101 protein-coding genes, 4 pseudogenes and 2 riboswitches are annotated in these 107878 nt (G+C 69.9%); of the genes and pseudogenes, 70 read left to right on the forward strand and 35 right to left on the reverse strand.

What is annotated here, in order from left to right; genetic code table 11:
- Positions 1 to 4834: NAD-glutamate dehydrogenase (locus C5E10_RS02175; RefSeq protein WP_104330240.1), on the reverse strand; the 4834-nt coding region annotated here is incomplete at its 3' end.
- An 89-nt stretch (positions 4835 to 4923) separates the two neighbouring features.
- Positions 4924 to 5964, reverse strand: coding sequence for a Gfo/Idh/MocA family protein (locus C5E10_RS02180; protein ID WP_104330241.1), 1041 nt, complete (start codon positions 5962 to 5964; stop codon positions 4924 to 4926).
- Positions 5965 to 6101: 137 nt separating this feature from the next.
- Between C5E10_RS02180 and C5E10_RS02185 the strand changes: the two genes are divergently transcribed.
- The 4 genes from C5E10_RS02185 to C5E10_RS02200 all read left to right on the forward strand — a co-directional run bounded on the left by C5E10_RS02185 (position 6102) and on the right by C5E10_RS02200 (position 10479).
- Positions 6102 to 7535, forward strand: coding sequence for a hypothetical protein (locus tag C5E10_RS02185; protein ID WP_146080123.1), 1434 nt, complete (start codon positions 6102 to 6104; stop codon positions 7533 to 7535).
- 213 nt (positions 7536 to 7748) lie between these two features.
- A complete protein-coding gene (gene modA / locus C5E10_RS02190; protein WP_104330243.1) occupies positions 7749 to 8576 on the forward strand; it encodes a molybdate ABC transporter substrate-binding protein in 828 nt (275 codons plus the stop codon).
- 11 nt (positions 8577 to 8587) lie between these two features.
- Positions 8588 to 9421: an ABC transporter permease gene (locus tag C5E10_RS02195; RefSeq protein WP_258070965.1), complete on the forward strand. Its 834-nt coding sequence runs from the start codon at positions 8588 to 8590 to the stop codon at positions 9419 to 9421.
- Positions 9418 to 10479 carry a sulfate/molybdate ABC transporter ATP-binding protein gene (locus C5E10_RS02200; protein WP_104330244.1) on the forward strand — a complete coding sequence of 354 codons (1062 nt, stop codon included), beginning with the start codon at positions 9418 to 9420 and terminating at the stop codon, positions 10477 to 10479. Before C5E10_RS02195 ends, C5E10_RS02200 begins: the two co-directional genes overlap by 4 nt.
- Before the next feature lie 8 nt (positions 10480 to 10487).
- Here the strand turns inward: C5E10_RS02200 and pcp are convergent, their stop codons facing one another.
- Positions 10488 to 11129 (reverse strand): pyroglutamyl-peptidase I, encoded by a 642-nt coding sequence (pcp, locus tag C5E10_RS02205; protein WP_104330245.1) that lies wholly within the window; start codon positions 11127 to 11129, stop codon positions 10488 to 10490.
- 340 nt (positions 11130 to 11469) lie between these two features.
- Here pcp and C5E10_RS02210 point away from each other — a divergent pair, with 340 nt between their 5' ends.
- The 4 genes from C5E10_RS02210 (at position 11470) to C5E10_RS02225 (ending at position 15963) form a co-directional block, all read left to right on the forward strand.
- Positions 11470 to 12561, forward strand: coding sequence for an amino acid ABC transporter permease (locus C5E10_RS02210; protein WP_104330314.1), 1092 nt, complete (start codon positions 11470 to 11472; stop codon positions 12559 to 12561).
- Positions 12558 to 13376: an amino acid ABC transporter ATP-binding protein gene (locus C5E10_RS02215; RefSeq protein WP_104240008.1), complete on the forward strand. Its 819-nt coding sequence runs from the start codon at positions 12558 to 12560 to the stop codon at positions 13374 to 13376. Before C5E10_RS02210 ends, C5E10_RS02215 begins: the two co-directional genes overlap by 4 nt.
- A 71-nt stretch (positions 13377 to 13447) precedes the next feature.
- Positions 13448 to 14470, forward strand: coding sequence for an ABC transporter substrate-binding protein (locus C5E10_RS02220; protein WP_104330246.1), 1023 nt, complete (start codon positions 13448 to 13450; stop codon positions 14468 to 14470).
- A gap of 17 nt (positions 14471 to 14487) precedes the next feature.
- On the forward strand, positions 14488 to 15963 hold the full coding sequence (locus C5E10_RS02225; protein WP_104330247.1) for an MFS transporter: 1476 nt from the start codon (positions 14488 to 14490) through the stop codon (positions 15961 to 15963).
- Positions 15964 to 16055: 92 nt separating this feature from the next.
- On the opposite strand, the gene C5E10_RS02230 is transcribed toward C5E10_RS02225, so the two are convergent.
- Positions 16056 to 17102, reverse strand: coding sequence for an alpha/beta hydrolase (locus C5E10_RS02230; RefSeq protein ID WP_258070966.1), 1047 nt, complete (start codon positions 17100 to 17102; stop codon positions 16056 to 16058).
- A 170-nt stretch (positions 17103 to 17272) separates the two neighbouring features.
- Here C5E10_RS02230 and C5E10_RS02235 point away from each other — a divergent pair, with 170 nt between their 5' ends.
- The 9 genes from C5E10_RS02235 to C5E10_RS02275 all read left to right on the forward strand — a co-directional run bounded on the left by C5E10_RS02235 (position 17273) and on the right by C5E10_RS02275 (position 26608).
- Positions 17273 to 17830, forward strand: a complete 558-nt coding sequence (locus C5E10_RS02235) for a hypothetical protein (RefSeq protein WP_104330248.1) — start codon at positions 17273 to 17275, stop codon at positions 17828 to 17830.
- Between the two features lie 54 nt (positions 17831 to 17884).
- The gene (locus C5E10_RS02240) at positions 17885 to 18586 is read left to right on the forward strand and encodes a lysophospholipid acyltransferase family protein (RefSeq protein WP_104330249.1); all 702 of its coding nucleotides are present in this window, start codon (positions 17885 to 17887) and stop codon (positions 18584 to 18586) included.
- Positions 18583 to 19920, forward strand: a complete 1338-nt coding sequence (locus C5E10_RS18995) for a glycosyltransferase family 2 protein (RefSeq protein ID WP_104330250.1) — start codon at positions 18583 to 18585, stop codon at positions 19918 to 19920. The genes C5E10_RS02240 and C5E10_RS18995 overlap by 4 nt, the downstream gene beginning before the upstream one ends.
- Before the next feature lie 22 nt (positions 19921 to 19942).
- Positions 19943 to 20761, forward strand: coding sequence for a hypothetical protein (locus C5E10_RS02250; protein ID WP_104330251.1), 819 nt, complete (start codon positions 19943 to 19945; stop codon positions 20759 to 20761).
- 139 nt (positions 20762 to 20900) lie between these two features.
- Positions 20901 to 21608, forward strand: coding sequence for a copper resistance CopC family protein (locus C5E10_RS02255; protein WP_104330252.1), 708 nt, complete (start codon positions 20901 to 20903; stop codon positions 21606 to 21608).
- A gap of 49 nt (positions 21609 to 21657) precedes the next feature.
- Complete coding sequence (locus C5E10_RS02260; protein ID WP_258070967.1) at positions 21658 to 22275, forward strand: copper chaperone PCu(A)C; 618 nt, start codon at positions 21658 to 21660, stop codon at positions 22273 to 22275.
- Positions 22275 to 23513 carry a Dyp-type peroxidase gene (locus tag C5E10_RS02265; protein WP_104330253.1) on the forward strand — a complete coding sequence of 413 codons (1239 nt, stop codon included), beginning with the start codon at positions 22275 to 22277 and terminating at the stop codon, positions 23511 to 23513. Before C5E10_RS02260 ends, C5E10_RS02265 begins: the two co-directional genes overlap by 1 nt.
- Positions 23471 to 25006 carry a PepSY domain-containing protein gene (locus C5E10_RS02270; protein ID WP_104330254.1) on the forward strand — a complete coding sequence of 512 codons (1536 nt, stop codon included), beginning with the start codon at positions 23471 to 23473 and terminating at the stop codon, positions 25004 to 25006. The genes C5E10_RS02265 and C5E10_RS02270 overlap by 43 nt, the downstream gene beginning before the upstream one ends.
- A gap of 60 nt (positions 25007 to 25066) precedes the next feature.
- Entirely contained in the window at positions 25067 to 26608 is a 1542-nt protein-coding gene (locus C5E10_RS02275; RefSeq protein WP_104330255.1) for an HNH endonuclease signature motif containing protein, read from the forward strand.
- Here C5E10_RS02275 and C5E10_RS19340 read toward each other — a convergent pair.
- Positions 26529 to 26786: pseudogene (locus tag C5E10_RS19340) on the reverse strand (hypothetical protein); the annotation flags it as partial. The gene C5E10_RS02275 and the pseudogene C5E10_RS19340 sit on opposite strands and share 80 nt — an antisense overlap.
- On the opposite strand from C5E10_RS19340, the gene C5E10_RS02280 reads away from it, so the two are divergent.
- The 10 genes from C5E10_RS02280 (at position 26701) to C5E10_RS02330 (ending at position 40432) form a co-directional block, all read left to right on the forward strand.
- Positions 26701 to 27093 carry a PepSY domain-containing protein gene (locus tag C5E10_RS02280; protein WP_258070968.1) on the forward strand — a complete coding sequence of 131 codons (393 nt, stop codon included), beginning with the start codon at positions 26701 to 26703 and terminating at the stop codon, positions 27091 to 27093. The pseudogene C5E10_RS19340 and the gene C5E10_RS02280 sit on opposite strands and share 86 nt — an antisense overlap.
- 441 nt (positions 27094 to 27534) lie before the next feature.
- Positions 27535 to 29226, forward strand: coding sequence for an ABC transporter substrate-binding protein (locus tag C5E10_RS02290; RefSeq protein ID WP_104330257.1), 1692 nt, complete (start codon positions 27535 to 27537; stop codon positions 29224 to 29226).
- A gap of 5 nt (positions 29227 to 29231) precedes the next feature.
- The gene (locus C5E10_RS02295) at positions 29232 to 30206 is read left to right on the forward strand and encodes an ABC transporter permease (protein ID WP_104330258.1); all 975 of its coding nucleotides are present in this window, start codon (positions 29232 to 29234) and stop codon (positions 30204 to 30206) included.
- The gene (locus tag C5E10_RS02300) at positions 30203 to 31201 is read left to right on the forward strand and encodes an ABC transporter permease (RefSeq protein WP_104330259.1); all 999 of its coding nucleotides are present in this window, start codon (positions 30203 to 30205) and stop codon (positions 31199 to 31201) included. Before C5E10_RS02295 ends, C5E10_RS02300 begins: the two co-directional genes overlap by 4 nt.
- Complete coding sequence (locus C5E10_RS02305; RefSeq protein ID WP_258070969.1) at positions 31198 to 32094, forward strand: ABC transporter ATP-binding protein; 897 nt, start codon at positions 31198 to 31200, stop codon at positions 32092 to 32094. The genes C5E10_RS02300 and C5E10_RS02305 overlap by 4 nt, the downstream gene beginning before the upstream one ends.
- Entirely contained in the window at positions 32091 to 32969 is an 879-nt protein-coding gene (locus tag C5E10_RS02310; protein WP_104330261.1) for an ATP-binding cassette domain-containing protein, read from the forward strand. The genes C5E10_RS02305 and C5E10_RS02310 overlap by 4 nt, the downstream gene beginning before the upstream one ends.
- 20 nt (positions 32970 to 32989) lie before the next feature.
- A complete protein-coding gene (locus C5E10_RS02315; protein ID WP_104330318.1) occupies positions 32990 to 34258 on the forward strand; it encodes an alpha/beta fold hydrolase in 1269 nt (422 codons plus the stop codon).
- A complete protein-coding gene (locus C5E10_RS02320; protein ID WP_104330262.1) occupies positions 34255 to 35727 on the forward strand; it encodes an aminopeptidase P family protein in 1473 nt (490 codons plus the stop codon). Before C5E10_RS02315 ends, C5E10_RS02320 begins: the two co-directional genes overlap by 4 nt.
- The gene (locus C5E10_RS02325) at positions 35724 to 38549 is read left to right on the forward strand and encodes a beta-L-arabinofuranosidase domain-containing protein (protein WP_104330263.1); all 2826 of its coding nucleotides are present in this window, start codon (positions 35724 to 35726) and stop codon (positions 38547 to 38549) included. Before C5E10_RS02320 ends, C5E10_RS02325 begins: the two co-directional genes overlap by 4 nt.
- Positions 38546 to 40432, forward strand: a complete 1887-nt coding sequence (locus tag C5E10_RS02330; protein WP_181062599.1) for a glycoside hydrolase family 127 protein — start codon at positions 38546 to 38548, stop codon at positions 40430 to 40432. Before C5E10_RS02325 ends, C5E10_RS02330 begins: the two co-directional genes overlap by 4 nt.
- Here C5E10_RS02330 and C5E10_RS02335 read toward each other — a convergent pair.
- Together C5E10_RS02335 and C5E10_RS02340 are read right to left on the reverse strand one after the other, a co-directional pair.
- Complete coding sequence (locus C5E10_RS02335; RefSeq protein WP_104330265.1) at positions 40401 to 41354, reverse strand: manganese catalase family protein; 954 nt, start codon at positions 41352 to 41354, stop codon at positions 40401 to 40403. The two genes, C5E10_RS02330 and C5E10_RS02335, sit on opposite strands and share 32 nt — an antisense overlap.
- Before the next feature lie 121 nt (positions 41355 to 41475).
- Entirely contained in the window at positions 41476 to 42816 is a 1341-nt protein-coding gene (locus C5E10_RS02340; protein WP_104330266.1) for an APC family permease, read from the reverse strand.
- A 156-nt stretch (positions 42817 to 42972) separates the two neighbouring features.
- Positions 42973 to 43039, forward strand: a riboswitch (guanidine-III (ykkC-III) riboswitch).
- A gap of 10 nt (positions 43040 to 43049) precedes the next feature.
- Between C5E10_RS02340 and C5E10_RS02345 the strand changes: the two genes are divergently transcribed.
- The 3 genes from C5E10_RS02345 to C5E10_RS02355 are packed head-to-tail and all read left to right on the forward strand — an operon-like array spanning position 43050 to position 44627.
- On the forward strand, positions 43050 to 43364 hold the full coding sequence (locus tag C5E10_RS02345) for a multidrug efflux SMR transporter (RefSeq protein WP_104240021.1): 315 nt from the start codon (positions 43050 to 43052) through the stop codon (positions 43362 to 43364).
- A gap of 2 nt (positions 43365 to 43366) precedes the next feature.
- On the forward strand, positions 43367 to 43723 hold the full coding sequence (locus C5E10_RS02350) for a multidrug efflux SMR transporter (RefSeq protein WP_104330267.1): 357 nt from the start codon (positions 43367 to 43369) through the stop codon (positions 43721 to 43723).
- A 31-nt stretch (positions 43724 to 43754) separates the two neighbouring features.
- A complete protein-coding gene (locus C5E10_RS02355) occupies positions 43755 to 44627 on the forward strand; it encodes a lytic transglycosylase domain-containing protein (protein ID WP_258070971.1) in 873 nt (290 codons plus the stop codon).
- Between the two features lie 37 nt (positions 44628 to 44664).
- Here C5E10_RS02355 and C5E10_RS02360 read toward each other — a convergent pair whose 3' ends face one another.
- Together C5E10_RS02360 and C5E10_RS02365 are read right to left on the reverse strand one after the other, a co-directional pair.
- Positions 44665 to 45246, reverse strand: coding sequence for a hypothetical protein (locus tag C5E10_RS02360; protein ID WP_104330268.1), 582 nt, complete (start codon positions 45244 to 45246; stop codon positions 44665 to 44667).
- Between the two features lie 125 nt (positions 45247 to 45371).
- A complete protein-coding gene (locus C5E10_RS02365) occupies positions 45372 to 46640 on the reverse strand; it encodes an ammonium transporter (RefSeq protein WP_104330269.1) in 1269 nt (422 codons plus the stop codon).
- Positions 46641 to 46875: 235 nt separating this feature from the next.
- Here C5E10_RS02365 and C5E10_RS02370 point away from each other — a divergent pair, with 235 nt between their 5' ends.
- From C5E10_RS02370 to C5E10_RS02415, 10 genes are all read left to right on the forward strand, one after another.
- On the forward strand, positions 46876 to 47766 hold the full coding sequence (locus tag C5E10_RS02370; RefSeq protein WP_104330270.1) for a DUF1684 domain-containing protein: 891 nt from the start codon (positions 46876 to 46878) through the stop codon (positions 47764 to 47766).
- On the forward strand, positions 47763 to 48830 hold the full coding sequence (locus tag C5E10_RS02375) for an LLM class flavin-dependent oxidoreductase (RefSeq protein ID WP_104330271.1): 1068 nt from the start codon (positions 47763 to 47765) through the stop codon (positions 48828 to 48830). Before C5E10_RS02370 ends, C5E10_RS02375 begins: the two co-directional genes overlap by 4 nt.
- Positions 48827 to 49957: a GNAT family N-acetyltransferase gene (locus C5E10_RS02380; protein ID WP_104330272.1), complete on the forward strand. Its 1131-nt coding sequence runs from the start codon at positions 48827 to 48829 to the stop codon at positions 49955 to 49957. The genes C5E10_RS02375 and C5E10_RS02380 overlap by 4 nt, the downstream gene beginning before the upstream one ends.
- 97 nt (positions 49958 to 50054) lie before the next feature.
- On the forward strand, positions 50055 to 50891 hold the full coding sequence (locus C5E10_RS02385) for an alpha/beta fold hydrolase (RefSeq protein ID WP_104330273.1): 837 nt from the start codon (positions 50055 to 50057) through the stop codon (positions 50889 to 50891).
- A 313-nt stretch (positions 50892 to 51204) separates the two neighbouring features.
- Positions 51205 to 51423 (forward strand): hypothetical protein, encoded by a 219-nt coding sequence (locus C5E10_RS02390; RefSeq protein ID WP_104305730.1) that lies wholly within the window; start codon positions 51205 to 51207, stop codon positions 51421 to 51423.
- 31 nt (positions 51424 to 51454) lie between these two features.
- Entirely contained in the window at positions 51455 to 52018 is a 564-nt protein-coding gene (pyrE, locus tag C5E10_RS02395; RefSeq protein WP_104240031.1) for an orotate phosphoribosyltransferase, read from the forward strand.
- A gap of 9 nt (positions 52019 to 52027) precedes the next feature.
- Positions 52028 to 52618 carry a septum formation family protein gene (locus C5E10_RS02400; RefSeq protein WP_104330275.1) on the forward strand — a complete coding sequence of 197 codons (591 nt, stop codon included), beginning with the start codon at positions 52028 to 52030 and terminating at the stop codon, positions 52616 to 52618.
- A gap of 23 nt (positions 52619 to 52641) precedes the next feature.
- The gene (locus C5E10_RS02405; RefSeq protein WP_104330276.1) at positions 52642 to 53067 is read left to right on the forward strand and encodes an SRPBCC family protein; all 426 of its coding nucleotides are present in this window, start codon (positions 52642 to 52644) and stop codon (positions 53065 to 53067) included.
- A gap of 87 nt (positions 53068 to 53154) precedes the next feature.
- Positions 53155 to 53281, forward strand: a riboswitch (FMN riboswitch).
- Between the two features lie 111 nt (positions 53282 to 53392).
- A complete protein-coding gene (locus C5E10_RS02410; RefSeq protein WP_308471702.1) occupies positions 53393 to 54193 on the forward strand; it encodes an ABC transporter permease in 801 nt (266 codons plus the stop codon).
- A 51-nt stretch (positions 54194 to 54244) separates the two neighbouring features.
- Positions 54245 to 55309 carry an ABC transporter substrate-binding protein gene (locus C5E10_RS02415; protein WP_104330278.1) on the forward strand — a complete coding sequence of 355 codons (1065 nt, stop codon included), beginning with the start codon at positions 54245 to 54247 and terminating at the stop codon, positions 55307 to 55309.
- Here the strand turns inward: C5E10_RS02415 and C5E10_RS02420 are convergent.
- Complete coding sequence (locus tag C5E10_RS02420; protein ID WP_104330279.1) at positions 55306 to 55956, reverse strand: TMEM175 family protein; 651 nt, start codon at positions 55954 to 55956, stop codon at positions 55306 to 55308. The two genes, C5E10_RS02415 and C5E10_RS02420, sit on opposite strands and share 4 nt — an antisense overlap.
- Before the next feature lie 29 nt (positions 55957 to 55985).
- A complete protein-coding gene (locus tag C5E10_RS02425; RefSeq protein ID WP_104330280.1) occupies positions 55986 to 56564 on the reverse strand; it encodes a sugar O-acetyltransferase in 579 nt (192 codons plus the stop codon).
- 138 nt (positions 56565 to 56702) lie between these two features.
- On the opposite strand from C5E10_RS02425, the gene C5E10_RS02430 reads away from it, so the two are divergent.
- A complete protein-coding gene (locus tag C5E10_RS02430; RefSeq protein WP_104330321.1) occupies positions 56703 to 57641 on the forward strand; it encodes a site-specific DNA-methyltransferase in 939 nt (312 codons plus the stop codon).
- Here the strand turns inward: C5E10_RS02430 and C5E10_RS02435 are convergent.
- From C5E10_RS02435 to C5E10_RS02455, 5 genes and pseudogenes are all read right to left on the reverse strand, one after another.
- Entirely contained in the window at positions 57638 to 58774 is a 1137-nt protein-coding gene (locus tag C5E10_RS02435; protein ID WP_104330320.1) for a cysteine desulfurase family protein, read from the reverse strand. The genes C5E10_RS02430 and C5E10_RS02435 overlap by 4 nt on opposite strands.
- Before the next feature lie 27 nt (positions 58775 to 58801).
- Complete coding sequence (gene nadC, locus C5E10_RS02440) at positions 58802 to 59683, reverse strand: carboxylating nicotinate-nucleotide diphosphorylase (protein WP_104330281.1); 882 nt, start codon at positions 59681 to 59683, stop codon at positions 58802 to 58804.
- Entirely contained in the window at positions 59683 to 61410 is a 1728-nt protein-coding gene (locus C5E10_RS02445) for an L-aspartate oxidase (RefSeq protein WP_104330282.1), read from the reverse strand. The genes nadC and C5E10_RS02445 overlap by 1 nt, the downstream gene beginning before the upstream one ends.
- Before the next feature lies 1 nt (position 61411).
- A complete protein-coding gene (nadA, locus tag C5E10_RS02450) occupies positions 61412 to 62710 on the reverse strand; it encodes a quinolinate synthase NadA (RefSeq protein ID WP_104330283.1) in 1299 nt (432 codons plus the stop codon).
- Between the two features lie 22 nt (positions 62711 to 62732).
- Positions 62733 to 63383, reverse strand: a pseudogene (locus C5E10_RS02455) (NUDIX domain-containing protein); the annotation flags it as partial.
- Positions 63384 to 63497: 114 nt separating this feature from the next.
- Between C5E10_RS02455 and C5E10_RS02460 the strand changes: the two are divergent.
- Entirely contained in the window at positions 63498 to 64145 is a 648-nt protein-coding gene (locus C5E10_RS02460; RefSeq protein WP_104330322.1) for a TrmH family RNA methyltransferase, read from the forward strand.
- Here the strand turns inward: C5E10_RS02460 and C5E10_RS02465 are convergent.
- Complete coding sequence (locus C5E10_RS02465) at positions 64142 to 64852, reverse strand: TetR/AcrR family transcriptional regulator (protein ID WP_104330284.1); 711 nt, start codon at positions 64850 to 64852, stop codon at positions 64142 to 64144. The two genes, C5E10_RS02460 and C5E10_RS02465, sit on opposite strands and share 4 nt — an antisense overlap.
- A 69-nt stretch (positions 64853 to 64921) precedes the next feature.
- Between C5E10_RS02465 and C5E10_RS02470 the strand changes: the two genes are divergently transcribed.
- On the forward strand, positions 64922 to 65539 hold the full coding sequence (locus tag C5E10_RS02470; protein ID WP_104240044.1) for a biotin transporter BioY: 618 nt from the start codon (positions 64922 to 64924) through the stop codon (positions 65537 to 65539).
- Here C5E10_RS02470 and C5E10_RS02475 read toward each other — a convergent pair.
- A complete protein-coding gene (locus tag C5E10_RS02475; protein ID WP_104240045.1) occupies positions 65529 to 66521 on the reverse strand; it encodes an NAD(P)H-binding protein in 993 nt (330 codons plus the stop codon). The two genes, C5E10_RS02470 and C5E10_RS02475, sit on opposite strands and share 11 nt — an antisense overlap.
- A gap of 306 nt (positions 66522 to 66827) precedes the next feature.
- Here C5E10_RS02475 and kdpF point away from each other — a divergent pair, with 306 nt between their 5' ends.
- From kdpF to C5E10_RS02505, 6 genes are read left to right on the forward strand one after another with little or no spacing between them, the layout of a single operon-like run.
- The gene (kdpF, locus tag C5E10_RS02480; RefSeq protein ID WP_104240046.1) at positions 66828 to 66917 is read left to right on the forward strand and encodes a K(+)-transporting ATPase subunit F; all 90 of its coding nucleotides are present in this window, start codon (positions 66828 to 66830) and stop codon (positions 66915 to 66917) included.
- A gap of 20 nt (positions 66918 to 66937) precedes the next feature.
- Positions 66938 to 68599: a potassium-transporting ATPase subunit KdpA gene (gene kdpA / locus C5E10_RS02485; protein ID WP_258070973.1), complete on the forward strand. Its 1662-nt coding sequence runs from the start codon at positions 66938 to 66940 to the stop codon at positions 68597 to 68599.
- 2 nt (positions 68600 to 68601) lie between these two features.
- Positions 68602 to 70728: a potassium-transporting ATPase subunit KdpB gene (gene kdpB, locus C5E10_RS02490; protein WP_104330286.1), complete on the forward strand. Its 2127-nt coding sequence runs from the start codon at positions 68602 to 68604 to the stop codon at positions 70726 to 70728.
- Between the two features lie 42 nt (positions 70729 to 70770).
- Positions 70771 to 71409, forward strand: coding sequence for a potassium-transporting ATPase subunit KdpC (gene kdpC, locus C5E10_RS02495; protein ID WP_104330287.1), 639 nt, complete (start codon positions 70771 to 70773; stop codon positions 71407 to 71409).
- 3 nt (positions 71410 to 71412) lie between these two features.
- Positions 71413 to 73965, forward strand: a complete 2553-nt coding sequence (locus C5E10_RS02500) for an ATP-binding protein (protein ID WP_104330288.1) — start codon at positions 71413 to 71415, stop codon at positions 73963 to 73965.
- A complete protein-coding gene (locus tag C5E10_RS02505; protein WP_104330289.1) occupies positions 73962 to 74684 on the forward strand; it encodes a response regulator transcription factor in 723 nt (240 codons plus the stop codon). Before C5E10_RS02500 ends, C5E10_RS02505 begins: the two co-directional genes overlap by 4 nt.
- On the opposite strand, the gene C5E10_RS02510 is transcribed toward C5E10_RS02505, so the two are convergent.
- The 5 genes from C5E10_RS02510 to C5E10_RS02525 all read right to left on the reverse strand — a co-directional run bounded on the left by C5E10_RS02510 (position 74681) and on the right by C5E10_RS02525 (position 77358).
- Positions 74681 to 74968, reverse strand: coding sequence for a hypothetical protein (locus C5E10_RS02510; protein WP_104330290.1), 288 nt, complete (start codon positions 74966 to 74968; stop codon positions 74681 to 74683). The genes C5E10_RS02505 and C5E10_RS02510 overlap by 4 nt on opposite strands.
- 131 nt (positions 74969 to 75099) lie before the next feature.
- Positions 75100 to 75246 (reverse strand): hypothetical protein, encoded by a 147-nt coding sequence (locus C5E10_RS19000; RefSeq protein ID WP_181057671.1) that lies wholly within the window; start codon positions 75244 to 75246, stop codon positions 75100 to 75102.
- A 108-nt stretch (positions 75247 to 75354) separates the two neighbouring features.
- Positions 75355 to 75690 (reverse strand): GntR family transcriptional regulator, encoded by a 336-nt coding sequence (locus tag C5E10_RS02515; RefSeq protein WP_104240053.1) that lies wholly within the window; start codon positions 75688 to 75690, stop codon positions 75355 to 75357.
- Complete coding sequence (locus tag C5E10_RS02520; protein WP_104330291.1) at positions 75687 to 76631, reverse strand: hypothetical protein; 945 nt, start codon at positions 76629 to 76631, stop codon at positions 75687 to 75689. Before C5E10_RS02520 ends, C5E10_RS02515 begins: the two co-directional genes overlap by 4 nt.
- A gap of 112 nt (positions 76632 to 76743) precedes the next feature.
- A complete protein-coding gene (locus tag C5E10_RS02525; protein WP_104330292.1) occupies positions 76744 to 77358 on the reverse strand; it encodes a LysE/ArgO family amino acid transporter in 615 nt (204 codons plus the stop codon).
- Between the two features lie 69 nt (positions 77359 to 77427).
- On the opposite strand from C5E10_RS02525, the gene C5E10_RS02530 reads away from it, so the two are divergent.
- Complete coding sequence (locus C5E10_RS02530; RefSeq protein WP_104330293.1) at positions 77428 to 78354, forward strand: LysR family transcriptional regulator ArgP; 927 nt, start codon at positions 77428 to 77430, stop codon at positions 78352 to 78354.
- A gap of 133 nt (positions 78355 to 78487) precedes the next feature.
- On the forward strand, positions 78488 to 79987 hold the full coding sequence (locus C5E10_RS02535; protein ID WP_104330294.1) for an ice-binding family protein: 1500 nt from the start codon (positions 78488 to 78490) through the stop codon (positions 79985 to 79987).
- A gap of 270 nt (positions 79988 to 80257) precedes the next feature.
- On the opposite strand, the gene C5E10_RS19005 is transcribed toward C5E10_RS02535, so the two are convergent.
- From C5E10_RS19005 to C5E10_RS02545, 3 genes and pseudogenes are all read right to left on the reverse strand, one after another.
- Positions 80258 to 80731, reverse strand: coding sequence for a hypothetical protein (locus C5E10_RS19005; protein ID WP_181062600.1), 474 nt, complete (start codon positions 80729 to 80731; stop codon positions 80258 to 80260).
- Positions 80732 to 80791: 60 nt separating this feature from the next.
- Positions 80792 to 81007, reverse strand: a pseudogene (locus tag C5E10_RS19530) (helix-turn-helix domain-containing protein); the annotation flags it as partial.
- Positions 80962 to 81459, reverse strand: coding sequence for an SRPBCC family protein (locus C5E10_RS02545; RefSeq protein WP_104240060.1), 498 nt, complete (start codon positions 81457 to 81459; stop codon positions 80962 to 80964). The pseudogene C5E10_RS19530 and the gene C5E10_RS02545, both read right to left, overlap by 46 nt.
- Before the next feature lie 59 nt (positions 81460 to 81518).
- Between C5E10_RS02545 and C5E10_RS02550 the strand changes: the two genes are divergently transcribed.
- Both C5E10_RS02550 and C5E10_RS02555 read left to right on the forward strand, forming a co-directional pair.
- Positions 81519 to 82277: a methyltransferase domain-containing protein gene (locus C5E10_RS02550; RefSeq protein ID WP_104330296.1), complete on the forward strand. Its 759-nt coding sequence runs from the start codon at positions 81519 to 81521 to the stop codon at positions 82275 to 82277.
- A gap of 101 nt (positions 82278 to 82378) precedes the next feature.
- Positions 82379 to 82660 carry a hypothetical protein gene (locus C5E10_RS02555; protein ID WP_104330297.1) on the forward strand — a complete coding sequence of 94 codons (282 nt, stop codon included), beginning with the start codon at positions 82379 to 82381 and terminating at the stop codon, positions 82658 to 82660.
- 19 nt (positions 82661 to 82679) lie between these two features.
- On the opposite strand, the gene C5E10_RS02560 is transcribed toward C5E10_RS02555, so the two are convergent.
- The 3 genes from C5E10_RS02560 to C5E10_RS02570 form a co-directional block, all read right to left on the reverse strand.
- On the reverse strand, positions 82680 to 83009 hold the full coding sequence (locus tag C5E10_RS02560) for a DHCW motif cupin fold protein (RefSeq protein WP_104240062.1): 330 nt from the start codon (positions 83007 to 83009) through the stop codon (positions 82680 to 82682).
- A 46-nt stretch (positions 83010 to 83055) separates the two neighbouring features.
- Positions 83056 to 84063 carry an LLM class flavin-dependent oxidoreductase gene (locus C5E10_RS02565; RefSeq protein WP_104298036.1) on the reverse strand — a complete coding sequence of 336 codons (1008 nt, stop codon included), beginning with the start codon at positions 84061 to 84063 and terminating at the stop codon, positions 83056 to 83058.
- A gap of 90 nt (positions 84064 to 84153) precedes the next feature.
- Positions 84154 to 84795, reverse strand: coding sequence for an SRPBCC domain-containing protein (locus tag C5E10_RS02570; protein ID WP_104330298.1), 642 nt, complete (start codon positions 84793 to 84795; stop codon positions 84154 to 84156).
- A 99-nt stretch (positions 84796 to 84894) separates the two neighbouring features.
- Here C5E10_RS02570 and C5E10_RS02575 point away from each other — a divergent pair, with 99 nt between their 5' ends.
- The gene (locus C5E10_RS02575) at positions 84895 to 86538 is read left to right on the forward strand and encodes a bifunctional 3'-5' exonuclease/DNA polymerase (RefSeq protein ID WP_104330299.1); all 1644 of its coding nucleotides are present in this window, start codon (positions 84895 to 84897) and stop codon (positions 86536 to 86538) included.
- A 52-nt stretch (positions 86539 to 86590) separates the two neighbouring features.
- On the opposite strand, the gene C5E10_RS02580 is transcribed toward C5E10_RS02575, so the two are convergent.
- Together C5E10_RS02580 and C5E10_RS02585 are read right to left on the reverse strand one after the other, a co-directional pair.
- Entirely contained in the window at positions 86591 to 87742 is a 1152-nt protein-coding gene (locus tag C5E10_RS02580; protein WP_104330323.1) for an AAA family ATPase, read from the reverse strand.
- 125 nt (positions 87743 to 87867) lie between these two features.
- Positions 87868 to 89238, reverse strand: a complete 1371-nt coding sequence (locus C5E10_RS02585) for an NAD-dependent succinate-semialdehyde dehydrogenase (RefSeq protein ID WP_181062601.1) — start codon at positions 89236 to 89238, stop codon at positions 87868 to 87870.
- 185 nt (positions 89239 to 89423) lie between these two features.
- Between C5E10_RS02585 and C5E10_RS02590 the strand changes: the two genes are divergently transcribed.
- A complete protein-coding gene (locus tag C5E10_RS02590; protein WP_104330301.1) occupies positions 89424 to 91037 on the forward strand; it encodes an ATP-binding protein in 1614 nt (537 codons plus the stop codon).
- On the opposite strand, the gene C5E10_RS02595 is transcribed toward C5E10_RS02590, so the two are convergent.
- Together C5E10_RS02595 and C5E10_RS02600 are read right to left on the reverse strand one after the other, a co-directional pair.
- Complete coding sequence (locus tag C5E10_RS02595; protein WP_104330302.1) at positions 91030 to 91503, reverse strand: nuclear transport factor 2 family protein; 474 nt, start codon at positions 91501 to 91503, stop codon at positions 91030 to 91032. The two genes, C5E10_RS02590 and C5E10_RS02595, sit on opposite strands and share 8 nt — an antisense overlap.
- Positions 91500 to 91961, reverse strand: coding sequence for a nuclear transport factor 2 family protein (locus C5E10_RS02600; RefSeq protein ID WP_181062602.1), 462 nt, complete (start codon positions 91959 to 91961; stop codon positions 91500 to 91502). Before C5E10_RS02600 ends, C5E10_RS02595 begins: the two co-directional genes overlap by 4 nt.
- Before the next feature lie 221 nt (positions 91962 to 92182).
- Here C5E10_RS02600 and C5E10_RS02605 point away from each other — a divergent pair, with 221 nt between their 5' ends.
- The 10 genes from C5E10_RS02605 to C5E10_RS02645 all read left to right on the forward strand — a co-directional run bounded on the left by C5E10_RS02605 (position 92183) and on the right by C5E10_RS02645 (position 99810).
- Positions 92183 to 92701, forward strand: a complete 519-nt coding sequence (locus C5E10_RS02605) for a MarR family winged helix-turn-helix transcriptional regulator (protein WP_104330304.1) — start codon at positions 92183 to 92185, stop codon at positions 92699 to 92701.
- Positions 92702 to 92763: 62 nt separating this feature from the next.
- Positions 92764 to 92949 (forward strand): hypothetical protein, encoded by a 186-nt coding sequence (locus C5E10_RS18780; RefSeq protein WP_146080126.1) that lies wholly within the window; start codon positions 92764 to 92766, stop codon positions 92947 to 92949.
- 110 nt (positions 92950 to 93059) lie between these two features.
- Positions 93060 to 93503, forward strand: a complete 444-nt coding sequence (locus C5E10_RS02610) for a PaaI family thioesterase (protein ID WP_104330324.1) — start codon at positions 93060 to 93062, stop codon at positions 93501 to 93503.
- Between the two features lie 81 nt (positions 93504 to 93584).
- A complete protein-coding gene (locus C5E10_RS02615; protein ID WP_104240074.1) occupies positions 93585 to 94022 on the forward strand; it encodes a DUF3151 domain-containing protein in 438 nt (145 codons plus the stop codon).
- 129 nt (positions 94023 to 94151) lie between these two features.
- Positions 94152 to 95438 (forward strand): adenylosuccinate synthase, encoded by a 1287-nt coding sequence (locus C5E10_RS02620; protein WP_104305762.1) that lies wholly within the window; start codon positions 94152 to 94154, stop codon positions 95436 to 95438.
- A gap of 114 nt (positions 95439 to 95552) precedes the next feature.
- On the forward strand, positions 95553 to 96314 hold the full coding sequence (locus C5E10_RS02625) for an alpha/beta fold hydrolase (protein ID WP_104330325.1): 762 nt from the start codon (positions 95553 to 95555) through the stop codon (positions 96312 to 96314).
- A gap of 57 nt (positions 96315 to 96371) precedes the next feature.
- Positions 96372 to 96788 (forward strand): DoxX family protein, encoded by a 417-nt coding sequence (locus tag C5E10_RS02630; RefSeq protein ID WP_104330326.1) that lies wholly within the window; start codon positions 96372 to 96374, stop codon positions 96786 to 96788.
- Between the two features lie 9 nt (positions 96789 to 96797).
- The gene (locus C5E10_RS02635; RefSeq protein ID WP_104330305.1) at positions 96798 to 98390 is read left to right on the forward strand and encodes a CYTH and CHAD domain-containing protein; all 1593 of its coding nucleotides are present in this window, start codon (positions 96798 to 96800) and stop codon (positions 98388 to 98390) included.
- 53 nt (positions 98391 to 98443) lie between these two features.
- Positions 98444 to 99238, forward strand: a complete 795-nt coding sequence (locus C5E10_RS02640; RefSeq protein ID WP_104330306.1) for an SDR family NAD(P)-dependent oxidoreductase — start codon at positions 98444 to 98446, stop codon at positions 99236 to 99238.
- Positions 99235 to 99810 carry a pyridoxamine 5'-phosphate oxidase family protein gene (locus C5E10_RS02645; RefSeq protein WP_181062603.1) on the forward strand — a complete coding sequence of 192 codons (576 nt, stop codon included), beginning with the start codon at positions 99235 to 99237 and terminating at the stop codon, positions 99808 to 99810. The genes C5E10_RS02640 and C5E10_RS02645 overlap by 4 nt, the downstream gene beginning before the upstream one ends.
- Before the next feature lie 5 nt (positions 99811 to 99815).
- Here the strand turns inward: C5E10_RS02645 and C5E10_RS02650 are convergent, their stop codons facing one another.
- Positions 99816 to 100955 carry a hypothetical protein gene (locus C5E10_RS02650; RefSeq protein WP_104330308.1) on the reverse strand — a complete coding sequence of 380 codons (1140 nt, stop codon included), beginning with the start codon at positions 100953 to 100955 and terminating at the stop codon, positions 99816 to 99818.
- Positions 100956 to 101154: 199 nt separating this feature from the next.
- A complete protein-coding gene (locus C5E10_RS02655) occupies positions 101155 to 102342 on the reverse strand; it encodes an ROK family protein (protein WP_104330309.1) in 1188 nt (395 codons plus the stop codon).
- 169 nt (positions 102343 to 102511) lie between these two features.
- Here C5E10_RS02655 and C5E10_RS02660 point away from each other — a divergent pair, with 169 nt between their 5' ends.
- The 5 genes and pseudogenes from C5E10_RS02660 to C5E10_RS02680 form a co-directional block, all read left to right on the forward strand.
- Positions 102512 to 104041: a sugar ABC transporter ATP-binding protein gene (locus C5E10_RS02660; protein ID WP_104330310.1), complete on the forward strand. Its 1530-nt coding sequence runs from the start codon at positions 102512 to 102514 to the stop codon at positions 104039 to 104041.
- Complete coding sequence (locus tag C5E10_RS02665) at positions 104038 to 105132, forward strand: ABC transporter permease (protein ID WP_104330311.1); 1095 nt, start codon at positions 104038 to 104040, stop codon at positions 105130 to 105132. Before C5E10_RS02660 ends, C5E10_RS02665 begins: the two co-directional genes overlap by 4 nt.
- Positions 105133 to 105241: 109 nt before the next feature.
- The gene (locus tag C5E10_RS02670) at positions 105242 to 106315 is read left to right on the forward strand and encodes a substrate-binding domain-containing protein (protein WP_104240084.1); all 1074 of its coding nucleotides are present in this window, start codon (positions 105242 to 105244) and stop codon (positions 106313 to 106315) included.
- 87 nt (positions 106316 to 106402) lie between these two features.
- A complete protein-coding gene (locus tag C5E10_RS02675) occupies positions 106403 to 107635 on the forward strand; it encodes a Gfo/Idh/MocA family protein (protein ID WP_104330312.1) in 1233 nt (410 codons plus the stop codon).
- A gap of 3 nt (positions 107636 to 107638) precedes the next feature.
- Positions 107639 to 107878 (forward strand): annotated as a pseudogene (locus tag C5E10_RS02680) (sugar phosphate isomerase/epimerase); the annotation flags it as partial.

The raw sequence follows: 107878 nt of genomic DNA on the forward strand, positions 1-107878 counted from the left end.
GGGGCGCGTGGGCGTGGGGCATGCGGCGGCCGCGGTGCCCTACGCGTCCGCGGGCGTCGGCGGCGTCCGGGGTGTGGAGGAGGCAGGCGACCGTCGGCGTGGCGAGCCCCGTGTCGTCGCCGGCGTGCACCGCATCCGCAGCCTCGTCGAGCGCGCGGGTGGCGCTGGGGCCGAGCTGGCTGATCCACGCGTCGACGCGCGCGGTGTGCTCGGCCGGCTCGGTCTGCGTCATGACGGAGGCGGCGAGCTCGATCATGACGGCGTACAGGTCGTCGCGCATGGCGGCGCGCGCCATGGATCCCCAGCGGTCGTCCTGCGGCAGTGCCGTCGCCCGCACCAGCATGTCGTCGAAGCTGACGCGCGCCGATAGCACGTAGTAGAGGCCGACGAACTCCTCGAGGTCCCAACCGTGCTGGTCCGCGCGCTCGATGATGTCGAGCAGCGGCATGAGCTCGAGGAGGCCAGCCCCGCGCAGCGCAAGCGCACGCGGGACTGCGGCATCTTCGAACTCCTGCACGCGGGCGTCGAAGCGCTCGCGTTCCTCGCCCTGCTGCAGCTCGCCCATCCGGCTGGCGAACTGCGCGACCGGGCCGCTGAACCGTTCGATCTCCGCACCGACGTCGATGCTGTCGGGCCGGTGCTGCACGATCCAGCGAGTCGCCCGGTCGAGGAGTCGACGGAAGCCGAGGTACAGCTCGGTCTGGATGGACGCCGGCACGAGGTTGTCGGTGGCTTCGATCTCGACGACGAAGCCGCGCAGGTCGAAGATCTCTCGGGCGGCGACGTAGGCGCGCGCGATCTCCTCGCTCGTCGCGCCCGTCTCGTCCTGCGCTCGGTAGGCGAAGGTGATGCCACCGCGGTTGACCATCGAGTTCACGACGGAGTTCACGATGATCTCCTGGCGCAGCGGATGCGCGTGCAGGTCGTCCGCGTACCGCTCGCGAACCTCGGCCGGGAAGTACTCGGCGAGGGTGTTCGCGAACCACGGGTCCTCGGCGAGGTCGGTCTCGGCGAGGTCGCTCTTGAGCGCGAGCTTCGCGTAGGCGACGAGCACCGAGAACTCGGGCCTCGTGAGGCCGCGCCCCTCGTCGATGCGGCGCCTGATCTCGGCGTTGCTCGGCAGGAACTCGAGGTCGCGGTCGAGCTCGTCGCGTTCCTCCAGCCACGTGATGAGCCGCTTGTGGGAAGGCAGCATCTTGGCGGCGTTCGAGCGCGAGTTGCCGAGGAGCACGTTCTGCTCGTAGTTGTCGCGCAGCACCTGCGTGCCGACCTCGTCGGTCATGGCGCGCAGCACCTCGTTGCGGGCGTTGCGGTCGAGGCGGCCGTCGCGTTCCACGGCGCCGAGGAGGATCTTGATGTTGACCTCACGGTCGGAGGTGCCGACGCCAGCTGAGTTGTCGATCGCGTCGGTGTTGAGGCTCACCCCTGCGAGGGCCGCCTCGATGCGACCGCGCTGGCTCACGCCGAGGTTGCCGCCCTCGCCGACGACGCGCAGCCGCAGCTGCTGGCCGTCGACGCGGACTGCGTCGTTGCCGCGGTCGCCGATCTCCGCGTTCGTCTCGTCGCTTGCCTTGATGTAGGTGCCGATGGCGCCGTTCCAGAGGAGGTCGACGGGGGCGAGCAGCACGGCCTTCTTCAGCTCGAGCGGGGTCAGGCGCTGCACGTCGGCGTCGAGGCCGAGCGCTTCCCGCATCTGCGGCGTCACCGGAATCGACTTCTGGGAGAGCGGGAAGACGCCGCCGCCCTCCGAGATGACGCTGCGGTCGAAGTCGTCCCACGAGGAGCCGGGGAGGTCGAAGAGCCGCTGACGCTCCACGAACGTGGCCGCCGCATCCGGGGTCGGGTCGACGAACACGTGCCGGTGGTCGAACGCCGCGACGAGGCGGATGTGCTCCGAGCGCAGCATGCCGTTGCCGAACACGTCGCCCGACATGTCGCCGACGCCCACGACCGTGAAGTCCTGCGTCTGCGTGTCGTGGCCGAGCTCCCGGAAGTGCCGCTTCACGGACTCCCACGCGCCGCGGGCGGTGATGCCCATGCCCTTGTGGTCGTAGCCGGCCGAGCCGCCAGACGCGAACGCATCCGCGAGCCAGAAGCCGTACTCCTCGGAGATGCCGTTCGCGATGTCGGAGAACGAGGCCGTGCCCTTGTCTGCGGCGACGACGAGGTAGGAGTCGTCTCCGTCGTGGCGCACGACCCGTGGCGGCGGCACGATGTCGGCGCCGTCGCGGTTGTCGGTGATGTCGAGGAGCCCGCGGATGAAGGTGCGGTAGGCGGATCGGCCGCCCTCGAGCCACGCGCCCCGGTCGCTTGGCGCGGGGAGCTGCTTCGCGAAGAAGCCGCCCTTCGACCCGGTCGGCACGATGACGGCGTTCTTCACCATCTGCGCCTTCACGAGGCCGAGCACCTCGGTGCGGAAGTCCTCGCGCCGGTCGCTCCAGCGCAGCCCGCCGCGGGCGACGCGGCCGAAGCGGAGGTGGACGCCTTCGACCTCTGGCGAGTAGACCCAGATCTCGGCCATGGGGTGGGGCTTCGGGAGGCCGGGCACGCGGGTGCAGTCGAGTTTCATCGACACCCACGACTTGGGCTCGCCCTGCGCATCCACCTGGTAGAAGTTGGTGCGCCAGGTGGCGTCGACGATGCCGATCATGGAGCTGAGGATGCGGTCGTAGTCGAGGCTGGCGACGTTGTCGAGGGCCTCCTGGAGCTGCTCGGCGAGCGCGGCGAGCGCCGCTTCTCGATCGCCGGCGAAGTCCGGGTCGAACCTCGTCTCGAAGAGCCGCACGATGTCGGCGGCGATGACGGGGTTGGCGATGAGGGCCTGCTCGATGTAGTCGACGGAGAACGTCGTGCCGACCTGCCGCAGGTACATGCTGATGGCGCGCAGGATCACGATCTGCCGCCAGCGCAGCCCGCCAAGGAGGACCAGCGAGTTGAGGCGGTCGCTCTCGGCGGCCCCAGACCAGACGGCGCTGAAGACCGACTCGAGCTCGGCGCCCCAGTCGGCGTCGTTCCAGACGGACGCGCTTGGCGCGGTGAGCCCGAAGTCGGAGATGTGCAGGTTGCGCCCGTCCGGCAGGGTGACGACGTACGGGTGCTCGTCGACGACGTCGACGCCCAGGTCGGTGAGGGTGGGGAGCACCATCGTGAGCGGGTACACGTCGTGCGACGCGAACGTGAAGTAGCGCTTCCCGGGCTCGTCCTCTTCCGGTGCGTAGAGGTGCACGGCGAAGGTGGTGTCCTCGTCGAGCTGCTCGAGGAGGGTGATGTCCTTCACCGCGTCGCTCGGTGGGATGTTCTCCTTGTATCCCTCGGGGAAGGCCGAGCCGTAGGTGCTGAGGATCTCGGCTGCCCGCTCCTCATCGTGGTCGAGGTGGAGGGCGTCGACGAGCTCCTCGTCCCAGCCGCGGATGGCGCGCTCGATGCGGGGCTGGATGTCCTGCTCGGAGACTTCGGGCAGGTGCACGCCCTTGGCGGCGCGCACGACGAAGTGGAGTTGGGCGAGCGGGGAGTCGCCGACCTTCGTCGCGTGGTCGACCTGGCTCGCGTCGAAGGCGGTGCGGAGCTCCTGCTCGATGCGGAGGCGCACGGTCGTGTTGTAGCGGTCTCGCGGCAGGTAGATGAGCGCGGACGCGAACCGGCCGAACTCGTCGCGGCGCAGGAAGATGCGGTAGCGCCTGCGCTCTCGCAGCCGGCTGATCTCGGACGCGACGGCATGGAGGTGCTCCGTGCTGTCCTGGAACAGCTCGTCTCGCGGGTACTGCTCGAGGATCTGCAGGAGGTCCTTGCCGGAGTGGGAGTTCGGTGCGTGGCCGGATGCGGCGAGCACGGATCGCACCTTGGCGCCCACGATGGGCAGGGTGAGCACGGAGGCGGCGTAGGCGACGGACGTGAACATGCCGAGGAAGCGGAGCTCCCCGGTGACGTTGCCCGCCTCGTCGAAGCTGCGGACGCCGATGTAGTCGAGGTACACGTCGCGGTGCACGGTGGCGCGGGAGTTCGCCTTGGTGATGGTGAGGAGCCGCGGCTCGCGGGCGGTGCGCTGGGCCTCCGGGGTGAGGTGGGTGGTCGCGGTGGATGGTCGGCGCAGGATGCCGAGTCCGGTGTGCGGCAGCGGGCGCAGCACCTCTTCGCCCCGCTCATCGGTCTCGAGCGAGTACTCGCGGTAGCCGAGGAACGTGAAGTTGTCTTCCGCGAGCCAGGTCAGGAACTCGACGGCGGAGGTGACCTCGCCGTCGTCGACGCTCGTGGGCGGTTCCGTGCGCAGGTCGGTGACGAGGTCGAGGCAGGCGCGGCGCATGGGCCGCCAGTCGGCGACCGCGGTGTGCACGTCGTCGAGCACGTGCTGCAGCCGGTCGGCGAGCTCGTCGCGTCCTTCCTCGGTGGGGATGCGGTCGACCTCGAGGTGGATCCACGATTCGAGGGTGCCGCCGTGGGCGTGCATCTCGAGCAGCTCGCCGGCGTCGTCGCGGCGCACCGAGACGACGGGATGCGCGAGCAGGTGCACGGCGAGCCCCTGGCGCGCGATCGCCGCCGTCACGGAGTCGACGAGGAACGGCGCATCCGCGGTGCAGATGTCGACGATCGTGCGCCGGGAGCTCCAGCCCTCTTCCTTGAGCGTCGGCGTGAACACGGCGATGAGGGTCTCGCCCGTCTTGCGTCGTGTGGCGAGCCGACGCATTGTCGCCGCGGCGCCCACGATGTCGCGTGGCTCGCGCGTGGCGATGTCGTCGGCGTCGACGTCGTCGATGAGCCGTTCGAGTCCGGTCCGCAGGCTCGGCTCGATGTCGTCGAGCGCCTCGCGCAGTCCGGTGAACTCGGTTCCGTGGATCATGCTTCCCCCTTCGCAGGCGAGCCTCCATTGGCCCGCCGTCGCACCCCGTGCCTTGATGGTAGCGGGGTGGAGGGTCGAGGGGGTGCGGCTCAGATCTCCACGGTGAGTCCGGTGCGCGCGCTCTCGCGTGCCGCATCCAGGATCTCGACGGTGTGCACGGCCTGCTCGATGGGAACCGGGGGCGCGGACTCGCCCCGGACTGCGGCGAGGAGCATCCGGTAGTACTCGGCGTAGTCGCCGCGAGCGGATGGGATCTGCCGGCTGCCCTCGGTGGTGTGCAGGGTGCCCCAGCGCGCTTCGGCCTCGAGTCCCCAGCCGGCGGCGGCGGATGCTGGGCGAAGGCCGGCATCGATCTGCGCCGTCTGCACGTCGTCCATGCTCGACTCGTAGGCGCCGAGGTCGCCGTACGCGATGAGCTCGCGACCGTCGAGGTGGTTGATCTTGCTGGAGGCGACGCGGGTGAAGACGCCGTTCGCGTGGTGGAGGGCGACGTCGAAGCCGCAGTCGACCTCGACGCCGTCCACAGCGGTGATGTCGAGGTGGGCGCTCACGCGCTCGACGGGGCCGAAGAGGAAGGCCATCTGGTCGACGAGGTGGCTGCCGAGGTCGCGCAGGAGGCCGTGGGCTGGGCCGGTCTCGAGGGTGCCGGAGTCGTCCTGGTCCATGCGTGAGGAGACGCGCCAGATGTCCCCGAGCTGGCCTTCGTCGATGACCTGCTTGAGGGTGACGAGATCGGTGTCCCAGCGGCGGTTCTGGTAGGCGGTGAGGATGCGCCCGCTGCGTTCCGCGGCTGCCTGCAGCTCTCGCGCTCCCTGCGCGGTGGGCGCGAACGGCTTGTCGGCGACGACGTGCGCGCCGCGCTCGAGGGCTCGCAGGACGAGCTCGCGGCGTGTGTCTGGTGGGGTGGTGATGACGACCGCGTCGACGCCGGCATCGAGGAGGGCGTCGAGCGAATCGAAGGCTGGTACGCCGGGTGCTTCGGTGGCGAGGATCGCACGGCGTTCCGCTGAGCGGGTGACGACGCCGGCGAGCTCCCAGCCCTCGACAGCCTGGATGTAGGGCACGTGGAAGCGGTGGCCGCCAGCCCCGTAGCCGACGACGCCGATGCGTGCGGGGGTGGATGCGCTCATGGTGCTCTCGATTCTGCGCTGAAGCGATTCGTTCTAATGACAGGACAAGGCTACGCCAGGGGTGCCCGGGTGACAGCGGCTCGCCTGTCGGGGGTGTGGTGTTGAATGGGCGCAGACAGTGACAAAGGGGTGCGACCGTGGTGGAGAGCAAGAACGGGTACACGCCGCCGGCGGACTACAGGGCGCCTGACTTCGTGCGGCAGTGGTCCGACACCGCGAGTCGCGGCGCCGACCGCATCGAGCAGGAGCGCGAGCAGCGGGCGAGGGACGCCGAGCGGGCTGCAGCGCAGCGCGCGCAGGATGGGCAGCGTGCCCTCGATCAGACGTCGCAGGACGCCCAGCGCTCGGCGGGCCAGTCGGCGCGGGATGCGCAGCGCGCGGCAGAGCAGCTCGCCCGTGATGAGGGGCGCGCCGCGACGAGCACCGCAGCGCGCGCCACGTACGACCTCGACCGGCTCGGGGAGGGTGCGAAGCGCGGCCTCGCCTACACGCACGGCGGCTCGCAGGACGCCCTGCGGCGCGGGTCCGGGCCCGCGGCTCCCTCGGTGTCGGCTCCCTTCGAGGCGGCCGACGCGCCGCAGCCCACCACCGCGGGGCAAGCCCCGCCACCGCCACTCCCGCCGGCGCCGTCTGGTCGCGCGGCTCGTCAGGGCGGCAGGCCGACCGGCAACCAGCCCGGGCTCAAGCCGGGCCTCGCTGTGGGTGCCGGCGTCGCCGCCATCGTCGCGGCCGTCGTGGGCCTCTGGTTCGGGATCGTCCTCGCCCTGATCTTCGCGGCCCCATCCATCAGGCGCGGCTTCCGCTCGGGCGCCAAGGGCGTCGCCGTCTCGATCCTCGCCATCCTCCTGTTCGTGGTCGCCGCCGGCATCCAGCTGCTGCAGTTCGCCTCCGACTCGCGGGAGAGCTCTGCCGCCGAGAGCAGCACGACGTCGACGCCGGTCGGGTTGGAGGGCGACGCCGTCGTGACCGATCCGGCACCAGAGCTCACGCTCGAGCCAGGGGTGCCGCTCAGCGGATACGGGGAGGCGAACATCGACGTCCTGCTTCCTTCCGGCGCCGGAGAGCTCGCAGTGCTGGAGGTCGTCGACACCATGGGCGACGTCACCTTCCTGGTCGCGAACCCGCAGGCCACGGAGGACGTGGAGTTCAGCAGCGGCATCCCGGGGGACACCACGCAATGGCTCGTGAACACGGCTGGTGCGGACGCCGCGGCGCGGGGAGAAGACCCGACCCCGGTGGCGACCAACAGCATCCAGGTCATCTCGGGTGGTGTGTGGGAGATGACGCTCTCCGCCGTCGACGTCCTTCCGACGTTCGATGCGACCCTCTCCGGTGAGGGCGCCGGTCTGTACCTCTACACAGGGGCCGGCGGGGAGGCCGCCATCAGTGCCGGCGACTACGGGAAGCTGCAGATCACCACGCATGGGGCGACACCCGAGCTGACGCAGGTCGAGCTTCCCGGGACCGTCTCGCGCGCCTGGCAGTCGGGTCCGATGGTGGTCGAGGTCGAGGAGGCGAGGCGCATCGACGGCACCCCGCAGCCCTGGAGCATCCAGGTCTCACAGCCCTAGGGGTGTTCGTGAGGTGCGGGGCATCGCGGTCCTGTGCATCGTGATGGTGGATCCTCCCGTCTCCGGTGGAATCGGCAGAACCGCAGCTGCGGCAGTAGAGTTGGCTTCGTGGCGCAGATTCGGGCCCTGGGTCAGTCTGGTTCCTCAGATCCGGGATCACTCAGAAGCTCGCGTGCCTCGATCTTCGAACCACTGCCCGAAAGGTCTCGACACATGACCCCCACCAGGAAGATCGCGGCGACGCTGCTGACGGCGGCGGTTGCTCTCAGCCTCTCGGCCTGCGCGGGCAGCGGCGCCCCCGCAGCTCCCGCCGCCCCCGCAGCTCCCGCCGCGGAGACTGCCCCGGCGAGCGCATCCACCCTCGAGGGATCCATCACGGTGTTCGCGGCGGCGTCGCTCAAGAGCACGTTCACGGAGCTGGCCGACGAGTTCGAGTCGAGCAACCCGGGCGCGACGGTCGAGCTGAACTTCGCCGGTTCCTCCGACCTGGTCACCCAGATCACCGAGGGCGCCCCGGTCGACGTGTTCGCCTCGGCCGATGAGAAGAACATGGCGAAGCTCACGGACGCCACCCTCATCGAGCCAGACGCCCCGGTGGATTTCGCCACCAACGTGCTCGAGATCGCGGTCCCGCCGAGCAACCCGGCCGGCATCGTCACCTTCGCGGACCTCGCCAAGCCGGAGGCGAAGACCGTCGTCTGCGCTCCCCAGGTGCCGTGCGGCGCCGCGACGCTCGCCGTCGAGACGGCGACCGGTGTGGACATCGCCCCGGTGAGTGAGGAGTCGTCGGTCACCGACGTGCTCGGCAAGGTCACCTCCGGTGAAGCGGACGCCGGACTCGTCTACGTCACCGACATCATCGCCGCCGGAGACGCCGTCACCGGCATCCAGTTCCCCGAGTCGAGCGAGGCCGTGAACACCTACCCGATCGCCCCGGTCGCCGCGTCGACGAACCCCGAGGTCGCCCAGGCGTTCATCGACTTCGTCACGGGAGCAGTGGGCCAGGACGTTCTCGCGAACGCCGGGTTCGGCCGGCCGTAGGAACGCATCCAGTGCCCCGAAGAAGCTCCGCCTCTGCCTCCGCCTCAGCCGCCGTGCCCGGCTGGGTGCTGACCGTCGCGATCATCGGCGCGTCCTTCGTGCTGCTGCCGCTGATCGGGATGGTCACCCGCGTGAACTGGGCCGAGTTCGTTCCGCTCGTCACGTCGGAGTCGTCGATCGACGCGCTCCTGCTGAGCCTCCGCACCTCCCTCAGCGCGACAGTGCTCTGCGTCGTCCTGGGGGTGCCCATGGCCATCGTGCTCGCCCGCACCGACTTCCGGGGGCAGAAGCTCCTCCGTTCCCTGGTGCTGCTCCCGCTCGTGCTGCCGCCCGTGGTCGGCGGCATCGCCCTGCTCGCCACCTTCGGTCGGCGCGGGCTTCTCGGCCAGAGCTTCGAGGCCATGGGGGTCACCATCGCGTTCTCGACGACGGCCGTCGTCCTCGCACAGACCTTCGTGGCGCTCCCGTTCCTCGTGCTCAGCCTCGAGGGTGCGCTCCGCACCGTCGGCACGCGCTACGAGGCGATCGGCGCCACGCTCGGTGCACGGCCCACCACGGTGCTGCGCCGCATCACGCTGCCGCTCGTGCTGCCCGCCGTGATCTCCGGCGCGGTCCTCTCCTTCGCACGCGCGCTCGGCGAGTTCGGTGCCACCCTCACCTTCGCGGGCTCGCTGCAGGGCGTCACGCGCACCCTCCCGCTCGAGATCTACCTCCAGCGTGAAACCGATCCAGATGCGGCGGTCGCCCTATCGCTCGTCCTGGTCGTCGTCGCGGTGATCGTGGTCGCGGTGGCCCACCAGGCCGGCGAAGCCAGAGGCTTCCGGCTCCGGCGGAGCGCGTCGTGAGCTTCGAGTTCGCCGCCACCGTGCGGGCGCGGGCGTTCGACGTCGAGCTCACGATCGCCGACGGCGAGACCGTCGCGGTGCTCGGGCCGAACGGCGCCGGGAAGTCGACGCTCCTCACACTCATCGCGGGCCTGGTCCGCCCCGACACCGGCGCGGCCCGGCTCAACGACGACGTCCTCTTCGACATCGGCGATCGCGGCCGTGGACGCTGGGTGCCACCTCATGCTCGCGGCGTCTCGATGCTCGCGCAGGACGCGCTGCTCTTCCCGCACCTCACCGCACTCGACAACGTCGCCTTCGGTCCGCGCAGCAAGGGACTGTCGCGGGCCGAGGCCAACTCGCGTGCATCCGGCTGGCTCGACCGCGTCGACGCGGGAGGACTGGCGCAGAGCAGGCCCGCTCAGCTCTCCGGGGGCCAGTCGCAGCGGATCGCCGTCGCCCGGGCGCTCGCGTCCGACCCCGCTCTGCTGCTGCTCGACGAGCCGATGGCAGCCCTCGACGTGTCGGTCGCGCCGGCGATCCGACGGATGCTCCGCGACGTCCTGGCGGATCAGACGACGATCATCGTCACGCACGACGTGCTCGACGCCTTCATGCTCGCCGACCGCGTCGTGGTGCTCGAGGGCGGACGCATCGTCGACGTCGGCCCCACGCGCGAGGTGCTCGAGCGGCCCGCCACGCAGTTCGCCGCGGGCCTCGCCGCGCTCAACCTCGTGACCGGCACCGCCCTCGACGACGCCTCCGTCAGGGCCGACACCGGGCAACGCGTCACGGCGAGCTTCGTCGAATCGCTCGATGCTGGCACGCGGGTCGGGATCTCCGTGCGGCCGACGCAGGTCGCCGTCACCACCGAGGATCCATCGGAACCGAATGCCTCACGGAACGTGCTCCCCGGCATCGTCACGGACCTCGAGCCGCGAGGGGACGTCATCCGAGTTCGGAGCGCCGAGTTCTCCGCCGACGTGCCGCCCGGTCAAGTCGCTGAGCTCGACCTGGCGCCCGGCACTCGCGTGTGGTTCGCCTTCGCCGCCTCCGACGCCATCGCGTACCGGCTCTGAGGCCCTGCTCAGTCGAGCGTGCCGCCGCCGACCCGCACGTCACTGTCGTGCGCGAGGGTCGCTCGCACGACGGCGGTGAGCGCGCTCGCGAGCTGGTCCATGGTCAGGAAGGGGCGGTCGGTGCCGACGGCTTCCTCCGCGGAGTACGGGATGTGCACGAAGCCGCCGCGTGCGCCGGCCCGCTGCCGGAGCTCGTGCAGGAGCAGGTAGAAGACGTGGTTGCAGGTGTAGGTGCCGGCGGTCTGGGAGACGACGGCAGGAATGCCGCTCGAGCGCACGGCCTCGACCGCGGCTTTGATGGGCAGGGTGCTGAAGTACGCGGCGGGGCCGTCGCCCACGACGGGCTCGTCGATCGGCTGGAAGCCACTGTTGTCGGGGATGCGCGCGTCGTCGACGTTGATCGCGACCCGTTCCACCCTGATCGAGTCGGTGCCGCCGGCGAGCCCGACGGAGATCACGATGTCGGGATCGACCTCGGCGATGGCGTCCCGCAGCGCGTCGTCCACCCTCGCGAAGTCGACGGGCAGCTGACGCACGTGGATCTCCGCGTCGCCGTCCCAGCGATCGCGCACCTCCTGCACGGCTGTCCACGACGGGTTGCTCGTGTTGCCGTCGAAGGGTTCGAAGCCGGTGAGGAGGACGGTCGGCATGCGGGGGCTCCTGTCGTGTGGGTGGGGCGGCCTGAGGGGGGAGACCTCAACGCTACGCCGCGGATGCACCCCTCGCTGGCCCGTCACCTGACGAGCAGGTGACCGAATGTGACGCGGAGCTTCGCCGCGCGACCGTGTCGGAACTTCCGTGAAGGGAGGCCGTCGCCCCCGCATCCCCGTGCCCATACCTTCTCGACATGCCCTCGAAATCGAGGGTGAGCCCCTCGAATCGAGGGTCCGCCGAGAGGAGAACGCGATGTCACAACTCGACACCGCACCAACCACCGACAGCCCGTCGTCGACGCCGCCAGACGACGCGAAGCCACTCGCGAGCCGGCGGATGCAGACGCTCGGGCCGGGCGAGCACCTCAAGGTCGTCCACCCCAAGCACTGGGTGCTGTGGATCCTCTCCGCCGTCGCCGTGTTCGCGGTCGCCCAGTTCGCGTGGTCGCTCGTCACGAACCAGCGCTACGAGTGGAACGTCTTCGGCGAGTACTTCTTCAGCCAGATCGTGCTCAACGCGCTGGTCCTGACTCTCCAGCTGACGGTGCTCTCCGGCGCGATCGGCTTCATCCTCGGCGCCCTGCTCGCGGTCGCACGCCTCTCGAAGTCGCCCCTCCTGAACTCGTTCTCGTGGAGCTTCATCTGGTTCTTCCGGTCCGTGCCGCTCGTCGTGCAGCTCGTGGTCTGGTACAACCTCGGCTACCTCTACCCGACGCTCGGGCTCGGGACGCCCTTCACGACCGACTTCTGGCTCGTCGAGTTCCCGACGGTGCAGCTCATCTCCTCGTTCGCCGCGGCGACGCTCGGCCTCTCCCTGCACCAGGCCGCCTACTCGGCGGAGATCATCCGCGCCGGCATCCTGTCCGTCGACCAGGGCCAGCTCGAGGCATCCGCCGCGCTCGGCCTGCCTCGCCGGTACCGCTTCTTCCGCATCATCCTGCCGCAGGCGGCCCGCGCCATCACGCCGAACGCCTTCAACGAGATCATCGGCCTCGTCAAGGGCACCTCCGTGGTGTTCGTCGTCGCCCTGCCGGAGCTGTTCTACACGGTGCAGGTCATCTACAACCGCAACCAGCGCATCATCCCGCTGCTCCTCGTCGCAGTCGTCTGGTACGCCATCATCACGACGCTCCTCTCGATCGCGCAGTACTACATCGAGCGGCACTTCTCGAAGGGCGCGCACCGGGAACTGCCGCCGACGCCCATCCAGAAGGCGCGCGCGTGGATCTCCGAGAAGTGGGCGCTGCTCGACGACGGTGAGCAAAGCGGAGGCATAGAGAAACAACGCGAGGACCCAGAGAAGCCGGACGGAGGCAACGCCGAGAGCGCGAAGGCGCTCGCCCGGAAGAAGCACGGCATCCCCGCGGGCGCGACAGCCCGCCCCACAGAAGCGCCAGCATCAGCACGGAAGGACGTGAGCGAAGCATGAGCCAGGCAACCATCAACCGGAACGCCGAAGCGGAACTCGAGCGCAGCAGCGCAGCATCCGGGCAGGTCAGCGTGTGCGGCGTCAGCAAGTCGTACGGCACCCACGAGGTGCTGCACGACATCGACCTCGAGATCGAACCAGGCGAGGTCGTCGCTCTTCTCGGGCCCTCCGGCTCCGGCAAGTCGACCCTCCTGCGCACCATCAACCACCTCGAGTCCGTCGACGGCGGATCGATCCTCATCGATGGCGAGTACATCGGCTACGTCAGGAAGGGAGACCGCCTCTTCGAGCTGCGCGAAGCTGAGACGCTTCGCCGCCGTACGAGGGTTGGCATGGTCTTCCAGAACTTCAACCTGTTCCCGCACCTCACGGCGCTGCAGAACATCACGGCCGCGCCGGTGGCGCTGCAGCGAGCATCCAAAGCGGATGCAGAGGCGCAGGCGCGCAAGCTCCTCCAGCGCGTGGGCCTCGAGGGCAAGGAGCACCACTACCCGCGGCAGCTCTCCGGCGGCCAGCAGCAGCGCGTCGCGATCGCCAGAGCGCTTGCGCTCAAGCCGGACGTGCTCCTCTTCGACGAGCCGACGAGCGCACTCGACCCCGAGCTGGTCGGGGAGGTGCTCGACGTCATCCGCGAGCTCGCCCACGGCGGCACGACGCTGGTCATCGTGACGCACGAGATCGGCTTCGCCCGCGAGGTCGCCGACCGCATCGTGTTCCTCGACGCAGGCCGTGTCATCGAGCAGGGCACACCGGAGCAGGTGCTGACGAACCCGCAGCATCCGCGCACGCAGGACTTCATCCGCAAGGTCCTCTAGCCACACCCTGGCCCGTCGCGCATCTCCCACCCCAGAACTTCAACAACGCACGTACCCGAAAGGTGCCACCCATGGCAAAGCTCAACAAGAAGAAGGTCGGCGTCATCGCCGGCGGCGTCGCAGCACTCGCCGTCATCGGCGTCGTCGCCACAACCCTCATCGTCAACGGCCAGTCGGCCCCCGTCACGGCCGCAGAACCCGAAGGCGCGGCCCCCGCGAGCGGCCTCATCCAGTTCGACCTGACCAGCGCGAACGTCGACGGCCGCCCGCAGATCGACCCGGTCCCCGAAGCCATCGCGGCCCTCGAGGCCTCCGGATGGCAGCCCGCCGAGGCCGGCAAGCTCACCGTCGTCGGCAGCGCGTACATCCCGCCGCTCAGCTTCCTCGCTGAGGACGACAACGTGACGCGCCTCGGCAGCGAGGCCGACTTCGCGCAGCTCATCGCCGACGGCCTCGGCCTGGAGCTGAAGGGCGAGGTCGCCGCCTGGGCAGACTGGCCCCTCGGCATCCAGTCCGGCAAGTACGACCTCATCACCTCGAACGTGACGGTCACTGAAGAGCGCAAGGACCTCTTCGACTTCGCCACCTACCGCGAGGACGTGCTCGGCTTCTACGTGAAGGCCGACAGCGAGATCGAGTCGATCACCGAGGCGAAGGACGTTGCGGGCCTCTCCGTCATCGTCGGCGCCGGCACGAACCAGGAGAAGATCCTCGTCGCCTGGGATGAGGAGAACAAGGCCGCAGGGCTCGAGCCGGTCGACTTCCAGTACTTCGAAGACGACGCGGCGGGCACCCTCGCGCTGCAGTCGGGTCGCGTCGACGTGAACTTCGGCCCGAACGCGACCGCCGCGTTCAAGGCGGCGAGCGACGGAGAGACGAAGCTCGTCGGCACCCTCAACGGCGGCTTCCCCGCCAACGCGCAGATCGCAGCCGGTACCGCGAAGGACAACGGCCTCATCGAAGCCGTCTCGATCGTCATCAACCACGCCATCGAGAACGGCCAGTACGACGCGATCCTCGACCGCTGGGGACTGCAGGATGAGCGCATCGACGTCTCCGAGGTGAACCCCGCGGGACTCCCGCGCGAGGAGTAGCCATCGCCGCGCACCCCATGGCAACGGAACCCGTCGCGTCCTCGAAGGTTGAGGGCGCGACGGGTTTCGCCGCGCCCTCAGCTCTCCGTCGTCGAGGGCGCCCGGACGGGCTCATCCTGGCGCTCGGCGTCGCGACGGCCTTCACGACCCTCCTCGATCAAGCCGTGTTCAGCTTCGCCGTGCCGAGCATCCAGCGTTCCCTCGACGCCGATGGCGCACAGGTGCAGTGGCTGACGTCGTCGTACTCGCTCGCGTTTGGGCTCGCCCTCGTGGGCGCCGGGAGGCTGGGCGACCTGCTCGGGCGACGCTCCCTGTACCTGCTCGGGCTCGCGCTGTTCGCGGTCGCCGGGTTCGCGGCCGCGCTCGCGGACGACACGACCACCGTCATCATCGCCCGCCTCGTGCAGGGGTTCGGAGCCGGCGTCGTGAACCCCCAGGTGCTTGGGCTCTTCCAAGACACCTTCCGCGGCATCATGCGCTCGCGCGCGCTCTCCGGGTACACGACCGCAGGCTCGGCCGCCGGGCTCGTCGGACCGCTCGGCGGGGGCATCCTGCTGACCGTCCTCCCCGACGACACGGGATGGCGGCTCGTCTTCCTGCTCGCCGTGCCGCTGGCCGTGGTGCTCATCGTGTCGGCGGTGTTCGTGCTGCCGCGGCCGTCTGCCGTGCCGGGCGGTGTGCGAAGTGCGCTGCGACAGGTGGATGCGGTGGGCGTCGTGCTGCTCGGCGCCGGCACGCTCGCGCTGCTGGTCGCGGCGGTGAGCGCCGGGGTCCTCCTCGCAGCGCTGGCTGCGGCTGCGGTTGCGCTCTTCGTGCTCTTCGCCCTCTGGGAACGTCGCGTATACGCGCGGGGTGGCGCCGCGGTGCTGCATCCCGAGCTCGCCCGCAACCGCGGCTACCTGCTCGGGACCGCCGTAGCCGCGCTCACGTTCGGCTCTGCCCTCGGCATCGGACTGCTGACCACGCTGTTCCTCATCGAGGGGCTCGGCTACTCGCCGTTCGCTGCGGCGCTGCTGCTCACGCCCCGCGCCCTCGGCATGGTCGTCGGGTCGATGCTGAGCTGGCGGCTCGTGCGGCGCTTCGGCCGCAGCGGGATCACGTGGGTCCTCGGCCTGGCGCTCATCGTGGTGACCGTCGAGATCGCCCTGGTGACGACCGGATCGGAGCCGCTCATCGTGCTCGGGATCCTGGGCGCCGGGACGCTGCAGGGGTTCTTCTCCGGGCTCTTCATCCCATCGAACCAATCGCTGACGCTCAACGAGGCGCCGCCAGGAGTGAACGGGGTCGCGGCAGGATTCTTCCAGCTCAGCCAACGCCTCGCGGCGGCCCTGGCGCTCTCGGTCTACGCGGGCACCTACCTCGCCGTGGGGGCGAACATGCCGGCGAGCTTCGCGTTCGGGGCGGCCGCGTCGATCACGATCGCCGCATCGCTCGGCGCGCTGCTCATCTCGGCCGCCGCCACCCCCGCCGCCACGAACCACGCCGCCGGATAGGTCAGCTTCGCCCCATTTCGACGCCGAGAACGGGGTGAAAGCGACCTATTGGCGGCGCGGCGGTGCTGCGGGTTGCAGGCTGCGGGCGGCGGTCAGGCAGCCGACGTGACCGACTTCAGGAAGTCGATCGTCGAGGCGAGCGCGCTCTGCGCATCCGCCCCCTCGAGCTTGAACTGGTACTCGTGCTGCAGCGCCGGCTGGTGGTCGTCCGGATAGAAGACGGTCGTGACCGGTACGCCGAGCCCCTGCAGCTTCGCCGCGAACGGCTGCGACTGGTTCGAGGTGAGCGGGTCGGCGTTGCCGCCGGAGATCCACGTCTGCGGGAAGTCGGCGGTCACGGAGTCGAGGGTCGACATCTCGAGGCCACCAGGCGTCTGCGACCAGTCCTTCTCACCCAGGTAGGCCCACAGGGCGACGCGGAAGCCGTAGCCGCCGAGGCCGGGCGCGTCCGGGATGCCGCTCACATCGTAGATGCCGCAGTTCAGCACCATCCCGGCGATCTGCTCGCCGGCGAGCGCCGGCGTCAGGCCGACGAGCTCGGCGTAGTCGGGGTTCGTGGCGACCGTCGCGAGCTGGCTCGCGAGCTGCGCGCCCGCGGAGTCGCCGGCGAGGACGATGCGGCTCGGGTCGATGTTGTACTCGGCGGCGTGCTCGATGAGGTGCGCGAGCGCGTCGTTCAGCTGCGTGAGCGCCGTCGGGTACGTGGCCTCGGGGGCCACCGTGTAGTTCAGGGCGACCGTCGTGAACCCCTCGGCGGCGAGGATCTGCACGTACGGGTCGACGTTCTGCTTGCCGCCGGAGATCCACGCGCCCCCGTGGATCCACACGACCGTGGGCAGCGCCTCGCTCGTGCCAGCGGGGGAGTACAGGTCGAAGCTCGTGTCCGCTCCGTCGTCGCCGTAGGAGACGTCGAGCTGCGCCTGCAGGGTGTCGGCGGTCGGGGCGAACGCCTCCATCTCGGTGATGGTGCGCTTCGCGTCGAGCTCGAACAGGGCGCGGATGAGCATGGCAGCTGGCCAGGGGGTCGACACCCAGATGATCGCGCCCACGAGCCCGGCGGAGAGCACACCGAGGGGCACCGTCCTGCTCTTCCGGCGGTACCAGGGCTTCTTCGGCGTGACACTCGGGTGGATGCTCACCCGGCCATTCTTTCAGCACGGCGGTCCATGTAAACGCACGTCGCCGTGTTGTCGGCGGGACTCGGCATGCAATAGCGTGCAGATCACCCCTCCCTCGATGCAGCGATGCAGCACTGACCGCTCAGATCGGCAGTGGTGCTGCGGGCATCCCGACACCGATCGGACCGTGCATGTACGCCCTCCTCGTGATCCTCCAGACAGTGGTGCTGCCGCTGATCTTCGGTGGCGTCCACCTGGGCGTCGCGGGCGGGAACCCGGCCATCGTGTTCGGGATCTGGTTCGCATTCTGGGGTGTGGGGATACGCCTCATCGTCGCCGGCATCAGCCAGCTGACGAACCCGCGGCGCACCACGCAGACGATCCTCGGAGCGGCGCACGACGACGCGGAAGACGCTCCTGACGACGATGCCGAACGGGGCGAGACGGGCACCGGAACCGGTGCCGCGACCGACACGATGACGAAGACCGGAGCGGCGACCGCGCAGGTCGTGCAAGAGCTCGGCCTCGCCAACCTCAGCCTCGGCGGGGTCGCACTCGTCTCATCCCTCGTCCCCGGCTGGGGGCTCATCGGCGCGCTCCCCGGTGCGATCTACCTCGGCCTCGCGGGTCTGCGCCACCTCGCGAAGCGCGGCAAGAGCCTGAACGAGCTCGTTGCCACCTGGACGGACCTGCTGGTCTTCCTGCTCGTCGTCGGGGGCGTCGTCGCCGCGGGCCTGCGCGGCTGGTGAGCATCCACCCGACCGGCCTGTCGCTCCCTCGCCTGCGATAGCGTCGGGCACACCATGATGCTTCGCCTGGCCCGCGCACTGCTCGTGCGCAGCGCTGTGCGCGACGTGCGGACGGGGCTGCTCTCGATCGCCGTCACGGGCACGCCCCCGACCGGCGGGGCGGTGCTCGCCGCGAACCACGGCTCCTGGTGGGACGCCTACCTCATCGGCCTCTTCGCCAGGAACGTCGGCTCCGACGTCGCCGTCATGATGGGCGACGAGCAGCTGCAGCGCTTCCCGTTCCTGAGGCTGGTCGGTGCCGTGCCACCGCGCGCGCTCCGCACCCTCGTCGCCCGCGCCCGTGCGGGCGACTGGGCGCTGATCTTCCCAGAGGGCGAGCTGCGCGCCGGACGTGGCCTGGCCGCCCTGCACCCTGGTGCCGAGTGGGTCGCGGAGCGAGCTGGGGTGCCGCTCGTGCCCGTCGCGATCCGCGTCGTGCTCCGGGGCGCCGCGAAGCCGGAGGCGTTCATCCGCTTCGGCGCACCCGTGCGCCCTGAGCAGCTCCGGGCGGCGCTCGCGTCGATGCTCGACGAGCTCGACCGGGCGCTCGACGCCGCCGATCCAGCCCACCCGCTGCCCGGGTACCGGGTCGTGTTCGACGCGCAGCGCTTCCGCCGAGACCGGGTCGGGATCGCCGGGCGGATGCTCGCCTACCTGACGAGGCCCGAGGGCTTCGGGATGCGCCGCCGCGGGGCGCGCGGCAGGGGGCGCGCGTGAACTGGGTGCTCGCGAGCCGCGCCGTCGCCGGAATCGCGCTCGCCTACCTCGGCGCCCGGTCCGTCGTGCTGCTCGCGAACCTGCTGACGCAGCCGAACCTGCGGTCCGGCGCACCAGCTCGGCAGCCGGCCACTCGCGTGTCCCTGCTGATCCCGGCTCGCGACGAGGAGGCGACCCTGCGGGAGACGCTGCCCGGGTTCCTCGGGCAGGGCGCCGATGAGGTCGTCGTGCTCGACGACGAGTCGAGCGACGCGACGAGGGCTATCAGCGAGTCGGCGGGCGCCCGGGTGCTCGGCGGCGCGCCTCGCCCCGACGGCTGGACGGGCAAGAACTGGTCGTGCGCGCAGCTCGCCGAGGCAGTTGCTCCCGCTCCCGCCCCCGCTCCTTTTCCCGGTCGTGTCGCTGCCGCTCCCGCTGGTCGCGCAAGCCAGTGTCCAACTTCAGTGCAGAATCCGCCGGCAGCGCCCGCTTCGGGCCGAGAACACTCGGAATCGCACCGATCCTGGTCAGGAGATCCTGAAGAGGCAGAGGCAGAGGCAGAGGCAGACGCAGGGGCAGACGCCGTCGCGCGGCACCCGAGCGACGTGCTGGTGTTCACCGACGCCGACGTGCGCTGGAGCCCCGGCGCGCTCGATGCGCTGCTGGCCACCATGCGCGTGTCCCGCGCCGAGCTGCTCACGGTGTTCCCACGCCAGGAGACGCGAACGCTCGGCGAGCGGCTCATCACCCCGTTGAACGACGCAGTCGTGCTCGGTTCGGTGCCCGTGGCCCTGCAGCACCGGCGCGCGCCGGTCGTCGCGAACGGCCAGGTCATGGCGTTCACCCGCGCCGCCTACGACCGCATCGGAGGCCACGCCGCCGTGAGCGGGGAGCTCGTCGAGGACATGCGCCTCGCCGAGCGGATGCGCGCCGCTGGCGGGCGGGTTGTCGTCGCGCGCGGCGGAACCGCCATCGCCGTGCGCATGTACGACGGCTACGGCAGCTCCGTGCGCGGCTTCGCGAAGTCGCTCCTCGGCCTGCACCACGGCTCTCGAGCGCTCATGGCGGCGACGAGCCTCCTCACCGTCTGCGTCTACACGCTGCCCTGGGTGCTGCGGGTGTGGCCGGGTGCCCATGCCAGCGCGGGCAGGGGCGCGACCGCCCGCATCCTGCACCTCGTGCGCATCGCGGGGCTGCTCGATCGCACCCTCGTGAGCGTCATCACGGGGCGACGCCGGCCGCTCGACTTGGCGGAGGGCATCCTGGGCCCGATCAGTCCGCTGCTCGTGCTGCCCGTCTACGCGCTGGCCGGGCGACGCCGCGTCGCGTGGAAGGGTCGCGTCTACGAGGCGTAGAAGAGCCGCATAGACTTGAGTGGTGACCTCGACCGGCCTGCTGACACCCGCCATGGGTGAAGTGGAGCTGCGAGGCACCGATCTCGACTCCGGCAGCGTTCTCGACCTCGAGGCAGGCCTGGCCGCGCCCGTCGATCAGCGCCCGCGCGATGCCGCCCGGGTGCGCCGCGTGCAGCTCGCGTTCGTCGCCGCCTCCGTCTCCACGTTCATCGCGCTTGCCTCGCACGTCCTCGCGGGTGGCGGCATGCCTGGTCTCCTCGGCGTCGCCTTCCCCTTCGGCCTTGCCGTGCTCGCGTGCCTGCTGCTCGCGCGCATCCGCACCGACTCGCTGCGCCTCGCCCTGTCGGTGGGGGCCAGCCAGTTCCTCTTCCACACGCTCTTCGTGCTCGGCACGCCGTCCGCGGCCGTCGGCGCGGGGTCGGCGGCGGATGCGCACGCCGGCCACGGCCAGCTCGCCGCGGCCTCGGCCATGGCTGACTTCGCGTCGAGCGCGGGCAGCGCGGTTCCCTCTGGCGCGGCGCTGCACCTGGCCCACGACGGCGCGCTCATGTGGGCGATGCACGCCGTGGCCGCGGTGCTGACGGCCCTCGCCCTCTTCTTCGGCGAGACGCTCGTCGCGAGCCTCGCCAAGGCGAAGGACGCGGCAGTCGAGCTGCTGCTGCCGTTGCTGCGCACGATCTTCTTCCTCCTCGCCCGAGGCGCGCGCCCCACGGCGACCGCCGACTCGGCGCCACTCGATCTGCCCTGGGTGCCGTCGCTGACGGTTCGCGCCGGGCGCACGCAGCCGCGACGCGGCCCGCCCGCGCCCCAGCGACCCTCAACGTTCGCGACCCCGAGCTAGCACCGCATTCCCTCATCCCTCGTCCACGGGGGAGGCGATCCGGTGCGGGTCGGCGTCGAACCTTCTCCGTCCGCGGCAGCCGCGCGCCCTCTGCGCGCTCGGTTCGCGTGCGGTCGGACAGACCCGAGGAATTCTCGAGATGTCAATCGACTCAACTTCCCTTTCAACGACCCCAGCACTCCTCCCACCGACCACCGAACCGAAGCGCGCCCTCCGCGCGGGCTCCGCAGTGCTCGCGCTGCTCGTGGCCTGCCTCCTGGGCTTCGCCGGCGCGGCCCCCGCGCAGGCGCACGACCAGCTCATCGAGAGCGCACCAGCGCCGGGGGCGGCGCTCGACGCGGCACCCGCCGACGTCACGCTCCGCTACTCCGCCGACATCATGGATATCGGGCCGATGATCGTCCTCGAGGACGCCGCCGGCACCGTCTGGGCGACCGGCGAACCGGTCATCGACGGCTCCGAGGTCACGAGCACCATCGACGACGCGCTGCCGGACGGCACGTACACCATCAACTGGCGCGTCGTCTCGTCAGACGGGCACCCGATCACTGGCACGATTCCGTTCACGGTCGGCGATGCGAGTGCAGCGGATGCACTCGCCGCAGAGGCCGCCACACCGGCGCCGAGCGAGGCGGCCGTGTCTGACGCCGACTCGGCCCCTGCCTCGGAGTCCGACTCCGGCGCGACGACCGAGCCCACGGCCGAGGTCACCTCCCGGTCGGCGTTCGACGTGCCGCGGCTGCTCCTCATCGGCGGCCTGGGCGCGGTCGTCGCGCTCGGCGTCGCCTGGGTGATCGTCCGCTCCCGCAAGGGCGCCCAGCAGGACGGCGACGCCGATGCGCGCTGACTCCGCCGCCCAACACCTTCACTTCTCCTCCCACAAAGGAACCCCACTCATGGCCAGCACAACCAGCATGACGACGACCACCACCCGCCCCCTCGCAGCAGCGGCGTTCCTCGCGGCCGCGGCGCTCGCCCTCACGGGATGCACGACGTCAAGCACCGCGACCGGTGCTGGTGCCGACTCGGCGACGCCCGCCGCCGACTCCGTCAGCGTCGAGAACACCTGGGTCAAGGCCGAGGACTCCGGCATGTCCGCCGCATTCGGCGAGATCGAGAACACGGGGGCCGGCGACGTGACGATCGTCTCGGTCGCGAGCCCGGCATCCACCGCCCTCGAGCTGCACGAGACCGTCGCGAACGAGACCGGCGAGATGACGATGCGCGAGAAGGGCGGCGGATTCACGATCGCCGCAGGCGAAGCGCTCACGCTCGAGCCCGGTGGCAACCACATCATGCTCATGGACCTGCCGGAGCCCATCGTGGCGGGGGACGAGGTCGCCTTCACCCTCACGTTCTCGGACGACTCGACGCTCGACTTCACCGCCCCTGCCAAGGACTACGCGGGGGCCAACGAGACCTACGAAGACGGCGACATGGATGACATGGGCGGCGACATGGAGATGGACCACAGCGACCACGCCGACCACAGCGACCACGCGGACAACAGCTGATGCACGGCGACCAGAGCCCTGGTCGCACCCGCCCGACTCGGCGGCAGCTCCTCTTCGGAGGAGCTGTCGCCGGGTTCGGCGCGGCCGCGGCCATCGGCGCAGACCAGGCGCTCCGCCTCGCGGCACCCGTTGCGAGCCAGGACGACAGCGTTCCCGTTCCCCTGCCGGGGGACGACACCGTCCCGTTCTACGGCCAGCATCAGGCCGGCATCGCGACGCCGCCGCAGGCACACGCGACACTCGTCGCCCTCGACCTGCGCGACGGCACCGACCGCGACGCGCTGCGTCGCCTCATGCAGCTCCTCACCGACGACGCGGCGAGGCTCGCGCGTGGCGAGCCGGCGCTCGCCGACTCCGAACCCGAGCTCGCGCACGTGCCCGCGAACCTCACGGTCACGTTCGGGTTCGGCCCGGAGCTCGTCCGCCGCGCCTCCACCTCCTCGACGCAGGCTCCGGCCTGGCTGCGGCCACTCCCCGCCTTCGGCATCGACCGCCTCGAGGACGCGTGGAACGACGGCGACCTGCTCCTGCAGGTCGCCGCCGACGACCCGTTCACCGTCGCCCACGCGCTGCGGATGCTGCTGAAGGACACCCGCAGCTTCGCGACCGTGCGGTGGACGCAGCCCGGGTTCCGCCGCGCACGCGGCTCCGAGGCATCCGGCACGACGATGCGGAACCTGTTCGGGCAGGTCGACGGCACCGTCAACCCCGCGCCGCCGACCGTCGACTTCGAGCAGCTCGTGTGGATCACGGAGGGCACGTTCGCGGGAGGGACGGGCATGGTCGTGCGGCGCATCAGCATGGACCTCGACAAGTGGGACAGGCTCGACCGCAGCGGCCGCGAGCAGTCGGTCGGTCGCACCCTCGCGAACGGGGCCCCGCTCACGGGCACCCAGGAGCACGACGAGCCCGACTTCACCGCCAAGAACGCCGCGGGATTCCCCGTCATCGCCGAGTTCTCGCACCTGCGGCGGGCGCGGTCGGAGAACACGGCGGAGCGGTTCTTCCGCCGCGGCTACAACTACGACGACGCCCCGAGCGGCGAGCAGATCTCGAACTCAGGCCTGCTCTTCATCTCCTTCCAGGCGGATGTGGACGCGCAGTTCGTGCCCGTTCAGCGGCGCCTCGACGAGCTCGATCTGCTCAACGAGTGGACGACGCCGATCGGCTCCGCGGTCTTCGCCGTTCCACCCGGATGCGCGGAAGGCGGCTACATCGGAGAGGGGATCCTCGCGTGAGCGGTGCGCGTCCGACTCCACGGCGAGGCTGGTTCGCTCAGCTGCTGATGCGCCTCCACTTCTTCGCCGGCGTGTTCGTCGGCCCGTTCATCCTCATCGCGGCGCTGAGCGGCGCACTGTACGCGCTGACACCGCAGATCGAGCAGCTCGTGTACGACCGCGAGCTGCACGCGCCGACGGCGGACGAGGTCCTGCCGCTCGCCGAGCAGATCGAGGCGGCCGACGCCTACGTCGGGGGCGGTGCGGCGGGTGCGGCCGGTGCAACCCCGGCGATCGTCGCGGTGCGGCCGGCCCCGGAACCAGGCGACACGACGCGGGTCATGTACGCGGATGCCGGGCTGGGGGAGAGCAAGACGAGAGCCGTCTTCGTCGATCCCGCGACCGCCGAGGTGCGCGGGGAGCTGCCCGTGTACGGCACCTCGGGTTCCCTGCCGTTTCGAACCTGGGTCTCCGACCTGCACCGCAGCCTCCACCTCGGCGATGCCGGCAGGCTCTACAGCGAGCTCGCGGCGTCCTGGCTCGGGGTCGTCGCGCTCGCCGGAGCTGGCCTCTGGGCCACCAGGTATCGGCGGGCTCGCCGTGCGAAGCGGGCGTCGCAGCAGCGCGAGCTGCTGCGGCCGAACCTCGCGGCGACAGGGTTCGTTCGCACGCGCAGCCTGCACGCATCCACCGGCATCTGGGTGCTCGCCGGGGCGCTCTTCCTATCGGTCACGGGCATCACCTGGTCGCAGTACGGCGGGGCGAACTTCAGTGAGCTGCGCGCCGCCGTGGGCTGGACGACGCCGTCGGTCAGCACGAGCCTCGACGGCGCGGGCGGCCCTGCTGCCGGCGAGCACGACGAGCACGCCGGGCACGGGCACGGGCACGGTGCGCCGACGCCCAGTGCCGACGTCGCAGCGCTGAGCCCGCGCGCCTACGACTCGGTGCTCTCGGTCGCGCACGAGGTGAACGTCAACACGGGGCTCGTCGAGATCAGGCCGCCAGCCGAGCCGGGCACGGCGTGGGTCGTGCAGGAGATCCAGCGCAGCTTCCCGACCGAGGTGGATGCGGTGGCCATCGATGGCGCGACGATGCAGGTCGTCGATCGGGTCGACTTCGCCGAGTTCGGGCCGGTCGCGAAGCTCAGCCGCTGGGGCATCGACCTGCACATGGGCTCCATGTTCGGCCTCGCCAACCAGCTCGTGCTGTTCGCAGTCGCCATCGGCATCGCGGCGATGGTCGTGTGGGGCTACGTCATGTGGTGGCAGCGGCGGCCGAAGCACGACCCGTCGCGTCGTGTCGGCGCGTCCCCGCCGCGGGGAGCGCTCCGGCGCGCGCCGTGGTGGGGTGTCCTGCTCGTGCTGGCAGGTGCGGCGGCGGTCGGAGTGTTCCTGCCGCTCATGGGAGCCAGCCTCGCAGCGTTCCTGCTGGTCGACCTCGCCGTTGGCGTGGTCGGGCGTCGGCATCGGGGTCGGGGAAGGGAGCGCAGCAGAACTCCTCATCTTCAGCGGTGAGTTTCGAGCGTGTCGTCGGACCGGACCAAGAATGTCGGTGGTCCGGGGGAAGCTGGTCGCATGATCGATGAAGCGCTCGTAGCGAGGATCCCGGAAGGGTGGATGCCACCTGCCCAGATGGTCGAGCGCGTGCGCAACCTCGAGCGCTTCCTGCTGGTCTCCCTGATCGCCGAGGCGAACGCCGACGTGGCCCGCGCGCAGGCAGAGCAGGCGCGCGTCTACGCGCTGGCGGCACGAACCGGGGTCGCTGAAGATGACCGAGCGGGCACCCTCGAGCAGGGGTGGGCGCTGCGGTCGTGGAAGGCGGAGATCGCGGCGGTCACGAACACCTCGAGGCAGGCCGTCGCGAGCATCATGGGCCGCTCGGTGGTTCTCACGGAGGACTTCCCGCTTGTGCACGCGGCGCTCGCGGCCGGTGAGGTGTCGATGGCGCACGCGCGCATCGTGTGCGAGGCGGGCACGATCGTCGTGCACGAAGACCCAGCGGAACAGGCCGCGCGGCGTGAGCTGCTCGTGCAGGTTGCGCTCGAGAAGGCCCGGTCGACGTCGCCGGGCAGGTTGAAGGACTTCGCGACCAAGCAGGCCGAGCGACTGACGGCCTCGTCGCTGGAGGAACGCTACGACCAGGCGATGGGGTCGCGGGCTGTGCTCGTCACGCGCGAGGCGGACGGCATGCCGTCGCTTGGCGCGCGGCACTCGCTGCCGGTGCTCACGGCGATCGACGGGCGCTTGTCCGAAATGGCGAAGTCCATCATCGCGGCGAGGGGCGGCGAATCCGACGACCCGCGAACCTTCCACCAGGTGCGGGCCGACGTGTTCGCCGAGCTGCTCCTCACCGGCGAGCTGACGTCCTGCCCGGCCGCGGCAGGCATCACCGCGAAGGCATCGGTCACGATGCCGGTGCTGACGATGCTCGACGCCAGAGCAGGCGACGGCAGCTCGCTCGAGACGACTCCCGCGCTCCTGGACGGCGTGACGCCGATCCCGATGAGCGTCGCCAAAGCCCTCGCCGCCAACGCACCGAGCTTCGAGCGCATCCTGACCCACCCGATCGCGGGAACGGTCGTCGAGGTCGACCGCTATCGGCCGACCGAGGAGATGCGTGCGTGGCTGCGCGCTCGAGACGTGCACTGCCGGTTCCCGGGGTGCCGCCTCCCCGCCGACAAATGCGACCTCGACCACACGATCCCGGCGTCCGAGGGCGGGCCGACGAGCCTCGTCAACCTCGCCGGGCTGTGTCGCTGGAACCACACGGTGAAAGGCAACACGGCCTGGCGGGTCCGCCAGCTGCCGGGCGGGGTCCTCGAGTGGACCTCGCCCAGCGGCATCGTCCTGGTCGACGCTCCTGAACCGCGCGGCGTCACCTTCGGGCCCGCGCCGGGCGGTGTGCCCGGCATCGAGGTCCCCGGGACCACCTACCGGGTGCAACCGCCGGGATCTGCGCCTGGCCCATTCTCCGGCCCGGTCGCTGGCCCAGAGGCTGACTCGGCTTCTGGCCCGGCGCCCGGCTCGGTGACTGGCCTCAGTCTCTGGCCTCGACCCTCCGCCGTTCTGACCGGCGCCGGTCGCGCTCCTTCGTCGTCGGCCCGGAGAACCCGTTGACCTCCGACAGCTCGAGCTCGGCCGTCGCCTGGATGAGCGAGAGCAGCTCGGCGTCGAGCCCCGGCGCGAACTCCTCGAGGCGCTCGTCGGCGATGGACGACGGGGCGCCGGCCGACGCTCCCTGGAAGATCTTGCCCGCCTCCGACTTGCTGTCGAGGTCGAACGAGTACTGCTTCGCCGAGTTCGGGCCGGTCGCGAAGCTCAGCCGCTGGGGCATCGACCTGCACATGGGCTCCATGTTCGGCCTCGCCAACCAGCTCGTGCTGTTCGCCGTGGCCATCGGCATCGCGGCGGCGGCGGTCGGAGTGTTCCTGCCGCTCTTGGGAATCTCGCTCGCCGCTCTCCTCGTCGCAGAAGTCGTGCTCGGCGCGGTTGCTCGACGGCGGGCAGCTGCTCACCCTTCCAGGGCTGACAGGACGGTCTCCGAGAGCTCTCGGCGCAGCTCTGGGACGCCGACGTTCAAGCGAAGGCGCGCAGGGCGGTGATCTGAGCGATAGTGCGCTCGGAGTGCTGTGTGATACGTTACCCCGACTCGAGCGACCAGATTCCAGCCCGCAGTGACCGACGGAGTTCACATGGCCAAGACGCACGCCCCCTTCTGCACGGCTTCGCAGACGAAGTCGTCGTCGGGGGAGATGCGGGTCACGGGAGGCTCGCATCGCGTCCTGGATTTCATGTGGGCGAAACATGTCTTGCACACCAGGGAAATGTTGCGGGTGTCGTATGGAGCCGTGTCTCCGTACGACAGCGATTCGAGTTCCAGTGATATGTCACATTTCACACTGGAGGTGTTTGTGGCTGTCAGCAGCCGCTTTCGTCTGTCGTTAATGTGATCGCTCTCATTTCGTCGCGAGAGCGCGACGGAGAGCAGAAGCCCTCGTCTTCGCAACGAAGACCATCAGAGAGGAAACCCCGTGAGAAACCCCGTGAAGAAAACCAGGCTCGCCGGCGTCCTAGCCCTGGCGACGACGTCGATCCTGCTGCTGAGCGCCTGCGGTGGAGGAGCAGCGCCACAGGCCGAAGGAGGCGCCAGCGGTGAACCAGCCACCGGCGGCACCGTGCACATGCTGCAGAACGCAGACTTCTCCTACCTCGACCCCGCGCGCGGATTCGACGGAGGTGTGAACGCCTTCTACCGTCTCATCTACCGAGGCCTCACGATGCAGGCAGCCGGCAACGCCGAGGACCCGAACGCGATCGTCGCCGACCTGGCGGAAGGCCTCGGCGAGCAGTCGGAAGACGGCCTCAAGTGGACCTACACGCTCAAAGAGGGCCTGAAGTTCGACAACGGCGACCCGATCACCTCCGCGGAGGTCAAATTCGGCATCTCGCGCGCCTGGGACCCCGAGATCGGCATCGGCTCCCCGTACCTCAAGCAGGTCATCGACGCACCCGAGGGGTACGAGGGGCCCTACGTCACGGGCGACCTGCCGACGATCGAGACGCCGGACGAGCAGACCATCGTCTTCAACCTCAAGGCTCCCTTCCCCGAGTTCGACAACGTTCTCGCGCAGGCCAACGCCGTCCCGTTCCCCCTTGGAACCGGCGGCGGCAGCGAGTTCATCAACGACATCATCGCGTCGGGCCCGTACACCCTCGACAGCTACACCCCCGGCACGGCGATCAAGCTCGTGCGCAACGAGAACTGGGACCCGGACACCGACGACGTGCGCGAGGCGTATCCGGACGCGTGGCAGTTCGACATCGGCCTCGACCCGGCCACCATCGACGAGCGCATGATCGCCGGGCAGTCGGCGGACGTCAACGCGATCGCCGGGGTCGTCCAGGCAGCGAGCCTCCCCCGCCTCCAGACCCCGCAGCTGCAGGAGCGCATGGTGACCTCACCCGCGTTCTGCACGACCTACATGTCCATGAACACCAGCAAGGACGTGTTCAAGGACGTCAAGGTGCGCCAGGCCATCAACTACGCCATCGACCGCTCGGCAGTGCAGAACGCGTCAGGCGGCAACCAGCTGGCAGACCCGGCAACCGCCATCATCCCGGCGGCCGTCAACGGCCACCTCGACTACGACCTGTACCCGAGCGACGACTTCGCCGGCAACACGGCAGAAGCCGAAAAGCTCCTCCAGGAGGCTGGTGTCGGCGACGGATTCTCGTTCACCCTCGACATCCGCTCGCAGCCCAAGATGCAGGCCCAGGCAGAGGCGATCCAGCAGGCACTCGCGCCGCTCGGCATCGACGTCGCCCTCAACGTCATCGACACCTCGACCTACTACGAGACGATCGGCACACCCTCGCAGCAGCACGACGCAGCGATCACCGGCTGGTGCCCCGACTGGGCGTCGAGCGCCAGCACGTTCCTGCCGCCGCTCTTCGACGGACGCAACATCACCGACAAGGGCAACTCGAACCTGGCGCAGATCAACGACCCTGCGATCAACGACCGCATCGACGAGATCAAGGCCATGACCGACCTCGACGCGGCGAACACCGCGTGGGGTGAGCTCGACAAGCAGATCATGGAACTCGCGCCCATCGCCCCGCTGGTCCTCGAGAAGGGCGTCTTCCTGCCAGGCGAGAACATCGCAGGCTACTCCCCGAGCACGAGCATGACCGACCTGACCATCGTCGGCCTCACGGACCCGTCTAGGGGCTAATCGTCATGACCTTCTCGTCGACCAACCTTGAGGTCGAGGGCACGGCAGGTGGTGATCCGGGTCTCGCTGAGACCCTGGATGCACCACCTGCCTCCGGCCGTCGGCTCGCCCGCGCGTTCTTCCGCGACTGGGGCGCCGTGCTCTCGAGCACGTACATCGTGCTCATCATCGTGATGGCGCTCGCCGCCCCGCTGCTCGTCAAGCTGAGCGGATGGGACCCGTACGCCTTCGACCAGAGCGCCATCGACCCGAACCTCGGCGGCGTGCCTCTCGGCCCCTGGGGCGGCATCAGCGCCGAGCACTGGTTCGGCGTGGAGCCCGGCAGCGGTCGCGACATCTTCGCCCGTATCGTCTACGGCGCGCAGGTGTCCATGACCATCGCGCTGTCTGCGACCGCCCTCACGAGCATCATGGGCGTCGTCTTCGGGCTGCTGGCCGGCTACTTCGGCGGGTGGGTCGACACGATCATCTCCCGCGTCATGGAGTTCCTCATGGCGTTCCCGGCCCTCATCTTCATGATCGCCGTCCTGTCCGCGCTTCCCGCAGACAATCGGCAGCTGCTGCTCGTCCTCGTCATCTCGGTCTTCGGCTGGCCGTACCTGGCCCGCATCGTGCGGGGCCAGACGATGTCGATCAAGCAGCGGGAGTACGTCGAGTCGGCGAAGGCATCCGGCGCGTCGAGCCTGCAGATCATCTTCAGGGAGATCCTGCCGAACCTGCGCTCGACGATCATCGTCATGACGACGCTCGCGATCCCGGGCTACGTGGGCACCGAGGCCGGCCTGTCCTTCCTCGGCGTCGGCGTCGTGCCGCCGACGCCCTCCTGGGGGCAGATGATCGCGAGCTCCGTCGGCTGGTACGCCGTCGACCCCATGTACTTCCTCATCCCCGGCGTGTTCCTGTTCCTGCTCGTGCTCTCGTTCACGGTGCTCGGCGACCGGATCAAGAAGCTCGCCGAGTCGGGGGAGGCCCGCTCATGACCCGCTACGCCATCAATCGCCTGCTCGGCATGATCCTCGTGCTGTTCCTCGTGAGCCTGTTCACGTTCATCGTGTTCTTCGTGCTCTCGCCCGACCCTGCCGTGCAGATCTGCGGCAAGAACTGCACCCCGGAGCGCATCGATCAGATCCGCGAGAACCTCGGCCTCGACCTGCCGTTCTGGACGCAGTTCTGGACCTTCCTCGGCGGGCTCGTGTTCGGTCGCACCTACGAGGCGAGCGGCTCCGTCATCGAATGCGCCGCGCCGTGCCTCGGCTACTCGTTCCAGTCGAGCCAGCCGGTCACCGAGATGATCATGCAGCGTCTGCCCGTCTCGGCCACCGTCGCGATCGGCGCCGCCGTGCTCTGGCTCCTCGCCGGCGTGATGGGCGGCGTGATCAGCGCCGTCAAGGAGGGGAAGTTCGCGGACCGCTTCATCACGGGCCTCACGCTCGGCGGGATGTCCATCCCGAACTACGTGCTCGCGCTCGTGCTGCAGTTCGTGCTCGTCGTCTCGCTTGGCTGGCTGCCGTTTCCGCAGGCCGTGCCGTTCCTCGACAATCCGGTGCAGTGGTTCCTGAACTTCATCATGCCCTGGGTGGTGCTCTCCATCGGCTACGCGGCCACGTACACGCGCCTCACCCGCGCGAACGTGATCGACACGCTGCAGGAGAACTACGTGCGCACGGCGAAGGCGAAGGGCCTGCGGCCCAGCCTCGTCTGGCGCAGGCATGCGCTGCGACCCGCGCTCACGCCGATCGTCACGATCTTCGGGATGGACTTCGCCGGCCTCCTCGGCGGCGCGCTCATCACGGAGACGGTCTTCGGCATCAACGGTGTCGGCAAGCTCGCCGCCGACTCGATCACGAAGAACGATCAGCCCGTCATCATGGGCGTCACCCTGCTGGCGGCATTCCTCGTCGTCGTCGGCAACATGGTCGTCGACCTCATGTACTCCGTCATCGACCCTCGGGTCAGAGTTGGAGCATCGAAATGAACGCACTCGTATCCTCATCCGCGGGCATGGCGGACGCCCCTGGCCCGCTCCTCAGCGTGCGTGACCTCACCGTGTCCTTCGAGACCGCCGAGGGCAGGACCGACGTGGTCAAGGGCATCGACTTCGACGTGCCGAGGGGCGGGGCGCTCGGCATCGTCGGCGAATCCGGTTCGGGGAAGTCGATGACGAGCCTCGCCATCATGAGCCTCCTCCCGAAGGGCGCTGCGCGTTCGGGGTCGCTGGTCTTCGACGGGCAGGAGCTGAGCACGCTCCGCGAGCCCGCCATGCGGGCCATCCGCGGCGATCGCATCGCGATGATCTTCCAGGACCCGCTGTCGTCGCTCAACCCGTACTACACCGTGGGCACGCAGATCGCGGAGGCGTACCGCTCGCACCGCACCGGGGTCGGCCGGAAGGAGGCGAGGAAGGTCGCCATCGAGGCGATGGAGCGCGTCCACATCCGCGACGCCGCCCGCCGAGTCGACCACTACCCTCACCAGTTCTCCGGCGGCATGCGACAGCGCGTCATGATCGCCATGGCGCTGAGCATGGAACCGGATCTGATCATCGCCGACGAGCCGACCACCGCGCTGGATGTGACGGTCCAGGCGCAGATCCTCGACCTCCTCACGGAGATCAGGAAGGAGACGGGAGCCGGCATGATCCTCATCACCCACGACCTCGCCGTGGTGAGCGAGGTCGCCGACCAGATCGTCGTCATGCAGCGCGGCGAGCTCGTCGAATCGGGCAGCGTCGAGCAGATCTTCACCGACCCACAGGAGCCGTACACGCGACTGCTGCTGGATGCGGTGCCGCGCATCGACGATGAGATCGGCCTGCTGCGCACCACGACCGTGCCGGTGCAGACCATGCGCCAGGAGGAGACCCGATGAACGAGACGCAACCGCTCCTGCGAGCTCAGCACCTCGTGCGCGAGTTCAGCACGGAGGGCAGCGGCGGTCTGTTCTCGAAGAGCAGGAGCTTCCGCGCCGTCGACGACGTGTCGCTCGAGGTGCACCAGGGCGAGACGCTGGCGCTCGTCGGCGAGTCCGGCTCTGGCAAGTCGACGACGGCGCGGCTCGTCGCGCGCCTCATGGATGTCACGAGCGGAACCGTCGAGTTCCAAGGGCAGGACGTGAGCTCCATCAAGGGCAAGGAGCTGCACGCCTTCCGGGGCGAGGTCCAGGTCGTCTTCCAGGACCCGTTCTCGTCGCTCAACCCGCGCCACACGGTCGAGCGCATCATCACGGCGCCGCTCGTCTACCAGAGGCGTGAGATCCCCGGAGGAGCGAGGAGCTTCGCAAGGGGGCTCATGGAGCGGGTCGGCCTGAATCCGGACCATTCCGGGCGCTATGCAGCGCAGTTCTCGGGTGGGCAGGCGCAGCGCATCGGCATCGCGCGTGCGCTCGCGGTCGGCCCGAAGCTCGTGATCTGCGACGAGGCCGTCTCGGCGCTCGACGTGTCCGTGCAGGCTCAGGTGATCAATCTGCTCCGCCAGCTGCAGGAGGAGGAGGGCTTCAGCTACCTCTTCATCGCGCACGACCTCGCCGTGGTGCGGCAGATCGCGACGCGGGTGGCGGTCATGAGCGAAGGGCGCATCGTGGAGATCGGGGAGCGCGACCAGGTGTTCGAGCGACCGACGCACGAGTACACGCGCACGCTCCTGGACGCCGTGCCGCGCATCAACCCCGAATGGGATGCGCTGCGGAAGAAGAACGAGCGGGCCCGCCGCCGCAGGGAACGAGAAGAGCAGGAGGAGTCAGCGTGAGTGAAGTCGTCGAGTACTCGATGCCGGGCATGTGGGTGCGCGAGCGGAGCATCCGGGTGCCCCTTGACTGGTGGGACCCTGAGTCGGCCGAGATCTCGCTGTTCGTGCGCGAGCTCGTCGACCCTGATCGGAAGCGCGATGAGCTGCCGCTCCTGACCTACCTGCAGGGCGGCCCCGGCGGGTCGAACCCGCGGCCGGTCGAGGCATCCGGCTGGATCCGCGAGGCGCTCCAGGACTACCGGCTGGTGCTCGTCGACCAGCGAGGCACCGGGCGAAGCACCCCCGTCGATGCGCACACCGTTGCGGGTCTCGGCGACGGTGCTCGTGGCGCGGATTACCTCTCTCGCTTCCGGGCCGACTCCATCGTGCGCGATCTCGAGCACGTTCGCGCGGCGCTGTACGGCGGCGCCCGGTGGGCGACGCTCGCGCAGAGCTACGGGGGATGGCTGACGCTCGCCTACCTCTCGCACGCACCGGCGGCCATCGCGGCGAGCTACGTCTGCGGGGGCATCCCCGGCACGCCGCCCGACGCGGCAGAGGTGTACCGACGCACCTTCACCCGCGTCGAGCAGAAGAACGCCGAGTTCGCGAGGCGCTACCCGCAGGACGTCGCGATCGTGTCGGCGATCGCCGACCGCCTCGCCGACGACGACGTGCGCCTGCCGGACGGCGACCGGCTCACCGTGCAGCGCTTCCAGTCGCTCGGCCTCGACTTCGGCATGAAGCCGGGCTTCGAGCGCATGCACTGGCTGCTCGAGGACGCCATCACACCGGACGGACGCCTCAGCGAGCCGTTCCTGGCGCAGGTGCTCACGCGCACGTCGAGCGCCAGCAACCCGCTGTTCTGGACGCTCCAGGAGTCGATCTACGGCGACGAGCGCAGCGGCGCCACGAACTGGGCGGCGCAGCGCGAGCGTGAGCGCCGACCCCAGTTCGACGCTGAGCGACGGCCGCTGCTGTTCACGGGGGAGATGGCGTTCCCCTGGATGTTCGACGAGGTGCGACTGCTGCGCGGCTTCCGCGACGCCGTGCACGAGCTCGCCAGCCGGGAGGAATGGAGCGCCCTCTACGACTTCGATGCGCTCGCCGCCAACGAGGTGCCGGTCGCCGCCGCCGTGTACTTCGACGACATGTACGTGGATGCTCAGCTGCAGCTCGACACGCTCACCCGCGTCGGCAACTCCACCAGCTGGGTCACCAATGAGTTCGAGCATGACGGGATCGGCTCGGGGCGCACCTTCACGCGCCTGAGGGAGCTGGTCCGCGACCGAGGAGGAGAGCGACGATGAACGCAGGACACACCCACGGAGACTCCGCGACCACCGCGCGGCCGCCCTATGCGGGGACCAGGTACCCGAAGCTCGCGAACATCCCGGCCTTCACCGAGTTCATCGCGCGTGACTGGCAGGACGTTGATGCGCCGATCGCGTTGACACCCGGCGCTGCCGCAGCTGCAGCCGCCCACCGCGCACGGCTCAGCGCGCGCTTCGCCGGCTCGGCGCTGGTCGTGTCGAGCGGTACGGCTCCCGTTCGGAACGACGACTGCAACTACGGGTTCCGCGCCAACAGCGACTTCGTGTGGCTGACCGGCTGCCAGGTCGAGGGGGCGACCCTCGTGCTGCATCCCGTGCCAGGTGGCCACGACGCGACGCTGTACCTGCCCGCACCGTTCCGCCCCGGAGAGGCGGGGTTCTTCAGCGACGCGAACCACGGCGAGCTCTGGGTCGGAGCCTCCCCCGGGGTGGCGCAGTGGGCCGAAGCGCTCGACCTCGACGTGAAGCCCGTCCAGGAGCTGGCCGGCGTGCGCATCGAGCGGGGTGGCCTCGCGAGCGCCTCGGTGCCGCCTTCGGTCCTCGACGCCTTCTCGCTCCTCAGGTCGCCCGAGCTCGACCGTGAGCTCTCCAACCTCCGCATGGTGAAGGACGAGTGGGAGATCGCGCAGCTTCGGCGCGCGGTCGATGACACGGTCTCGGGCTTCGCGGCGGTCGTCGCCGAGGTCCCTCGTGCGATCACCGACGGGCTCGGCGAGCGCTGGCTGCAGGGCACCTTCGACCGCCACGCCCGAACCTTCGGCAATGGGCCCGGGTACTCGACCATCGTCGGCTCCGGACCCCACGCGCCCATCCTCCACTGGGTGCGCTGCGATGGTCCCGTGCTGCCGGATGCAGCGCTGCTGCTCGATATGGGAGTCGAGACGAACTCGCTGTACACGGCCGATGTGACCCGCACGATCCCCGCGAGCGGAACGTTCTCCGCCGAGCAGCGCGCGGCGCACGATCTCGTCGAGAAGGCGCACCGGGCTGGCATGGCGCAGATCCGGCCAGGAACGCCATACCTGGACTTCCACTTCGCGGCGATGGAGGTCATCGCCCAGGGGCTGCACGACTGGGGCATGCTCCCCGTCTCCGTGGACGAGGCGCTCTCGCCAGCGGGGCAGCAGCACCGCCGCTACCTCGCCTGCGGCGTCGGGCATCACCTCGGCCTCGACGTGCACGACTGCAGCCACTCCGCGTACGAGGAGTACATGGGGGCTGACCTCGAGGCTGGCGTCGTGATGACGGTCGAGCCCGGCCTCTACTTCCACGCGAACGACGCGACGGTGCCGCCGGAGCTGCGTGGCATCGGAGTGCGGCTCGAGGACGACCTGCTGGTGACGGCGGACGGCCACGAGGTGCTCTCGGCTGCCCTCCCGATCGACGCCGACGGGGTGGAACGCTGGACCCGCGCCCGCCTGGGCCTCTCGAGCGGAACGGCATGACGCACCCCGACACCCGCATCCGGCCCCTCGCCTCGCCGTTCGGCCTCGAGGACGTGCACCTCGACGACAAGAGCGTCTACGCGCGAGCCCGCGACGAGATGCTGCACCTGGCACGGGTCTACCCGGTCGATCGACTCCTGGCAGTCTTCCGCGCCAATGCCGGCATCGACACCCGCGGTGCCGCGGCCCCTGGAACGTGGGAGGACTTCGGCCACCCGCTCGAGGAAGCCTGGGGTGAGGCCGACTACCCGGGCCGTGAGCGTGCGCAGACCGCCAACCTGCTGCGCGGCCACTATGCGGGCCACTTCCTCTCGATGCTGTCGCTCGCCTACGCCGGAGAGCGGGACCCTGCGCTCCTCGCCAAGGTGGATGCGTTCGTCGCAGGTCTCGCCGAGGTGCAGGAGGCGCTCGCCGCGTCGGGCCGCTCCTCGCATCCGGGGTTCCTCGCCGCGTACGGGGAGTGGCAGTTCTCCCGCCTCGAGTCGTTCGCCCCGTACGGCGAGATCTGGGCCCCGTACTACACGTGCCACAAGATCATGGCGGGGCTCCTCGACGCGCACGAACTGGCCGGCAGTGCCCAAGCGCTCGAGATCGCCACGCGCATGGGCCATTGGGTGCATGCCCGGCTCAGCCGTCTCGCCCCGGAGCAGCGGCAGCGCATGTGGTCGCTCTACATCGCGGGCGAGTTCGGGGGCATGAACGAGACCATGGCCCGGCTGAGCGCCGTCGCCAGTGAGCCGACCTTCCTCGAGACCGCTCGCTTCTTCGACATGGACACCCTCATCGACGCGGGCGTGGCCGGCGATGACATCCTCACGAAGATGCACGCGAACCAGCACCTCCCGCAGCTCGTGGGCTACCTCCACGAGTACGAGCTGACGGGAGAGCGTCGCTATCTCGACGCGGTGCTCGGCCTGTGGGACCAGATCGTGCCAGGGCGGATGTTCGCCCACGGCGGCACTGGGGAGAGCGAGCTGTGGGGACCGCCTGAGACCGTCGCCGGCAACATCGGGCAGCGCAACGCCGAGACCTGCGCCACCTACAACCTCCTGAAGATCGCACGCCTCCTCTTCCAGCACACCCTCGACCCTCGGTTCTTCGACTACGCGGAGCGCGCGGTCCTGAACCATGTGCTCGGCTCTCGCCGCGCCGTGGACTCGGACACGAGCCCCGAGGTGACGTACATGTTCCCCGTGCATCCCGGCGCTCTGCGCGAGTACGACAACGTCGGCACCTGCTGTGGTGGCACGGGGCTCGAGAACCACGTCAAGTACCAGGATTCGATCTTCTTCACGGCAGGGCACGAGCTCTGGATCACCCTGCACACGGCTTCGACGCTCGAGTGGCGCGAGGCGGGGCTCCGGGTGCGGCTCAGCACGGAACTCCCGGTCTCGGGCGAGTTCGCCCTCACCTTCGAGGCGCTGACACACGGAGAGAGCGGCGCGGCCGTCGGGGCCGAGAGGGCGGTGCATGTGCGCATCCCGAGCTGGACCGCCGGCCCGGTCGACGTGCTCCTCAACGGACGGCGTCTCGACGTGGCTGCGCTGCCGGGCACGTTCGCCACGATCCGCCGCGAGTTCCGGCCCGGTGACGTGATCTCGCTGCGCCTGCCGATGGCCCTGACCTCGACGCCCACGATCGACGACTCCCGGCTCCACCACCTGCAGCTCGGTCCGACAGTGCTGCTCGCGAGATCGGAGGCGACGACGTCGCTGCAGCTCGGTCTGCTCGGCAGGCGCCTCCTCGATGGCACGCTCCGTCCCGACGCCGACGCCGACGCCGACGCCGACGCTGGCCTGACTCGCTTCGCCGATGTCGACTTCGAACCCAGCTGGTCCGGCGCCGACTCGCGGTTCCACATGTACGTGCGCGCCGTCGACGAACGCATCGCGTTCGCCGGGCATGACAGCGGTGTCCCGAACCGTGCTGATGCGTCTGGGGAGACCTTCCTCGAAGCGCTCTGGCGGAGGGGCCCGTTCTCCGAGCGAGCCGAGTTCCTCAGGTCCGTCTTCGAGACGGCGACAGCCGTGCGCGGAAAGGGGCTGCTCTCCCGCCCAGAGCTCGAGGTCGTGCTCCGCACCGCGGGCGCGGCGGACGTCGCGGCTGACGGGAGACAGCGGACCTCGACCGTGGCGACCGTCGAGACCACGGACTCGGCGGGCATGAGCCACCTCGGCGCACACGACGTCGAGACGGTGGTCGACGGCATCCCCGTGACTCGCACGCACTGGACGATCGGCGACGCGGCACAGGATTCGGCCATGCCGCCAGCTGTGCATATCGGCGTCGACCTCGAACCCGCCCCGTCCGGCTGGTTCACGCGGGTCCCCGTGGTCACCGTGGAGGCGGTCCTCCTCGATGCGAGCACGGGCGGGACCGGCGACCTCGCCTCCGGCGAGATCCGCATCGAGGTGCGGGTCGACGACGCTGACTGGCGCCCCTACGAGCAGCCGTTCGAGCTCGACGCGGAAGGCGTGCACGCGGTCGCGGCGAGAGCCACGGGCGGCGACGGGCAGATCGGCTACGCGAGCCGCGAGCTGAGCGTCGACACGAGCGCGCCTGAGGTCGAGGTCCGGCTGCGGGAGCTCGGCAGCAGCGTCGAGGTCACCTTCCTCGCCGACGACCAGGTCTCCGGGGTCGAGCGCATCCAGTGGGAGGGGCCTGGCACCTTCTGGGGCACCTTCCAGGAGGCGTTCGTCAGGGCGCTCACCGACCGGGAGCAGGTGCTCGAGTACGCGGCCACCGACCGGGCGGGCAACGAAGGGCCGCGCCAGCAGCTCGTCCTCCCAGCTGCGGGTGCATCCCGAGGCGGCGACGCGTGAGCGCGCGCCCCGCCCCGCTCACCCAGGTGCGCATCGATGATGCGTTCTGGACACCGCGCATCCAGCAGGTGCGGGAGGTCATGCTCCCGCACATGCTCGCCCAGTTCGGCAGTGTCGGGCACCTCGAGGCGCTCAGTGGCACCTGGTCCAGGGAGGGCTCGCCCCACATCTTCTGGGACAGCGACATCGGCAAGTGGATCGAAGCGGCCAGCAACGTGCTCGCCACCGGCCCCGACGCAGCTCTCGCAGCCCAGATCGAGGAGCTCGTCGACCTGCTCGAAGGCGCGCAGCAACCAGATGGATACCTGAACTCGTTCTTCACGACCACGGCTCCCGAGCTGCGCTTCACCGACCTGCGGGACTCGCACGAGCTGTACTGCGCGGGCCACCTCATCGAAGGGGCGGTCGCGTACGCACAGGCCACCGGTCGCGAACGGCTGCTCGGCATCGTCATTCGCTACGCCGACCTCATCGGCCGCACCTTCGGCCCGGACGAGGGCCAGATCCGTGGCTACGACGGGCACCAGGAGATCGAACTGGCGCTCGTGAAGCTCTGGCGCCATACCGGCGAGCACCGGTTCCTCGACCTGGCCCGCTTCTTCGTCGACGAGCGAGGGGCCGAGCCCTCCTTCTTCGACCTGGAGGTGGCCGCACGCGGCGGTCCTGGGCACTTCGGCCTCGGCTTCCCCGGCACGAAGACCGAGCTCGAGACCAACCACGAGTACTTCCAATCGCACGCCCCCATCCGGCAGCAGACCGCGGTCGTCGGCCACGCCGTGCGCGCCATGTACTTCTTGAGCGCAGTCGCCGACCTCGCGCTCGCGGACCGCGACGAGTCGCTGGCCGCCGTGAACCGCGAGCTGTGGGAGACGGTCACGTCGAGGCGCATGTACGTCACGGGCGGCCTCGGCTCCTCCGCCGAGAATGAGGGGTTCACCAGCGACTTCGACCTGCCGAACCTGACGTCGTACGCCGAGACGTGCGCGGCCATCGGGCTTGTGCTCTGGGCGGAGCGAAACGCCCGCCTCGACCTCGACTCCGGGTACTTCGACATCGCCGAGCGCGCCCTCTACAACGCGGTCCTCGCCGGTGTCAGCGCCGACGGCTCCGACTTCTTCTACGACAACCCGCTCGCGAGCGATGGCAGCCGCGTGCGCTCCAGCTGGTTCGGGGTCGCCTGCTGTCCGCCGAACCTCGCCAGGCTCCTGACCTCGCTCGGCGGCTTCGTCTACAGCGTCGGGAACGCGGATGCCGACGGGGTGGAGGTCATCACGGTCAACCTGTTCGTCGGGAGCTCCCTGCGCTTCGAATCCGGAGGTGCGAGCGTCGAGCTGCGGCAGCGCAGCGAGCTGCCCTGGGAGGGGCGGGCGAGCTTCGAGGTGCGCATCGAGGGTGCGGATGCGCTCGATTTCGAGCTGCGTCTGCGCGTGCCCGACTGGGCGGACGAACTGCAGATCAGCGCCGGCGCAGCACCCGTCCCCTTCGAACTGCGCTGCGGACACGCCATCATCCGGCGTCGGTTCTCCGACGGAGACCGACTCGAGGTACACGTTCCGTTCGCCGCGCGCCTCGAGCGGGCTGACCCGAGGGTGGAGGCTGCGGCGGGGAGGGTCGCGATCGTCCGCGGCCCGCTCGTCTATGCGGCCGAGGCGACGGACAACGTGCATCCACTGGACGACGTTCCGGTGCCGATGGCGAGCCCACTCGAGGCGCACGACGGCAGGGTGCACCCGAGCGGGCCCGTGACGATCCTCACCGCCGACCTCGATGCGGACACGACGCTCACGCTTGTCCCTTACTTCTCCTGGGGCAACCGCGCGCCGGGCGAGATGCGCGTGTGGCTCCCGGCGTCTAGTTCGTCGTCGGCCCGTAGAACCCGTTGACCTCCGACAGCTCGAGCTCGGCCGTCGCCTGGATGAGCGCGAGCAGCTCGGCGTCGAGCCCCGGCGCGAACTCCTCGAGGCGCTCGTCGGCGATGAACGACGGGGCGCCGGCCGGCGCCTGCTCGGAGGCGTCCAGCGTCGTCCCGTCGTTCGAGGGCGACGCTCCCTGGAAGATCCTGCCCGCCTCCGACTTGCCGTCGAGGTCGAACGAGTACTGCTTGCTCTGCAAGCCCAGGTCGAGGAGCTCCTTCACCTCGGGGAACGCCTCGGCGTTCGTCTTGGGGATGGGCAGCAGCGACTTCCAGCTCACGCCGAGCGATTCCAGGGCTCGCGCGTAGGCGTTCTCGTGGGCCTGGTCGCGCACGATGAGGTAGGCGATCGTGCCGCGCGCCGTCGGGTTGTCGGTCATCTCGTAGATGCGGCACTTCTGCAGGCGCCCCGTCGACTCGAGCATGAGGTTGTACAGCAGGTCGAGGGGCAGGTTGCCCGAGTTGTACACGTAGCTGCCGCTCCACGGGTTGCCGGCCGCGTCCACCGGCAGCGCACCCTGCGCCCCCACGAGATAGTGGTGGATGTTGCTCGTGTCGAGCGCGATCTTCAGCGGCGTCGCGCCGCCGGCGCCCGGCTTGTCGACGGGGTCGGTGAGCTTGCCCGTGTACTCGGGGGAGCCGTCGAGGAGGCGCGAGATCGTCGTCCCGATGAGCTCGACGTGGCTGATCTCCTCCGTGCCGATGCCCTGGATGAGGTCGCGGTAGGGCTTCGCGGTGGGGCCGCGGAAGTTCATCGCCTGGAAGAGGTACTGCATCATGGTGCGCATCTCGCCGAACTGCCCACCGAGCCCCTCCTGGAGGGCGTTCGCCGCTGCGGGGTCTGGCTCGCCGTCGGCGATGTCATTGATCCAGGTCTGTGCGTGGAAGTACATGGGTGTCTCCTCGTCATCGTTCCGGGCCGACACGGACGCGCCGGTTCCTCAAGAGCACCAACCGTTCCTGGGTTTCCGAGAGGGCTACCGCGAGCCCCGGCTCAGGGTGTAGAACGCGCGACTACTCGACGGGCGTCACCCCGCGGTCTCGGCCACCTCGCCGCACGAAGCGCAGCACGACGTACGTGACGATCCCGACCGCGACGATGATCCCGCCCCGCAGCCACACCTCGCCGCTCTGCTGGGTGAGCAGGACGATGCAGGAGATGATCGCGAGCACCGGCAGCGCCGTCCAGGCCCTGAAGTGGGCGTGCTCCACCTTGTCGCGACGCAGCACGAGCACGGCGAGGTTGGTGCTGATGAACACGATGAGCAGCAGGATGACGACGGTCTCGGCGAGCACGGCGATGCCGCCGGTTGCGGTGAGCACGATGGCGCAGACGGTGGTGACGATGATGGCGACCCACGGGGTCCGCCTCCCGGGGAGCACGCGCCCGAGCATCCGGGGCAGCAGGCCCTGCCCCGCCATGCCGTAGGTGAGGCGGCTCGCCATGATCATGGTCAGCAGCGCTCCGTTGGCGACCGCGATGAGGGCGATCGCGCTGAACAGCCAAGCCGGAACCGGCACTCCGGTCGCCTCGATGACGTCGAGCAGCGGGCCGGTGGACTCGGCGAGCTCGCCAGCGGGCACGGCGATGGATGCCGCCGTGCCGACGAGCATGTACATGAAGCCGGCGGTGAGCAGCGAGAAGAAGAGGGCCTTCGGGTACACCTTCGACGGTTCGCGCACCTCCTCGATGAGGTTCGCCGACGTCTCGAATCCGACGTAGGAGTAGTAGGCGAGCAGGGCCGCGCCGAGCACGGCGGGGAACGGGTTGATGCCGTCGCCGAACGACACCGCCCGGCCGATGTCGCCACCACCGTTGCCGACGAGCATTCCCACGAGGACCACGACCAGGACGAGACCGGTGAGCTCGATGCACGTCATGACGATGTTCGAGCGCAGCGATTCCTTGATGCCGCGGAGGTTGACGAGGGCGATGAGCACGAGCAGCAGGGATGCGCCGACCACGGGTGGCAGATCGACGAACGTGGCCAGGTAGTCGCCGCTGAACGCGAGTGCGAGGCTCGCCGCGCTCACGACGCCGGCCGCGAGCATGCAGAAGCCCACCATGAAGGACACGAACTCCGAGCGGTAGGCGCGCTGCGCGAACACCGCGGAGCCGCCCGCCTTCGGGTACTTCGTGACGAGCTCCGCATACGACGCCGCTGTGAGCAGAGCCATGCCGAGGGCGACGAGCAGCGGCAGCCAGGTGACGCCGCCGACCTCGCCTGAGATGGTGCCGACGAGGGCGTAGATCCCGGCCCCGAGCACGTCGCCGAGGATGAACACGAAGAGCAGCAGCCCCGTGACGTCGCGTTTGAGTGCCGGAGTCTGCGATGGGGGCTGCGTGGGAGACATGCTCAGAGTCTGTCCCGCGTGGGGATGAAGGTCCCCCCCCCCTTGTCACGCGTGACGTGGTGTGCATCCGACGGTGTGGATCGGCAGCCCCTGTGCATCCGCAGCGACCACGCCTCAGACCTGGCCAATGGTGCTGGCTGTTGCTACCGTTGGATGCTGAAGCCCCGGAATCGGGCTTGCGGACGAGGGAGCAGTACCCGCACCACGACAAGACTGACTCAGAAGGAGCCGTCGTGGCTTGGTTCGTGTTGATTCTGTCTGGAATGCTGGAGGCCGTCTGGGCCTCAGCGCTCTCCGCCTCGAAGGGCTTCAAGAAGCCCGTCCCCGTCGTCGTGTTCCTCGTGTCGCTCACGATCAGCATGGCCGGCCTCGCCTGGGCCATGACGCAGCTGCCCACCGGCACCGCCTACGCGGTCTGGGTCGGCATCGGCGCGACCCTCACCGTCGTCTGGGCCATGGTCACGAAGCAGGAACGCGTCTCGGTCGCCCGAGTCCTCCTGCTCCTGCTGCTCGTCGGCTCCGTCATCGGCCTCAAGGTGGTGAGCTGACCATGGCGTGGATCGCGCTTGTCATCAGCGGCATCCTCGAAGCCGTCTGGGCCACCGCCCTCGGCCAGTCGGAGGGGTTCACGCAGCCCGGCCCGACGATCGTGTTCTTCGTCGGCGTCGTGCTCAGCATGCTGGGCCTCGGCTGGGCCGCGGCGCGTATCCCGATCGGCACCGCCTACGCCGTGTGGGTCGGCATCGGGGCGGCCCTCACCGTCATCTACGCGATGGCGACGGGCGACGAGGCGTTCTCGCCGTGGAAGGCCGTGTTCATCTCCGGCATCATCCTGGCCGTCATCGGGCTGAAGCTCGTGCCGGAGAAGAAGAAGGCTGGGCTCGTCGAGGAAGCCGAACGCGCCTGAGCGCGTTCGGCGCGCATCCAGTCGAGTGTCCGTGGTCGCACGTACGCTGAGCCTCTCGGCTCCAGCCGCCGACCCAGGAAGGGCCAGCATCATCGTCTCGTCTGCCAGCACCCCCGCTCGCACCCGCCTCCTCATGGCCCTGGGTGTCGGCGTCGCGTCAGCTTCGCTGCTGACGGGATGCGCCGGGTCCTTCTTCTCGCCCGCCTACGGCGAGGACGAGGTCGGCAGCGGGGAGGCTCAGGTGCAGACGGAGCCGGAACTCGACCCCGCGGCCGAGGGCTACCCGTCTGCGCCCGCGCAGGCTCTGCCCGAGTCGGCGGGGTACGGGATCTGGGATGTGCCGCTCGCCGAGCTCGCAGCTCCGGCCTGGGTGCAGGCGACCTCGGAGGCGACGGGCATCCCGACCAGGGCGCTCTCGGCGTACGCGGGAGCCGCGATCCGCGTCTCCGAGACGCGTCCGGAGTGCGGCATCGGCTGGAACACCCTCGCCGGCATCGGGGCCGTCGAGTCCCGACACGGCACGTACGGCGGGTCTCAGGTACTGGATTCGGGTCAGGTCGAGCCGCGCATCATCGGCGTGCCGCTCGATGGCAGCGCAGGGTTCCTCGCCATCCCGGACACCGACGGCGGCGCCCTCGACGAGGACACGGAATGGGACCGCGCGGTCGGCCCCATGCAGTTCATCCCGGAGACGTGGGCGAAGTTCGGGCAGGACGCGAACTTCGACGGGGTCGCCGACCCGCACCACATCGACGACGCCGTGCAGACGGCGGCCGCCTACCTGTGCGAGCGGGGCGGCGAGCTCACGAGCGATGACGGCTGGAACACCGCGATCTCCGCCTACAACCTCCCGGCCGAGTACGCACGCGAGGTCGCCGGCTACGCCGTGCTCTACGCCCCGTAGGAGGTCCCGGGCAATCGTCGCGCTGGGCACAGCCCGGTCACGAGCCCTGGGGCACCTCGACGCAGGGGATCGCCATGGTCGCGACGAAGGCGCCATCGGAGTGCATGACCGGGGGCACTGTGTCGTCGAAGATCGCCGCCTCGCCCTCGGCCAGGTCGGTGTCGGCGACGCGGAGGCGTCCGCTGATGAGGTAGATAGCGCGCACGTCTGTGTCGAATTCGACGGGGTCGCTCACGAAGACGCGGCCGAGGATGATGGGCTGCATCTCAGACTTGCGGGTCACCCGCAGCAGCCGGGTGCTCTTCGCGCGCCCGATGGAGCTGCGCAGCAGGAGGAGCGGCGTCGTCGACTCGACCACGATCTGGTGGTCGGCGCGCACCTTCTCCTGACGTGTCCCATCGACGAGCCGCAGCTGCGGCCCGCTGATGCCGAGCCAGTGGTCGACCGTTCCCTCGGGTCGGTGCAGCGACTTCACGTTCCGCTTCACGTCGACGAGGGAGAGGCTCCACCTGGGGTCGACCTCGTCGTCCGGGTCGCGCCAGATCTCGTGCACGCTTCCCGAGCGGAGGTCGGTGCCGAGTCGTTCCCGGGGCAGCGACTGCGGCGTGACGATCTTCATCGAACGGCGTCCAATCTGCGTGTAGCTCAGTTGGGGTTGGCGCTGCCCTGGTGGGGGAAGGCCAGAAGGTGGCGGCCAGTCTGTGAACTGTGCCGCCACCTTCGAGGTCGGTGAACGGGGCGACGCTAGACGCGCGTGTCCTCGAGCACGTAGCCCGCCTCACCGTGCGAGACGGTGTCGAGACCGGCGATCTCGTCCTCGTCCTTCACGCGGAAGCCGATGGTCTTGTGGATGATGAATCCGATGACCAGCGCGCCGACGAAGGAGTACGCCATGATGGCGAAGGCCGCGATGGCCTGCACGAGGAGCTGCGTGCCGTCTCCACCGAGGAACAGGCCGGTGCCGTTGGCGAAGAAGCCAAGGTAGAGGGTTCCGATGAGGCCGCCGACGAGGTGGATGCCCACGACGTCGAGCGAATCGTCGAGCCCCAGCTTGAACTTCAGGTCGATCGCGATGGCGCAGACGGCTCCGGCGATGACGCCGAGGAGGATCGCCCACACGGGGTCGAGGGATGCGCAGGCGGGGGTGATGGCGACCAGACCCGCGACGGCACCGGATGCTGCGCCGACCGAGGTGGGCTTGCCGTCGCGGATCTTCTCGACGACCAGCCAGGCGAGGAGCGCGGCCGCGGGGGCTGCGATCGTGTTGACGACGGCGAGGGCTGCGACGCCGTCAGCGGCGAGCTCGGATCCGGCGTTGAAGCCGAACCAGCCGAACCAGAGGAGGCCGGCGCCGAGGAGCACGAACGGCGGGTTGTGGGGGACGTGCGCTCCCTTGCCGAAGCCGACGCGGCGGCCGAGGACAAGCGCGAGGGCGAGGGCTGCCGCGCCGGCCGTGATGTGCACTGCCGTGCCGCCGGCGAAGTCGATGACGCCGAGGCCGAACGTCTCCTGCAGGCCGTAGGTCGTCCATCCGCCGTAGGCGAAGGAGCCGTCGTCGGCGAGGCCGAAGTTGAAGACCCAGCTGGCGACGGGGAAGTAGACGACGGTCGCCCAGATGCCGGCGAAGATCATCCACGAGCCGAACTTCGCGCGGTCGGCGATGGCGCCGGAGACGAGGGCGACGGTGATGATCGCGAAGGTCGCCTGGAAGGCGGCGAACGCGAGCGGTGGGTAGGCGGCGTCTTCCGGCACCTCGAGGAGGCTGGAGAGCCCCATCGCGGACGGGTCGATCGCGAAGAGCGGGCTCAGGCCCTCAGCCGCCGGGAAGGCGATCGAGTAGCCGAAGAGCACCCAGAGCACGCCGATCAGGCCGATCGCGCCGAAGCTCATCATCATCATGCTGATCACGCTCTTCGCCTTGACCAGGCCTCCGTAGAAGAACGCCAGTCCTGGTGTCATCAGCAGCACGAGCGCCGCCGCGAAGAGGATGAATGCGGTATTTCCTTGATCCATCGTTGTAGACCTCTCTGCAAGGGACGCACGTGGGGCGTCGGGGTGCACTCATGGTGCGCTCGTGCTGTTTCGCCTGCGCGGCGGTGGTGTTACGCGAACGAACGAAGTGTGTTGCAGTCGTGTTTCCGGCGTGTCGCCGGAAACGCACCGCCCGCCTTGCGCAATGTGACGCCCTGAGTAGTCCGGCGCAGCCCCCGTCTTACGGTTCCAGGCGGCGTCTGCCTACCATCCCGGCATGAGCATCTCGGCTTCCCCGTCCCTTGTCCGCGATGGTGGCCCCGGCGGCGACGCCGACGTCGACCGCGCCCAGTTCAACCGCGAATGGGAGGCGTGGCACGTCGAGCACGAGAAGCGGCGCACCGATGGCCACGGGTTCCTGGCCGTGACCAGCCTGAACTTCCTGTCGGAGGAGCCGCAGGCCATCGACGGCATCCCCGGTTCCTGGTCGCTCGAGGACGGGCAGGCGATCGTCGACCTCGCCGACGGTGAGACCCTCGAGGCTGACGGACTCCTGCTGCAGGGGCCCCGGCTGCACCGGTTCCCGTGCATCGCCGAGCGAGACGGGGTCACCGCCCGCGCCGGCAGGGTGCTGATCGAGATCGCCAAGCGGGGAGGCTTCACGATCGTGCGCCCCCGCGACCCCGACTACGACTACCTGGCCGCCTACTCGGGCACCCCCACCTACCTCCCGAACCTGCGCTGGCGCGCGCAGGGCACGTTCGAGGCGTTCGACGCGCCGCGCGATGTCACCGTCGGTGCCGCGGTCGAGGGGCTCGAGCACGTCTACTCCTCGCCGGGCAAGGTCACCTTCGAGCTTCGCGGCGAGCAGTTCTCGCTCACCGCGTTCAACGGGCACGAGGCTGGATCGCTGCTCGTCCTGTTCACGGATGCGACGAGCGGCCTCACGACGTACGCCGCGAACCGTGCACTCTCGGTCTCGGCACCGGATGCGGATGGCCGCGTCACGGTCGACTTCAACCGCGCCGTGAACCTGCCCTGCGCGTACACGGTCTTCGCGACCTGCCCACTGCCTCCCGCCGAGAACCGACTCCCCGTCGGCATCGAGGCCGGGGAGAAGACGCCGCTCGCGAAGGCCGGCGAGCATGCAGAGGGCGCCTCAGCGTGAAGTTCCAGGTCCTCGACATCGTCCCGTACGTCGCCAACCCGGTCACGGGTGAGCAGCTGACGCCGTCCGAGCGGCTCCACGAGACCCTCGAGTTCGCGCTGCGCGCTGAGGAGCTCGGTTTCGACGCCTTCTCGGTGGGGGAGCGCCACGCTGGCCGCTTCCTGTCGTCCTCGCCGAGCGTGCTCCTCGGGGCCATCGCGGCGCAGACGTCGACGATCCGCCTCCAGACGGGCGTGACCGTGCTGTCGATCCTCGATCCCGTCCGGGTGGCCGAGGACTTCGCGACGATCGACCAGCTCTCGCGTGGCCGCCTCGAGATCACCATCGGCAAGGGAAACGAGGTCGCCCAGTTCCCGCTGTTCGGTCTCGAGATCGACGACCAGTGGGAGCTCCTCGCCGAGAAGTACGCGCTGCTCCGGCAGCTGTGGCGGGAGACCGCGCTCGACTGGCCAGGCAGCGAGTTCACGCGTCCCCTCACGAAGGTCACGACCCTGCCGCGGCCGTATGCCGGACCGCCCCGCGTGTGGCACGGCTCGGCGACGACGCTCGCCTCAGCAGCCCTCGCGGCGAAGTGGGGCGACCCGCTCTTCTCGGCGAACGCCATCCAGCCCCTGCGCAACTACGAGGTGCTCGTGCGCCACTACCGGGACGAGTTCGAGCGCCACGGCCATGACCCCCGCACCGCGTTCGTCGGCGCGGGCGCGGGCTCGCTCTTCATCGCCGAGACCTCCCAGGAGGCGAAGGAGCAGTACGGGCCCGTCTACGAGGCCCTCGTCGCCGCCACCAACGTGCCAGGCAACAACTCCGTGTTCCGAGACATCGACCACGCCATCGCCGAGGGGCCGGCTCTCGTCGGCAGCCCGCAGCAGGTGATCGACAAGATCGGCCGCTTCCACGGCGCCTTCGGCCACGACCTGCAGTCGATCAGCCTCCCCACCACGCTCCCGCACGAGCAGCAGCTCGACCAGCTGGAGTACTTCGCCACCGCCGTCATCCCAGCGCTCCGCGAGGAGTTCCCCACGACGCTCTGGAGCGACGAGCTGGTCGGGGCATCCGCCGCATGACGCAGACCGCACCCGTGCCGACGCAGGCGGCGTCGGCCGGGCCAGGGCCTGCAAGGCGCGCTGTGCCCGCTGTGCGCGCTGTGATCCGCGTCCGCGAGGCAACGCCCGCCGATTGGCCCGAGGTCGTCCGTGTCAGCGAGGCGGCGTTCGCCGCTGGGCCGTACGGTCACCTGCAGGTCGGCGAAGAGCGCCGACGCTTCGTGCGCGACGTCGAAGGCCGAGCCGCAGCTGGTGCCGTGCTCGTCGCCGAACGCGACGGTTCCGACGGTCGCGACGGCGCCGAGATCGTGGGCACGCTCAGCATCGCGCGCGCCGGCACGGGCCCATCGCGCCTCGCCACGGGGAACGAAGCGGAGGTGCGACTCCTCGCCGTCTCACCCACCGCGCAGCGGCTCGGCGTCGCGAAGCGCCTGATGCAGGCGGCGAGCGAGACGGCCCTCGGGTGGGGCGCATCCGCGCTCGTGCTCGACACGGGAGGCAAGAACCTCGCCGCGCAGGCGCTCTACGAGGGCCTGGGGTATCGGCGCACCAACGGGGCCGACGACGCGAGCGACACCGAGGCGGTCGCCGACGCGTCCCGCATCCCGCACATCGACTACCGGCTGCCGTTGCAGCTCGACCCCGGCGTCGTGGTGCGTCTCGTGCGGCCGAACGAGATCGACGCCGTCTCGGCCCTCTCGCTGCGCGCCTACGAACTCGAGTACACGATCTCGGGCAACTACCGCGACGACATCGTCTCCGTCGCCGAGCGCGCCGAAGCCGGTCAGGTGTGGGTCGCCGTGGATGCGCTGAGCGGGGAGCTGCTCGGATCCGTCGTGACGCCGAAACCGGGGGAGCACCTCACGACGCTGCCCGAGAGCGACGAGGAGCTCGACTTCCGGCTGCTCGCCGTCGACCCAGGCGCTCGCGGGCGCGGGGTCGGCGCGATCCTCACGAGGCTCGTCATCGAGCTCGCGCGACGGCGCGGGCTGCGGCGCGTGGTCATGAACAGCGGACCGCAGATGGTGCGAGCGCACCGCCTCTACGAGCGGCTCGGCTTCTCCATCCTCGAGTCGCGCGTGCGCACGGTCGACCCCGGCGACGGGCGGCCGCCGTTCCAGCTCCTCGCCTTCACGATCGACGTCTGAGCGTTGCCTCCGAACCTCCGAGCCACCGATCCGATGCCGAGCCCGGTTCCGAATGATTCCCGATGCGTCGCAAGTCGCGGCGCGGGAAGGCATCGCAATGACTGAGATCACCGCACACCACGGCCTGCTCGCGGACACGAAGCTCCACGTCGACGACACGGGCGGAACCGGTCGCCCCGTTGTCCTCATCCACGGCTGGCCGCTCTCGGGCGAAGCCTGGAACCACCAGGTGCCGGCCTTCGAGGCCGCCGGCCACCGCGTCGTGACCTACGACCGCCGCGGCTTCGGCCGCAGCGACAAGCCCCTCACGGGGTACAGCTACGACAGCTTCGCCGACGACCTGCAGTCGGTGCTCGAGGCCCTCGACCTGCGCGAGGTCACCCTCGTCGGCTTCTCCATGGGCGGCGGCGAAGTGGCCCGCTACCTCGCGAAGTTCGGCGACGAGCGCGTGCACAGCGTCGTCTTCGCATCCGCTGTCCCGCCGTACCTGCTGAAGACCGCCGGCAACCCGGACGGCCCCCTCGAGGCTGGAGAGGCCGCCAAGATGACGGCCGCCCTCACCGCCAACCAGGAGTCGTTCTACGACGGCTTCATCACCACCTTCTACTCGGTCGACGACAAGCTCGTCGTCTCCGAGCAGGAGCGCCAGGCTGCCATCGAGCTGACCAAGCAGGCGTTCAAGCCCGCCGCCCTGCAGGCCATGGCGGCGTTCGCGAGCACCGACTTCCGCGACGACCTGCAGGCCGTGAAGGTGCCGACGCTTGTCATCCACGGCGACAGCGACGCGACCGTGCCCTTCGAGGGGTCCGGAGCTCGCACGAACGAGGCCGTCGCCGGCTCCGAGCTGTACGTCGTGGCGGATGCGCCCCACGGCGTCAACGTGAGTCACGTCGACGAGTGGAACCGGGTCGTGTTGGAGTTCCTCGGCCGCTGATTTCGCGAGGAGGGCGACAACTCCGCTGGACGCCGGGACCCCGCCACCGTCGTTTCGGTGGCCGGGTCTCGGCGTCTCGGTGATCTCACAGCGTGCGCGCGCTCGGCGGCCTTGAAGGCGCTGGGATCGCCGCCGTCGCAGGATCCGCAGAGTTCACTGGGAGTCGCGGAGACGGGCGAGTTCAGGCCATCGACGGCACTGGCCGCTTGACAGCGGGCCGAGGGGATTGATGGGCTGGCAGCAGCTCGACGCGCAGGACCGGAAGCATCCCGAGACAACGAAGGCCAGCGAGGCGCTGGCCGGAGGAGGCGTGATGAAGACGAACACCGTGACGAAGACCAGCGAACTCGACCCGACCACGTCGTCCGGGGCAGGCGACCACCGGCCCGCGTCCTCCGGTGGCGGCGGTATGACCGCGAGCCGCGACGAACACGGGCTGCCGACGGGCGCCGCCCTGCGGGAGTGGCGTCGCGCGCATCCGCGGGCCACGATCGCCGACGCCATCGCAGCGGACTCGCTCTCAGCGCGCTGACCGGCCCCTCGGGCGATTAGGCTTGAGGACCGTGACGACAGACCGCGACGCCCTCATCGAACTCATCCGCGACGAAGCCGTGTTCCACGGCGACTTCACCCTCACGAGCGGGAAGAAGGCGACGTACTACATCGACCTCCGCAAGCTGAGCCTCGACCACCGCGCTTCGCCGCTCATCGGCCGCGTGCTGCTCGAGGTCATCGAAGAGTTCGAGACCCTTACGGGCGCGCCGGTGGATGCAGTCGGCGGCCTCACGATGGGTGCAGACCCGCTCGCGAGCGCCGTCATGCACCAGGGGCTCGCGCAGGGCAAGATCGTCGACGCGTTCGTCGTGCGCAAGGAGCCGAAGGACCACGGCCGCGGCCGCCAGGTCGAAGGGCCGGACCTGGAAGGCAAGCGGGTCGTCGTGCTCGAGGACACGTCCACCACGGGCGGCTCGCCACTCAAGGCCATCGAAGCCCTCGAGAAGGTCGGCGCGAAGGTCGTCGGCGTCGCCGTCATCGTCGACCGCGCCACGGAAGCGCAGGGCGTCATCGAAGCCGCGGGCTACCCGTATCGCGCCGCGATCGGCCTCGAAGACCTGGGCCTCGCCTAGGCACTCCCCGTGGCACAGACCCCCACGCCTGAGGCGCGCGAGCAGCCTCAAGCGCGCGATCAGCAGGTGGAGCGCGCCGCGAAGCGTCGCAACCGCGGCGTCCTCGCAGCGCTGATCGGGGTCCTCCTCCTCGGTGGGGCCGCGCTCGGAGTCTGGCTCCAGCCGTTCGGCGACGGGCAGGTCCCGCCAGAGGAGACGGCCGGACCCGCGCTCACCGAGGTGCCGCTCGCGGGCGTCGACGCGTCGCTGCTCGAGCCGGGCCAGTGCATCCGCGACTACGTCTCGCCCTGGGAGCCCAGGTTCGATGTCGTCGAGTGCGACGCCGAGCACTCGGGGCAGCTGCTCGCCGAGGTCGAGGCAACGACGCTGTCTGCGGACGCCGAGTATCCGGGCGAGGAGGCGCTCAGGGACCGCGCCCAGATCACGTGCCAGGCGAGCGACGTCCTCGACACCGCCGCGGCTGCGGCCGTGCCAGGGCTGGTCATCGAGGCCAGCTACCCCCTGAACCAGGCCGACTGGGACGCGGGGCTGCGCGGCTACCGCTGCTTCGCCTCCACGCCGGGGGCAACCACCACCGGCTCGCTCGCGGCGAACCGGTAGCGTGCGACGGCTACGCTCATCGCATGACCTTCGTGAGTGAATCCATCGACATCGATGTGCCCGTCGACGTGCTCTTCAACCTCTACGCCGAGCCTGAGTCGCTCCCGAGCGTCCTCAGCATCGTGAAGCACGTCGAGGTGCTCGGCCCCGACCTCATCCGGTGGGACGTCGAGCTCGTCGGGCAGCGACGCTCGATCGACGCGAAGGTCGTCGTCAACGAGCCGGGCAAGCGCCTTCGCTGGGAATCGGTCGAGGGCCGTGCGTCCTTCGCCGCCGAGGTGCGCACCGAGGCGATCACCCCGGCCAGCACCCGCGTGACGGTGGATGCGGAGTTCGACGCCGGCGGCATCGCCGAGCGCCTCGGCCTCGCGAAGCCCATCGCAGCAGCCGCGATCGCCAACGAGCTCCGCAGCGCGAAGAAGACCGCGGAGGCGCAGGCCGCCCAGTAGGCGCCCGCCTCGCAGCCGTGTTCGCTCGTCGCGGAGCGTCACGATGTCGCACATCACGGGGGCGTGTCGTATTCTGACGACAGAGTCCACGTGCTCCGGGGTCGGTGTAATTCCGAGCCGGCGGTTATAGTCCGCGACCTGCTCCCGCAAGGGAGTGGCTGATCTGGTGAAATTCCGGAACCGACGGTGAAAGTCCGGAAGGGAGGCGCACGTGACGGCACGCCTCGGCGTACCGTCAGCTCGTGGAATCCGCCGACCAGTTCGGCGACCTCCACGCGCCTCGTCATCCCCGGAGCTTTCCACGAAAGCCGGGTAGATGAACACGATGTCAGCACGCTTCCTCGCACCGATCACGGTGGCGATCGGTGTGCTCGCCGTGTGGTGGCTCGTCACGGCGGCGGGGCTCATCTCGCCGCAGTTCCTCCCCGCTCCCGGCCAGCTCGCCGAGCGCTTCTGGCTCGACGTGACGAAGGGCCCGATGCTGGGCCACGCGTGGGTGACGCTCTCGGCGGCCCTGCTCGGCAGTCTCCTCGCGATCCTCGTGGCCGTGCCGCTCGGCTACCTCATCGCGCGCCTCCCGTGGGTCGATGTCGCGATCACCCCGTACGTCGCCGCGTCGCAGGCCGTCCCGGCCATCGCACTCGCGCCGCTGCTCGTGCTGTGGATCGGCTACGGCCTCGCCCCGACGGTCGTGCTCTGCGCGATCATGTCGTTCTTCCCGATGATCGTCACGACCGTGCTCGGCGTGCGGCAGCTCCCGCAGGACGTCATCGAGGCGGGGCGCATCGACGGCGCCAACTGGTACCAGCTGCTGTGGTGGGTCGAGGGGCCGCTCGCCCTGCCGAGCGTGCTCGCCGGCATCCGCGCCGGTGTGACGCTCTCCATCACGGGTGCCGTCGTCGGCGAATTCACGATGGGCGGCCGGGGGCTCGGCATGCTCCTCACCCTCAACCGCGACGCCAACGACATCCCCGGCATCTTCTCCACGCTGCTCATGCTCGTGCTCCTCGCGGTCGCCCTCTACATCCTCATGCGGCTGTTCCAGAACGCCGTGACCTGGAACGACGACGAACCCAAGTCGAGGCGGCGCGCCCGCGTGCTCGCCGACGAACCGCTCCCCGCCTGACCTCACACCCGCCTGACCTCGCACCCCACCTCTCTCGATCTGGAGACGCCCATGAACACTCGTCCAACCACCGCGGGCTTCCGCTCGCGGGCCGTGCGCTCCGTCATCGCGGCCGGCGCCGTGGCAGCCGTGGCCGTGCTCGCCGGATGCTCCCCCTCGGCCGACGGCAACGGCGCGGGGGCGCCCGCCGCGGCCGCGGGCGCGGGCGACGTGACCATCGGCCTCACCTACACCCCGAACATCCAGTTCGTGCCGTTCTACGTGGCCGAGGCGAAGGGCTACTTCGACGACAAGGGCGTCAACGTGGAGCTGCGCCACCACGGCGAGGGCGAGGACCTGTTCGGTGCGCTCGCGAACGGCACAGAGGACTTCGTGTACGCGGGCGGCGACGAGATCACGCAGGCGCGGGCAGCCGACATCCCCGTCACCTCGGTGGCGACGCTCTACAACACGTACCCGGCGACGCTCATCGTGCCGGAGGACTCCGACATCATGACGGCCGAGGATGCACGAGGCAAGACCATCGGCACGCCCGGCCCATACGGGCAGACGTACTTCGCGCTGCTGTCGCTGCTGCAGAGCAACGGGCTGACGGCGGATGACGTGAAGATCGAGTACATCGGCTACACGCAGCAGGCGGCGCTCACGACGGGCGCGGTCGATGGGGTCATGGGCTACATCAACAACGATGCCGTGCAGTTCGAGAAGGCGGGCTTCCCGGTGCGCACGATCGAGATCGCGCCGGCGGAGGCGCCGACCCTCGTCGGCCCGTCGCTGGGGGTCGCCGACTCGATCATCGAGGGAGACGATGCGACGATCACCCCCGTGCTCGAGGCCCTCGCACTGGCCACGCAGGACGTGATCGACAACCCGGAGGAGTCGATCGACATCGCCGCCGAGTACATCCCGACCCTCTACACGGACGAGGCGAAGAGCGACGCGCTCGCGACGCTCGAGGCGACCATCCCGTTCCTGTCCGCGCAGGAGGGGCAGCCGCTCTTCACGAACGACGCCGACGTGTGGGCCACGATGGCGACGTTCATGAGCGATCAGGACCTGCTCGAGAAGCCGCTGGACGGCGACGCGTTCACGAACGCGTACGTGCCGCAGAGCTAGCGTCCTCCCGGCTCCTCCCCGTCGCGCGCGGCCATCCGCTTCTGGATGGCCGACGTGACGGGGCCCGTGAGGAGCAGCAGCAGCCAGGTGTAGCGCGCAGGGTCCGGGCCGAGGAGGAACGCGACCGGGATCGACAGGGCGAACACGGCCGGCACGACGAACGTGAACGCCGACCGGCGGCGCGCCGCCCGCGACGGCTCCGTGAGCCCGCGGTGCACGGCCACGACCCAGATGACGTGCTGCGCGAGCGACGCGCAGATGATGTTGACGGCGTAGAGCACGACGGGCAGGGGCTGCGCGTCGAGGGTCGCCTCGCTCATCGACGCGGTGCTGAACGGCAGCAGCACGATGAAGAACATCGCCACGATGTTCGTGTTGAGCAGTGCGCCATCGAGCGCCGACACGTCGCCCATGAGGCGGTGGTTGACCTTCCAGAAGTTCGCGATGACGAAGAAGCTGATCGCGAAGGCGAGGAGCTGGTCGAGCACGCCGGAGCCGGCGAGCGCATCCCAGCTCGCCCAATGGTCTGCCGTTGGCGGCACGATGTCGACGACAAGCAGGGTGATGGCGACCGCGTAGACCGCGTCGAAGAACGTCAGCCCACGGTCGAACTCCGTGGTTCCGCGTGCGTAGCTGCGTGAAGCCATGATGGATGCTCCGTCTCCGTGAGGTCCGGTCAGTCGAGGGATCGGATGACGCGTGCCGGGTTGCCCACGGCGACGACGTTCGCGGGCAGGTCCTTCGTGACGACGGCGCCAGCGCCCACGACCGTGTTCTCGCCGATCGTGACGCCGGGGCAGACGATGACGCCGCCGCCAAGCCACACGTTGTCGCCGAGCGTGATGGGCGCGCCCGCCTCGTAGCCGGCGCGGCGGGGCTCGGGGTCGAGTGGATGCGTCGGCGTCAGCAGCTGGACGTTCGGCCCGATCTGGCAGCTCGCACCGATCGTGATGGGAGTGACGTCGAGCGCCACGAGACCCACGTTGACGAAGGTGCCGTCGCCGATCGTGATGTTGGAGCCGTAGTCGACGTACAGCGGCGCCTTCACGGTGACGTTCGCCCCCAGACCGCCGACGAGCTCGGCGAGGATCCCGGACGCGCGCTCCGTGTCGACGGGGAACGCGGCGTTGTACTCGGCCTGCAGCCGAACCGCGCGCTCCGCCCCCGCCAGCAGCTCCGGGTCGTCCGCGTGGTACAGCTCGCCGGCCAGCATCCGCTGCTTCATGGTGCGACCGTCGTCGAAGTTCACCGTCATGGCAGAACCCTAGCCTGCGCCCGGATACGGCCGAGTGTGCACGTTCCGACGCGCTCGGCGCGTTAATCTCGACGGGTGACCTCGTTGTGGAACGCCGCCGGACCCGACCTCGTCGTGCACGGCGACAACCTCGACGCCATGAGCCGCCTCCCGGACGGCGCCTTCCAGGTGATCTACCTCGACCCGCCCTTCAACACCGGCAAGCAGCAGAAGCGGCAGTCGGTGAAGGTGAAACGGCAGTCGCCCGTGGAAGAGTCGGTCGAAGCCGCCGAGCTCGGGGAGGCGCTCGCGCACGACGCCGCGCCCGCCGAGTCGGAGGCGGCGGCCCCAGCATCCACGCCGCTCACCCGCACGGGGTTCCAGGGACGCAGCTACGAGCACACCCTCGGGGAGCTCTCGGCGTTCAACGACGAGTTCGCCGACTACTGGGGCTTCCTCGAGCCGCGCCTCGTGGAGGCCTGGCGGCTGCTCGACGAGACGGGCACCCTGTACCTGCACCTCGACTACCGGGAATCGCACTACGCGAAGGTGGTCCTCGACGCGCTCGTGGGGCGCGACAAGTTCCTCAACGAGATCATCTGGGCGTACGACTACGGGGCGCGCACGTCGAAGCGGTGGCCGGCGAAGCACGACACGATCCTCGTCTACGTGAAGGACCCGAAGAAGTACCACTTCGATGCCGCCGAGGTCGACCGTGAGCCGTACATGGCGCCCGGCCTGGTCACCGAGGCGAAGCGGGAGCGCGGAAAGCTGCCGACGGACGTCTGGTGGCACACGATCGTCTCCCCGACCGGGAAGGAGCGCACCGGTTACGCGACGCAGAAGCCGGCGGGGCTGCTGCGGCGCATGATCCGCGCATCCAGCCGGGAGGGCGACTGGGTCGCCGACTTCTTCGGCGGCTCCGGCACGACGGCTTCCGTGGCGCGCGAGTGCGGACGCAGGGTCGTGACGGTCGACGTGTCGGTGGATGCACTGCGCACCATGCGGAGGCGTCTCGGCCCAGAGGGGGTCGAGTACCGCAAGCTCACGAAGGACGGCTCGAGGCTCCTCTCGGGCGCCCCGAAGCGCAAGCGCTAGCCCCTCGAGACCCGCGCGACCGACTCGAGGAGGGCGTCCGCGACCCCACCGAGCTCCTCTGCGGTCGTGGACGCTCCCCACGTGAATCGCAGGGCGGTCCGCGCGTCGTCCTCCGCGATGCCGAGGGCGAGCAGCACGTGCGACGGCTCGTCGTGGCCTGCGGCGCAGGCCGCGCCAGCCGAGGCGAGCACGCCGTGCTGCTCGAGCTCGAGCAGCACCGTCTCGCCGTTGATGCCGGGGATGACGAGCGACGCGTGACGGGGGAGGCGAGCGGATGCGTGGCCCGTGAGCCGCGCGCCCGGGACCGACCCCAGCACCGCGGCGACGAAGGCGTCCCTGGCACTGACGGCGTCGAGCTGGCCCGCGCGCCGCTCCTCGTCGGCGAGCCGCAGCGCGACCGCGAACGCCACCGCGAAGGCCACGTTCTCTGTGCCCGAGCGACGCCCTCGCTCCTGGCCGCCACCGTGCATGAGCGGCTCCAGCGGCAGCCTCGACCGCACCGCGAGCACCCCGACCCCCTTCGGTGCCCCGAGCTTGTGGCCGGACACGCTGAGCGCATCCACGCCGGTCGACGACATCGAGATGTCGAGGGAGCCCGCCGCCTGGATGGCGTCCGTGTGGAACGGCACACCGCGCGCATGGGCAACGTCGGTGAGAGCGGCGATGTCCTGCACCGTGCCGACCTCGTTGTTCGCCGTCGAGAGCGATACGAGCGTCGTGTCGTCGTGGAGGGCAGCGGCGAGCGACTCCGCGCTGACCGTGCCGCGGGCATCCACGTCGACGAACGACACCTCGAAGCCGTGCAGCCGCACCAGCGCGTCGACGGAGGCGAGCACCGATTCGTGCTCGAGGCGACTCGTCACGACGTGCCGACCGCGCGGGTCGCCGAGCGCGATGCCCTTGACCGCCAGATTGTTCGCCTCGGTGCCGCCCGAGGTGAACACCACCTCGGTGGCGCGGCAGCCGAGCACGGCCGCGACGCTCTTCCTGGCGTCGCCCAGTGCTGCAGCCGCCTCCTCGCCGAGCCCATGCGTGCTCGACGGGTTGCCGAACGACGCCGTCAGGAACGGCCAGGCGGCGGCGAGCGCCTCCTCGCGAACCGGCGAGGTCGCCGCGGCGTCGAGGTGCAGCACGTCAGGCACCCGCCTCAGTCATCGGTGTCAGCCATCGGTGTCGGACTCGGGCCCGACCTCGAGCGACATGTCGAGACCCAGGTCGATGGCGTGCGCGCTGTGGGTGAGCGCGCCGACGGAGATGACGTCGACACCGGTCTCCGCGATCGCCGCGACCGTGTCGAGGCTCACCCCGCCGCTCGCCTCCACGACCGCCCGGCCAGCGATGAGGGCGACACCCTCGCGCAGCTCGGCAAGCGAGAAGTTGTCGAGCATGATCGTGTCCACGCCCGCGTCGAGCACCGCCGGGATCTGGTCGAGCCGATCGACCTCCACCTCGACGTGCGTCGTGTGGCCCAGCCTCGCGCGCGCCGCGAGGAGCGCATCCGTGACCCCGAGACCGGACTGCTGGAGCAGCACCGCCAGGTGGTTGTCCTTCGCCATGACCGCATCGGACAGCGAGAAGCGGTGGTTCCGGCCGCCCCCGCTCGCGACGGCGTGCCGCTCGAAGGCCCTGAGCCCTGGCGTCGTCTTGCGGGTGTCCGTGATGCGAGCCGAGGTGTGCGCGACGGCGTCGACGTAGCTCCGGGTCAGGCTCGCGATGCCGCTCATCCGCTGCGTGAAGTTCAACGCGACCCGCTCGGCCGTCAGCACCGACCCGGCGGGGCCCGTCACCGTCGCCAGCACATCCCCGGCCGCGAACGCCTCGCCATCGTCAGCGTGCAGATCGACGAGGACCTCGGCATCCGTCAGCCGGAACGCCGCCGCGAACACGTCGATGCCCGAGAGCACCCCCGCCTCGCGGGTGACGAGCGTCGCGCTCGCGGTCGCCTCGACGGGGATGAGCGCGTGCACCGTGATGTCACCCCACGGGGCGTCTTCGGCGAGCGCCGCGCTCACGGCGGTCGCGATGTGGGCAGGAGTCAGCATCAGTGCGCCATCGCCTTCTGTCGGAGGGGGAGCGAGCGGGGGAGCGCGTGCGGGGACGCGGGCTGGGACGCCGCCCCTGCCGCCGGATGCTCGTCGGATCGGAAGTGCGCGCCCACCGACTCGGTGCGTGCGAGCGCCGAGGCCACCGTGAGGCGGGCGAGGAGGAGCAGGTTCGTGTCCTCGCGGTCGCGGACGCTGGAGGAAGCCCCGTCTGCTGGCCGTGCCTCGGCCCACGCGTCGAGCGTGCGCTTGGCGTCTTCGAGTGCCGGACCGCTGCGGTGCAGGCCCGCGTGCGCCCACATGAGCTCCTGCAGCGCCGCGCGCGAGAAGGCCGGCGCTTCGTCGCGCGACGTCGCCTGTCCAACATGAGTGCGATTCTGGCGAGAATGCGGCTGAAACGGCTCTGCTGGGGCAGATTCGCACTGAAGTTGGTCAGCGGCGGCGGCAACGGGGTCAGCGGCGGCGGCAACGGGGGCAGCAGCAGCCGGGGCGAGGGATCGCGCGGCGGCGTCGTGGTCGATGGCCTCCGCGACGCGGCGCCCGAACACGGCACCCTCGAGGAGCGAGTTCGACGCGAGCCGGTTGGCGCCGTGCACGCCGGTGCTGGCGGTCTCCCCGGCGGCGAACAGGCCGGGCATGCTCGTGCGCCCGGAGAGGTCGGTCACGACCCCGCCCATGAGGTAGTGGGCGGCCGGCGTCACGGGCACGGTCTCCCGCGACCAGTCGAGCCCGCTCTCGTCGATGTGCGCGGTGATGCTGGGGAACCGGCGCTCGAGGAACTCCCGCCCGAGGTGCCTCGCGTCGAGGCGGATGGGGCGGCCGTCCTGCTTCGCCATCTCGTCGGCGATGCCCCGCGCCACGACGTCGCGTGGGGCGAGCTCCGCGTTGGGATGCACTCCGAGGAGGAACCGCTCGCCCGCCTCGTTCAGCAGCACGGCTCCCTCCCCGCGCACGGCCTCCGAGATGAGCGCGCCACCGGAACCGGCGAGCACCGTCGGGTGGAACTGCACGAACTCCAGGTCGGCGAGCTGCGCGCCTGCCCTGGCTGCGGCGGCGATGCCGTCGCCGGTCGCGACAGCGGGGTTGCTCGTGTGGGCGAAGAGCTGGCCGGTGCCGCCCGTCGCGAGGACGACAGCGTCGGCGGAGTGCAAGCGGGGCGTCGGCGCCTGGGGGCTGAGGAGCCACGCGCCGACGGCACGCCCGCCGCGCACCGCGACGTCGGCGAGGAACGTGTGCTCGAGCAGCCGGAGCTCGCCGTGCGCGGCCACCGATCGGACTGCTGCGCTGAGCGCGCGCTGGATCTCGCGCCCCGTGGCATCCCCGAACGCGTGCAGGATGCGGGCGTGCGAATGCGCGGCCTCCAGGCCCCGGGCGAGCGCGCCCCCCGTTTCCCGGTCGAAGCGGGTGCCGAGAGCGATCAGCTCGTGGATGCGCGCCTCCGCCGAGCCGCAGAGCACCTCGATGGCGCGCCGGTCGCCGAGGCCGGCACCGGCGGCGACGGTGTCGCGGACGTGCGACTCGACGCTGTCGTCGCCGCCACGCTCGGTGCCGGTCCCGAGCACCGCCGCGATGCCGCCCTGGGCGCGGGACGTGGCGGTGTCATCGAGTGTCGTCTTCGTGACGACGCTGACGTCGTGGCCGTCTGCGCAGGCGGCGAGGGCGGCGGTCAGGCCGGCGATGCCGCTCCCAATGACGAGGACCCGCAGGGGCCCGGCTTCCTGGGCCATGTCAGGACGCCATCGTGGTGTCTGGCCTTGCCGCGAGCATCCGCTCGACGGCGACCCTGGCGGGCTCGGCGATGTGGGCGGGGACGCTGATCTGGTTGCGCACCTCGCCTGCGACGAGCCCCTCGAGCACCCAGGCGATGTAGCTGGGGTGGATGCGGTACATCGTCGAGCAGGGGCACACGACGGGGTCGAGGCAGAAGATGGTGTGCTGGGGGTACTCGGCGGCGAGGCGCTGCACGAGGTTGATCTCGGTGCCGATCGCGAATACCGATCCGGCCGGGGCGGCCGCGATGGCCTTCGTGATGTAGTCGGTGGAGCCGTACTCGTCGGCGGCGTCGACGATCGCCATGGGGCACTCGGGGTGCACGATGACGCGCACCTCGGGGTACTCGGCGCGGGCCTTCTCGATCTGCGCGACGGTGAAGCGCTTGTGGACGGAGCAGAAGCCGTTCCAGAGGATCACCTTGGCGGCGTCGAGCGACTCAGGGGTCTGCCCGCCGAGGGGGCGGCGCGAGTTCCAGAGCGGCATCTCCGTGGTGGGCACGCCCATGGCCTTCGCGGTGTTGCGGCCGAGGTGCTGGTCGGGGAAGAAGAGCACCCGCTGGCCGCGCTCGAAGGCCCACGTCAGCACCGTCTCGGCGTTGGAGGAGGTGCAGACGATGCCGCCGTTGCGGCCGCAGAACGCTTTGAGCTCGGCGGAGGAGTTCATGTAGGTGACGGGGATGACGGGCACGCGGCCGCTGGCGTCCGGCTCCGTGCCGTAGAGCTCCGCGAGCTGCTCCCAGCATTCTTCGACGGAGTCGCTGTCGGCCATGTCGGCCATGGAGCAGCCGGCCGCGAGGTTGGGGAGGATGACGGCCTGCTCCGGTGCAGACACGATGTCGGCGGTCTCCGCCATGAAGTGCACGCCGCAGAACACGATGGCTTCTGCCTCCGGCTTGGCCTTGGCGGCGTTCGCGAGCTGGAAGGAGTCGCCGATGAAGTCGGCGTACTGCACGACCTCGTCTCGCTGGTAGAAGTGGCCGAGGGTCACGACTCGGTCGCCGAGCGTGGCCTTGGCGGCGAGGATGCGGTCGTGGATCTCCTCGTCACTCGCGGTCCGGTACTCCTCCGGCAGGAGCTCCTGCCTGGGCGCCGCGGGCGGAAGCCGGTCGGCCATTGACGCCCCAGGCCCGTAGGACGGCACTTGCAGGTCGAACACCCACGGGGATTTCACGAGCTCCGGCGAGCAGCTCTCGCCCGCCTGCTTGCCGTTCTGGATGCGCGTGATCGTGGTGTGCACTGAGGCGGTCGTGGTCATGGCTTGCGTCTTTCTGGGGGAGGTACCGGTAGAGCTTCGGGGGGCGGTGTCGGGTGCCGGCGAGGGTCTCCCCGGTCTCGGTGAGGGACTTCGAGGCGAGCATGTCGCGGCGGAAGTTGGCGGCGTCGAGCGGTCTGCCGAGCACTGCCTCGTAGACCTCCCGCAGCTGGGCGAGGGTGAAGGATGCACCGAGGAAGCTGTGCGCGATCGAGCTGTACTCGACCTTGTTCCTGAGCCGCCAGAGGGCGTAGTCGATGATGCGCCGGTGGTCGAAGGCGAGGGGCGGGAGGTCGTCGACGGGGTGCCAGCGCACGTTGTCTCCGAGGCGGGCGGAGCTCGCCTCCTCGCCGCCCACGAGCGCCCAGTAGACGACCGAGACGACGCGGGGGTCGTTGCCGAAGACGCGGTCGGCGTCGCCGAAGGCGTAGAGCTGCTCGAGGTACTTGGGCGCGAGGCGCATCGTCTCGAAGAGGGTGCGCGAGGCGGCGGCGCCGAGGTCTTCGTCGCCGAGCGGTCCGCCTGGGAGGGCGAGGAGGTCGATGAACGGCTGGCGCTGACGGCGCACGAGCGGCACCCAGATCGTGGGCGCTGGCGCCCGGTGCGACGAGGGCGGGGACGGGCGCAGCGCGAAGATCACCGTGGAGACGGCGAGGGTCGCGTTGGTGGCGGTCATCCGCTGCTCTCTTCTCTGCTGGTGGTGTCGCCGAGGCGGCGGGTACTTAAAGTCACTTCGACTCTAAGTGGAGTGTACGCCACGCTCGCGGCCCGGCGCGCCTAGGCTGTGGCGGTGAGTGAACAGCAGCAGTTCGGCAGCGAAGACGACGCCCCGCACGGGGTCGGCCCCTGGCCCGGCGGTCGCGAGGACTGGCCAGAGGGGCCCTGGTTCGACGCGGAGCTGCTCGAGCACGGCGACCGCAGGAACGTGATCGACCGCTATCGGTACTGGTCGATGGATGCGATCGTCGCCGACCTCGACACGAAGCGTCACGCGTTCCACGTCGCGATCGAGAACTGGCAGCACGACATGAACATCGGCTCGATCGTGCGCAGCGCGAACGCGTTCGCCGCCGACACGGTGCATATCGTCGGCAGGCGCCGCTGGAACAAGCGGGGCGCCATGGTCACCGATCGGTACCAGCACGTCGTGCACCACGAGACGGTCGAGGCGTTCATCGCCTGGGCGAGGAGCGAGGACATGCCCGTGCTCGCCATCGACAACGTGCCCGGCTGCGTGCCCATCGAGACCTACGAGCTGCCGGAGCGGTGCGTGCTGCTGTTCGGGCAGGAGGGCCCAGGGGTGTCGGCGGAGGCCGTCGAGGTGTCGGATGCTGTGCTGGAGATCTCGCAGTTCGGCTCGACTCGCTCGATCAACGCGTCGGCGGCGGCGGCCGTCGCGATGCACACGTGGGTGCTGCAGCACGTCGACTTCGCCTAAGGGGCGGTGGTCGTCTCGTCCTTCGCTGAGTCGGCCGCGCGCTCCGTGCCCCTCGCGAGCGCAGCGGCTCCGGCGAGGATCAGGTCGAGGCCAGCCGTGAAGCGCTCGGTGGGATCCTGTGGCTCGAGTGGGTCCTGGTCGCGGGCCTGGAGGGTGCCGACCTCCGCGGCGTGGGTCTGCTGCTGCTCGTGGAAGGCCTGCCCGATCGTGTAGTGCACGACCGCCTCGGCGCACGTGCGACCGCCCCAGCCATCGAGGGCGAAGTCGCTGCGGGCCGCGCCTGAGGTCATCCGCACCAGATCGACGGTCAGCAGGCCGAGGGCGAACGAGCTCGAGACGAGCTCGGCGCCGTCCCTGCGGGAGCGGAGCGCGGTGTGAAGCTGCAGCGCGAGGGTGCGGGTCTGCTGTGTTCCGGGCTCGGTCCCTGCACCCGGGAGGAGCCAGGTCTCGGCGGTGAGGGGGCGCAGGATGCGGTCGCTCACGGCCGCCAGCAGCGACTGCTTGTTGGGGAAGTGCCAGTAGAGCGCGCTCGGCTGCACCTCGAGGTAGTCGCTGATGCGCCGCATCGAGAGGTTCGGCAGGCCGTGCTCGTCCAGCACCTCGAGCGCTGTGGTGACGATCTCGGTGCGGCTGAGCTTCTCGTGGCTGCTCGCAGGGGTGCGTGCGGCGTCACGCGAGGCGCCTTCGGCTGGACCACGGGGTGTCATGGCGCTAATCTACTGAACACTGTTCACTGAACACCGTTCAGGAGATTCGAGAGAAAGGTCCCACTCCCTATGAGCACCGAATCGATCGACGCCGCCAGGCGTCCCGCCAATGGCGCCGTGCCCCGCGTTCTCGCCGATCTCGTGGCCGGGGCCGGTTCACGCACCGGGGTTCAGCTCCTCAACGTCGCGCTCGTGCTCGGCGGCACGCTGTTCCTCATCGCGGCCGGCTTCATCGTCATCCCGCTGCCGTTCACGCCCGTGCCCGTCTCGCTCGCGACCTTCGCCGTGCTGCTGACCGGCGCATCCCTCGGGCCAGCACGGGCCGCGGCGAGCGCCGGCCTGTACCTCGCGCTCGGAGCTCTCGGCGCGCCCATCTTCGCCGACGGGGCCTCCGGTGTGCTGTTCCCGTCGTTCGGCTACATCATCGGCTACGTGCTGGCCGCGGTCGCCGTCGGTGCGCTCGCCCGTCGCCGCGCCGACCGCCACGTCGCGTCCACAGTGGGCGCCACGGTGCTCGGCACGCTCCTCGTCTACGCGGCCGGCGTGCCGTGGCTCGCGGTCTCGCTCGGCGTCGACCTCGGCACCGCCCTCGCGCTCGGGGTCGTGCCCTTCCTCATCGGCGACGCCATCAAGATCGCGGCCGTCAGCGCGCTCCTGCCGTCGACCTGGAAGCTGCTCAGGCGGTAGCGGCAGCCGCGGCCCAGGACGGGTCGCCGGGGAGCCGCCCCATCGGGTCTCGCTGCGACGCGGGCACGGTGGGGTCGGGCTGCGCGACGGAGCGACGAAGCGCCTCGTCGATGGACAGCGGGCGCTCGGCGTCCTCCGGGAGGAGCTCGGCGATCCACGTGTCGTCGTCGGCGACCATGTCCTCGCGCAGGCTCTCCATGAGCGACGTCACGGTCGAGGACGGCACGTCGGTGATCAGGGTGGCGAGCCTCGCGACCAGGGGCTCCGGCAGTCCAGGCAGGATGACCTGCGGTCGGCGCTTCTCGACGGTGTCGGCGTAGCGGTCGATGAGTCTCGGGTAGGGGAGTCGCTCGCCGCCGCCGACGGAGTAGGCGCGCGTCGAGACGTCGGCGGTCAGCGCGCCGCTCACGGCCCTGGCGAGGTCGACCACCGCGATGGGCTCGACGTCGCTCTGCATCCACGCAGGCACCACGGTCACGGGCAGCCGCGCGGCGAGCTGCGACATGAGCTCGAAGCTCGTGGAGCTCGCGCCGAGGACCATGGCGGCTCGCAGGGTGACGACCACCGCGTCCGCCTCGTGGAGCTCGCGCTCGACCTCGAGGCGCGAAGTGAGGTGCTCCGAGAGCTCCTCCTCCGCAACGGGCGGGATGATGCCGGAGACGTACACGATGCGTCGCACCCCAGAGCGGTCAGCGGCCGCGCGCACGAGCCGCGCCGCCTCGAGATCCGCCTCGCGGAAGTCGTCGCTCGCCATGCCGTGCACGAGGTAGAGGATTGCGTCGACGTCGGCCGTCACCGCTGCCGCGACGGAGGCCTCGTCGAGCACGTCGAGCTCGACCCGGCGCACCCGCTCGGCCCACCAGAACGCGTCGAGGTCGCCCGGCTTGCGGGCGCCGGCCGTGACCTCCATGCCCGCGTCGAGCAGGACCGGTATCACTCGGCTGCCGATGTATCCCGTCGCGCCCATCACCAGTACGTTCATCGGTCGAAGCCCTGCCTCCTCGGCACCGCGTCGGGTGCCGACCCTCATCATGGCGGTGCAAGCTGCGAGGCGGCATCGGCGTTCTGTAAGGAAGGGCATCCACCTCGTATGGGTTCCGTTAGGACGACCCTCCTGGCGCTCTGAGAGGAGTTGTATCGAGCACTGCGCCTCACGGCGTGCAGCCCAGCCGCCTCGGCTCGGCCGCTGACCTCCGAACGGAGCCCAAGTGCTTGACGTCGTCTTCGTCGCGGGCGTGCTCGCCCTCTTCGCCACCATCGGCCTGCTCGGCAAGGCGATGGAGAAGCTGTGATCGTCTTCGACATCGTCGCGGTCGCTCTCGGCATCGCCGCCATCGTCTACCTCGTCGTGGCACTCCTGAAACCGGAGCGCTTCTGATGGATGGATCTCCTGTGCTCATGGCATCCCTCGCGTTCCTGACTCTCGCGCTCATCCTCGCGGCACTCCACCGCCCCCTCGGCGACTACCTCGCCTGGGTCTACACCTCAGAGAAGGACTGGCGTCTCGAGCGGGCCGCGTACCGGCTCGTGGGCGTCGACCCCGCCTCCCCGCAGACCTGGCAGTCATACCTCCGCGGAGTGCTCACCTTCTCCGCGGTCGGTGTGCTCCTCGTCTACCTGCTGCAGCGCACCCAGCAGTGGCTGCCCTACTCGCTCGGGCTGCCTGCGCCGTCTGAGCCCCTCTCCTTCAACACGGCCGTCTCGTTCGTCACGAACACGAACTGGCAGTCGTACTCGCCGGAGCTCACGCTCGGCTACACCGTCCAGCTGTCGGCGCTCACGGTGCAGAACTTCGTCTCCGCCGCGGTCGGCCTGGCCGTCGCGATCGCCCTCGTGCGCGGTCTCGCCGCCACGCGCAGCGGCACGCTCGGCAACTTCTGGGTCGACCTCGTGCGCGGAACCGTCCGAGTCCTGCTGCCCATGTCGACCATCGCCGCGCTCGCACTGCTCGCGGGCGGCGTCATCCAGAACTTCAGCGGGTTCACCGACGTCGCGACGCTCGCCGGGGCAACGCAGTCCATCCCGGGCGGCCCCGTCGCGTCCCAGGAGGCGATCAAGCTCGTCGGCACGAACGGCGGCGGCTTCTTCAACACGAACTCGGCGCATCCGTTCGAGAACCCGAGCGCGGTGACGAACCTGCTGCAGATCGTCCTCATGCTCGCCATCCCGTTCTCGCTGCCTCGGACGTTCGGGCGGATGGTCGGCGACCGCCGCCAGGGGCTCGCCGTGCTCGCCGTCATGGCCACGCTCTTCACCGTGTCGTTCGCCGTGCTCACCGCCGTCGAGAGCGCGGGCTTCGGTGCCGCGCCCGAGGCCGCAGGGGGAGCGATGGAGGGCAAGGAGCAGCGCTTCGGCATCATCGGCTCGACGCTCTTCGCCACCACGAGCACTGGCACGTCGACCGGTGCCGTCAACTCCATGCACGACTCCTACACGGCCTTCGGCGGCCTCCTCCCGATGCTGAACATGATGCTCGGCGAGATCGCGCCAGGCGGCGTCGGCTCCGGCCTGTACGCCATGCTGGTGCTGGCGATCATCGCGGTCTTCATCGCCGGCCTCCTCATCGGGCGCACCCCGGAGTACCTCGGCAAGCGGATCGGCCCGCGAGAGATCAAGCTCGCGAGCCTCTACATCCTGGTCACGCCCGTCCTCGTGCTGACGGGAGTCGCCCTGAGCTTCGCCATCCCGGGCATCCGCGAGGACGTGCAGTCGACGTCCATCTGGAACCCGGGCGTGCACGGCCTCTCCGAGGTGCTCTACGCCTTCACCTCCGCCGCCAACAACAACGGATCGGCGTTCGCCGGCCTGACCGCGAACACGCCATGGCTCAACACGGCCCTCGGCACCGTCATGCTGCTCGGCCGCTTCGTGCCCATCGTGTTCGTGCTGGCGCTCGCCGGCTCGCTCGCCGCGCAGGACAAGGTGCCGGCCACCGTCGGCACCCTGCCGACGCACCGCCCGCAGTTCATCGGGCTGCTCACCGGCGTGAGCGTCCTCATCACGGCCCTCACCTACTTCCCAGTGCTCGCGCTGGGCCCCCTCGCAGAAGGACTCTCCTGACCATGCAGAGCATCCCCATCATGGCGTCGCTGCCCGGCGCGTTCCGCAAGCTCGACCCGCGCGCGCAATGGCGCAACCCGGTCATGTTCATCGTGTGGGTCGGAGCGGCGTTCACGACGGCGCTCGCGATCGCCGAGCCCTTCCTGGGCGGCCCGGCCGACTCCGGCGGCACGCAGATCCCCGCCTCGTTCACCATCGCCATCGCCGTCTGGCTGTGGCTGACGGTGCTCTTCGCGAACCTCGCCGAGTCGGTCGCCGAGGGGCGGGGCAAAGCGCAGGCCGAGACCCTCCGGCAGACCAGGACCAGCACCGCGGCTCACCGGGTGGGCGGCTACGACCCGGCCGGCGACCCGGGAGCGGAGCGCGGGAGCACCGTGGAGGTCTCCTCGGCCGACCTCACCCTCGGCGACGTCGTCGTCGTCTCCGCGGGCGAGCTGATCCCGGGCGACGGCGACATCATCTGGGGGATCGCCTCCGTGGACGAGTCGGCCATCACGGGTGAGTCAGCCCCCGTCATCCGCGAGTCCGGCGGCGACCGCAGCGCCGTGACCGGGGGCACCCGCGTGCTCTCCGACCGCATCGTGGTTCGCATCACCTCGAAGCCGGGCGAGACCTTCGTCGACCGGATGATCGCCCTCGTCGAGGGTGCCTCCCGGCAGAAGACGCCCAACGAGATCGCGCTCTCCATCCTCCTCGCGTCCCTCTCGATCGTGTTCGTGGTCGTCGCGCTGACGCTCAACCCGATCGCCTCGTACGCGGCGAAGCCCGTCAGCATCACGGTCCTCATCGCCCTGCTCGTGTGCCTCATTCCGACCACCATCGGAGCGCTGCTGTCGGCGATCGGCATCGCGGGCATGGACCGGCTCGTGCAGCGCAACGTGCTCGCGATGTCCGGGCGGGCCGTCGAGGCCGCCGGCGACGTGACGACGCTGCTGCTCGACAAGACCGGCACCATCACCTACGGCAACCGGCGCGCGTCCGAGTTCGTGCGGATGCCCGCCACGGGCGAGCAGGAACTGGTCCGCGCCGCTGCCCTGTCCTCGCTCGCCGACCCGACCCCCGAGGGGGTCTCCATCGTCGAGCTCGCCCGCCAGGAGGGCGTCGATCTCGCCGCCGAACCGGGTGCGGCGCAGGGCGAGGTCGTCGCGTTCACAGCGCAGACCCGTATGTCGGGACTCGACCTGCCTGACGGCGCGCGCATCCGCAAGGGCGCCGGGTCCGCGGTGACCGCCTGGCTCGCCGACGAGGGCGCGCCACTCGAGGCCTCACGGCTCGAGGAGCTCCAGGACGCCACGAACCGCATCTCGCAGAGCGGAGGCACGCCGCTCGTCGTCGCCGTGATGGATGCGCCCGGCCCCGGCTTGGTTAGAGGTACCGGCGCGGCCGCGGGGCGCGTGCTCGGCGTCGTCCACCTCAAGGACATCGTCAAGGAGGGCCTCAGCGAGCGCTTCGCGGAGCTGCGGTCGATGGGCATCCGCACCGTCATGGTGACGGGCGACAACCCGCTCACGGCGGCCGCCATCGCCAAGGAGGCCGGAGTCGACGACTTCCTCGCCGAGGCCACGCCGGAGCAGAAGCTCGCCTACATCCGCCGCGAGCAGGACGGCGGCAACCTCGTCGCGATGACGGGGGACGGCACCAACGATGCGCCGGCGCTCGCGCAGGCCGACGTGGGCGTCGCGATGAACACGGGCACGTCGGCGGCGAAGGAGGCTGGCAACATGGTCGACCTCGACTCCGACCCGACGAAGCTCATCGACGTGGTGCGCATCGGCAAGCAGCTCCTCATCACGCGCGGCGCGCTCACCACGTTCTCCATCTCGAACGACATCGCCAAGTACTTCGCGATCATCCCGGCCATGTTCATGGGCGTGTACCCCGGTCTCGGGGTCCTCAACATCATGGGTCTCCACTCGCCCGCCTCGGCCGTGCTCTCGGCCATCGTCTTCAACGCCATCGTGATCGTGGCGCTCGTGCCGCTCGCGCTTCGGGGCGTGAAATACCGGCCGGCGAACGCCGCGAGCACGCTCGGCCGGAACCTCCTCGTTTACGGGGCAGGCGGCATCGTCGCGCCGTTCGTCGGGATCTGGCTCATCGACCTCGTCGTTCGCCTCATCCCAGGCTTCTGACCCCGCCAACAACCGCCCCGACTGATCTGACAGGACTCCACCTTGAACTCCTCAACTCGCGCCACGGCGCGCACCACCTGGGTCGCCGTGCGGGCGATGCTCCTCTTCACGCTCGTGCTCGGCGTCGGCTACACCATGGTCATCACGGGCATCGGGCAGCTCGCGTTCGGAGCCCAGGCGAACGGCTCCCAGCTGCACGACGCCGACGGCACGAGCATCGGGTCCAGCCTCATCGGGCAGTCCTTCACGGACGCCGAGGGCGCCCCGCTTCCCGCGTTCTTCCAGTCGCGCCCGTCGGCCGCGGGCGACGGCTACGACTCGGGCGCCTCCTCCGGCTCGAACCTGGGGCCCGAGAACCCGGAGCTCGTCGCAGCCATCGACGAGCGGCGCCGTGAAGTCGCCGAGCTCAACGGCGTCTCGCTCGCGGAGGTGCCCGTGGATGCCGTCACGGCGTCCGCGTCCGGCCTCGATCCGCACATCAGCCCCGAGTACGCCGCCCTGCAGGTGGCACGCGTCGCCGAAGCTCGCGGGCTCGCGGAGGCGGACGTCCGTACTCTGGTCGCAGCGCACACGACCAGCCCCTTCCTCGGCTTCCTCGGGGAGGCGAGCGTCAACGTGCTCGAACTCAACCAGGCCCTGGTCGAGCTGCAGGCCACGACCATGGATACGAAGGAGCGCTGAGGCATGGCGAAGCGCGGACGGCTGCGGGTGCTGCTCGGCGCCGCACCTGGCGTGGGCAAGACGTTCGCGATGCTCAACGAGGGCAGGCGGATGCGCGAAGCTGGACAGGACGTCGTCGTCGCGGTCGTCGAGACCCACGGCCGGGCCGCGACGGCTGCCGCAGCAGACGGGCTCGAGGTGCTGCAGCGTGCGGAGTCCCTCCACCGCGGCGTGACGCTCTCGGAGATGGACGTGGACGCCGTGCTCGAGCGCAACCCCGAGATCGCCCTCGTCGACGAGCTCGCCCACACGAACGCCCCGAGTTCGCGCAACACCAAGCGCTGGGAGGACGTCGAGGAGCTCCTCGAGGCCGGCATCGACGTGCTCTCGACGGTGAACATCCAGCACGTCGAGTCGCTGGGCGACGTGGTCGAGCAGATCACGGGCGCACCGCAGCGGGAGACGATCCCCGACCAGGTGCTGCGTCGCGCCGACCAGGTGCAGGTGGTGGACCTCTCGCCCCAGGCGCTGCGGGATCGGCTCGCGGCTGGCCTCGTCTACCCGGCGGAGCGTGTCGACGCCGCGCTCTCCAACTACTTCCGCCTCGGCAACCTCACGGCGCTGCGGGAGCTGGCGCTGCTGTGGCTCGCCGACGAGGTCGACCAGTCCCTGCAGAACTACCGCGCAGAGCAGGGCATCGACACCACGTGGGAGGCCCGCGAGCGAGTCGTCGTGACGATCACCGGCGGCGCGGAGGGCGAGACGCTGCTGCGCCGCGGCGCCCGCATCGCCGCGAGGTCGGGCAGCGGGGAGCTGCTTGCGCTGCATGTCACGAGCCAGGACGGTCTTCGCGCCGGTGACCCAGCGCACCTCGCGCGCCAGCGGGCGCTCGTCGAAGAGCTCGGCGGAACGTATCACCAGGTCGTCGGCGAGGATGTCCCGGCGGCGCTCATCGAGTTCGCGCGCTCGGTCAACGCGACCCAGCTGGTCATCGGCGTGAGCCGCCGGAATCGTCTGGCTGCGCTGCTCACGGGGCCGAGCGTCGGGAGCGCGGTGACCCGCGAGGCGGGCAGCATCGACGTGCACATCGTGAACCACGCGCGAGCCGGCGGCGGGGTGAGGCTGCCGCGGCTCGGCGGTGCGCTCACGATGCGTCGCCGCATCGCGGGGCTCGCGCTCGCGCTGGTGGCTGGACCACTGCTCACCTGGCTCCTGGCGTCGCTCGGCAGCGTCGACTCGTTCACGACGCACGCGCTCAGCTACCAGCTCCTCGTCGTCACGGTCGCCCTCATCGGTGGGCTGTGGCCCGCGCTCTTCGCTGCCGTGCTCTCGGGGGTCACGCTCGACTTCTTCTTCGTCGCCCCGTTCGGCACGGTCCTCATCACCGAGCCGAGCCACCTCGTCGCGATCGTCCTCTACATCGTCATCGCGACGCTCGTGAGCCTCGTCGTCGACCGGGCAGCCAGGAGGGCGCGCGAGGCCAGGAGGGCCGCCGCGGAGTCGCAGCTGCTGCAGACGGTCGCCGGCAGCGTGCTGCGCGGGCAGAGCGCCCTGCAGGCGCTGGTCGAGCGGACCCGGGAGGCGTTCGGGCTCGCGGGCGTGCGACTCGTGGATGCGCGAGGCGATGCCAGCGCGGCTGACCCGCTTGTGCTCGCGAGCTGCGGAGAGCCGGTGCGCGGGAACCGCCACGCGGTCATCCCAGTGATTGCCGGGACGTCGGACGGGGCTGGCGCGCGACTCGAGCTGCACGGGCGCGAGCTCGATGCCTCTGAGCGTCGCCTCCTGACGGTCATCGTCGCCCAGCTCGGTGCGGCTCTGGAGCACAGCGACCTGCGGGACGCGGCAGACGAGGTGGCCCCGCTCGCCGCCTCCGACAAGGTCAGGCGGGCGCTCCTGTCCGCCCTCAGCCACGACCTGAGGCGGCCCCTCGCCTCGGCGACGGCGGCCGTCAGCGGCCTGCGTTCGGCGGGCGAGGAACTCGCGGCAGCCGACCGTGACGAGCTCCTCGAGACCGCGGACGAGAGCCTCGGCACGCTCGCCGCTCTCGTCACCGACCTCCTCGACGTGAGTCGACTGCAGTCCGGGGGGCTCGCGGTGTCGATCATGCCGACCGACCCCGCCGACGTGATCGTGCCCGCGCTCGACGAGCTGCAGCTCGGCCCTGACGACGTGGAGCTGGCGCTCGACTCGAGCGCCGCATCCGTCGCCGCCGATCCGGCGCTCCTGCAGCGGGTCCTCGTGAACCTCCTCGCCAACGCGGTCCGGCACTCGCCACCGAACCGCCGCGTGCGGCTCGCGACGAGCGAGTTCGGCGGGAGCGTGCAGATCAGGGTCATCGACCGGGGGCCTGGAATCCCAGCCGAACGCCGCGACGACGTGTTCGTGCCCTTCCAGCGCCTCGGCGACACCGACAACTCGACGGGCCTCGGGCTCGGCCTCGCCATCTCGAAGGGATTCGTGGAGGGGATGCACGGCACACTGGTGCCGGAGGACACCCCGGGCGGAGGGCTCACGATGGTCGTGACGCTGCCGGTCGCCGGCAACCCGCCCGAGCAGATCCAGGGAGATCGCGCATGAAGATCCTGATCGCCGACGACGACCCGCAGCTGCTGCGCGCACTGCGCATCACCCTCACCGCCAAGGGGTACGAGGTGCTCGTCGCCCGCAACGGAACGGAGGCCGTCTCGATCGCGGCCGAGCGCCGCCCGGACCTGTACCTCCTCGACCTCGGGATGCCCGAGCTCGACGGGCTCGAAGTGATCCAAGCCGTCCGCGGCTGGTCGGACGCGCCGATCCTCGTCGTCTCCGGGCGCAGCGGGGCTGGCGACAAGGTGGATGCGCTCGATGCCGGCGCCGACGACTACGTCACGAAGCCGTTCTCCGTCGACGAGCTGCTCGCGCGCATCCGTGCCCTGTCCCGTCGGGTGCCGCAGGGCGACGCCGAACCCGTCGTCGCGTTTGGCGACGTGTCCGTCGACCTCGCCGCGAAGAGCGTCGTGCGCACGGGAGGGGGCGAGGCGGCGCACGTGCGCCTCACCCCGACGGAGTGGCAGGTGCTCGAGCTGCTCGTGCGCCACGCGGGGAGGCTCGTGACGAGGCAGATGCTGCTCACGAGCATCTGGGGCTCCGAGCATGTCACCGACACTGGATATCTCCGGCTGTACATGTCGCAGCTGCGCAAGAAGCTCGAGCCGGTGCCGTCCGAGCCTCGCCACCTCCTCACCGAGGCCGGCATGGGGTATCGGCTGGTGCTGCGGCCGGACGGCCCCTCGGCCTCGCTGTCCGAGAAGGGCTAGCTGTCCGAGGGGGCCGCTCGGCTCGCCTCCTCAGCGCTGGGGAACTCGATGCCCTCCGCGTCGATATCACCGACATCGTCTGGCCCACCCGTGCCCGGCCGCACATTCACCTTGTCGGTGTCGATGTCGCCGTCGAGGCGCCCGTCGACCTCGTCGACCCGTGCGGTGCCGGTCTCTTGCTTCGCCTGCGTCTCGCTCTCGCTTCCGGGGGAGTAGGCGGTGTCCTTCTCGAGCTGCTCGTCCGTGGAGAGGCTGTCTTCGTGATCGTGCATCTGGTGGCTCATCTCGCGAGCCTGTGGGCTCGTCCTGGGAAGCCGCGGGGGTCCGGATGCGTGGAGCCCGTGAGTCTCGACGCAGATGGCCCGCGTCGCCGGAGCGTCGCGGGCCACAGCATCAACCGGCTGGGTGGCCGGTATCAGTCCTCTTCGGGCTCGAAGGTGGAGGCGTCCGGGTCGTAGCCGACGGCGACTCCGTCGTCGGAGTCGGGAATCGTTCCGTCTTCGCCGAGGCCGTTCGGCTTCTCTTCGCCGTCGGCGTCGTGGGAAATCTTCTGGTCGCTCATCGTTGGCCTTCCGGTCGGGATCTTCCTTGACTGGGCCGACGATAGCGCTCGCGGCTGGGGAGTTTGCGGGACGTGACGCGGCGGGGTGACGTCGGGGAGCGGTGGCTGCTACTCGGAGTCCCAGATCGCCGTCAGCGCGTTCATGATCTCCGTCTGCGACGTGCCTGAGCGCCGTGCTTCCTCGACGGCGGCCCGCAGCTTCGCGGTGACGGCACCGGGCAGTGTCGAGGGCTGGTCCGCGACCCGGGTGCCCGCGGCTCCGCGCGTCACGATCGTGCCCTCAGCCTCGAGCAGCCGGTAGGCCCGCGCCGCGGTGCCGAGGGCGACGCCGAAGTCCCTGGCGGTCTGGCGAACGGTCGGCAGCCGTTCGCCCGCACCGATCCGTCCCGCCAGGATCAGCCCCCGGAAGTGGGCCGCGACCTGCTCCGACGTTCCCTCGCTCATCGTCGTCCCCGACCGGTCCGGTGCGTGAAGCCGACAAGCAGGAGCAGCGTGAGGCCGACGCCGCGGAGCAGGCGGCCGCCCCACGTCAGCACCGGCTCGAAGGCGGCCATGCTCGTGCCCCAGGAGTAGTCGGGCGCGGTCAGCTGCGCTCCGGCCGCGCCTCCCATCCGGAGCGCGCAGCTGCCGAGCACGAAGACGAGGATCCCGATCGAGAACCAGAGGATGCGCGTTGCGAGCGCCCGACGCGCTCGGCTCTCCCACTCGACGCTCTGCGGCTCGAGGAAGGTGCGCGTCGCATTGGCGTGCAGCGCGAACACGGTTGCCGCGACGAGGGCGACCGCCGCGATCGCTGCCGGAACGCCATACGCCCACCCGTAGAAGCGACCCGATGCAGCGGAGAACTGCCCACCCGTCTCGATGACGAACAGCGTGTGGCGGCCGTCCTCGTCCGCGCTCGAGATCGAGCCCGCGAACACCGTCAGGAGGAGGAGCGCAGCGAGAGCCGCGGCAAGGGTCGCGAGCCCGCGACCCGGGGCGTAGGTCCGCAACCCGCGCGGCCCGGAAGGCGGAACCGCAGCGCGAGGCGTGCTGCGAAACAGCGTGAGGATCAGAGCGACCACGATGAGGGTGAGGCTGCCGACGATGAGCTCCCGAGAGAAGTCGTGCCAGCGGAAGTCGAACGGGTCCGAGTTGAGCGTGAGCCAGCCGGGCAGCATGCCCTCGACGAAGGGTGCAAACGCGACGAGAACGGCCAACAGGGCGGCGACGCCGAGGGTCAGGCTGGCCAGCGCATCCGGGCGTGAGCGCAGCAGACCCGGGCTCGCTGCCGGGACGCGCACTCGAGAGCGCACCCACGGGGCGAAGCACAGTCCGAGGGCGAGCACTGCCGCCGGCACGAAGGTGACCAGGTCGAACATCAGGATCAAGAACAGCGGGCTCATCTGCGCCTCCTTTGGCAGTCGTCAACCTCTTGTTACTCTTCCAGGGTACAAGATTTTGTACCTGCTCGGCGGTACAAGTGCTGAGGTTGGAGGCGTCGGCGGTTTGCCTGGGTCAGAGCCCGAGCAGCAAGGAGGCGGCGATGCCGGCCATCACCACGGCGATGATGGCGTCGAGGATGCGCCACGCGGCGGGGCGCGCGAAGACCGGCTGCAGGAGCCTGGCCCCATAGCCCAGGGCTGTGAACCAGACGATGCTGCCGAGAGCCGCCCCCGCGCCGAAGAGCCAGCGCGCATCGCCGTGGGTGTTCGCGACGGACCCGAGCAGGACCACCGTGTCCAGGTAGACGTGCGGGTTCAGCCAGGTGAGTGCGAGCGCCGTGAGCAGCGTCGGGAGCAGGCCGGCCGAGGCGCGTGGTTCGTCTGCATCCAGTGCCTTCGGCCTGAGGGCGCGACGGGCCGCGAGCACCGCGTAGCCGAGGAGGAACGCGGCGCCCCCGATGCGGACCACGGTCGTCAGCCAGGGGAGCGCGGTGAAGACGATGCCGGCGCCCCCGATGCCGAGCAGGATGAGGATCGCGTCGGAGAGGGCGCACACGGCGACTACGGCGAGCACATGTGTGCGGAGCAGTCCCTGGCGCAGCACGAACGCGTTCTGTGCGCCGATCGCGACGATGAGCGACAGGCCGAAGCCGAAGCCAGCGAGCAGGGGGAGCAGGTCCGGGGTCATGGTGTGACCGTATTTGGGTCAACGGCGATGGTCCAGGTCATGTTTCTTGTGAATCATTAGCATTGCTTCATGCCTGATTCCCCGCACGCGTTCGACCCTCAGCGCCTCGCTGCGCTTCGATCCGCCGTCGAGACGGGCACGTTCGAGGCGGCCGCCCGGGAGCTGCGCGTCACGCCCTCGGCGATCAGCCAGCGCATCAAGTCCCTGGAAAGCGAGACCGGGCGCGTGCTGCTCCAACGCAGCAAGCCGGTCGTGCCGACCGAATCGGGCGAGGTCCTCCTCCGCCTCGCGCGGCAGGTGGATGCGCTCGGCAGGGAGGCGTCGAACGTCCTCGGGCGAGTGGGCGGAGCATCCGGCGCCACTTCTGGAGCGGCCGAGGCGCCGCCCTCGCTCGAGCGGCTGCCGATCGCCGTCAACGCCGACTCCCTGGCGACCTGGCTGCTCCCCGCCCTCGCACCTTTGGCCGGGGAGATCGCCTTCGACCTGCACCGAGCCGACGAGGCGCACACCACGGACCTCCTCAGGCGGGGCGCCGTGACCGCCGCGATCACCGCCGACCCGGTCCCCGTGCAGGGCTGCACCTCCGCGCTGCTCGGAGCGATGCGCTACACGCCGATGGCATCGCAGGACTTCGTGGAACGCTGGTTCACGGGGAGCGCTCGGCGCTCGGGAGGGGTGCTCGCGCACGCGCCGGTTGTGGTCTTCGACCGAGCCGACAGGCTCCAGGAGCGCTACCTGCGGGGGATCGGCGTCGACCCGGCAGGCCCGCCCTGCCATTTCGTGCCGTCCTCGGCAGACTTCGTGCGGGCCATTCGCCTCGGCTTCGGGTGGGGCCTGGTTCCGGATCTCCAGGGAGGCGACGACGCCTCGCTCGTCGCGATCGACCCTGGCGCGTCGATCTCGGTGCCCTTGTTCTGGCAGCAATGGCAGCTCCACACGGAAGCCCTCGGCAGGACCGCGTCGGCGGTCTTCGCCGCCGCCGCGCGCAGCCTCTGACCGGGAACGGCTACCAACAGTGCGCTCTCGCCGAGCAGAGTGCAACCCCCAATAAGTTTCTCGGTGTTCATCTAGTCTCAGCCGGGCTCGCATTCTCGCGCGCGCCCGCATCCGCGGCACCAGGAAGGTCCCCATGGGAAGCACATCCGTTCGCACCACTCCTCCTCTCAGATTTCGACGCAAGCAGCTCCTCCTCCTTGCGGGTTCGACGGTCGCCGTCGCGGGTCTCTTCCCGGTCCTTCTCGGATCCCAGTCGGCCCAGGCCATCGGCACGGCGCCCGGTCTCGGCACCGCCGAGAGCTACTCGGTGCTCGGCGGGCAGTCCGTGTCGAACACGGGCCCAAGCGTGCTCGATGGCGACCTCGGAGTGAACCCCGGGACTGCGATCAGCGGGTTCCCGCCCGGCATCGTGCTCGGCGACGTGCACGCCACAGACGCGAACTCGCTGCAGGCCCAGGCCGATGTGACCACCGCGTACAACGCGCTCGAAGGTCAGGCCGCCGACGCGCCCATCAGCGCCGACCTCGGCGGACAGACGCTCACGGCCGGCGTGTACGAGGCTTCGAGCACCGCGGGCATCACCGGAACGCTCTCTCTCGACGCGGAAGGCGACCCCGACGCGGTCTTCATCTTCCAGATCGGCTCCGCGCTGACCACCGCACCCGACAGCACCGTCGCGCTCCTCAACGGCGCACAGGCGTGCAACGTCTTCTGGCAGATCGGCAGCTCCGCCACGCTGGACACCGACACGACCTTCGTCGGCTCGATCCTCGCTCTCACCTCGATCACCGTGAACGAGGGGTCGACCGTCGACGGACGTGCGCTCGCGAGGAACGGCTCGGTCACCCTCGACACGAACACCTTCACCACGAGTGAGTGCACCACCGGAAGCACCGTCACGCCGACGGAGACCGTGACGCCGACGGAGACCGTGACGCCGACGGAGACCGTGACGCCGACGGAGACGACGACGCCGACGGAGACGACGACGCCGACGGAGACGACGACGCCGACCGAGACGACGACGCCGACCGAGACGACGACGCCGACCGAGACGACGACGCCGACCGAGACGACGACGCCGACCGAGACGACGACGCCGACGGAGACCACGACTCCAACCACGACGGTAACGCCAACCACGACGGTGACGCCGACGGAGACGACCACGCCGACGGAGACGACGACGCCGACCGTGACGGTCACGCCGACGGAGACGACGACGCCAACCACGACCGTGACGCCGACGGAGACGACCACGCCGACGGAGACGACGACGCCGACGGAGACGACGACGCCGACGGAGACGACGACGCCGACGGAGACGACGACGCCAACCACGACCGCGACGCCGACGGCGACGACCACGCCGACGGAGACGACGACGGCTACGCCGACCGTGACGGTCACGCCGACAGCATCAGTCACCCCGACGACAACAGCATCGGTCACGCCGACGACGACAGCCCCCGCAGTCATTCCCGTGAAGCCCGGAGCTACCGGCTCGCCTGACCTGGCGACCACCGGTGCCCAGGATGCGGGTCCCTGGCTCATCGGGGGGCTCGCCGTGCTCATCGCCGGCGGCGCGCTGCTGATCGCCAGCCTGCGTCGACGCAACTCGCACGAGGTCTGAGCCCGCGCGGCTGCGACTGAACTGAACTGAGCAGGCCTCGGCAGGTGTCAAATGCACCGGCCGGGGCCTTCTCGGCATCCACCTCTCGTCACCGTGCGTTCATCGCACGGCCCTAGGAGGTCGCAGCAAGGTGCCGCCTAGGCAAGGCACAGGTTCTCCCATCCCAAACCCCGCCGACGAGCGCCCAGCCATCTGGGTGCGCCTTGTAGACCTCGAAGAGCGCGTGCCATGCCTCGGCCTGGGAGGGAGTCATGGCTGGGGCGGTGATGGTCAAGCGTCGACCTTTCGGAGGAGTTCGGCGACGCGGGATCGCTCGCGGACGCCGTCATGGTGTGCGAGGTCTACGAGGAGCAGCCCGAGAGGCAGGGGTGACGGTGGTTTCTCGTCGGCGAGGTGCAAGAGGACATTGGGCCTTTCGGATGGCCGGAGCAGGTACTCGCGGCGGATCGCGGCGGCATCATCTTTGGCGACCCGGGCTTCGAGCTGGCCCGCGGCGGTGATCTCGGCGCGCGGATCACTGAATCCGGATTTGACGATCCGTTCGTCGGCGGCGAGATCGGCGAGGTCGCTGGCAGCCACCTGGAGCTTCAGGGGAGCCTCTTCGCGGATCCAAGCGCCGAGGACGCGGTCCGGATCGGGGCTGTGCATGAGTTCGTTGCGGTAGCGGCGGAGTCGTGCGCGTTCGGATGCCGAGAGCCCTTCAGGGGCATCTCCGGAGAGAATCGCGAGGAGGTTCGCGCGCATCCGGTTTCCCAGCGGGCGAGAGGGTGCGGGGCGGTGTGCGAAGGGCTGGTCGATGAGCCACTGCCTACCCACCTGGCGGGCCGGGATGGTGCCTTGCTCGATGAGCGCGCGCACGCGACGAGGGGACACCCCCTCGCGCTTGGCAAACTCGGCAACGCTCTCTTCTGTCATGTACACAAGCATACCGGCAACGGTATGGATGTGTACATGGGTGCGGCTGCTGGGCGTGCCTAAGCCGCCGCGGCGACCGCGGCGAGCACGACGGGGTCTTCGCATCCGCGTGCGAATCCGCGGATGCGGCGGTCGATGTCACGCTGCAGCACGAACTTCCCGATTCGCTCCGCGACCGGGGCGAGCCACTTCGGCTTGCAGGCGAAGTTGTAGCGCCATACCGCGAGGGTCCGTGCCTCACCGTCGCCCTCGGCGTCCGGGGCGGGTGTGAACCGCCAGCCCCCGCCGAGGCGCTCGAAGAACCAGGAGCCCTTCGTCATCTTCATGCCCACATTCGTCGGTGGGGCGTAGGAGACGTACTCGCTGATCATCCGAAAGCCGAGCCGCTGCACGGTGGCGGTGCGCACCCCCTTCGCGGGGAGTGTCGCCCCGTCGAGGAAGTGCTGGCGCCGGATGAACGGGTCCCAGCGCATCCGCACCTCGCCGGTGGTCTGCGACACGGCGAACGCCGTCGCCGGGTCGACATGGACGATGCAGCGGGACTCGACGACGGGCATGCCCCATCGTGACATGCGCATTCCCGAGAGGCGTCCGCGAGGTTCGACATGATGGGGTGATGGACAGCGCATTCGAGGAACTCATCGCAGAGGCCGAGGCCGCCAGCGTCGACGGCTGGGACTTCTCCTGGCTCGAGGGGCGGGCCAGCGAGGAACGGCCCAGCTGGGGCTACGCGCGCCTCCTCGGCGAGCGGATGGGGACTGCGCAGGCGTCCCTCGACATTCAGACGGGCGGGGGTGAGGTCCTGGCGCTGTCGCCCGTCATGCCGCCGCTGGCCGTCGCGACGGAGTCCTTTCCGCCGAACGTCGCGAAGGCGACCCGGCTGCTGCATCCGAGGGGCGTTGCCGTCGTCGCCGACCTCGACGAGCCGCCGCTGCCGTTCGCAAGCTGCGCCTTCGATCTCGTGACGAGCCGCCACCCTGCGACGGTCTGGTGGGAGGAGATCGCACGCGTGCTGCGCCCCGGCGGCACCTACCTCGCGCAGCACGTCGGCCCCGCCAGCGTCTTCGAGCTCATCGAGTACTTCCTCGGCCCTCAGCCGGAGGCTCGCCTCGAACGGCGCGCTGACGATGAGGCGAGGGCGGCGGTCGCCGCCGGACTCGACATCGTCGACCTCCGCGAAGAGCGGCTCCGCATCGAGATCAGGGATGTCGGGGCAGTCGTCTACCTGCTGCGGAAGGTCATCTGGTGGGTTCCCGGCTTCAGCGTCGACGTCTACCGGGCCCGCCTGCGAGAGCTGCACGACTCCATCCAGCGTGAGGGGGCGTTCGTCGCGCACTCCACTCGACACCTCATCGAGGCGAAGCGGCCCGACTGACCGTCCCGGCTTTGCTCCTGAACCCCGCTCCCCAGGTTCGCGGAGGATCGCGTGCTTGCCTGGGCTGCGAGAACTCCGCAAGCGAACAGGCGGGAGCCACCATGGAAGACAACCGACACAGCGACGCGCGCCTCGGAAGCTCGGCCGCTGGGGACCCCGTTGGAGACCCGGACGAGCTGAGCGCCGGCGAAGAGAAATCCGGTGCCGAGACGGCTGGCGAGAAGGGTGACCTGCTCGGCGCGGTCGGCAAGCTGGCCAACGTGTTCGCGTTCGGGAAGCTCTCGGACGCCTCAGCCGCAGCCTCGACCGCCGACGGGACGCTGCCGACGGACCCCGACGATGACGGGACCGGCGGCACTGGTGGAGCTCGGCGCGCACCCTAGGCGCACTGCGGGCTGGGGATCAGTCGATGACGAAGAGCTTGGCGCCGGTCGCGGTGCTGGAGCGGTGCGCTTCCATGCCGGTGCCGACCTGGTAGCTCTGGCCGGCCTCCAGCGTGACGCGGCGGCCGTCGTCGAGCTCGGTCTCGAGGCTCCCCTCGAGCACGAGGAGCACGTGCCCGCGGGAGCACCAGTGGTCGGCGAGATAGCCCGGCGAGTACTCGACCTGACGGATGCGCGTGTCACCGATCTGCTGCGTTCTCCAGGTGGCGCCGCCGGTCTCGCCGGAGTGCTGCGTCGGCGCTACTGCCGCCCAGTCGGTGGTCGTGAAGGCGTGCCCGATGAGGTCCATCCCCCGACGATAGTTCCCCGGCGAATGCCGGGGAAATCGCCGCGGCTCACACGGAACCGCTGAGCTCCCGGGTGCGCATCGCCTCCGCCGTGATCTCCAGAGAACGGACGCGATCGGCGCTCTCCAGCGAGCCGTGCCCGATGATGAGCTCGTCGGCGCCTGTCGCCTCAGCGAACTCGGTGAGGTAGTCGCGCACCTCCTGGCCGGTTCCCACCGCCGTGTACCGCATCATGTTCGCGATCTGCTGCCCCTGCGGGCTCGCGATGATCTGGTCCATCTGCTCATCGCTGAAGTCCGAGTTCGGCCCGCGGAGCAGGATGCTGCGAAGCCTGGAGCGCCGGGAGCGGGTGAACTGCTCCTGCGCATCCGCCGAGTCGAGGGCCGCGACGACGTTGACGCCCACGATGAGGTGGGGCGCCGCGAGCTGCTCGGAGGGCTGGAACTGCTCGCGGTACAGGGCGACGGCCTGGAACAGCTGGTCCGGGGCGAAGTGCGACGCGAACGCGTACGGCAGGCCGAGCTGCGCGGCGAGCTGCGCGCCGAAGAGGCTCGAGCCGAGGATGTAGAGGGGCACCTCGGTGCCACCGCCCGGCACCGCCTGCACGCCGGGGATGGTCGACTGGCCGCGCAGGAACGCCTGCAGCTCCAGCACATCCTGCGGGAATTCATTGGCGGATGCCGGGGAGCGCCGCAGCGCTCGGAACGTCGCCTGGTCGCTCCCTGGCGCGCGCCCGAGGCCCAGGTCGATGCGGTCCGGGTAGAGCGTCGCGAGGGTGCCGAACTGCTCCGCGATGACCAGCGGGGAGTGGTTCGGGAGCATGACGCCACCCGCGCCCAGCCGGATCGTGGAGGTCTGCGAGGCGATGTGCCCGATGAGCACGCTCGTCGCGCTCGACGCGATCGTCGGCATGTTGTGGTGCTCGGCGTACCAGACGCGACGGTAGCCTGAGCGCTCGGCGGCCTGGGCGAGCTCGACGCTCGCCTGGAAGCTCTCCCTGACGGTCTGGCCAGGGGCGATGGGAGCGAGGTCGAGGATTGAGAGAGGAACAGTCACCTTGGATGCAACCGCCGAGAGGCGTCAGGTGTTCCCGGCGGGTCGGAGGTGTCTCGTCGACCGTGCCTGACCTCCCGCACCGCTCCTCGTCTACTCGTCGCCCGTGTAGAAAGCCGCGGTGCGCGTGGCCGACTCGTGGGCGTCGTCGGGGTCGGCGCCCGCACTCAGATGCGCGATGCACCAGCGGTCGGCCGCGGAGGCGACGAATCGCCTGCCGCCGTCGGAGTCGTTGAAGGCCGACATGGTCGCGTGGACGTTCGCGTCCTCGTCGGCGAGGGCGATGGCCAGGGCGAGGAGAGCTCCGTCCCAGCCGATGCCGGTGGCAGCTGGCCCGTACTGGGCCCAGTGCTCGTTGTCCGCCACGACGTGGCGGAGCGTGAGGCGCGTCCCTTGCCCCGCTGGCTCGAGGGCGAGGCTGACGCGGCTGACGTCGCCGTCGTACTCCCACGTCAGATGCATCAGGGTGTTCGCCTCGCAGCGCTCGATGGTTCCGGAGGTGCCGCTGTCGGTCAGCCGGTACCTGCCGCCCTGCCGGAGCTCGCCTTCGGCGGGCTCGAACCAGCGGGCCAGGCCCTCCAGAGTCGTGCACAGGCCCCAGATGGTCTCTGGTGGATTCGCGAAGTCGCGCTCGAGCGTCACCATGTGGCTCGTGCCATCCCGCGCAACGCTCCGCGTGACGTTCTCGAGGCTGTCGGTCGACGCTCCGGCGGGGGACACCGGTTTCGTTTCCATGCGACCAGCGTGCCCGCGGATGTTGTGGAATCGCGCAGACCCGGGGCGACCCGGGTATCGGCGTCCTGGAATGTCGGTGCCCTGCCCCACAATGAACGGATGCACATCCTCGTCACGTCGCTCGCGCGCGGCTTCGCGCTCGAAGATCGGCGAGGTCCCGCCGATCGCGACGAGGTGTCGGCACCCGTCACCGTTCCCGACGCGATCGCCCTCGCGCAGCTCGTGTCCGAACGTGAGCGGTCTGCGCCGCCATCCGATCCCATCCGGTGGGTGTGGAACAGTCAGGACATCGTGCCGCGACTCCTCGCCCACGGTGTGCGGGTGGGGCGCTGCCACGATCTGCGCCTTGCCGGGCGCATCCTCATCACGGCCGGCTACCTCGACGCTCGATTCGACGTCGCGGATGCCCGTGGGGGCTCGCACCCCGGCGAGGGACTCTTCGACCTCGACGCCGAGAACCCGGGAACGCCCGAGGCGACGCGGCGGCTCTTCGACGCGCAGCTCGCCGGGCTGGAGGCCTCGGATCAGGAGGCCGATCGGAAGGGCGCCCTCGCGTTCCTCGTCGGCGTCGAGAGCGCCGGGGCGCTTGTCGCGGCCGAGCTCCGGGCGGCCGGCATGCCGTTCAGTGTCGAACGCCACGAGGACGTGCTCGTCGAGGCGCTCGGGGCGAGGGGCACGGGCGGCCGACCGGCGAAGCTCGAGGCGGCGGCCTCAGCCGTTCGAGCTGCGCTCGGCGAGGCGACGCTCAACGTCGACTCGCCAAAAGACCTCCTCGCTGCGCTGCGACGGGCGGGGCTCGATGTGGCCAGCACCAGCAAGTGGGAACTCGTCGGCAGGTCGCATCCGGTCGTCGACGCGCTTCTGCACTACAAGCGTCTGCATCGGCTCTTCACGGCCAACGGCTGGGCGTGGCGCGAGGAGTGGATCCACGGTGGCCGGTTCCGCCCCGACTACGTGCCGGGCGGCGTGGTGACCGGGCGCTGGGCGACGAGCGGCGGCGGGGCGATGCAGCTCCCGAAGGAGATCCGCAGCGCCGTGGTCGCCGACCCCGGCTGGAAGCTCGTCGTCGCGGACGCGGCCCAGCTCGAACCGAGGATCCTCGCGGCTATGTCGGGGGACGAGGCCATGGCGCGGGCGGGCGCGCAGCGCGACATGTACGCGGCATTCGTCGACCGCGGCGTCGTGCCGGACCGAGATAGCGCCAAGGTCGCGATGCTCGGGGCCATGTACGGCGCGACGACGGGCCAGAGCGCCGTCCTCCTGCCGGGTCTCGAGCGGGCGTTCCCGCACGCCATGGGGTTTGTCGCCTCTGCGGCGCGTTCCGGTGAGCGGGGGCAGCAGGTGCAGACCTGGCTCGGTCGCACGTCTCCGTGGCCGCCCGCTGAGTTCTCGCCTCGCGACTTCGGCCGCTTCACGCGGAACTTCATCGTGCAGGGCACGGCAGCCGAATGGGCGCTCACGTGGATGGCGGGTATCCGGCAGCGTCTCGCCGCCCTCGGCTCGGGTTCGGGCGACGCGCGGGGCACCGGCTCGGTCGCGGGTGCGCCGCTCGAGCGCACGGCGCACCTCGCCTACTTCCTGCACGACGAGGTGGTCGTGCACGCGCCAGCCGAGCACGCGGAGCGCGCCGCCGCGGAGGTCATCGCGGCCGCCGCAGAGGCAGGGCGCTTCCTTTTCGCCGGCAGCCAGGTCACGTTCCCCGTCGTCGCCCACGTCGTGGACAGCTACGGCGAAGCGAAGTAGGTGCGGCTTCGGCGACTCAGCGACTCGGGCAACGCCGGCTGCTCGCGTGCGCTCAGCGCTTCGGCCAGACCCAGAGCGGCCCGTCGAACTGCAGCTTGCCGCGGATGCTCGTCGCCCCCGCCTCCTTCTCGAGCTCGACGACGTTCGCGTCGTCGCGCAAGCCGTCGACGAGGGGCTGCGAGTGGGTGACGACGATCACCTGCGTCTGCTCCGAGGCTCGCCGGATGAGGCCCGCAAGCGTGGGCAGGAGGCTGGGGTGGAGGCTCGCCTCCGGCTCGTTCAGGACCAGCAGCTCTGGCATGCGCGGCGAGAGGAGCGCCGTCGCGAGGAGGATCATCCGCAGCGTGCCGTCGGACAGCTCCCGGGCATCCAATGGTCTCGCAAGGCCCGGCTGCGACATGACGATCTTCGCCATGCCAGACTCGTCTTCCTCGACGCTCACTCGTGACCCCGGGAAAGCAGCACCGATGGCATCGTTGAAGGCCCCCGCCTGGCCGATTCGCTGCACCGTCGCGAGCGCGGCTGGAAGACGCGAGCCGTCGTCGGGGAGCACCGGGGTGAACGTGGCAGGGCTCGGCAGCCGAGCGGGAGCCGCCCCGTCGGTGCGGAGGTAGTCGAGAAAGCGCCAACCGCGGGCCGACTCGCGCAGCGCGTATAGCTCGGGTGCTGTTGAGGGGTCGGCGAGTGTTGCGAGCATCGACTCGGCCTCGCGCACGCTCCACTCGGCCTGCACGAGCTTGAAGTCGGCGTCTCTCACGCGCACCGAGTTGGCGCGGCGTTCGACGAGTGTCGTCGAGGGGCGCAGCAGCTCGCTCGCCCAGACGAGCTCGCTCTTGACCACCGGGTCGAAGGGGAAATCGGAGATGATCGGGATGCCGAGGTCGATCGCGAAGTTCTGGACCTGCTCCGGCGAGGGCATACCGAGGTCGGTCGCGAAGGACACCCCGGAGGTGCGCAGGCCGAGCTTGAGGGTGACGGGCTCGCCGCGGGATCGCTTGCCGGCGTGGATGACCGCCCGGAGACCGCCCTCCATCGCGAGCGACGAGAGGGCCCCCTCGCGGATGATGTCGTGCAGCAGCCGCAGCGCTCGGTAGAGGTTGGACTTGCCGCTGCCGTTCGCCCCCGTGATGACGTTCAAGCGCTCGAGCCCGAGCGTGACGCTCTTGATGGACCGGTAGTTCTCGATGGCGAGGAGTTCAAGCATGCTCACACGCTAGGGGGTGCCTCCGACATCGCCGCTGGAGCGTGCAGTCGCGCCCTGCACATGCAGCAAGCGCGGCACCGCCTCCGGAGAGGCAGTGCCGCGCTTGTCCGCTGCGCGCTGGCCGTCTACTTGACCTGGCGGATGAGCTTCTTGTTCACGAACTCCTCGATGCCGAGCGAGCCGAGCTCGCGGCCGAAGCCGGAGCGCTTCACTCCGCCGAAGGGCAGCTCGGGGCTGTCGAGCCCGACGCCATTGATGTAGACCATGCCGGCTTCGATGGCGTCGGCGACGCGCTGCGCCTGCGCCTGGTCGGTCGTGAAGAGGTACGAGCCCAGACCGAAGGGCGTCGCGTTCGCGAGCTCGATGGCCTCCTCTTCGCTGCCGACCTTGTAGAGGGCGGCGACGGGGCCGAAGAACTCTTCCGTGTAGGCGTCGTTGTCGGGGGTGACGCCGGCGAGCACGGTCGACTCGAAGAAGTTGCCGTCGTGGCCACCGCCTGCGAGGAGCTGCGCGCCCTGGGCGACAGCCCGCTCGACCTGCTCGGCGAGGTTCTTCGTGGCCGGGGCAGAGGAGAGCGGGCCGAGCTCCGAGTCGTCCTTCGTCGGGTCGACGGGAGCGACCGAGGTCATCGCGGCCGTGAACTTCTCCGCGAACTCGTCGTAGAGCGAGTCGATGACGATCATGCGCTTCGCGCCGTTGCAGGCCTGCCCGGAGTTGTCGAGGCGCGCGGCGACCGCGGCTTCGACGGCCTCGTCGACGCTGTCGGTGCTGAGCAGGATGAACGGGTCGGACCCGCCGAGCTCGAGGACGACCTTCTTGAGGTGGCGGCCGGCGATCTCGGCGACCGCTGCGCCCGCGCGCTCCGAGCCGGTCAGCGAGACGCCGTGGATGCGGTCGTCGGCGATGATGTCGGCGATCTGCTCGTTGGTGGCGAAGATGTTGACGTAGGCGCCCTCGGGGAACCCGGCGTCGGCGAAGATCTGCTGGAGCGCTGTCGCCGACTCGGGGCACTGGCCGGCGTGCTTCAGCAGGATCGGGTTGCCGAGCACGAGGTTCGGGCCGGCGAAGCGAGCGACCTGGTAGAACGGGAAGTTCCAGGGCATGATGCCGAGGAGGGGCCCGATCGCCGAGCGGCGGATGAGGGCGGTGCCTTCGCCTCCGAGCAGCTCGATCGGAGCGTCCTTCAGGAAGTTCTCCGCGTTGTCGGCGTAGTACTGCAGGATGTCGGCGCTGAAGTCGACCTCGCCGTAGGACTGCTCGATGGGCTTGCCCATCTCCCTCGTGATGATCTCGGCGAGGGCCTCGCGGCGCTCGCGGTGCAGCTCGGCCGCGCGACTCATGAGGGCGGCGCGCTCTGCGACGGTGCTCGGCTTCGACCAGGTCCGGTAGGCACCGTCGAGGCTCTGCAGGGCGGTCTCGATGCCCTCGGATGTGACGAGCGGGAATTCCTGTCCCTGCTCGCCGGTGGCTGGGTTCACGACTACGTAGGTGCTCAAACTCACTCCAGACATTGGATGCGTGCGCGCAGCATCGCGCGATTGGGTGAAGCCTAGGAGATGGGGCCTTGGAAACCCAGGGTTCGGGCCGATTTAACTGAATATCGTTTATTTACAAGGTGCCTCTCCGGCGATGCGGCTCTAGGCTCTGGAGCGGCGGGATTCGCCCGCAGGCAGGGGATGGCATGAGCGAGCAGTCATACGACGATGTCCAGTTCTTCCGTGCGTTCAAGCGGTTCCTCGAACGCGTCAACGAGACGCCGGCCGAGGTCCAAATCGTGCGCACGCCCTTCGGTGGCGAGCTGAGCGATTTCCTCGGCGCCGACGCCGAGGCGCTCCCGGTTGTCGTCGAGGAGTTCGCGAGCTACCGGATCGTCGACGCGGATATCGCGCTCGAGGAGATCGCAGGCCGCGACGAAGCGAGGCTCGTCGGTGTCGCCGGTGGCTCCGCTCACGCGCACGCCGGCCTCGCGGAGCTCATCTCGAGCCCGCACATGCCGTTCAGGTCGGGGCCCGCCGAGTTCACCGAGAAGGCGACGGGGCCCAAGGCAACACGACAGGTCGTGAGCTTCGGTGCACGACTCTTCACCTACCGTGGCGCCCGAGTTGTCGTCATGCAGCGCGCATCCCGCCCCGACATGGGCCGACCTCAGGGGCAGCTCGAGGTGCTCACCGCCGCAGACCCCTCGCTCGTCTCAGATCTCCTCGGCGAGGTTCGTGCCCTCATGATCGAGCGCAGCGTGCTGCGCGGCAAGGTGCTCGCGTTCGAGAACAGCGACTACAGGATGGACGCTGGCGCGTCCTTCCTGGAGCGCCCGAACGTCGCCGAGACCGACGTGATCCTGCCGTACGGCGTCCTCGAATCAGTGGTGGCGCACGTGATCGAGATCGGGCGGCAGCGTGAGGTCCTGCTCGCCGCAGGCCAGCATCTGAAGCGGGGCGTGCTGCTCTACGGCCCACCTGGGACCGGGAAGACGCTCACGGTCAGGCATCTCCTGAGTCGGACGGAGGGGGTGACGGCCGTGCTGCTGACCGGGTCGAGCATCCAGCACATCAGCGCGGCCGCCGAGCTGGCCCGCACCCTGCAGCCGTCGATCGTGGTGCTCGAGGACATAGACCTCGTTGCCATGGAACGCCACGCGTCCCCGCAGCCGCTGCTCTTCGAGGTGCTCGACGCGCTTGATGGTCTCGACGGCGATGCCGACGTCGCCTTCATCATGACCACCAACCGGGTGCAGGTGCTCGAGCGCGCCCTCGTCTCACGTCCCGGCCGAGTCGACCTGGCCGTGGAGATCGCGCTGCCAGGCGGGCCGGAGCGCTACCGTCTGCTCGAGAAGTACGCCGCGGGCCTGCCGTTCAGCGACGAAGCGCTCATGGAGGCGTCGGGTCGTGCCGAGCAGACCACCGGTTCGTTCGCCAAGGAGCTCATCCGCCGTGCGGTGCTCGCGGCGGCACGGCATGGCGTCGAGCCGGACGATGAGATCCTGCTGTCCGAGCTCGACGAGCTGATGTCCGCGCAGTCCGCGCTCACGAGGCGCCTCCTCGGCGAAGGCACGGAGTCGGAGCCTGAGGACGGCGAGGGCCTCCGGCAGGACGTCACGGCCTATGACGGGCAGCCTCCGCTGTCATCGGGCACCGGTCCGGTCCGGTACTCCGGGTCCTACGTCCCGCTTGGCGGGGCGCATGTCTCCGGCTGGACTGCGTACGTGCCGGCCTCGGACGCGGTCTACCCGCCTGGTGCAGGTGCCTCGGCGACCGAGGAGGAACCCTCGAGCGGCGACGGGGAGGTGCTCAGTTGACGACTGCCAGCCAGCGCTCCGACGAGAAGGTGCGGGTCGAAGCGCCGCCCGGGTCGCTCGGCGGGCGTGAGCCGCGGCTGAAGTCGCGCAGCCTGATGCGCCAGCCGTCTGCTGTGCGGACGAAGGTGTCGATGTAGTCGCCGCTCGCCGTCGTGCCGTCCGTTCGGACGAGGAGGAACTTCGACCAGGACTTGATGGTGTCGGCGTCGACCCGATGGAGGATGGTGTCGGTGGTGTAGTGCGGGTGGTACGGCTGCACGGTGTTGATGACGCGGGCGAGCGCCTCGTCACCGCGCACCGCGTTCGGGCCCGCGCCGAAGGAGAAGTCCTCCGTGAACACCTTCCGCAGGTGATCCCAGTCGCGGTTGTCGATGAGCTGCCCGTAGCGGGCGAGCACGTCGAGGACCTCGGCGGCGTCGGCGGCAGGCACTTGCGCTGCCACGGCGCTCGGGCTCTGCGCTGTCATCGCGCCGACTCGAAGCTCGCGAAGGACTCTGCGCCCTCGGCCGAGTACTGCCCGCTCGGGCGCTCGCGGTTTCGCTCCGTGATGCGGCGGCTCGCGATGACCCACGTGCCGTCGCGTTGCTCGAGGGTGTCGAGGTAGTCGCCGCCTGCGGCGGACGCGTCGTAGGTCACGAGCACGTAGCGACTCCAGGCGACGGCCGACCCGGCGGTCTCGCCAGCCCGGATGACCGTGTTGATGGTGTGGTGGGAGGGCAGGTGCCCGCCGAGCGAGGCCGCGAGCTGCTCCTCGAAGGCTCGCGCTCCTGATGCGCCAGTGAACTCGCCAGCAGGGCTCTCGATGCGCGCATCCGGAGTGAAGACCGAGTCGAGCAGGGCCCATTCGCCGTTGTCGACGAAGTGCCCGTAGAGCGCGAGGGTCTGCTGGATGCCCCAGCGGTCGTCGGCGGTGAGTGTGGTCACGTTCAGCCCCATTTCGTTTCCGTTCAGGAACAGTCTCACCACCCACCGACATCCGCGTGCTCTCCGCGGTCGCGGGACTTCCGCGGGCGTCACGAGCGGAAATCTCAGAAAAAAATTGCGAGCGGTGGCGATGTCTGTTGTTTCCGCACCGGGGCGCATCCATTTTTGCTAGTTTGTTGAACTAGTTTCATGGCGTCGACGGCGCCACCACGAGGAGGACCATGGCGCACAAGCCCGCTGAGCGCTCGTCCGGGTACTGGTACCCGACCGGCGGAGAGCATGCGACCTCGGTCGACGTGCTCAACCTTCTGCGTGACTACCGCGAAGCGGAGGCGAAGATGCGAGCGCGGACGCGCTCGTCGATGCGCATGAACGAGAACGACCTGCTCGCGCTTCGCTTTCTGCTCCAGCAGCAGCGTCAGGGCAAGGTCGTCGTGCAGAAGGACCTGGGGGAGCGGCTCAAGATCTCCTCCGCGTCCGTGACCGGCCTCGTCGATCGCCTCGTGAAGAGCGGCCACGTCGAGCGGCGGCCGCACCCCACCGATCGGCGGGCCTCGATCATCGCGTCGACTGCGGAGTCCGACCGTGAGGTGCGGGAGACGCTCGGCCTCATGCACCAGCGCATGATCGCGGTCGTCGACTCGCTGACGACCGAGGAGCTCGACGGGGTGGCGAAGTTCCTCTCTGGCATGGTCGGGTCGGTTGAGGCAGCCGAGCCGCAGGGCACTTCGCAGCACTAGTGGGTGCCTCCTCGAGAGTCAACCCCCGACTTTCACTTTATTTAGTTAAATAAGCTACATATGTGCTCAAACAACGACGCAGGCTCAACCGCAATGCAGTAGCGGCCGCTCGACGACGGGCAGAAGATCGCTACTGGGACGTCTACCAGCGCACCATCATGCCGGGGGAGCTTCTTGCCCTCTGCTTCGTGGGTGCCACCATCTCGATCGGAATCGCGGTCTCGTTCTTCGCCTTCCTTCCCTGGTAGCGCGAGCGGCCACCTGCATGGTCGCCACAATGCCCTCGAAGTGTCAGCCGATGGGTGCGAGGCTCTTCGGTGCGCATCCATCTCCGGATGCCGTGGCGCAGAGGAGCGACATGAGCGACCCCACTTCGATGACCGGCCTCGAGCAGCTGAGGGCTCACCTCGCGAACGGCGCGGAGATCGCTCCGATCGCGCAGCACTTCGGCATGACCGTCGTGAGCTTCGCCGAGGGCGAGGTGATCTTCGAGGGTGTGCCCGACCGGTCGCACTACAACCCCATCGGGACCGTGCACGGCGGGTTCGCGGCCACGCTCCTCGACTCGGCGTGCGGCACGGCAGTGCACACGACGCTCCGGCCGGGGCAGGCCTACACGTCCCTCGAGATCAAGGTCAGCTTCCTGCGCCCGATGACCGTGGAGACGGGCCCCGTCCGGGTGCGCGGTCGCGTCGTGAAGTCAGGGGCGAGGGCGGCGTTCGTCGAAGCCGAGCTCAGGGACTCCGCCGACGTGCTCCTCGCCACGGCGACCAGCACGTGCGCGATCTTCCCAGCGCGCTGACCCGGTCTCCTGGGTCGCGCTTCTCCACAGCTTCGCATCTCGATCGCGCCCCGAAACGAGCACAGGATAGAATCGGCTCCCGTGACCGGAACGAATCTCCTCGGCATCCCCGAGACGCGCCTTGCGGCTGAGCCAGAGGTCGTCGACGACCTGTCCAACCTGCCCCACGACCAGGCGGCGCTTGCGGCCATCGTCGAGAAGCACCCGGCCTCATCGCTGGCGTGGGCGACCCTCGCAGACGCCGCGCACGCCGACGGCAACACGATCGGCGCGTACGCCTACGCACGCGTCGGCTACCACCGGGGGCTCGACGCCCTTCGCAAGGCCGGGTGGCGAGGCCAGGGCCCCGTGCCGTGGTCGCACGACCCCAACAAGGGAGTCCTGCGCGCGTTCTACGCGCTCCGACGAAGCGCAGCAGAGATCGGCGAGGAGGGCGAGCCCGAGCGCCTCGCCAGCCTGCTCCACGACGCCGACCCGCAGGCGATCACCGAGATCGAGCGGATGCACGCGGCGAGCTAGCGGCGCACCCGCACCAGCAGACAAGCAGGAAACAAGGCAGGGCCGCCGAGTCGGTCCGCCGACCGCGCGGCTCACGCCACGCACACGACAGGCGCGAGCTGCGCCGATCCGACAGAACAGGGGCGACACATGCCAGGCGTAGCAATCATCGGCGGCCAGTGGGGCGACGAAGGCAAGGGCAAGGCAACCGACCTCCTCGGCGACCGTATCGACTACGTCGTGAAGTTCAACGGCGGCAACAACGCCGGCCACACGGTCGTGATCGGCAACGAGAAGTACGCGCTGCACCTGCTGCCCTCCGGGATCCTCACCCCAGGCGTGACCCCCGTCATCGGCAACGGTGTCGTCATCGACCTCGATGTGCTCTTCCACGAGATCGACCACCTCGAGGCGCGCGGCGTCGACACCTCGAAGCTGCGCGTCTCCGCGAACGCTCACCTCATCACCGGGTACCACACCACGCTCGACAAGGTCACCGAGCGGTTCCTCGGCAAGCGCCAGATCGGCACCACGGGGCGCGGCATCGGCCCCGCCTACGCCGACAAGATCAACCGCATCGGCATCCGCGTGCAGGACCTCTTCGACGAGAACATCCTGCGCCAGAAGGTCGAAGCAGCGCTCTTCGGCAAGAACCACCTCCTTGTGAAGGTCTACAACCGCCGCGCGATCACGGTCAACGAGATCGTCGACGCGCTCCTCCTCCACGCCGAGCGCCTCCGTCCCATGGTCGGCGACACCTCGCTCGAGCTCTACGACGCCCTCAACGCGGGCCGCAACGTCGTCTTCGAGGGCGGCCAGGCGACCATGCTCGACGTCGACCACGGCACCTACCCGTACGTGACCTCCTCGTCCTCGACCGCGGGAGGCGCATCCACGGGCGCCGGTGTCGGCCCGACCCAGATCAACCGCATCATCGGCATCGTCAAGGCCTACATCACGCGCGTCGGAGCCGGCCCCTTCCCGACCGAGCTGTTCGACGAGTGGGGTGAGCTGCTCCGCACTCGCGGCGGCGAGTTCGGCACCACCACCGGACGCCCGCGCCGCACCGGCTGGTACGACGTTCCCGTCGCCCGCTACACGGCCCGCATCAACGGGGTCACCGACTTCGTCATGACGAAGCTCGACGTGCTCAGCGGCATCGAGCGCATCCCCGTCTGCGTCGCCTACGACGTCGACGGCGTCCGCTTCGACGAGATGCCCGTCTCGCAGTCGGACATCCACCACGCGAAGCCCATCTACGAGTACTTCGACGGCTGGACCGAGGACCTCTCCGGATGCCGCACCTTCGAGGAGCTGCCCGAGAACGCGCAGCTCTACGTGCAGGCGCTCGAGCGCCTCTCCGGTGCCCGCATCTCCGCGATCGGCGTCGGTCCGAAGCGTGACGAGATCATCCAGATCCACGACCTCATCGACTGACCGCGGGCCTCGCCGCCGGGCAGGTGTGCGGGCAAGCGCTCAACGCCTGAGACAATCGACGACGTGAATAGCGCCCCCGCAGCCCTGACCGTCCTCCCAGACCCCCAGTTCGTGATGGTCGGCGATGGTCACCGCATCGCCACGTACACGTGGGGAGATGTGGACGCGACGACGGTGATCGTCGTGCACGGCTTCGCGTCGAGCACGAAGGACAACTGGGTGGCGACGGGCTGGGTGCGCGACCTGCTGCGCGCCGGCTACCGCGTGCTCGGCCTCGACCAGCGCGGGCACGGGCAGAGCGACAAGCCCTACGAGGGTCGCGACTACGACATCCGCACGCTGGCCTCCGACGTCGAGGCCGTGCTCGACGCCTACCTCGTCGACACCGCGCTGTACGTCGGCTACTCGCTCGGCGCGCGCGTCGGCTGGGAGGTCGCACAGGACTTCGCGGACCGCATCCCGCGGGTCGTGCTCGGGGGAGTCCCGGACGGCGTGCCGCTCGGGCGCCTCGACATCGATCAGGTGCGCGAGCTCATCGACCACGGCACCCCGGTGCAGGACCCGGTGACGCAGAACTACCTCGCCCTCACGGAGCGCGTCGGAGGCAACGACCTGCGGGCACTGCTCGCGATCGCGGAAGGGATGCGCGCATCCGGCAAGGCCGACCCCGACCTCGGTCGTGTGCCGCAGCAGCCGGTGCTCTTCGCGACCGGATCCCGCGACGGCATCATCGAGGGGTCCAAGGCGCTCTCCGCGGCGACGCCCAAGGCCCGCTTCTTCGAGATCCCGGACCGCCACCATTTCAACGCTCCGGGCTCGCGTGACTTCCGTGCCGCAGCGCTGGCCTTCCTCGCCGAGGAAGGCCAGCAGGGCTAGCGGATCCCGGTGGGTGGCGACTGGGTGGCGTTCGGGAGCGCCGGGCAAGATGCTTCCATGTCGTCCAGAACATTCGAACGCCACTCTCGCGGACACGGCGGGGCCATCCCGTGGATCGTCGTCGTCCCCTTCGCCGTCTCCGGGGTCATCCACCTCGTGAAGCCCGCCGTCTTCGAGCCGATCATCCCCAAACCGCTGCGGGGGCGCAGCCGCGAGCTGGTGGTCGCGTCCGGCGTCGCCGAGCTGGCGTGCGCGGCGGGGCTCGTGCGCCCGTCGACACGGTCGATCTCGGGGCTCGCGAGCGCGGCCGTGCTGCTCGCGGTCTGGCCCGCCAACGCCCAGATGAGCGTCGACCTGGGCCGCCGGGCGTGGCGGAAGCGCACCGCCTCGTCGGTCGTCGCGTTTGTCGTCTCCGTTGCTCGCCTGCCGCTGCAGCTCCCGCTCATGAGGGCCGCGCTGGGCTCCGGGAGCTAGCCTTTCCGAATGAGCATCGAGTCGAAGGACGATCAGGTTCGGACGACCTCCGAGCAGCGGGAGATCGAGCGGAAGTACGACATTCCCGAGGGGGCGGGGGAGCCCGAGTTCTCGAAGCTCGGCGCGGGGCTCCGGGCAGGGGAGCCGGTCACGGAGACCCTCGTCGCCGAGTATGTCGACACTCCCGAGCTGGCGATCCTCGACGCCCGCTGCGTGCTGCGTCGCCGCACGGGTGGCGACGACGAGGGGTGGCATCTGAAGCGTCCGCGCAGCGGCGACGAGCGCATCGAGGTCCACGCTCCCGTGGGTGCCCCGCGGCGGATCCCACCGGAGCTGCGCGCCGAGTTCGCGGAGATCATCGGCGACCGCCCCGTGCTTCCGCTCGTGGAGCTCACGACGACGCGCACGACCACTGAGGTGCGTGGTGGCGGCGCGTGGTCGGCCGGCGGGGCGCGGGATGACGACGACGCGCTCGCCGCGCTCATCTGCGACGACGTCGTGCACGCCAGGGTCGTTCGCATCGGCGAGGAGCGCACGCTCGAATGGCGGGAGTTCGAGGTCGAGCTGGCGGACGGCGCATCGACCCGGGTCTTCGACGAGATCGAGGCGGTGCTCTTCGACGCCGGCCTCACCCCGTCCATCCACCGCTCCAAGCTCGTTCGCAGTCTCGAGGGCGTCCAGCCCGCGCAGGCGCCGACGGGGCAGGGGTCGGCTGGCGACGCGGTCATCTTCGCGATCGCATCCCGGTTCGGGGAGTTCCAGGAGCAGGAGGCCGCGGCCCGCGTGGATGCGCCGGACGCGGTGCACCAGGCGAGGGTCGCGCTGCGCAGGCTGCGGAGCCTCCTCAAGGTCTTCGGCACCCTGTTCGAGGCCGATGCGGTCGCGTCCCTCGCTGGGGAGCTCAGGTGGGCTGGGGGCGTGCTCGGGGCTCCCCGCGACGCGGAGGTCCTCCGCGAGCTCGTGCTCGCCGAACTCGACTCGGTGGGACACCTCGAGGCGGGCGAGGAGGCCGTCGACATCGCCAGAGCACGCATCGAGGCGCTCATCGCCGACCGGCACGCAGCCGCCCTCGCGTCCTTCCGGACGGAACTCGATGGGGAGCGCTGGGACGCGCTGCACGACAGCCTCGTCTCGTTCGTCACCGCGCCCCCGTTCGCCGGGCTCGCCGCCGGGCGCGCCCTCGGCACCATGCGGAGCCTGACCCGCACAGCGATCGCCACGGTCGAGAAGCGGACGGAACGCGCCCGCAAGAAGCCGAAGAAGCTCGAACGCTGGCACGACGTGCGCAAGGCCGCGAAGTCGGTCCGCTACGGCTACGAGGCCATCGACGAGCTGCCGGACGCGACGGCGAAGAAGCAGCGCAAGGAGTGGAAGCGCCTCGCGCAGGCCTTCGGCGAGCTGCAGGACTCGTCGATGCTCGACGAGGAGCTCGGCGTGCTGGGCGAGCAGCTCGGGCTGTCTGCGCAGGAGGAAGAGCGCGGAGAGACGGGTGCAGCGGACCGCGATGCTGCCGCCGTGCTCGGGGAGCTCCGGGCCCGCATTCGCGCCCGCCAGAACGACGCGCTGCGAGTAGCCCGCGACGCCCTCGACGACCTGGCCTGACCGGCCGGCGAGATCTGCACGGCCCGGTCAGGCGGTGGTGCCAGGATCGGCGCATGCACATCGATCTCTCGGGCCGAACGGCCCTCGTCACGGGTTCCACGCAGGGCATCGGCCTTGCCATCGCCGCGGATCTCGCCGCCGCGGGCGCGCACGTCATCGTGAACGGGCGCGGAGCCGCCAGCGTGGAGTCGGCCGTCGCCGAGCTGCGCGGGCGCCTGCCAGGAACGACGATCGAGGGGGTGCCCGCTGACCTCGCGACGGCGGAGGGCGCGGCCGTCGTCCGCTCAGCGTTCCCTGACCTCGACATCCTCGCCAACAACCTCGGCATCTACGGCAGCACGCCCGCTTTCGAGATCAGCGACGAGGAGTGGCTGCGCTACTTCGAGGTGAACGTGCTGTCGGCCGCCCGTCTCATGCGCGAGTACCTCCCGGGCATGACGTCGCGGGGCTGGGGGCGGGTCATCTCCATCGCGAGCGACTCAGCCGTCGTGATTCCCGAGGAGATGATCCACTACGGAATGACCAAGACGGCGCTGCTCGCGGTCTCGCGCGGCTACGCGAAGGCGGTCAAGGGCACAGGGGTCACCGTCAACGCCGTCATCGCGGGGCCGACGCATACCGGCGGGGTCGAGGCGTTCGTGGCCGAGCTCGTGGGCGACGACCTCGCCTGGGATGACGCGCAGCGGGAGTTCATGCGACGGCACCGGCCGCAGTCGCTCATCGAGCGTCTCATCGAGCCGGAGGAGATCGCGCACCTGGTCACCTACCTGGCATCGCCGCTGGCCTCGGCGACGACCGGAGGCGCCCTGCGCGTCGACGGCGGCTACGTCGATTCGATCCTGCCGTGAGCGTTGAGCACAGCCTCGACGTCGGCGACGTCGGTGAGGTGTGGACGTCGCTCGTCGCAGCCACGACGGAGCGCACGCCGTTCACGCTCGGCTACCTCGGCACCGTGGCGTCGAGCGGCGAGCCCCGCGTCCGTGCCGTGATCCTGAGAGCCGTGGATGAGCGGCGCGGCGTCGTGGCGTTCGCGACGGACAGTCGGACGGCGAAGATCGGGGAGCTGAGCCTGGACGCGCGAGCGGCCCTCACGTTCTACGATCCGGATCGCGACGTGCAGCTGCGCCTGGACGGCCGCGCGGAGATCGTCACCGACACTGTCGTCCGACGCGAGATCTGGGAAGGGCTCGCGGCGGGGTCGAAGCGGCTCTACGACACGCCTGAGGTGCCCGGGACTCGGCTGGCCGATGGGGTCTCCGACGGGCTGGGGACGGGCGATGGGGCTGCGTTCGAGCGCTTCGCGTGGGTCCGGGTCACGGTCGACGCGATCGACGCAGTCGACCTCTCCGGCGCTGAGCACATCCGCTGCCGCCACACACGAGGAGTCGACTCCTGGGCAAGCGAGCGGCTGGTTCCCTAGGCGCGCTACTGCATGGGCGCGTTCAGGTTCGACGCCCAGGTTCGTATCGCTGAGCGCTCGTTCTCGTCGCACACGTACCCGTAGCCGGTCGTCGTGTCGCCGTTCGTGAGCGACCACTCACCGTAGTAGGTCAACGCGTAGCAGTCGGCCATGACTTCGGCACTGCCCTGGAAGAGGCCCTGCGCGAGCAGCTCGTTGTACTCGCCGCGATACTCGAAGACGCTGGCGTTGTCGGCACGCTGGTAGACGTGGGCCAGCTCGTGCACGACGGTGAACTTGCTCGACCACTCGCCGAGCTCGCTCTCCGGGAGCAGATGCACGGTGAGCGAGTCTTCCTTCGTGATGCACCCTGTCGTGCGCCAGTCCTCCCGATCGTCGGCCGTGCACGCGGTTGCCGCATCCCACTGAACGTCGACGAACCCTTTGCCTGCCGTGTCCACGATGCTCTCCGTGACCAGGCCGCTGGCGTTCACGCGCCGGGCTTGAGCCTCCGCGACGCTGACCTCGAGGCCCTCGCGGAAGGTCTTCGCCTGCGCTGCGAGCGTCTGCGCGGTGTACTCGAGCAGGTTCGGATCAGCCATCTTCTCGTCCTGCCGGAACAACCATTCGAAGTCAGCGACGAGCCAGGCGACGGGCGACTCTTCGAACTCGAGGGAGAGCTCGTCGATCTTGGCGCGTTCGTCCGCATAGAGCGCACGCTGGGTGTCGATCTCGGAATCTGCCGTGGGGGCGGCATCGGGTGTCGCCACGCCGGAGGGGCCGCCTGTCTCATCACCCCCGGAAAAGAGCAGCGCGCCGAAACCGGCGAAGACGATGACGGCCACGATGGCCACGACGGCCAGGCATCCGCACCCGGCGAGCCAGCCGCCGACTCCGCGGCTTCGGCGAGGCACGTGCGGTGCTGTCGCCGGTGCGAGTGCTGGACCTGCTGCTGACGCGGCTGGTTGGCGACCGGGCGCTCGTCCGGTCGACAGCGTCGGGTTGACGCCTCGGATCCAGCGGATGAGCTCAGGGGAAGCGGCTGGGTTCGCGGCGATGAGCCCATGGAGGTCCCAGCGCTGGGCGGCGAGATCGACGAGCACCTGCAGCGGTGTGCTCGGATCGCAGGCGATCGCGTGCGCTGCCCGTGGCTGCCGGTCGTTCATCCGCTCCCCGTGATGTCCTGGCTCCCCGCCCGGGGGAGATGCGGTGCTGTCTGCTGCAGGAGGGGACTCTCCTGCGGCGATTCTGGCACCGGTCCAGCGTAGTCCGCGGTGCGTTGCTGCCTGCTGCACCGCGTCCGGCTGTCCGAGAGTCGACGATCTGTGTCGCTCGATGGACTCTTGGGCAACGCAGCGCGAGCAGCTAGGCGAGGGCGGCGTCGATGGCGTCGGCCGAGAGCACGTGGTCGATGGCGAGGGCGCTGGCGCCGAGGATCGCGGCGTCGCCTCGCGCCCGCGACGCCACGACCCGGAGGTGCTGGGTCGCGAGCGGCAGGGAGCGCGAGTAGACGACTTCGCGGATGCCGGCCATGAGCTGCTCGCCCGCCTCCGCGATGCTCCCGCCGATGACGATCATCGACGGGTTGAGCATGCTGACGCAGGCGGCGAGCACGGTGCCGACGTCGCGGCCGGCCTGACGGAGGGCCCGGGCTGCGCTCAGGTCTCCCGAGCGCACGAGCGCCACGATCTGCCCGCTGCCCGACACCTCGATGCCCTCCTCGCGGAGTCTTCTGGCTATTGCGTCGCTCCCGGCGACGGCTTCGAGGCAGCCGAGGTTGCCGCACCTGCAGGGGATGCTCTCGGCGCCGGGCACGGCGATGTGCCCGATGTCGCCTGCGGCGCCTCTGGCGCCGCGTCGCAGCGAGCCGTCCGCGATGATGCCGGAGCCGATGCCGGTCGCGACCTTGACGAAGAGCAGGTCGGAGACCTCGGGCCACTCGCTCCGGTGCTCGCCGAGGGCCATGATGTTGACGTCGTTGTCGACCAGCACAGGAGCGTCGAAGTGGGCGCCGAGCCTGCCGGCGACGTCGGCGTCGTCCCAGCCGGGCATGATGGGCGGGTTGATGGGGCGGCCGGAGCTGAACTCGACGGGGCCGGGGAGGCCGACGCCGACGCTCACGAGCTCGCGGCGCCCGCGGTTCGACGCGGCGAGCATCTCGTCGCCCTTCTTGCACACCCAGGCCAGCACCGCGTCCGGCCCGAGGTCGATGGGCAGCTTGTCCTCCGAGTCGGCGATGATGTTCGAGGCGAGGTCGGTGAGGGCCATTCTCGCGTGGGTCGCGCCGAGGTCGACGGCGAGGACAACCCTGCTCTCGGGGGAGAAGGCGAAGACGGCGGGGGGCCTGCCGCCCGTCGAGTGCGCTTCGCCGACGGTCACGATGAGGCCAGCCGTCATGAGCATGTCGATGCGGGTCGCGACCGTGGAGCGGGCCTGGCCGGTGACGGATGCGAGTTCAGCGCGCGTTCGGGGGGCGCCGTCGCGGAGCATCTGGAAGAGCTCTCCGGGGCCAGGCTGGCGCGACGCCGGCTTCGGCAGCTGCTCGATGACCATGCGCGTCTTCTCTCTCGAATCGGTGGTCGGCGGGATCCGACTTCGCCACGTTACCGCTCTGCCCGTCTTCGGTGACTGCGACGCTTCTGTGTGGTTGCGTATCTCAATTGTGCAACAGGCAAGACACTTTTGCTTGACCGTCGACAAAAGTGGCGGTAGCTTTCGACACATGGTCAACGAAGACCCCACATCGGGTCCCTCCCCCCTCCTGCAGATGCGCGGCATCGTCAAGCAGTTCCCAGGTGCTCGGGCGCTCGACGGCGTCGACCTCGACGTCCTCCCCGGCGAAGTCCACTGCCTGCTCGGCCAGAACGGCGCAGGCAAGTCGACGCTCATCAAGGTGCTTGCAGGCGCACACCAGCCCACCGAGGGCCAGCTGCTCCTGGGCGGCGAGCCCATCACCATCCCCAACCCGGTCGCTGCCCTCGGGCTCGGCATCGCCACGATGTACCAGGAGCTCGACGTCGTCGACGGCCTGACCGTCGCGGAGAACGTGTACCTCGGGCACGAACTCGACACCGCGGGAGTCTCCAGGCGTGCCGAGGCGAAGCAGCGGACGAAGGAGATCCTGGCGCGGCTCGGGCACTCCGAGATCTCACCGACGACCGAGGTCGGCGAGCTCTCCGCCGCTGGCAAGCAGATCGTGTCGATGGCACGGGCGCTATCGCACGAGGCCCGCATCATCGTCATGGACGAGCCCTCCGCGGTGCTCGACTCAGAGGAGGTCGCGAACCTCTTCCGCGTAGTCGAGGAGCTCACGAAGGCGGGCGTCGCGATCATCTACATCTCGCATCGGCTCGAGGAGATCCGCACGATCGGCGATCGCATCACGGTGCTCAAGGACGGCCGCACGGTCGCCCAGAACCTGCCGGTCAGCGAGACTCCGACCTCGGAGCTCATCACGCTCATGACCGGCCGCAAGGTCGAGTACCTGTTCCCCGAATCCCCTGAGCTCCCATCGGATGCCCCCGTGCTGCTCGACGTGCAGGACCTCGCGCTCGCGGACACGTTCTCGGACGTCTCCTTCACCGTCTCAGCGGGTGAGATCGTCGGATTCGCGGGGCTCGTCGGCGCCGGCCGAAGCGAGATCATGGAGACCATCTACGGCGCGCGCAAGGCGACGGGCGGCACGGTCACGGTCGAGGGCAAGACGCTCGCGCGCGGTTCGGTCACGGCCGCCGTGAACGCGGGCATCGGCCTCGCCCCGGAAGAGCGCAAGAGCCAGGGGCTCCTGCTCGACGAGCCCGTCTACCGGAACATCACGCTGTCCACGTTCCAGCGCTTCGCCTCGTTCTCGTGGCTGAAGGAAGGCGATGAGCGCCGCGCCGCGAAGGAGCAGGCGGAGTACCTCGACCTGCGGCCGGCTGGCGTCGACCGCGACATCCGCACGCTCTCGGGTGGAAACCAGCAGAAGGCGATGCTCGCCCGCTGGCTCGTGCACGGCTGCCGAGTGCTGCTGCTCGACGAGCCGACCCGAGGTGTCGATGTCGGCGCGCGGGCCGAGATCTACGCCCTCATCCGCAAGCTCGCCGACGAAGGCGCTGCGGTCGTCGTCGTCTCCAGCGAGATCCCAGAGGTCCTCGGCCTCGCCGACCGGGTGCTCGTCGTCTCCGAAGGACGAGTCGTCCACCAAGGCCCAGCATCCGCTCTCGATGAGCACGCCGTACTCGACATGGTTATGGAAAGCAGCGCAGCATGAGCACTCAGACTCCCCAGTCCTCCGCCCCGAACGGCGGCTCGCCATCCCAGGACGGCACGATCACCGCCCCCGCCGCCGACGAGAGCTCCCGCGTGGAGCACGAGGTCGCCAGCGACAACGCCAAGCGCGGCGGCTTCTTCCGTGGCAGCTCTGCCCGCAACTTCGGCCTCATCCTGGCGCTCGTCGTGCTCTGCATCGCAGGCACGGTGTCGGCAGGAGAGCGCTTCGCGAGCGTCGACAACCTCATGGTGGTGCTGAGCCAGGCGTCCATCATCGGCGTCCTCTCGATCGGCATGACGTTCGTCATCACGGCGGGCGGCATCGACCTGTCCGTCGGCTCCGTGCTCGGGCTCGCCTCGGTCTGGGCGACGACGCTCTCCACGCAGGCCTACGCGGAAGCGTGGGGATGGTGGGTCATCGTGCTCACCTCGCTGCTCGTCGGGCTCGGCGCCGGTGTCGTCAACGGCGTCCTCATCGCCTACGGCAAGGTCGTGGCGTTCATCGCGACGCTCGCCATGATGGTCGCCGCCCGTGGCTTCGCGGAGCTCATCGCAGGTCGTCGCACGCAGATCGTCAACGTCGACTCGTTCCTCGAGACGTTCCGCGGCGACCTCCTCGGTATCCCGGTCATCGTGTGGATCTTCGTGCTCGTCGCGATCGGCGGCTGGTTCCTCCTGAACCGCACCACCTTCGGGCGCCGCACGGTCGCCGTCGGCGGCAACCCGGAGGCCGCGCGCCTCGCCGGCATCAAGGTGAAGCGCCACACGATGTACCTCTACGCGCTGGTCGGTCTGACCGCCGGCATCGCGTCCATCATGATGCTCGCCCGCACGACAGCGGGCTCGTCCACCAACGGCATGCTCTACGAGCTGGATGCGATCGCGGCGGTCGTCGTCGGCGGCACCCTGCTCGTCGGCGGTCGCGGCACGATCGTCGGCACCGTCCTCGGTGTCCTCATCTTCGCCACCCTCACGAACATCTTCATCCAGGCGAACCTCGACAGCTCCGTGCAGGCCATCGCGAAGGGCGCGATCATCGTGATCGCCGTCCTCCTCCAGCAGCGCTTCTCGTCGAGGGCCAAGACGTCCTAGCCGCGGGACGGGGCGCAAGCCGGCCCACCCCCCAGGCCGATCCTCACCAGACCCACCGAACCCACCAGACCCAAACCCCATCACCATGGCAGCATCAAAGGAGATCCCCATGTCCACGAGTTCCTTCAGGAAGACAGCTTCCCGAAAGCGCCGGATCCTCGCAGCAGGCGCAACGGCCGCTTCGGCGCTGCTGCTGCTCACCGGCTGCCTCTCGAACACCCCGCCGGCGGCGGAGGGCGAGGCGCCAGCAGGCGGCAACGCCACGGCGTCCGACAACGACGCGGCCGGCGAGCCGCTGGTCATCGGCTTCTCGGCCCCGGCGGCCGACCACGGCTGGATGGGCGCAATCACGTCCGCCGCCGAGGCTGAGGCCGCGAAGTACGAGGACGTCGAGCTTCGCGTCGCAGAGGGCACGAATGACGTGAACCTCCAGATCAGCCAGATCGAGGGCTTCATCAACGACGGCGTCGACGCCATCGTGCTGCTGCCCTTCGACGGCGCAGCCCTCACCGAGGTCGCAACGAAGGCGATGGAGGCGGGCATCCCGGTCATCAACGTCGACCGCGAGTTCACGAGCCCCTTCGCCGCCCGCACGACGGTGCTCGGTGACAACTACGGCATGGGCGTCAGCGCCGGCACGTACATGTGCGAGCAGCTCGCGGACAAGCCTGATGCCGTTGTCGCCGAGATCGCCGGCATCGACTCCCTGCCGCTCACCCAGGAGCGCAGCCAGGGCTTCGCGGATGCGCTCGGCGACTGCGGTCTCGAGGTCTCGAACCGTGTCGCTGCCGACTTCACGGTGCAGGGCGGTGAGCAGGCGGCCACGAACCTCCTGCAGGCCGCTCCGCAGATCGACGCGATGTGGAACCACGACGACGACCAGGGTGTCGGTGTCCTCTCTGCCATCGAGAACGCCAACCGTGACGAGTTCTTCCTCGTCGGCGGCGCGGGCTCGGCGAACGTGATGCGCGAGATCCAGGAGGGCGACAGCGTCGTCAAGGCGACCGTCGTCTACCCGTCGACGCAGGCGGCCGATGGCATCAAGCTGGCCCGCCTCATCGCGCACGACCGCTCGCTCGGCGACCTCACGTCGCAGAGCGTCCCCCGCCTTGTGCAGCTCTACGCTCCCGTCGTGACGAGCGAGAACGTCGGCGACTACATCGACGCGGCGTTCGAGTCGTAACCAGCTGCTCACACTGTCCGCGCGGGGCGGGGCTCTCCTCCTCTCTGACTCCGCCCCGCGTCGGCCTCCTGAACGAAAGAGTGAACAATGAGTCAAGACGCACAGCCGGACCTGGGCATCGGCATGGTCGGCTACGCCTTCATGGGGGCCGCGCACTCGCAGGCGTGGCGGAACGCTCCCCGCTTCTTCGACCTGCCGCTCGCGCCCAAGATGCGCGTCGTGGCCGGCCGGAACGCCGCGAAGGCGGCGCAGGCCGCTGACAAGCTCGGCTGGGCATCGAGCACCTCCGATTGGCGTGAGCTGCTGACTCGCGACGACGTGCAGCTCATCGACATCTGCTCACCGGGCGACACACACGCCGAGATCGCCATCGCGGCGCTCGAGGCGGGCAAGCATGTGCTCTGCGAGAAGCCGCTCGCCAACACGGTCGAGGAGGCCGAGCGGATGAACGCGGCGGCGATCGCCGCCGAGGCTCACGGCGTGCGCGCCATGGTCGGCTTCACGTATCGGCGAGTGCCGGCGATCCGACTCGCGCAGCAGCTCGTCGCGGAGGGTCGCATCGGCGACATCCGTCAGGTGCGAGCCCAGTACCTGCAGGACTGGCTCGCCGACGAGAACGCGCCGCTCTCCTGGCGTCTCGACAAGGAGAAGGCCGGCTCGGGCGCGCTCGGCGACATCGGGGCGCACATCGTCGACCTCACCCACTTCATCACCGGCCAGCAGCTGAGCGGAGTCTCCGGTCTCGTGGAGACGTTCGTGAAGGAGCGACCCGTCGCCGAGGATTTCGCGGGGCTCTCCGGAACCGGCGGCACAGAGCGCGGCCCCGTCACGGTCGACGATGCCGCAGTCTTCTTCGGTCGCCTGCAGGGCGGCGCCATCGCCGTCTTCGAGGCGACACGATTCGCCTACGGCCGGAAGAACGCGATCAGGCTCGAGATCAACGGAACGACGGGATCGATCGCCTTCGACTTCGAGGACATGAACGTGCTCGAGTACTTCGATGCGAGCGGCGATCCCACCACGGCCGGGTACACGCGCATCATCGTCACCGAGCCAGAGCACCATCCATTCATCAAGGCGTGGTGGCCGGCCGGCCACGGGCTCGGCTACGAGCACGCCTTCACGCACCAGGCGGTCGAGCTGGTCGAGGACATCGCGGCTCACCGAGCTCCGGCGCCCTCGTTCGCCGACGGCCTCGCCGTCCAGCGGGTGCTCGCCGCCGTCGAGGAGAGCTCGGCACACGGCAGCTCGTGGGTCTCGATCCCCGTGCCGAGCGATGCCCCGCACGCCTCAGTCGAACCAGAACTCCAGAGGAGCTAGTACATGTCTCGTCCTGTCACGTTGTTCACCGGTCAGTGGGCCGATCTGCCGTTCGAGGAGGTCGCGCGCCTTGCGGGGGAGTGGGGGTATGACGGTTTGGAGATCGCCTGTTGGGGCGATCATCTGGATCCGTGGCGGTGGGACGACGCCGAGTACGTCCAGGGGCGGCTCGACATCCTCGAGCGCAATGGTCTGAAGGTGTGGACGATCTCGAACCATCTCAAGGGGCAGGTCGTGTGCGAC

Source organism: Pseudoclavibacter sp. RFBG4 (assembly GCF_002931515.1).
Lineage (GTDB): Bacteria > Actinomycetota > Actinomycetes > Actinomycetales > Microbacteriaceae > Pseudoclavibacter.

Coding starts and splice junctions, on each gene's coding strand:
- C5E10_RS02180 (WP_104330241.1), bottom strand. CDS start 5,964: ATGAGCGCATCCACCCCCGCACGCATCGGCGTCGTCGGCTACGGGGCT.
- modA (WP_104330243.1), top strand. CDS start 7,749: ATGACCCCCACCAGGAAGATCGCGGCGACGCTGCTGACGGCGGCGGTT.
- pcp (WP_104330245.1), bottom strand. CDS start 11,129: ATGCCGACCGTCCTCCTCACCGGCTTCGAACCCTTCGACGGCAACACG.
- C5E10_RS02210 (WP_104330314.1), top strand. CDS start 11,470: ATGCAGACGCTCGGGCCGGGCGAGCACCTCAAGGTCGTCCACCCCAAG.
- C5E10_RS02215 (WP_104240008.1), top strand. CDS start 12,558: ATGAGCCAGGCAACCATCAACCGGAACGCCGAAGCGGAACTCGAGCGC.
- C5E10_RS02220 (WP_104330246.1), top strand. CDS start 13,448: ATGGCAAAGCTCAACAAGAAGAAGGTCGGCGTCATCGCCGGCGGCGTC.
- C5E10_RS02225 (WP_104330247.1), top strand. CDS start 14,488: ATGGCAACGGAACCCGTCGCGTCCTCGAAGGTTGAGGGCGCGACGGGT.
- C5E10_RS02235 (WP_104330248.1), top strand. CDS start 17,273: ATGTACGCCCTCCTCGTGATCCTCCAGACAGTGGTGCTGCCGCTGATC.
- C5E10_RS02240 (WP_104330249.1), top strand. CDS start 17,885: ATGATGCTTCGCCTGGCCCGCGCACTGCTCGTGCGCAGCGCTGTGCGC.
- C5E10_RS02255 (WP_104330252.1), top strand. CDS start 20,901: ATGTCAATCGACTCAACTTCCCTTTCAACGACCCCAGCACTCCTCCCA.
- C5E10_RS02260 (WP_258070967.1), top strand. CDS start 21,658: ATGGCCAGCACAACCAGCATGACGACGACCACCACCCGCCCCCTCGCA.
- C5E10_RS02265 (WP_104330253.1), top strand. CDS start 22,275: ATGCACGGCGACCAGAGCCCTGGTCGCACCCGCCCGACTCGGCGGCAG.
- C5E10_RS02270 (WP_104330254.1), top strand. CDS start 23,471: ATGCGCGGAAGGCGGCTACATCGGAGAGGGGATCCTCGCGTGAGCGGT.
- C5E10_RS02275 (WP_104330255.1), top strand. CDS start 25,067: ATGATCGATGAAGCGCTCGTAGCGAGGATCCCGGAAGGGTGGATGCCA.
- C5E10_RS02280 (WP_258070968.1), top strand. CDS start 26,701: ATGGACGACGGGGCGCCGGCCGACGCTCCCTGGAAGATCTTGCCCGCC.
- C5E10_RS02295 (WP_104330258.1), top strand. CDS start 29,232: ATGACCTTCTCGTCGACCAACCTTGAGGTCGAGGGCACGGCAGGTGGT.
- C5E10_RS02300 (WP_104330259.1), top strand. CDS start 30,203: ATGACCCGCTACGCCATCAATCGCCTGCTCGGCATGATCCTCGTGCTG.
- C5E10_RS02305 (WP_258070969.1), top strand. CDS start 31,198: ATGAACGCACTCGTATCCTCATCCGCGGGCATGGCGGACGCCCCTGGC.
- C5E10_RS02310 (WP_104330261.1), top strand. CDS start 32,091: ATGAACGAGACGCAACCGCTCCTGCGAGCTCAGCACCTCGTGCGCGAG.
- C5E10_RS02315 (WP_104330318.1), top strand. CDS start 32,990: ATGCCGGGCATGTGGGTGCGCGAGCGGAGCATCCGGGTGCCCCTTGAC.
- C5E10_RS02320 (WP_104330262.1), top strand. CDS start 34,255: ATGAACGCAGGACACACCCACGGAGACTCCGCGACCACCGCGCGGCCG.
- C5E10_RS02325 (WP_104330263.1), top strand. CDS start 35,724: ATGACGCACCCCGACACCCGCATCCGGCCCCTCGCCTCGCCGTTCGGC.
- C5E10_RS02335 (WP_104330265.1), bottom strand. CDS start 41,354: ATGTACTTCCACGCACAGACCTGGATCAATGACATCGCCGACGGCGAG.
- C5E10_RS02340 (WP_104330266.1), bottom strand. CDS start 42,816: ATGTCTCCCACGCAGCCCCCATCGCAGACTCCGGCACTCAAACGCGAC.
- C5E10_RS02350 (WP_104330267.1), top strand. CDS start 43,367: ATGGCGTGGATCGCGCTTGTCATCAGCGGCATCCTCGAAGCCGTCTGG.
- C5E10_RS02360 (WP_104330268.1), bottom strand. CDS start 45,246: ATGAAGATCGTCACGCCGCAGTCGCTGCCCCGGGAACGACTCGGCACC.
- C5E10_RS02365 (WP_104330269.1), bottom strand. CDS start 46,640: ATGGATCAAGGAAATACCGCATTCATCCTCTTCGCGGCGGCGCTCGTG.
- C5E10_RS02370 (WP_104330270.1), top strand. CDS start 46,876: ATGAGCATCTCGGCTTCCCCGTCCCTTGTCCGCGATGGTGGCCCCGGC.
- C5E10_RS02380 (WP_104330272.1), top strand. CDS start 48,827: ATGACGCAGACCGCACCCGTGCCGACGCAGGCGGCGTCGGCCGGGCCA.
- C5E10_RS02385 (WP_104330273.1), top strand. CDS start 50,055: ATGACTGAGATCACCGCACACCACGGCCTGCTCGCGGACACGAAGCTC.
- C5E10_RS02390 (WP_104305730.1), top strand. CDS start 51,205: ATGAAGACGAACACCGTGACGAAGACCAGCGAACTCGACCCGACCACG.
- C5E10_RS02405 (WP_104330276.1), top strand. CDS start 52,642: ATGACCTTCGTGAGTGAATCCATCGACATCGATGTGCCCGTCGACGTG.
- C5E10_RS02410 (WP_308471702.1), top strand. CDS start 53,393: ATGTCAGCACGCTTCCTCGCACCGATCACGGTGGCGATCGGTGTGCTC.
- C5E10_RS02415 (WP_104330278.1), top strand. CDS start 54,245: ATGAACACTCGTCCAACCACCGCGGGCTTCCGCTCGCGGGCCGTGCGC.
- C5E10_RS02420 (WP_104330279.1), bottom strand. CDS start 55,956: ATGGCTTCACGCAGCTACGCACGCGGAACCACGGAGTTCGACCGTGGG.
- C5E10_RS02425 (WP_104330280.1), bottom strand. CDS start 56,564: ATGACGGTGAACTTCGACGACGGTCGCACCATGAAGCAGCGGATGCTG.
- C5E10_RS02430 (WP_104330321.1), top strand. CDS start 56,703: ATGAGCCGCCTCCCGGACGGCGCCTTCCAGGTGATCTACCTCGACCCG.
- nadC (WP_104330281.1), bottom strand. CDS start 59,683: ATGCTGACTCCTGCCCACATCGCGACCGCCGTGAGCGCGGCGCTCGCC.
- C5E10_RS02445 (WP_104330282.1), bottom strand. CDS start 61,410: ATGGCCCAGGAAGCCGGGCCCCTGCGGGTCCTCGTCATTGGGAGCGGC.
- nadA (WP_104330283.1), bottom strand. CDS start 62,710: ATGACCACGACCGCCTCAGTGCACACCACGATCACGCGCATCCAGAAC.
- C5E10_RS02465 (WP_104330284.1), bottom strand. CDS start 64,852: ATGACACCCCGTGGTCCAGCCGAAGGCGCCTCGCGTGACGCCGCACGC.
- C5E10_RS02470 (WP_104240044.1), top strand. CDS start 64,922: ATGAGCACCGAATCGATCGACGCCGCCAGGCGTCCCGCCAATGGCGCC.
- C5E10_RS02475 (WP_104240045.1), bottom strand. CDS start 66,521: ATGAACGTACTGGTGATGGGCGCGACGGGATACATCGGCAGCCGAGTG.
- kdpA (WP_258070973.1), top strand. CDS start 66,938: ATGGCATCCCTCGCGTTCCTGACTCTCGCGCTCATCCTCGCGGCACTC.
- kdpB (WP_104330286.1), top strand. CDS start 68,602: ATGCAGAGCATCCCCATCATGGCGTCGCTGCCCGGCGCGTTCCGCAAG.
- C5E10_RS02500 (WP_104330288.1), top strand. CDS start 71,413: ATGGCGAAGCGCGGACGGCTGCGGGTGCTGCTCGGCGCCGCACCTGGC.
- C5E10_RS02505 (WP_104330289.1), top strand. CDS start 73,962: ATGAAGATCCTGATCGCCGACGACGACCCGCAGCTGCTGCGCGCACTG.
- C5E10_RS02510 (WP_104330290.1), bottom strand. CDS start 74,968: ATGAGCCACCAGATGCACGATCACGAAGACAGCCTCTCCACGGACGAG.
- C5E10_RS19000 (WP_181057671.1), bottom strand. CDS start 75,246: ATGAGCGACCAGAAGATTTCCCACGACGCCGACGGCGAAGAGAAGCCG.
- C5E10_RS02515 (WP_104240053.1), bottom strand. CDS start 75,690: ATGAGCGAGGGAACGTCGGAGCAGGTCGCGGCCCACTTCCGGGGGCTG.
- C5E10_RS02520 (WP_104330291.1), bottom strand. CDS start 76,631: ATGAGCCCGCTGTTCTTGATCCTGATGTTCGACCTGGTCACCTTCGTG.
- C5E10_RS02525 (WP_104330292.1), bottom strand. CDS start 77,358: ATGACCCCGGACCTGCTCCCCCTGCTCGCTGGCTTCGGCTTCGGCCTG.
- C5E10_RS02530 (WP_104330293.1), top strand. CDS start 77,428: ATGCCTGATTCCCCGCACGCGTTCGACCCTCAGCGCCTCGCTGCGCTT.
- C5E10_RS02535 (WP_104330294.1), top strand. CDS start 78,488: ATGGGAAGCACATCCGTTCGCACCACTCCTCCTCTCAGATTTCGACGC.
- C5E10_RS19005 (WP_181062600.1), bottom strand. CDS start 80,731: ATGCGCGCGAACCTCCTCGCGATTCTCTCCGGAGATGCCCCTGAAGGG.
- C5E10_RS02545 (WP_104240060.1), bottom strand. CDS start 81,459: ATGCCCGTCGTCGAGTCCCGCTGCATCGTCCATGTCGACCCGGCGACG.
- C5E10_RS02550 (WP_104330296.1), top strand. CDS start 81,519: ATGGACAGCGCATTCGAGGAACTCATCGCAGAGGCCGAGGCCGCCAGC.
- C5E10_RS02555 (WP_104330297.1), top strand. CDS start 82,379: ATGGAAGACAACCGACACAGCGACGCGCGCCTCGGAAGCTCGGCCGCT.
- C5E10_RS02560 (WP_104240062.1), bottom strand. CDS start 83,009: ATGGACCTCATCGGGCACGCCTTCACGACCACCGACTGGGCGGCAGTA.
- C5E10_RS02570 (WP_104330298.1), bottom strand. CDS start 84,795: ATGGAAACGAAACCGGTGTCCCCCGCCGGAGCGTCGACCGACAGCCTC.
- C5E10_RS02575 (WP_104330299.1), top strand. CDS start 84,895: ATGCACATCCTCGTCACGTCGCTCGCGCGCGGCTTCGCGCTCGAAGAT.
- C5E10_RS02580 (WP_104330323.1), bottom strand. CDS start 87,742: ATGCTTGAACTCCTCGCCATCGAGAACTACCGGTCCATCAAGAGCGTC.
- C5E10_RS02590 (WP_104330301.1), top strand. CDS start 89,424: ATGAGCGAGCAGTCATACGACGATGTCCAGTTCTTCCGTGCGTTCAAG.
- C5E10_RS02595 (WP_104330302.1), bottom strand. CDS start 91,503: ATGACAGCGCAGAGCCCGAGCGCCGTGGCAGCGCAAGTGCCTGCCGCC.
- C5E10_RS02605 (WP_104330304.1), top strand. CDS start 92,183: ATGGCGCACAAGCCCGCTGAGCGCTCGTCCGGGTACTGGTACCCGACC.
- C5E10_RS02610 (WP_104330324.1), top strand. CDS start 93,060: ATGAGCGACCCCACTTCGATGACCGGCCTCGAGCAGCTGAGGGCTCAC.
- C5E10_RS02620 (WP_104305762.1), top strand. CDS start 94,152: ATGCCAGGCGTAGCAATCATCGGCGGCCAGTGGGGCGACGAAGGCAAG.
- C5E10_RS02625 (WP_104330325.1), top strand. CDS start 95,553: ATGGTCGGCGATGGTCACCGCATCGCCACGTACACGTGGGGAGATGTG.
- C5E10_RS02630 (WP_104330326.1), top strand. CDS start 96,372: ATGTCGTCCAGAACATTCGAACGCCACTCTCGCGGACACGGCGGGGCC.
- C5E10_RS02635 (WP_104330305.1), top strand. CDS start 96,798: ATGAGCATCGAGTCGAAGGACGATCAGGTTCGGACGACCTCCGAGCAG.
- C5E10_RS02640 (WP_104330306.1), top strand. CDS start 98,444: ATGCACATCGATCTCTCGGGCCGAACGGCCCTCGTCACGGGTTCCACG.
- C5E10_RS02650 (WP_104330308.1), bottom strand. CDS start 100,955: ATGAACGACCGGCAGCCACGGGCAGCGCACGCGATCGCCTGCGATCCG.
- C5E10_RS02655 (WP_104330309.1), bottom strand. CDS start 102,342: ATGGTCATCGAGCAGCTGCCGAAGCCGGCGTCGCGCCAGCCTGGCCCC.
- C5E10_RS02660 (WP_104330310.1), top strand. CDS start 102,512: ATGGTCAACGAAGACCCCACATCGGGTCCCTCCCCCCTCCTGCAGATG.
- C5E10_RS02665 (WP_104330311.1), top strand. CDS start 104,038: ATGAGCACTCAGACTCCCCAGTCCTCCGCCCCGAACGGCGGCTCGCCA.
- C5E10_RS02670 (WP_104240084.1), top strand. CDS start 105,242: ATGTCCACGAGTTCCTTCAGGAAGACAGCTTCCCGAAAGCGCCGGATC.
- C5E10_RS02675 (WP_104330312.1), top strand. CDS start 106,403: ATGAGTCAAGACGCACAGCCGGACCTGGGCATCGGCATGGTCGGCTAC.